We start from the raw sequence: 112,771 nt of genomic DNA, 5'->3' as shown, positions 1-112,771 counted from the left end.
CTTGTAATAACACCTCTAGTGTATCACAAACCATTACAGTGGCTGATACTACAGCGCCTGTGGCTCCTGCTGCTCCTGCTGATGTAACGGCACAGTGTGTAACAGAGTTACCAGCTGCTATCGATTTAACAGCTACTGATAATTGTGCTGGTGATATTGTTGCTTCGCCTGTGGATACCACTGATGATTCGGATCCTTGTAATGTTATTGTAACGCGTACTTGGACATTTACCGATGCTTGTAATAACACCTCTAGTGTATCACAAACCATTACAGTGGCTGATACTACAGCGCCTGTGGCGACTAATGATTTAACCGATATATTCGTATCGTGCAGTCAAGTACCTGAACCTCCAGTTTTAGTCTTTGACGATTGTTCGAGTGATGTAACCATAGTTAACTTTGAAGAAGTAAACACGTCAGATGGTTCTGAAACAGATTATGAAATTATTTGGAATTGGACAGTTGTAGATACCTGTGGAAACGAAGCTCAATTAAGTCAAGCAGTATTTGTGACAAATGAAAACACAATAACAACTGTAAGTGATGATCGTTGTATTGATGATGGTATTATTGATTTATTTGATTATTATAATGGATCAAATACCTCTGGCACCTGGATGTCAGTTTCTAACAATGTAATATTGGACGGTAGCTTCTTTGACCCGTTAACAGTTGATTTGGGTGACTACATTTTTAGTTATACGGCTATGGACAATGGCTGTTCTAACACTACTGAAGTAACCCTAAATATTAACGCTGATTGTATTGTATTAGCTCCTGAACCTTGCGACAGAGAAAATATAGTCGTTTCAACAGCTATCACACCAAACGGTGATCAATGGAATGAGAATTTCGAAATATCAGGCGTTAATGGTTGTGGATATGCATATGATGTTCAAATCTTTAATAGATGGGGCGCAATCATATACAAAGCAAATAACTATCAAAACAATTGGAACGGTTCAGCACACCAATCCTCTATAGGTGGTGCTGATAAAGTACCAACTGGAACATATTATTATATCATTAACGTACGAAATAGTGGATTTAAACCATTAACAGGTTACTTCTACGTAGGAACCAAATAAAAATTTAACCTATGAAACTTATAAAACAGTATATAATTGCATTTGCATTATTAAGTTGTACGGTTGGAATTGCACAACAATTACCACAGTTTACGCAGTATATGTACAATACCATATCTATAAACCCTGCATATGCAGGAAGTAGAGAAACTTTAAGTGTTGTTGGTTTACATAGAAGTCAATGGGTTGGCTTTGATGGTGGACCAATTACACAAACCTTATCAGTACATTCCCCTTTAAGAAATGATAAAATTGGTTTAGGACTATCTTTTATTAATGATAAATTAGGGGATGAACGTTTCTCGTATCTATACGGTGATTTTTCATATACAATTCAAACAGGTCAAAAAACTGAATTAGCATTTGGTGTAAAAGCTGGTTTTACAAGCTATACATTAGATAGAAATGCTGCTGATATTTCTGGAAATGACCCAAGTATTTATGGTATTGACGATCGTTGGTCTCCAAATATTGGTGCTGGTATTTATTGGCATTCTGCTAAATGGTATTTAGGTTTGTCAACGCCACGAATTCTTACAAATGATTATAATGATGAAAATGGGGTTGGCCAAGATTATGCTGCTTTAGAACGTGTTAGTTATTATTTTACGGGTGGTTACGTATTCACCTTAAGTGAAAACACGAAATTAAAACCTGCATTCCTTTTAAAGGCAACCAATGGTGCACCACTCTCTTTTGATATTACTGCCAATTTCTTATTCTATGAGAAATTTTGGGCTGGTGGAGGTTACCGAATTGATAACCAAACATCAGCATTAGCTGGGATTGTAGATTTTCAAGTATCAAAACAATTACGTATTGGTTACGCATATGAATACCCATTATCTGACTTAATTGACTATACGGGAGGTACCCATGAAATATTAGTCATGTTTGAATTATTTAAAACAAAACGAATTAAATCACCTAGATACTTCTAAAATATAATCGTATGAAAACTAAAATTATATTCACATTTATTGCATTAAGTAGTACGTTACTATTTTCGCAAAAAAAAGTAGCTGACATATTTTTCGAAAATTACTCGTATGTTAAAGCTGCAGAATTATATGAAGAGACTGTAAAAAAAGGTGATAGCAGCGAGCATGTGTTAACACGTTTGGGCGATAGTTACTATAACAATTCTGATACGGAATCTGCTGCAATATGGTATAAATTAGCCTTAAATAAATACAAAAAAGTTAATCCTGAATATATCTACAAATACATCCAAACGCAGCGTAGTTTAGGTAATTATGAAGAAGCTGATAATTGGTTAGTTAAATTTAAAACCATTCAGAATGATGATAGACGTGCCGATGAACTTGACGGAAGTAATATAGCTCTTTATGAATCTTTAAAATCCAAACAAGGGGTAGAAGTTAAAATTAAAAACCTTGATATAAATTCAAAATATTCTGATTTTGGTGCTTTTGTTTACAATAACAACATGTACTTTGCTTCTGCTAGAAATACCGATAATGAGATTTACAAATGGAATAACGAACCATATTTAGATATCTATTCTGCAGAAGTCAGCAATAGCGAAAATAATATTGACAGCATTTCAAATCCAACTAGTATAAATATTAAAGAAAAAGATCGAGATGATGTTCATGAAGCTAGTGTAGCTATAACCAATGATGGTAATACGATGTATTTTACTCGGGATAATGTAAATAAGAAGAATAAACCGGTATATGATAAAAAAGGGACATCACATCTTAAAATTTATAAAGCAACAAAAGCTCAAGATGGTAGTTGGGATCAGGTTGTAGAACTACCTTTTAATGATGATATCTATTCAACGGGTCACCCAACTTTAAGTCCTGATAATAAAATACTTTATTTTGTTTCTGATCGTGAAGGAGGCTTTGGACAAACTGATATTTATCAAGTTGCTATCCGAGGTGATTCTTATGATGCACCCGTAAATTTAGGTCCAAAAGTAAATACTGAAGGACGCGAAATGTTTCCTTTTGTAGCTAAAGATAGTACACTCTATTTTTCTTCTGATGGTTATTTAAATCTTGGCTTATTAGATATTTTTAAAACAAATATTTTAAAAGATGAAGAGGCAGAAGTTGAAAACATGGGAGCACCTTACAACAGCGGATTTGATGATTTTGCATACTTTGTAGATAGTGATACGCAAAAAGGATATTTCTCTTCTAACCGCGCAGACGGAAAAGGCGGTGATGATATTTATGGCTTTACGGCACAACCATGTAAACAAATGATTACAGGAACTGTTAGAGATAGTAAATTACTAACACCAATTCCAATGGCAACCGTACAATTAATTGATGAGTCTGGTAAAATTGTTAAAGAGGTAACGAGTGATGAAAATGGCCTTTACGAAATGGAAGCTGACTGTAGTCAAAAGTATAAAGTGCTAGGAATGAAAGCAGATTACAAAGACGATTTACAGGATGTTGAAACAACAGATGTTACAGGTGAGGAACACGTAGTGGACTTGAATTTAATTCCGTTAATTAATGATAATGAAATTGTCATTAACCCAATTTTCTTTGATTTTGATAAATGGGGAATTAGAGCAGATGCAGCTTATGAGTTAGAAAACATTGTTTCTGTTATGCGAGCTCACCCAAATATGGTTATTAAAATTGAATCTCACACAGATAGTCGTGGTGGTGACAATTATAACCTAAAACTCTCGGACAGACGCGCTAAATCTACTCAAGAATATTTATACTCAAGAGGTATTTCTAACGAACGTATAGAAAGTGCTATTGGTTATGGCGAAACAAGACTAGTAAACAAATGCTCTAATGGCGTAAAATGTACTGCTGAAGAACACCAGGAAAACAGACGTTCAAAATTTATTATCCTTAAAGATTCAGAATAACGAAATTTATATTTAATTAAAATACGTAGTTAATAAAGATTAGCGAATTGATTTAATATGCTTACACATCATTAAAACCTTCCTAACAATAATCTTATTAACTCAAAAGCCACTCCATTTGGAGTGGCTTTTAAATTTTCAAATAGATATGATTTAATGAGTTAATTAGAGTAAATTTATCTCCTAAAAAAAAAATCTCAATCTACTTATAATTCTAATGAAACATAATTTAGTACGCGCATTTCTTGTATTCTGTATTTACTATTCAGCTCAAGCACAAACAACTTCGGCTAGTGTTGAAAAATCTGTTTTTGGTATACAAACTGGTTTCTTGGGCATCTGGGCTAACCATGAAGCTAGGTTAAGTAATAGTATAGCATTAAGAACTGAAATAGGTTTGGATGCCGGTATTTTTGATGGTGCTAATTATTCTAAAACGGGATATTTTCTAGTTCCTGCCATCACTTTAGAACCACGTTGGTATTATAATCTAAATAAGCGTGTTAAAAAGTCCCGAAATATTTCAGGTAACAGCGGAAATTTCATTGCTTTAAAAACAACTTACCATCCCGACCTAATTGTTGCTTCTAACTATGACAATGTCAATTTTATAAGTGATTTTTCTATTGTCCCAACTTGGGGAATTAGACGTCAAATTGGAAAACATTTTAATTATGAAACCGGAATTGGTATTGGTTATATTCATTTTTTTAATCCTACAAACATCTCTTTTGATAATGAAGCCGATCTAGCACTTAACCTTCATTTACGTCTAGGCTATCGTTTTTAAAGTAAAGAATCTATAGCAAACAAAAAACTACCAACTTGGTAACCCAAGTGGTAGTTTTTTTTATAAAAATAATCTAAATAAATTCTTATTTATTTCTTTACAAATATGTTTGTATAATACCAATCGCCTTCAGCGTTTTGATCTGCTGATAGGTCAAAATCTGTAAAATCTCCCTCTATATTTGCTTTATGACTTGCACTATTTAACCAAGCGTTTACAACCGTTTGAGCGGAAGTAAAACCATAAGCAACGTTTTCTGATACATCACGTGCACCCAAACTACTCTCTAAAAATGCTTTACGTTGGTAAAAATTATCATGAGATACATTATTATACGTAATCATGTATTCTGTATGATTATAAGCTTGTGCTTTAATAATCCCTACATTATCCAAGGGATTTAATCCTTTAGATAAACGGTAATCATTAATTAATTCCATAATCTCAATTTCAATGGTTTTGGTTTCTGGAACAACTAAATTCTCTGTATTAATTTCTGCTGCTTTGTCCTCTATTGGATCTGAAGAACAAGAAGTCATAAACATGACTAATAATACCATGACTGGTAGTAAAGTAAACTTTTTCATTGTAGGTTATTTAGATTTGGGATTATAAAAATAGAATCCTTTTTCTAAACAACTGTTAACAAAATGTTAAAATCGATGAAAAACGTGCTTTTAATCGGTTTTTAATGTTTTTAATCGATGAAATACATTTTGAAGGTGTGTATTTATGCATTTCATCGTCAATATCATGGTGATAATCGATTTTTAATCCAATTATATGTTGCATCTAACTGATAATGAATCCGATCATGTAATCTATTTGGGCGTCCTTGCCAAAACTCTATAGAAACTGGTCTGACTAAATATCCACCCCAAAAATCGGGTCTTGGTATTTCTTTACCTTCATATTGTATTTCCAAATTCCGTAAATCTGTCTCCAATTGTTTTCTATCTTTAACAACAGAACTTTGATTTGATGCAATAGCTCCCAATTGACTTCCTCTTGGCCTTGATTCAAAATAACCATCACTTAAATTTTCGGCTAATTTTTCTGCAGTGCCTTTAATAATAATTTGACGCTCTGCGCCATGCCAAAAAAATGACAAACAGACATTAGGGTTTTTAGCTATAGCTTGACCTTTTTCACTTTCATAATTGGTAAAAAAAATAAAACCTTCATAGGTAAAACGTTTTAATAGCACCACGCGATTTTTTGGAAATCCATCTAAGCCTATAGTTGAAATGGTCATGGCGTTGGTTTCGTCTTCTTCAAAATACGTGTCTACCTCGTGAAACCATTTTTTAAAAAGCTCTAAAGGGTTTTCGGGTGTATCCTCTAATAAAAGTTCCCCTTTATTGTAGGTTTTTCTGTAATTACTTAAGTCTCTGTCCATTGAGATTGTCATTATTTTTTTATTACATTTGTGTGTAATATATGCATAATTCGCCCTAAATTTAAGCATTATTTGACAGAATGAAATTTGAAAATAGTATTTATTTCACCCAATTAAAACATCATAAAGTAGTGTTCCCTTTTGGCACTTATTACCTTTTTGATAATTATATAATTGCTGAACACACCGAAGAAATTCATTTCGATTGGCCAAAAATTAAAGAAATATCAGATTATTTGATTGATTTTTATGGACCACATTTAAAAATAGGACACATTACAAATCGTATAAACCACTACTCCATAGATCCTAATTTATGGCATAAATTTAATAAGGAATACGGGTTTGTTATTGCATCTGCTATTGTAATCTACGATGACTTTGGCTATCGAAATGCAACATTAGAGAAGCAGTTTTCTACCAATAGTATTAAACGCTGCTCCAGTCTTGAAGAAGCTATTTTTTGGATGCAAAATTTAAAAGAGTTTAAAACGTAATTTCTTTACCATCTCTAGCTAGTTCTACAGATTTAAATATCGTTTCAGCTTCAGATTTAAACTCTTTTAAATTATCGTAGCGCGTGGAATAATGTCCTAAAAGCAACATACCAACTTCTGCCTGTTTAGCAATTCTAGCAGCTTGCTTGGCCGTACTATGCTTGGTTGGTGCAGCTAATTTTTCATGTTTTTCTAAAAATGTGGATTCATGATATAGTAAATCAACATGTTTTATTACTGGTATAATGGCTTCAGAATAAGCAGTGTCACTACAGAACGCATAGCTTTTAGGTTTACTTGGATCTTTTGTAACTTGATGATTAGGAATTTTAACACCTTGTTTATTTTCTACATCAAAACCTTGTTTAATTTTTCGGTAGTAAGCGACATCAATATCCGCATTTAAAACCGCATTCATATCTAGATTACGATCTCCTGGTTTTTCCTTAAATAAAAAACCATTGGTATAAACTCGATGATCTAAAGGTATGGTGTAGACTTCCACTTTTTCATCTTCAAAAATAAGCTCGGAATGTTTTGATGTTAGTTCATGGAAAATGAGTGGATAATTTGTCCATGACTCTGACAACTTCATTTGAAGTGTTATAATATCTTTTAAGCCTTTTGGTCCGTATATATGTAGTTCCGTTTCACGTGTTAAAAGTCGAAAAGTAGAAATTAATCCAACAAGTCCAAAAAAATGATCACCATGTAAATGCGAAATAAAAATATGTTTTATTCTGGCAAACTTAATTTTGTTCCGTCGTAATTCTACTTGTGTTCCTTCACCACAATCTATAAGAAACAAATGATTGTTTATTTCAAGAACTTGAGACGTTGGATTGGTATCCGTTCTTGGTGTGGCACTAAAACAGCCTAAAATGGTAAGCTTCATTTTTGTTATTTGTCGTTAAGTTGTTAAGTCTTTTAAGAGTTCAGACAGCTTAACTCCATACGACATAACAACAAACTTTTTTATAAACCTAAATCACGTTCCATTTCTTCCATTTCGATAATATCATGCGCTTCTTTAACGGTAGGAACTACTACCAATTCGTCTGGCATTTCATCTAAATTTGCTTGATTCGTAACAATAACAAAGGATTGTTTTGCTTTTCTATGCTTATTAGATAGTTGAAGAAATTCTACAATATCTTGTAATGTAACCGGCTTTAAAGAACTTAAATTAACGATAATATTATCGTTTTTAAAGCGTTCGTAAAGTACATCAATTTTTTTTACTAGTTCTATTACCGAAGCTTTCTCTTGGGTAATAATGGTTGTGTTTTCTTCTTTATTAAAAATCATACATTTATTGTTTTATTTTGGATGCTAGTAAATAAATAATTGCCATTCTTACTGCTACACCATTTTCAACTTGATTTAAAATAATGGCCTGGTTAGAATCTGCCACTTCACTGGTAATTTCTACACCGCGATTTATAGGTCCAGGGTGCATAATAGTAATTTCCTTTTTTAAACTATTAAGAACATCCATAGTTACGCCATATTGTTGGGTATACTCTCTAGTTGATGGAAAATAATTAACTTCCATCCGTTCATTCTGAACACGTAGCATATTAGCAACATCACACCAATTTAAAGCTTTCAATAAATTGGTTTCTACTTTTACACCTAATTTATCAATATATTTTGGCAGGAGTGTTTTTGGACCGCAAACCATAACTTCTGCACCTTGTAATTGTAAAGCAAAAATATTTGATAAAGCTACACGGCTGTGTAAAATATCGCCAACAATAACCACTTTTTTCCCCTTTACTTCACCCAGCCGTTCTCGTATGGAATAAGAATCTAATAAGGCTTGGGTTGGGTGTTCATGTGCTCCATCGCCTGCATTAATAATACGTGCATTAACGTGTTGCGATAGAAATACGCTTGCGCCAGGATTGGGATGGCGCATAACAACCATATCCACTTTCATGGATAATATGTTGTTCACGGTATCTATTAATGTTTCGCCTTTTTTTACTGATGATTGTGAGGCTGAAAAATTTATTACATCAGCAGACAATCGTTTCTCTGCTAATTCAAACGATAATTTAGTTCGGGTAGAGTTTTCAAAAAATAAGTTAGCAATTGTAATATCTCTTAGCGAAGGTACTTTTTTAATTGGTCTGTTTATCACTTCCTTAAAGTGATCGGCCGTTTCAAAAATAAGCTTGATATCGTCTTTATTAAGATATTTTATTCCTAATAAATGGTTGACACTTAATTCGCTCATACTCTTTTAGTTTTCAGTAGCAATTTACAGTTATCTAATCTGTGTGCTTTTCTCTTAATTCTGTTCTCTTTTCTAGTTATTTACCAAGTATACAGCATCTTCTCCTTCATTTTCTACCCAATTCACTTTCACGCGTTCGTTATTTATAGCATCAACTTGCCGACCTTTATAATTAGGTTGAATGGGCAAATGCCTACTAAAGCGCCTGTCTATTAATGTTAAAAGCTCAATTTCATGAGGTCTGCCAAAAGATTGTATAGCTGTTAGCGCCGAACGAATGCTTCGTCCAGTATATAATACATCATCTATAAAAACAATTTTCTTGTCTTCAACTAAAAAATTAATTTCGGTGGTATTGGCTTCAAGGGTTTTTTCGCCGCGTCTAAAATCGTCTCTAAAAAAGGTAATATCTAAAAGCCCTAATTGGACATTTTTAATTTTATAGTCATCTTTTAACATGGCTGCTAAACGGTTAGCAAGGAATTTACCTCTTGGTTGAATACCAATTAAGACGGTATTCGTAAAGTCGTTATGATTTTCAATAAGTTGGCAAGCCAATCGATGAAGAATGATGTTAATTTCTTTGGCGTTAAGTAACACTTTTTGACTCATAGACTATTCAGACATATTTGCTAAACAAAGTTACACTAAAAATATTGCTTGTACAACGCTTTTATGCTTCAAAGCATTTGGAGTTTGAATAGTATTGTTACTATTTTTAGAGTTATTCTATATTTAAAAAGAAAAAATAAACGTACAAAAAAAGCCTTCAATAAATTGAAGGCTTTTGAGTATTATAATAGAATGGGGAAATTATTTTCCTTCCATTTTATCTTTAAGAGCTTGTAATGCATCATTAGCATCACCTAAAGTAGGCTTAACTTCTGCGGCAGCATTTGCGGCAGCAGCTGCTTTTACATTGGCAGCTTCTTCTTCTCTGAAGATTGCTGTATGAGATGCCACAACACGTTTGAACTCTTTATTAAATTCAATGATTTTGAATTCAGCCTCTTCGCCTTTTTTCAATTTCTTGCCATCTTCTTTTTCAAGGTGACGAGACGGTACGAATGCTACAATATCTTCATTAAAATCAATAGTTGCACCTTTGTCAACGATTTCAGTTAATTCAGCTTTGTGAACAGTTCCTACAGCGAATTCTGTTTCATATTTATCCCAAGGGTTATCTGTAGTTTGTTTGTGTCCTAAACTTAATTTACGACCTTCAACATCTAATTCAAGAACAACAACATCTAATGTATCACCTACATTACAGAACTCACTAGGATGCTTGATTTTTTTAGTCCAAGATAAATCAGAGATATAAATTAAACCATCAATACCTTCTTCTAGTTCAACAAACACACCAAAGTTTGTAAAGTTACGTACAATACCTGAATGCTTAGAGCCTACAGGATATTTTTTAGTAATATCTGTCCAAGGGTCTGGTGTTAATTGCTTAATTCCAAGAGACATTTTACGCTCTTCTCTATCTAACGTTAGGATAACGGCATCAACCTCATCTCCTACTGAAACGAAATCTTGTGCTGAACGTAAGTGGGTTGACCAAGACATTTCTGAAACGTGAATTAATCCTTCAACGCCATCTGCTACTTCAATAAATGCACCATAATCTGCAATAACAACTACTTTACCTTTCACCTTGTCACCAACGCTTACCTCTTCACCTAAAGCATCCCATGGGTGTTTAGATAATTGCTTAAGACCTAATTGGATTCTAGATTTGTTTTCATCAAAATCAAGAATTACAACATTTAATTTCTGATCTAACTCAACAATTTCATTTGGATGGTTAATACGAGACCAAGAAAGATCTGTAATGTGAACTAAACCGTCAACACCACCAAGATCAATAAAGACACCATAAGATGTAATGTTCTTAACAATACCTTCTAATACTTGTCCTTTTTCTAATTGACCAATAATTTCTTTCTTCTGCTCTTCAATATCAGCCTCAATAAGAGCTTTATGAGAAACAACAACGTTTTTAAATTCGTGGTTGATTTTAACAACTTTGAATTCCATTGTTTTATTAACATACTGATCGTAATCGCGAATTGGCTTCACATCAATTTGAGAACCTGGTAAGAATGCTTCGATACCGAAAACATCTACAATCATACCACCTTTAGTTCTGCACTTAACAAAACCATTAACGATTTCACCTGTTTCATGAGCTGCATTAACGCGATCCCACGCTTTAATTACACGTGCTTTTCTGTGAGATAATACTAATTGTCCTGTTGCGTCTTCACGAACATCAATTAATACTTCTACTTTATCACCAACTTTTAAGTTAGGATTGTAACGGAATTCGTTTAATGAAATAACACCTTCAGATTTTGCGTTGATGTCAATAATGGCATCACGATCTGAAATGTGGATAACTTCACCTTCAACAACCTCATCATCTAAAGTGTCTACGAAATTTTCTGCTACTAATTTTTCAAATTCTTTTAATTGAGAATCTTCAACCTCATCAATACCCTCTTGGTAATTATGCCAGTTAAAATCTTTTAAGAATTTTTCAGGGTTTGCTTGTGCTTCAGATACAACTGGAGCTTCTGCAGTTTTTACTTCTGTTGCTTCCGTTGCTTCAACTTCTGCTTGTTTTGCTTTTTCAGCCATTTAATATAAGTTAATACAATGCGTTTAGAAATTTCCAACTTCGCGAAAACGCAAGCGCATTGTGTTTTGTATTCTGTGTTATTTTAGAAATTTTAGGCGACTAACACACAGAAGGATTATTGTTTTTTTTAGTTTATTCCTTTTATTTTCTAACACGTCGCTAAAAGGAGTGCAAAAATACTATATTTTCTGCAATTAAACAATAAGTAATTTTCTAAAAATTAAAGATTTAGTTATTTTCTTGAATCGCTACTTCTGCTAGTTTCACGATTTTTTGAAATTGTTGATCCAAAGACATATGAGAATTATCTATTTCAATAGCATCAGCTGCTTTTATTAATGGCGAATCTTCTCGGTTAGAATCAATATAATCCCGCTCTTGAATATTATGGAGTACATCATTATAGGTTACCGTATCACCACGACTAGTTAGTTCATCAAAACGACGAGTAGCACGTGTTTCCGCAGAGGCTGTCATAAATATTTTGAGTTCTGCTTGAGGAAATACCACAGTTCCAATATCACGACCATCCATAACCACACCTTTTTCAGCACCCATTTTTTGTTGCTGTTTTACTAATTGATAACGGACTTCTGGGATAGCGGCAACTTGACTCACAAAATTAGAAACTTCTAACGTGCGTATGGCTTTTTCTATATTTTCACCATTTAGATATACATCAGCAACATTTGTGGTTTCATTTAGTTTGAAATAAATAACTACATCATGGAGTTTAGAAACCAAACCAACAACATCAAATTGGGTAGAATCAATAAAACCATATTTCATGGCATAGTAAGTTACTGCACGATACATAGCACCAGAATCCACATATATATATCCTAAATGTTTGGCTAATTGTTTGGCAACGGTACTTTTGCCTGTTGAAGAAAAACCGTCTATAGCAATCGTTATTTTTTGCATTTATCTTAAATCTAATTGCATGCCGAAAAAATTGGCATTGGATGCGCTTGTATAGCGAACATGCGTAAAACTAAATCTAAATTTATTTAATTTTAGTCCAATTCCAGCAGAAATACCAGAAAAATTTCGTTGATCTACAATACGGAGCTCCTCTCCTTTTCTGAAATTATATCCAACGCGAATATTAAATGCTCCTTCTGGAAAAATTTCTGCACCCACGATAGTATGTCGAATTACATTTCCAAAAAAACCAACTTTTTCTTGAGTTTGATTTCCTTCTAAATCGGTTTCTGCACGAGCTGGATTAGAAACACCAATTGGCCATTTCTGTAAATTTTCAAATGTTAAATGCCATCGTAGCGGTACGTTCTCTAATGTTTGCGACATACCAAAGGCAACTTCAAACGGTAGCGGCTCATTTTGCCCAGCGTAAGTGGTTATTTGCAACCCTAAATTACGAACCACTAATGTGGCTTGAAATTCAATATCTTCATTTACATACATTAAACCAGCATCTAAAGCAGCTCCAAAGGAGTTGTATTGTTCTAATTTGGATGTAATTAATTTAATGGTTCCACCTAAATAGAAATCGGAATAACCAATTTGTCTGGAGTGTCCGAAAGAGATGGCCGCTTCATTTCCACTAAACGAGCCTGTGGAATTTCCTTGCTCGTCATAGCCATCAAAACTTCCATAATTTATATAAGTAACACCTCCAAAAAAGGTAAGTGTACGTCTATCCCAAGTATAACCATATGCAGCTGTTCCGTAGCTGATGCCTCCTAGATAGCTTGAATAATTAAGCGCTAATTGATTATCCATTTCATCATTTATGGCGGAAGGATTGGTTAATGCTTGTGAAACATCATAATCCAAATTGGTAAAAACTTTACCACCCAAAGCAGCTTGACGTGGTGAGGAAATTAAATTTAAAAACTGATAGGTAGACTCACCACCAACTTGCGCAATAGCAGAAAGGCCTAAAAGCAAACAAAAAAGAGTGGTAATATTCTTTAACATATAAGGTTACAACGAAAAGTAAGTCTAACTATAAACGGCTGCAAGTATAATTTATTTTTGCATCATAAAAAAACCTCGAAAATAATTTCGAGGTTTTAATCTATGTAATGTCACTTTTTACAGTTTTTTGGCATTCTTCACCTTCTGATTAGTGAGTGCTAACTTAATAACATCGCTCATTTCAGACACATAATGAAAGGTTAAACCTTTTAAATACTCTGGTTTAATTTCTTCAATATCTCTTCGGTTTTCTTCACACAATAAAATTTCTTTTATACGCGCACGTTTTGCAGCAAGAATTTTCTCCTTAATACCACCTACTGGTAATACTTTACCGCGAAGCGTAATTTCGCCTGTCATGGCTAAACTATTTTTTACTTTTTTCTGCGTAAATAAAGACACTAATGAAGTTAACATCGTAACACCAGCACTTGGACCATCTTTAGGTGTTGCGCCTTCAGGTACGTGAATATGCACATTATACTTATCAAAAACTTCGGGATCTAAACCTAATTCGTCTGCATTAGATTTGATATACTCCATGGCTATCGTAGCTGACTCCTTCATTACTTTACCTAAATTACCTGTAACAGTTAAGTTTCCTTTTCCTTTAGATAAAATAGATTCAATAAATAAAATATCACCTCCTACGCGTGTCCAAGCCAAACCTGTTACAACACCTGCAACGTTATTATTCTCATACTTATCGCGTTCCAATTTAGGACCTCCAAGAACTTCAACAATATCGGCATTAGAAATTTTCACATTGTAGGTTTCTTCCATAGCAATGTTTTTGGCTGCATAACGCACCATTTTGGCTAATTGCTTTTCTAAACCACGAACACCAGACTCTCGGGTATAACCTTCAACAATTTTCTCTAATTGCGGCTTGGCTATTTTAAGATGTTTTTCAGTTAAACCATGCTCCTTTAATTGTTTTGGTAATAAATGGCGTTTTGCTATTTCTACTTTTTCTTCAATGGTATAACCTGTTACATTTATAATCTCCATTCTATCCAATAAAGCTGGCTGAATGGTAGATAAACTATTGGATGTTGCTATAAACATAACTTTAGACAAATCGAAGCCCATTTCTAAAAAGTTATCATGGAACTCGCTATTTTGTTCAGGGTCTAAGACTTCTAACATGGCTGATGACGGATCGCCTTGATTCGAATTAGACAATTTATCAATTTCATCTAATACAAAAACGGGATTGGATGTTCCTGCTTTCTTTAAGTTCTGTAAAATACGGCCTGGCATGGCGCCTATATAGGTTTTACGATGGCCTCGTATTTCTGCTTCATCCCGTAAACCACCTAAAGACATACGTACATATTCACGACCTAAAGCTTCTGCTACCGACTTACCTAAAGATGTTTTACCAACTCCTGGAGGTCCATACAGACAAAGGATTGGCGATTTCATATCGCCTCGTAATTTTACAACGGCTAGATGTTCAATAATTCGGCGTTTTACATCTTCTAAACCATAATGATCACGATCTAGAATACGTTGGGCACGCTTTAAGTCGAATTTATCTTTACTAAATTTATTCCAAGGTAAATCCAAAAATAAATCCAAATAATTGCGTTGAATAGAATACTCTGCAACTTGCGGATTCATGCGTTGCATTTTAGCCAATTCTTTTTCAAAGTGTTTGGCTTCTTTTTTTCCCCATTTCATTTTTTTGGAACGCTTACGCATTTCCTCTAACTCTTCATCATGACTTACACCACCTAATTCTTCCTGAATGGTTTTCATTTGCTGATGTAAGAAATATTCACGCTGTTGTTGGTTCATATCACTTTGAACCTTGGATTGAATATCATTTTTAAGTTCCAATTTCTGAAACTCCATATTCATATACTTCAACGTTTCAAGCGCACGATCTTTTAAATCGTTTGTTTCTAATAAACGTTGCTTTTCCGCTACACTTAAATTCATGTTAGAGGATACAAAATTTATTAAAAACGAATTACTTTGAATATTTTTTATAGCGAAAGATGCTTCACTAGGAATACTTGGACTTTCTTCTATAATTTGAAGTGCCAATTCTTTAATAGAATCGATTATCGCTTCAAATTCTTTATTCTGTTCAGCTGGCTTGGCCTCTGGAACATCTTCAATAGTTGCTTTTATATAAGGGCTTTCTGTTAGAACTTCTTTTATTTTAAAACGCTTTTTACCCTGAATAATAACGGTTGTATTACCATCGGGCATTTTTAAAACTTTTAAAATACGTGCAACAGTACCCGTTTCGTGAATATCGGTAGCTTTTGGATTTTCAATGGTTTCATCCTTTTGTGATACAACACCAATAACCTTACTACCTTTATTGGCATCATTTATCAGTTTGATGGATTTATCACGACCAGCTGTAATAGGAATTACCACTCCAGGAAATAAAACCGTATTTCGTAATGATAAAATAGGAAGTGTTTCTGGTAGAGCTTCCTTATTTATTTCTTCTTCATCTTCAGGTGTCATTAAAGGAATTAATTCTGAATTTTCGTCAAAATCTTGAAATGACAAACTGTCAAGGCTTAAAAAATTAGATTTCTTCATAGATATATTTAAGTCATTCTGTCATTAATCAGTTATAATAGCAGAATTTTCTTTAAGTTTTAATAATTCATTTTATAAATATACATCTCGCAATCAGCTATTCATGCTGTATTATTACGGTATATTTGCCTATAGTATTCAATTAATATGCCATGAATTTATTGTTGCTAAAAACTTTTTATCTAATAAAGTGTAACACTTTTGTTTTTGTAGCATCTTTATACTAACAAACTGATTTATTTTTGACACTAACCACAAAAAATACTGAAGAACTCATTGCTTTGTGCCAATCTGGTAACCAACACGCGCAGTTGGAAATTTACAACAGGTATTACAAAGCCATGTATAATACAGCTTTTAGAATAGTAAAAAATTCTTTTGAAGCGGAGGATATTATGCAAGAAGCATTTCTATCAGCTTTTACCAAACTTAGCAGTTTACAAGAAGCATCGACATTTGGCGCTTGGTTAAAACGCATTGTAGTAAATAAAAGTATTTATCATTATAACAAAAACGGTAAATATCAAAACATTCCTGTAGACGGGGTTTTATATAAACTGGAAGATGAAAGTTCGAGTATAAGCAGTGAAGAAACAGAAAGCGGTAATAAAGTAAAAGTAATTATACAGGCTATAAATAGTTTAAAAGATAATTATAGAATTGCTTTAACACTGCATTTAATTGAAGGGTATGATTATGAAGAAATTGGCGATGTTATGAAAGTTTCGTATGCAAATAGTAGAACCACTATTTCTCGTGCCAAAGAAAAATTAAGACAAGCCCTAGAGCCTATTATAAATTATTAAAAACAAGTATTATGAAACCAGACGATTTAGACACGTTATTTAATGACTTACAAGCTGATTTTGATATACAACAACCTGCAAAAAATCATGAAAAACGGTTTTTAGATAAACTTAACAAACAATCTGGAAATTATAAATCCAATGGCTCCATAAGAAAACTCTGGTTACCTGTTATTGGAATTGCAGCCTCTATTGTTTTATTAATTTCCTTAACAGTTGGAACCAATTCAAATCCAGAAATAACAGGATTAGCAAGTGTTTCGCCAGAAATGGCTAAAACAGAAAGTTTTTTTACAGCCACTATTTCAGCTGAATTAAAAAAACTAGAAGCATCATCTAATAGTGATACCCGTTTATTAATAAAAGATGCCATGGTGCAATTAAATAGATTGGAAGCAGAATACAATGTTCTTATTTCAGATTTAATTGAAAGTGGACAAGACCAACGCGTCATATACGCCATGATTTCCAACTTTCAAAACCGAATTGAAGTACTAGAAAACACCTTAAAACAAATTGAACACGTAAAAGAATTAAACAATAATATATTAGAAAAAACCCTTTAATACAGAACTCATGAAAACAAATATCCTATATAAATTAACCCTAATTTTTGCGCTTCTACCAGTTCTAGTTTCAGCATCTGTTAATCCTGAAAACCGCGACAAACACACCGAAGAAAAAACAATTAGAAAGTCCTACAATGTTTCTAAAAATGCAACCTTAAAAATTGATAATAGTTATGGCAATTTAGACATTGTTACCTGGAATGAAAATCGTATTGAAATAACGGTAAACATTACAGTTAGTGGTAATAATGAAGATAAGGTCCGTGAAAAAATAGATAATATTCATGTAGATTTTGAATCGAGCACCAATTACGTGTCTGCAAAAACTATTTTTAATAAAGGAAAATCTAATTCATGGTGGAATTGGGGAAATAATAGTAGTATAAACATGAAGGTAAATTATGTGGTAAAAATGCCTATGACCAATTCTGTTGATTTAGACAATGATTATGGCAGTATTAACTTGGATAAACTAGAAGGGAATGCCAAAATTAATTGCGATTATGGTAAAATAACCACTAAAGAACTCATGGGTACCAATAATCAGATTGAATTTGATTATACCAAAAACTCCTATTTTGAATACATAAACAACGGAACTATTAATGCTGATTACAGCGAATTTACAGTTGCAAAAGCAAAAACCATCAATCTTGAAGCCGATTATACCAGATCCAAATTTGAAACGATTGAAGATTTAAAATACGATTGCGATTATGGTTCGCTAACCGCAGATAGAGCTAATAATATTGATGGTATTGGCGATTATTTAACCGTTGTTTTAGGTGATATTTATAAGAATGTAACTCTAGATTCAGATTACGGCTCTATTAAAATAAAAAACATCAAAGCAAGCGCCAGAAACCTAACTATAAATTCAGATTATGTAGGAATACATATTGGTTTTGAAACGGGATATCATTTCAACTTTGAAATAGATTTAGATTATGCCTCGCTTCGCAGTCATGACGGGTTTGAGTTTAATAAAAAACGAGACGAATCTACCAGCAAATATTACCAAGGTTATTATGGGTCCTCAACGACAAACAATAACATCAGGATAAATTCAGATTACGGAAGCGTTACCATTGACAAAAACTAAACACCAACCAATTAATAACCAATAACAACAAAAAGTATGAAAAATCACGTATTATTATTAGCCATCTTATTAACCAGCGCCATAAGCTGTGCACAATTCGGTAAAAAAGTTTCAGGAAACGGCAACGTTGTTACTATTGAAAGAACCACAGACGATTATGAGGGAATAGGATGCGCAGGACCATTCGATTATATTTTAGTAGCTGGCACCGAAGGAAAATTAAAAATTGAAGGTGAAGAAAATTTATTACAATACGTAATAACCGAAGTCAAAAACGGAAAACTAATTGTAAAAACAGAGAATAATATTAATTTAAAAACCAGCAGTGGTAAAACGATTAAAGTAACAATTCCTTTCAAGGATATTGATCAAGTTAGTTTAGCTGGATCAGGAGATTTATATACCAATGACCCAATTAATGCTGATGAATTTGAAGTGGATTTGGCAGGATCGGGAGATGTATCTTTGGATATTGTGGCGAACAAAATAGAAAGCCATTTGGCTGGTTCTGGAGACATTACATTAAACGGAAAAACAACCGATTTAGAAATTACAATATCGGGTTCAGGAGACTACAGCTGTTATGGTTTGGAAGCGGATAACACGGAAGTCACTATTTCAGGTTCTGGTGATGTTCAAGTGGTAAGTAATGCTTATTTAAAAGTGCGTGTTTCAGGTTCTGGAGATGTAACTTACAAAGGAAATCCAGCAAAGGAAGACACCAAAGTATCAGGTTCTGGCAGTGTGAGTATGAAGTAAAATACAGACGAATTTTATTAGGAGCGATACAAAAAAACCCGAAGCACATGCTTCGGGTTTTTTGTAAAGTGACATTAAATTACGTTAATTTAATGTGTATTCTAATAAAGTAACAGAACCACCGCCTGAGATATATTCAATTAAGCCAATATCCTTTGCGTAAAAATAATCTGCTTCTTCAATTTGTCCCGATGCCGACACAACTAAATGCACATGTAAAACATTGGTATACGCAATTCCCTCTACGGTTTTAGTCATATCCCGTTCAATCATTTCTAACGTATATAGTGCATTTACAGGTGTATCTGGAATTCCTGGTGAACCATCTGTTGGTGTAAACGAAAGTGTATAGTTAACATTAGAACTCCATGTTTCACCGACTTCAGCATCATCCTTAAGCATATTTACTACAAACGGTGTTGACTGCACCTCAAAACCAGGAAGCTCATAATAAACTTCATTGCGCACATAATAATTGGCACCACCTTTACGCATCCATGCTGGAATACCTAATAAATTATCAAATTCAAAGTAATTGATACCATCAATAATTTCGGTTCCTATTATGGTATAGGTTTCTTCCGTTCCGCCCAATGCATTATACGTCCATGTATTCCCTTCTGCTCTTGGCCAATAATCTCCCGTAGTGTTGCCACTTGGTTCATTATTTCCATTGCCATCGGCACCGTTTAAGCCAGCATCAAGCGGCTCATTATCACACGCTGTGAAGGTGATAAAAAAGATTGAAATGGATAAAAGTGTCAAAGATTTTAGGTATTGTTTCATGTTCCAAATTTTATATTAAATTATAAGATGTTGTTAGATTCACGTGGCACTCTAAATAGAAGTAAAATTCCAAACAAGAAAAATACAAATAAAAATAGAATGGCATTACGCATGCTTCCTGTTATTTGATCTATAGTTGCAAAAATAATCATCCCAATGACAATTCCTATTTTTTCAGCCACATCATAAAAACTAAAATAGGATGTGGTATCTGCAGTTTCTGGTAAGAATTTAGAATACGTAGATCGCGCCAATGCTTGAATACCACCCATTACCAATCCAACAAATCCTGCAGTAATATAGAAATGAACTGGTGTTATAACAAAATAAGCGGCAAAACATAATAGCATCCATATAATGTTTACTGCTATTAACGTTTTAATGTTTCCAAATTTTTCAGACGCTCTGGAAGTTAATACAGCCCCAAGAATAGCGACTACTTGAATCACTAAAATACTTACTATTAATCCCATTGTTTTTTGGCTATCATCAACCCACTTAATTTCTTCTTCACCAAAATAAACTGCTATAAGCATAATAGTTTGTACCGCCATACTAAACACAAAAAAGGCTACTAAATATCGTTTTAAGCGTAAATTACTTTTTAGTTGCTGCCATACTTGGCGTAATTCTCTAAAACCATTTAATACTACATTACGGGTTACTTTTCTATCGTTTTTCACGCCTTTGGGTAATATATAAAAGGTATACTGGCTAAATAAAATCCACCAAACGCCAACCATAACAAAAGACCATCGCATCATGGTCATTTTAGCTTCACCAGTTTCTTGACTCATAACCATAATAAGGTTGATAATCAGCAAAATAACACTTCCTACATAACCTAATGAAAACCCCCTAGCACTAATACGGTCTTGCTGTTCTGGAAATGCTATATCTGGCAAATAAGAGTTATAGAAAACCAAACTTCCCCAATAGCCAATAAGTCCCATAAAGTAACAAACCAAACTAATATAAATGTGATCTAAACTAAACCAATATAATCCAATACAACCAAGACCTCCAACATAACAGAAAAATTTCATAAAGAATTTCTTATTACCAACGTAATCTGCAATTCCTGATAATAAAGGCGATAAAATTGAAACTACTAAAAATGTAAAAGCAGTTACAAATGTTATAAGTGCAGTACTCTTAAATTCATAACCAAAAGCAGGCACCACTTTTATTTCTGAAACAAATAATGCTGAATAAAAGATTGGAAAAATTGAAGAAGCAATGGTCAGGGTATAAACTGAATTGGCCCAATCATAAAAAGCCCAGGCATTTAGTAGCTTTTTATTGCCTTTTGGTAATGGTTGTTTCATAAAAAAAGCTGCCCATTTTTTGAGCAGCTCCTAAAGTAAACAAATATTTTTAAACGACTAATATTTTCCCAATGGTCTGTAATCAGTAACACCAAACTTTTTAGCTTCAGAATTTGCTTGAGGTACTAAATTGGTTAAGTTCTCAATTCGGGATGCATTTGCAGGGTGCGTGCTTAAAAACTCGGGTGGTGCTTGTCCGCCACTGTTGGCATCCATTCGTCTCCATAAATTAGCCGCTTCTTCTGGATTATAACCCGCTACTGCCATTAATATTAATCCTATTTTATCAGCCTCTGTTTCATGACTTCTACTAAATGGTAGCATAACACCTACTTGAGAACCAATTCCGTAAGATTGGTTAAAAATATCTCGTGTTTGATTGTCTTCAATCAATACATTTCCCGCTAAAGCAATCCCTTGCTGAATATATGCTGCACTCATTCGTTGTTGTCCATGATTGGCTAATGCGTGAGCAACTTCATGCCCCATGATAGCTGCAATGGCTGTTTCGTTTTCAGCTATTGGTAAAATTCCTGTGTAAAAAGCAATTTTACCACCAGGCATACACCAAGCATTAACTTGTTCCGATTCAATTAAATTATATTCCCATTTATAACCATCCAAATACCCTTGATAGCCATTTGCATTCAACCATCGCTCTGCAGAAACAGCTATGCGCTGACCAACACGTTTAATCATTTCAGATTGAGAGGTGCCTGATATTACTTTGTTTTCGGCTAATACTTGATTATACTGTTGAAATGAAGTTGGAAATAATTGATCATTCGAAACTAAAGCCATGGTTTGACTTCCAGTAAATGGATTTGTTGCACAAGATGCTACTAGAATAACGGTTAACAATCCACTTATTTTTTGTTTGAATTTCATGAGTTTAGGGTTTTCTTATTTTAAATCTACAAAAAATGAACCATATTAAATACACTAAAATCTGTAGGTTACAAATATATGCTATATAAATATAATTTTAAATAAGCTGTTATGTTTTAATGGTATTATCGACCAAATAAAAAAACCTATTATGAAATATATGCTATCTGCACTGTTATTAACACTATTTTTTAGTTGTAATAGCAATGCACAAAAAAAGAATTCTAATGACAGTAAAGCCTTTCCAATTACTAAAACAGAAGCGGAATGGAAAACAGAATTAACGCCTGAACAGTTTTATGTACTTCGTGAGTCTGGTACCGAACGTCCATTTTCAAGTCCGTTAGATAAAAACTTTAAAAAAGGAATTTATGTTTGTGCTGCTTGCGAAACACCTTTGTTTAAAAGTGAACATAAATTTGATTCTGGTACTGGGTGGCCAAGTTTTGATCGTGTTATAGCAGGCAATGTTGCTTTTGGAACGGATAATGATTTAGGTTATTCTAGGAATGAAGAACACTGTGCAACATGTGGTGGTCATTTAGGTCATGTTTTTAATGATGGCCCACAAGAAACTACTGGAAAACGCCATTGTATTAATGGTGCAGCTTTAAAATTTATTCCCGAGTCTTAAAATAAACGCATACAAATAATAGCACGAAACAAATACCTTGTAGAGTTTATATTTTTACGTCATTATTTAGCAGTTGTTTTTCTAAAATAGCCTCCACTTCCTCTGCAGTAGGATCAACGGCTAAAATTTCACCAGATTTTGAAATGAGAAACATTCCGCCTCCACCATTCATGATATTATATTTTTCCCAAATTTTATTTTCGTTATCTAACTCAATCAAATTTTTCCACGGCCATTGTTCAGCGTTCATAAACTTTTTATAAGCTTCTAAATTCTTTTTTTCTCCTGCCACTCCAACAATATCAAAGCCTTTATTTTTATATTTTTCATAAACAGGTTTCATAAGTCTGGATCTTACAATACACGGTCCACACCAAGTTGCCCATAAATCTAATAGCAATACGTCATTCTTTTTTACAAATGGTTTTAACTCATGATACACGGCATCCATATCTGGAGCCGAAAAATTAATGTATTGACCACCTGGTGTCATTTCGGTATAACCAATCCATAAGTTTTGAGATAACTCGGTATACGAATGATTTGGAAATGCTTCATTTAAATTATTTAAAGCGAAAATCAATTTCTCTTTAGGTGCAGGATTATAACTCAAACTTTGTAAATCTTCAATTAAAAGTGAATAACTAACAATTGATGGATTTTTGTTAATGAATGTATATTTTTCTGTCCAATACGTATCTTGAACGGTTGCCACTTCTGCATCTATTTTTCTACCAAGCTCATTTTTATCTAACCCTTGCTTTTTTAAAGCTTCCATGGTATTAAAATGAGTTTCACGTTCTTCAGGTGTTTCGGCTGTATTCAATTTTTCTAAAACTTCCTGATAGGTTTCAGAATACATGCTACTATAGGGTATGGAATCAAATATTTTATAAATACCTTCTAACTTTAGTCCGTAAGGTCTATTTATGTTTTCCTGATAGTCTTTAAATAAAGTGTTTATTTGACCACCTTTAATCTCATTTTCAAAAAAATCTGTCGCACTATGTAGAACAAATTGAATAGTATCTTGATCAGCATAAAATTCAATTGGTCTCCAAGCGCCTTCATTAAGTTCATCTTTAAAAACTAAATGGTACAATTCTACTTCTTCAGGATTAAAAGTAAATTCAAATTCCCAATCCAGAATTGGAATGGATGCAATGGTGTCAAACCGCGTATCTTGATGAGCTTTCACCAATATTAAAGTATCACTATCCCTTCCATAAACACACCCTTTAAGTACAGTAGCTTTGTTAGTTTTAACAGGTGATTTTGTTTCTTGTAGACATGACTGAAATAAGATAAGAGTTAACAATAACAAAGGGATGACTCGTTTCATAAACAAAATTTTAAAAAATAGATTTATAACAATAAACGTAAAAATAGTAAACTGGGAATATTAAAATGATAATTATTTATTATATCGGCTATGTTTCGTAAATTCGTAGCTTCAAAAAACGATTAAAAATTTCACGATGAGTAAATACGATATTATTGTTCTTGGAAGTGGCCCTGGAGGTTACGTAACTGCTATTAGAGCATCGCAATTAGGTTTTAAAACAGCTGTAATTGAAAAAGAAAGCCTTGGTGGTGTTTGTTTAAATTGGGGATGTATTCCTACAAAAGCCCTTTTAAAATCGGCTCAAGTTTTCGAATACTTAAAACATGCGGAAGATTATGGATTATCTGTAAAAGAAGCTGATAAAGATTTTGATGCGGTTGTTAAACGCTCCAGAGGTGTCGCAGAAGGTATGAGCAATGGTGTTAAGTTTTTAATGAAAAAAAATAAAATTGACGTTATTGAAGGTTTTGGAAAATTAAAGCCTGGAAAAAAAGTTGACGTTGATGGTAAAGAATATTCTGCCGATCATATAATAATAGCAACTGGTGCACGCTCACGCGAATTACCAAGTTTACCTCAAGATGGTAAAAAAGTAATTGGTTACCGTGAAGCAATGACTTTAAAAGAACAACCTAAAAAAATGATTGTTGTTGGTTCTGGTGCTATTGGTGTCGAGTTTGCTTACTTTTATAATGCTATGGGAACAGATGTAACCATTGTTGAATTTTTACCAAACGTGGTGCCTGTTGAAGATGAAGACGTATCGAAACAATTAGAACGTTCCTTTAAGAAAAGTGGAATTAAAATTATGACATCTTCCGAAGTTACTAAAGTTGATACGTCAGGAACTGGTGTAAAAGCCACAGTTAAAACTAAAAAAGGCGAAGAAGTTCTTGAAGCAGATATTATTTTATCAGCTGTTGGAATCAAATCAAACATTGAAAAAATTGGTTTAGAAGATGTTGGTATTGCTGTAGATCGTGATAAAATTCTTGTAAACGACTACTATCAAACAAATATACCTGGTTACTATGCTATTGGCGATGTAACGCCAGGACAAGCATTAGCACATGTGGCATCTGCGGAAGGCATATTGTGTGTTGAAAAAATTGCAGGACAGCATGTAGAAGCTTTAGACTACGGTAATATTCCGGGTTGCACCTATGCATCGCCAGAAATTGCGTCTGTAGGCTTAACAGAAAAACAAGCTAAAGAAAAAGGTTACGATATTAAAGTTGGTAAATTTCCTTTTTCTGCATCAGGAAAAGCAAGTGCTTCTGGAGCAAAAGATGGTTTTGTTAAAGTAATTTTTGACGCCAAATATGGTGAATGGTTAGGTTGCCACATGATTGGCGCAGGTGTTACAGATATGATTGCTGAAGCTGTTTTAGGTAGAAAATTAGAAACAACAGGCCATGAAGTATTAAAAGCCGTACATCCACACCCTACCATGAGTGAAGCGGTTATGGAAGCAGTTGCCGATGCTTATGGAGAAGTGATTCATTTATAAGGCCTATGCTTTACGATAGTTATTGGGAATTCAAAAATAACCAGACTTTCAACTCTTAAAAGAAATAAAATGCGATTCGAATTTTGAATCGCATTTTTTTTATGATTATTAATTAAAGTTTTCTCAAGTTTAAAAGTTCCTTACTTTAGGGTGTTTAAAAAGGAATAAAACTTTGTATAGCTAATTCATAACTTTGCAATCCAAAACCTACAATAACACCTTTAGCATGAGCTGCTACAAAGGATTGGTGTCTAAAGTCTTCGCGTTTGTAGGTATTTGAAATATGAACCTCTATAACTGGCGTTTCAATAGCCGCAACTGCATCTCCTATACCAACAGACGTATGCGTGTAAGCAGCCGCATTTAAAATAATACCATCATAAGTAAATCCAACTTCATGAAGCTTATCTATAATTTCTCCTTCAATATTGGATTGAAAATGTTCCATTGAAATTGATGGATATTTTGATGTAATGGTTTCAAAAAACTCATTAAACGTTAAACTGCCATAAATTTGCGGTTCCCGTTTTCCTAACAAATTTAAATTAGGTCCGTTAATGATGATTAATTTCTTCATAAAGTAAAGGTATAAAAAAAACCGAAGCGTTAACCTCGGTTTTTTTTATGATATTCAAAACATTTTAGAACATAAATCCAACGCCTACTTGCCAAAGAGCATTTTTGGCATCTACAGTTTCAAATAACGTATCGTCTTTAAAAATATCCGTTAATCCAAATGTATAACGACCATTTACAAAAAAGCCATTATCAAATTTATAGGCTGCTCCTAAAGCCAAACCTGTATCGAAATCTTTAACATAGGAATCGTCTTGATTAATTTCTATATCGCCTCCATCAGAATTTGGTTGAAAGTCTAATTCTTCATGAATTTTAAAACCAAATTGTGGTCCAGCTTCTACACTTAATCCTTTAACTAAATAAACTTTAACCAATACTGGTACTTGAATATAATCTAATTGATACTCTATATTATCATCCGTATCAAAAGCATTATCTTGATCTATTTCACGAACATCAAAACCTTGACCAGAATACATAACCTCTGGTTGAATTGATAGACGTTCAGTAATTGGAATTTCGGCTAATAAACCTACATTAAAACTGGTTCGAGATTCTAAATCATCAAAATCATCACTAGTTATTGTTGAAAAGTTTACACCTCCTTTAACACCTAATTGTATTGCTTTTGAATCTGATTGCGCAAAGGTTGAGGTTAAGGTAAAAAGGAATAATACGGGTAATAAAACTAATTTTTTCATCTGTATTGCTATTTTAGGGTTTATAATTATTATATAGCAAAAGTTCATTTTTTTTTAAGCTTAGTTTGACTTTTTTAGTAAGATTTATAACGCATTTGAAAAACAAAAAAAAAGAGAACAAAAAAAACCGAAGCATCAACTTCGGTCTTTAAATTAGGCGTTATGCTATTAAAGATTAATTGAAAACCCTAAATTAACTGTGGACCAATAGTAATAATCACTTATACCAACATAATTTGCATTTAACTGAAAACGCTCATTTAAATTAAAACCAATCATAGGTCTAAAGTAAAAACCTCCATCATCAATATCGCTTACCGCAATAGCATATCCTAAATCGGCACCAGTAACTAAACGACTATTCAATTTAATCCTACCAGCTAGTGCAACGGGTACATACTGATAATCTTCTACTTCTATGTTTCCAACAAAAGGACCTACATAGTAACTATCTCCAAATCCATGGCCATATCCCGTAGCAGGACCAAGAGCGACAATTGGGTTTAGTTCAAATAAATAATTGGCGTCTACAGTAAATCCGAAAGTGAAATCGAATTGAGAATCATTTACAGGAAAACCTATGCTGCCTCCTATGTTAAAACCCGACTGCGCATATGTTATGACACCTAACGTTAGCGTAGCAAAAAATGTTAAAAAATGTTTTTTCATGATGTTATAATTAAAATTGTTTTAACAATATAACAAGAATTTACTTAAAAACAGAAACAAAAAAAACCGAAGCAAAGCTTCGGTTTTAAATAATGCATAATATTGTAATTAAAACATAAATCCAACAGAAAGTTGAATGACACCATTATGAATTTTGAAATCATCGCTAAATTCATCTTCATCATTAATGTTCGCCAAGCCTAAATTATAACGAGCACCAAAGTTCAAGCCGTTATCTAATTTATAACCCAAACCAAAGTTGAATCCAAAATCAATAGCTGTTAACTCGTCATCAACATCAACTTCTCCTGATCCTGATTCTGTTGACTCACTTCCACCTGCTGAAGTTGTATATTCAAATTCAAACTCACTTTTAGCAGAAACTAAAAAACTTACTTGTGGTCCAACTTCCACATTAAAACCATCAACAATGTAATATTTAAACATTACTGGTAAATTAATATAGTTTAATTTTAAAGTTTCCTTTTCGTATAATTCTTCTGTAAAACCGCCAGCTGAAAATGTTTCTGTGTATTCATTTTTAGCGCCTTGCATTGAAAAAAGTAATTCAGCTTGAAGTCCCATTTTTTCATTAAACATATATTCTGCAGCACCACCAATGTGTAAACCTACTTTAAATTCTGCATCTTCAACATCTCCTGTTAAAGTTGCAAAGTTAACACCAGCTTTTGGGCCAAAGCTAAATTCTTGAGCTGATACTTGAGTAAAACCAATTACTGCAATGGCAGCAGAAAGTAATAATTTTTTCATGTGATAAATTTAATTAAGTTTATATTTTTTGAGTCGGCTAAAATAACCCGAATCCATAAATTCACCAAATTAAAAGCACTTATAATTACTTTTTAAAATCCAAATTCTACACCGAAATTAAAGGAATTAAAACCACTACCAGAAACATAATTTCCACCATAATACGTGTCGCCATAATCAACACCTCCTGATATACTTTGAAAAGAAGCAATTAAAGCTATAGCACCTAAATCAAAACCAAATTTTGGTCGTGCATAAAACCCTGATTTAGCATCACCAGATACATTAACTCCAACGCCTAGATCTAATCCTCCAAAGAACCTTCTGTTTGCAAAATAATATCTAGCAGAAGCTGCAATTGGTATAAAAGATGCATCTTTATAATCGGCTATAACAACAAACTCATCATCAAAATATGTATTATAACTATAGCTACCGTCAGCAATAAAATGGGTATAACCCAATAAACCTCCTATTTCCAGATTATCAATAATTTCAAAAAGATAAGCACCATCAAAGCCAAAATTAAATGATGAAATATCACTAGCAGTACTTAACGGTAAACCTATGTTTGCACCAATGTAAAAGCCACCAGTTTTTGCTTTTTCAACAAAATCATCTTGAGCATTCATTTTACAAAATCCAAAAATTGCCATAGCAGTGAATAAGATTGTTTTTTTCATAATTGTTAGTTTTAGTTAAAAGATTGATATACTTAAAGATATACAAATTGCACAAATAAAAAAAGCCAAAACAATGTTTTGGCTTTTAAACATATAAAATTTCAATTTTTAGAACATAAATCCAGCAGATAATTGAATCACACGGTTTTTACGTGAAAAAGAAAACAAACCGAAATCACCATCAATATCATCGTAAAAATCTTCATCATCAACTTTAGACAAACCTAAATTATAGCGTGCCGAAAAGAATAAACCGCTTGGTAACTCATAACTTACCCCAAAATTTAATCCAAAGTCAATTGATTTATATAAATCTTTGGTATCTATATCTTCATCGTCATCAAACAAATCATTCTCGTAATCATTAAACTCGTCTTTGGCAGACACTAAAAATCCTACTTGTGGTCCAGCTTCAATACTCAAACCTTCAATTGGAAAAAATTTAGCCATGATTGGGATATTTACATAACTTAAATTAACGTTATAATCCACTTTCCGATCATCAAAATCAAAATAATTGGACTTGTATCCTTGACTCGAGAATAATAACTCTGGTTGTAATGCAAACTTATCGGAGAGTTTCAGTTCAGCTAAACCACCAATATGAAAGCCAACTTTCATTTCAGAATCTCCATAAACTTCATCAAAACCAGTGTAGCCATAATCTCCAGCTACATTTGCAAAATTAACACCACCTTTAACACCAAACCGAACGTCCTGTGCCGAAACTGTGGCAAAACTAAAAAAAGCAATAGCGGTACTTAAAAATAATTTTTTCATAATAAAATATTTTAATTAATTGATTATCACAAACTAACCACTTTTTTTCTAATTATATGGGCTTTCAGTCATACTTATTAACAATTTAATTAACATTTTGTTTTAAATTGTTTAATATCAATAAAATACATTATAAGTTATTAACAATTTAATGGATACAGTAAGAATTACATACTTTTAGTTCTTAAAAATAATATGTAATTAAATGACTTGGAACCAAGCTTTATCTGATTTTAATTTATACTTAAAAATTGAACGTGGATTATCTCAAAATACCATTGCCAGTTATTCTTTTGATATTGATAAATTAATTTCCTATTTAGACACTAATAATATTTGCACCTCTCCCATTCACATTACCCATTTAACAATTCAACAATTTATATATCAGATATCTAAAGGCATGAATCCGCGTTCTCAATCACGAATCATTTCAGGACTACGGAGCTTTTTTAGCTATTTAGTTTTTGAAGACTATAGACCTGACAACCCAATCGATTTAATTGAATCGCCTAGAATTGGTAGAAAACTTCCAGACACCTTAAGCTTAATTGATATAGACCGTATAATTAATGCCATAGATTTAACCAAAGAATATAACCAAGTTCGGATTGGAGAGCGCGACAGAACCATGTTAGAAACCCTTTACGGTTGCGGCTTACGTGTTAGTGAATTGGTGAACCTAAAAATTTCAGATTTATTTTTTGATGAAGGTTTTATTAACGTTACTGGTAAAGGGGATAAACAGCGTTTTGTTCCTATTAGTCCTACAACTCAAAAATATATTAATATATATATTCGCGATGTACGTTCTGCCATTGATATCCAAAAAGAATATAACGACACCTTATTTTTAAATAATCGTGGCAAGCAACTAACTCGTGCTATGATTTTCACTATTATTAAAAAACTAGCAGCCGAAATAAACCTTAATAAAACCATTTCGCCACATACGTTTAGACATTCCTTTGCCACACACTTATTAGAAAATGGCGCAGACTTAAGAGCCATACAAATGATGCTTGGGCATGAAAGCATTACGACTACAGAAATTTATGTGCATCTGGATAAAAAGCAATTAAAGAAAGCTATTCAAACATATCATCCTAGAAAATAAAAAGTCCTTCTTTTTACGGAAGGACTTGAATGGTATGTGTAATAAATTCTTATTTCGCGATATTCACAGCTCGGGTTTCCCTAATAACTGTAACTTTAACTTGTCCAGGATAGGTCATATCGGTTTGAATTTTCTGTGAAATACTAAAGGATAGATCAGCTGCCTTTTGGTCATCCACTTTTTCACTTTCTACAATAACCCGCAATTCACGACCTGCTTGAATAGCATACGCTTTTTTAACACCTCCAAATCCGAAAGCAATATCTTCCAAATCTTTTAAACGCTGAATATAACTATCCAAAACTTGACGTCTTGCTCCTGGTCTTGCTCCTGAAATAGCATCACAAACTTGAACAATTGGTGCTAATAAGGATTTCATTTCTATTTCATCGTGGTGAGCACCAATAGCATTACAAACATCATCTTTCTCACCAAATTTTTCAGCCCATTGCATTCCTAATATAGCATGCGGTGTTTCCATATCTGCTTCGGCATCAGGCACTTTACCAATATCATGTAACAATCCGGCACGTTTAGCCATTTTTGGGTTTAATCCTAATTCGGCTGCCATAATACCACAAAGTTTAGCAACCTCACGTGAATGCTGTAATAAGTTTTGTCCGTAAGATGAACGGTATTTCATACGTCCAACCATTTTTATTAGCTCTGGATGAAGGTTATGAATTCCTAAATCTATTATGGTTCGTTTTCCTACCTCAATAATCTCTTGCTCTATTTGTTTGGTTGTTTTCTGAACCACTTCTTCAATACGCGCTGGGTGAATACGACCATCGGTTACTAATTTGTGTAACGACAATCTTGCAATTTCACGACGTACAGAATCAAAACAAGATAAGATAATAGCTTCTGGTGTATCATCAACAATAATCTCTACTCCCGTTGCAGCTTCTATGGCACGGATATTACGACCTTCACGACCAATAATACGGCCTTTAACATCATCCGACTCAATATTGAAAACAGAGACACAGTTGTCAACCGCTTCTTCGGTACCAATACGTTGTATGGTATTGATAATAATTTTTTTAGCTTCTTGTTGCGCTGTCAGCTTAGATTCCTCAATGGTGCTTTGAATGTAAGCCATAGCATCATTTTTAGCTTCACCTTTTAACGATTCTATTAATTGGAATTTTGCATCTTCAGCAGACAAGCTAGAAATAACTTCTAACTGTTCAATCTGACTTCTATGTAGCCTATCTACTTCTTCTTGCTTCTTACTAATAACTTCTAAACGATGGTTATAGTCTTTTACTTTTTCTTCAAGACCCTCATTTAATTTTTTGCTTTTAGAAAGCTCACCAGATAACTGCGATTCTTTATCACGTGTACGTTTTTCGGCATCAGCCATCTTCTTATCACGTGAGTTAATCACTTTTTCATGCTCTGATTTTAACTCAATAAATTTTTCTTTTGCTTGAAGTATTTTATCTTTTTTTATAGACTCTCCTTCACTTTTAGCTTCCTTTAAGATAGCTGCTGCCGATTTTTTTGCACTTTTTATAAGTTTTGATGCATTGTTGCGCTCTAAAACTTTAGCGACTATAAAACCAATTATGATACCTAATAATATTCCTCCTACAATAATAATTGTATTATCCATTTTCTAGTTGATTAATTTATATAAAAAAAGCCTGCACCAGAATAAAGTTTTGTATAAACTCCTTAAAACAAGTTTAGGGATACCAAGCTGATCAAGGGTCTGTTCGAGATACTGAAAAAATTCAGCACTAACAGCATGCTTTTACAACTTAAACTCACCCTTTTTAAAGAATTCGTGTTGAGTTTATCAAAAAAAATAACTAATGCAGGCAGTAACCTTTATTTTATTTATAAGAACGTTAAGAGTTTAAATGCGCATCCAACAGATCGTTTAAAGCATCTAACTTTAATTCTACCGTTTCATTCGCATAGTCTTTATCTAATGTTTTCTGTTCCACTTGAGAAGCAAATTGCAAAGCACACATGGCTAACACATCTTGCTTATCTTGAACAGAATAACTTTGCTCAAACTGCTTTATCATAGCTTCAATATTTTTGGCGGCTTTTCGCAGCCCTTCTTCCTGATTCGGTGTAATTGTTAATGGATACACCCGATTGGCTATTGATAATTTAATTTTTAGTTTTTCTGACATTGAAAACTATGATTCATTATTCGGAAAGTTGCGCAATACAATGATCAATCTCCCGAATTAATGCGTTTATTTTGAGTTTTGTTTCTCTTTTATTTTCGTCACTGCCAAGCATGGAATTGGCCATTTTTAGCGCTTCATACTTTTCTTCCCATTTAACGATTTCCGCCTTTTGAGAGTGAAGTATTTGTTGAGAAGATTGTAGCTCTTTCTGTAATTTAATATTCGCTTCTTTTAAAAGTCGCTGCTTATGTAAAACCTGATTGATTTTGTTTTCTAAAGCATTTACAGTTTCTTCAATTTTACTCATCTATCATATCCATACTTATCTCACAAAGTTAACATACCTCAAATTAAATAACAATAGTTTTTCAATAAATATTTAATTATTTACGTTACCTCTTTAATTGGCTTTCATACCAAAGCTTACGGTTTTACTTGTTCAATTTGATTCAAATTGATATTTTAGCAACAACATCCATTTTATGCAAAAATTCCTCACCTTTTTTTTATTATTCGCCTGTTTAGGTTTCGCACAAACCCCTTATCCTACTGATTATTTCAGACATCCCTTGGATGTTACCATCATTCCATCTGGAACCTTTGGTGAATTACGTTCCAACCATTTCCATTCAGGATTAGATATTAAAACCCAACAACGCGAGGGCTTAAAGGTCTTTGCTGCTGCCGATGGTTATGTTAGTCGGATAAAAATTGCACATTTTGGTTATGGTAAGGCGCTTTATATAACGCATCCAAATGGTTATACTACGGTTTATGCACACTTACAACAACTTTCACCAACGTTAGAAGCCTATATTAAAAAATTACAATATGAACAGGAAACATTTGAGATTGAAGTTTTTCCTAACATAAATGAATTACCCATTACAAAAGGTGACGTTATTGCCTATAGTGGTAATACAGGAGGTTCTGGAGGGCCTCATTTACATTTTGAAATTCGTGATAATAATGAGCGTCCAATTAATCCGTTATATTTTGGCATGGACATAAAAGATACCACAAAACCTATTATAACAGAAGTATACGCCTACCCTATTTCTGAAGATTCTCATATTAATACGACCAAAGAAAGACAGAAACTACGGTTAATTAGCACACCAAATGGCGATTATACCGTTGAAACTATTCAAGCCTTTGGAAAAATTGGATTTGCTATTGAAGCTAATGACAGACAAGATTTGGCCTCCAATAAGAATGGTGTTGAAAACATTCAAACCTTTTATAATGGGAATCAGAAATTTGAAATGGATTTTAAACGGTTTTCTTTTGATGAATCCAGACTATTAAATAGGTATATTGATTATGGCCATTATACAGATAAAAAAGAACGACTTCAAAAATTATTTGTAGAAAGCGGCAACACCTTAAGTATGTTAAAAAATATTGAGGATAATGGCTTCATCCAAGTAGAAGATAGTACAGCATCTGTCTATAAAGTCCGCGTTAAAGATTTTCACAATAATGATGTATGGCTTACCATAAATATTGAAGGTGTAAAAACAGCTGATGTTAAACCAAAAGAAGTTATAGAAACACCATTTCATATTTATTCCAAAAAAGCCAACGAACTTGTAAATAAAAATGTGTCTGTTTACTTTCCGCAAGATGCATTTTTCGATGATTTTTATATCAATTTTGAAGTCAATAATGATACCATTACGTTACATGATGACTCCATACCACTTCGTGAGAATTTTTCAATTACTTATGATATTAGTAATTATAAAAATCAAGATTCCGATAAATTGTATATTGCGCGTTTAGTTGGATGGCGAAACCAATATACCATTTATTCAAAAACCTATAGAAAAGAAAACACCTTAACTACCTATAACAAAACACTAGGAACCTATGCCTTAACTGTTGATACGGTTAACCCAAGTATAAAACCAGTTAATTTTACAGATGGTAAATGGTTGAGTAAATACCGCTTTTTAAAAGTGAAGATTGAAGATGAAGGTTCAGGAATTTCTAATTATCGCGCTACAATAAATGGCAAATGGATTTTAATGGAGTATGATTATAAAACAAATTTATTGGTTTATGATTTTAATGATAATGTTTCATCTGAAACAAAAAATAATTTAAAGATAATTGTAACAGATAATGTGGGAAATAATTCTACTTTTGAAACAACCTTTTTCCGAAAATAAAAAATTTAAACCTTGACATATAAATCACTTTCCGTTTTCGTTGTTCTTTTGCTATTGGTTTCAGTTACAGCCATGGCGCAAACAGGAACCTTAAAAGGTGTTATTTTAAACAAAACCAACACACCTATCTCAGACGTTAATATTACGGCTTCAAATTCAGGAACTACAACCGATGAAAATGGGTATTACAGTATAAAAATACCTGCTAATCAAGAAGTAACTGTTACGTTTACTCATATAACCTTTAAATCTGTAACCGCAACCTTTAATCTTAAAAATGGTGAAGAGGTCGAGTTTCATCCCGTTATGGATGAAGCGGTTGAGCAAATGTCAACCGTAGTTATTTCTGGAAAAACGCGAAAAGATGTTCAAGGAATTATTACCCTGCAACCGGAAACCATTAGAAATATTCCAGGCGCCAATTCCGGTGTTGAGAATTTATTAAAAACCTTACCAGGTGTTAGCAGTAACAATGAATTGAGTACACAATACTCCGTTCGTGGTGGAAATTTTGATGAAAATTTAGTGTACGTTAACGGTATTGAAGTCTATCGCCCATTTCTTATTCGCTCTGGACAACAGGAAGGTTTAAGTTTTGTAAATACAGATTTAGTTCAGAATGTCGATTTTTCAGCAGGCGGATTTCAAGCCAAGTATGGCGATAAATTATCATCCGTTTTAGATATTACCTACAGAAAACCCTATCAGTTTGGCATAACAGCCGATTTAAGCTTATTGGGTGCTAGTGTATCAGTTGAAGGAAAAAGTAAAGATTCTAAATTTACAGGTATTGTTGGCATGCGTTATCGTGATAACAGTTTATTGGTGAATGCCAAGGAAACGGAAACGAATTACGATCCGAAATTTGCCGATGTGCAAACCTATTTAACCTATAAATTTACCGATAAATTTCAATTGAGCTTTTTAGGAAACGCCTCCATTAACAAATACAACTATGAACCCGAGACACGCCAAACCAATTTTGGAACGCTTCAGAATCCGCTTGCCCTATTGGTGTTTTATGAAGGTCAAGAACGCGATAAATACGAAACCTATTTTGGAGCTTTAAAAGGAACTTATTTAGTTAATGACGATTTAACATTGAATCTTATTGCTAGCACATATCACACCGTTGAAGAAGAACATTTTGATATTTTGGCACAATACCGTTTAGGTGAAGTAAACACCAATATTGGCGATGAAGATTTGGGTGAAGTGGAGTTTAGTGAAGGTATTGGTGGTCAATTAAACCACGGAAGAAATGATTTAGACGCTTTAATTACGACTATTGAGCACCAAGGAAGCTATGAGAAAGACGATAACGATTTTGAATGGTCTATAAAATATACCAATGAAGATATTCGCGACCGGTTAGTAGAATGGGAAGTTATTGATTCTGCTGGTTTTTCTATAAATCCACCGAGTTCAGATGCCTTTAATGACCAACCCTATTCGCCATATTCAGGACCATTGGAAGCTTTTCAAAACGTGCGTGCTAAAAACCAAACACAAATTGACCGACTACAAGCTTACTTACAATGGAGCAGACGGATGGATATTGGTGATAATGAAGCGTGGTTAAATGTGGGTGCACGTGTTCACAATTGGACCGTAAGTGGTGAAGGCATTGAAAGTACAAGCCAAACCGTATTTAGTCCGCGTGCACAATTCGCTATTAAACCCAATTGGGATAAAGATATGCTATTCCGTATTGGAACTGGTTTGTATTACCAACCGCCTTTTTATAGAGAGTTACGCGATTCTTCAGGAACCGTAAGGCCAGATGTAAAAGCTCAAAAATCGTTTCATATTGTTCTTGGAAACGATTACAGTTTTAAAATGTGGGACCGACCCTTTAAGTTAACCACGGAAGCTTATTATAAAAAATTAACCGATGTCAATCCGTACACTTTAGAAAACGTACGTATTCGCTACAGAGCCAAAAATAATGCCGAAGCCTATGCTTATGGATTGGATATGCGCTTGAATGGCGAGTTTGTGCCAGGAACCGAATCTTGGTTTAGTTTTGGGTATTTAAAAACCGAAGAAAACATTGATGATCGTGGTTATATTGCCAGACCAACAGATCAGCGTTTAAAGTTTGCCGCGTTGTTTCAAGATTATGTACCCAATTTACCAAAAATGAAAATGTATTTAAACTTGGTTTACAATACAGGACTTCCAGGAGGATCACCGAGTTATGCCGATCCGTATGAGTATCAAAACCGATTGCCAGATTATAAGCGTGCCGATGTAGGTTTTCAATATGTTATTGTTGATGATAAAGATGATTACCAAAGTGGCTGGCGAAAGCCCTTTAAATATTTATCTATTGGCATTGAAATTTTCAATGTGTTTGATGTACAAAACTCGATTACCAACACCTGGGTTCGTGATGTGTATAGCAAACGTCAATACGCGATTCCAAATTACCTAACACCGCGTGTGTTTAATGTGCGAACGAGTATGCGGTTTTAATTAATGTGTTAAAGTATATTATTTTTTAAACAACAATTTAACAAAGTTTTGAATCAACGAATTCTACTTTTTACTACTTTTGTGTTGTGAAAACAAAATTGCAATTACATATAGCCATTTCCTTACTCCTAGTTTATGTTTTAAACTTCGGAACGGCTATTCATGATGTTATTGTAGATTCGTTTTCGGAAAACACGTTTAAAACACAATCGACTCATAAACAATCTAAAGATGATTCGTCTCGTTATTACGCGTATCAAGATCTTGAAATTTTAGGCAACACACCTACTGATTTTGAACTTGCAGACGTTTCTAAAGACCGTTTTGTATCCTACAATACGGTTACTGTTTTAGACGCTTCGCAAACAGCTCGAGACAATCAATATGTTAAAACAGGACAACATATTATACCGAGTTACAATACACAAACCTGCATCTTCCCATTCCACGATTTTATTTAAAATCCTTTTTTTAGTTTTTGTTTCGCTGAACTTTCAGCCACTATCTCCTGCTTTTAATTAAGCACATTTTAAACATTCTAAAAAAATAAAAAACATGGATTTAAATACTATTATCATCGGTTTAGTAATTGCAACAATTATTACTCTACCACTTGTGTACATTCAAATGTCTCAAAACATTCAAAAGAAAAAAGCTAAAAACAACTTTATAGCGGATGCTCAAACAAAAAACGTGCATGTTTCCGAAATGGATTTCTGGGGAACCTATTATGCGATTGCTTTAGATGTTTCGGAAAATAAACTGGTATATTCTAAAAAAACGGATGAAGAAACCGTTTGGATTACAGCCGATTTAAGCCAGGTAACGGACTGCTACATTCATAAAACAGATAGAACCATAAAAAACAAAACAACCAATAAAATTGAAACGGACCGGATTGATCTCGTGCTACGCACTAAAGGTCAAGAGGACTTTGTTTTGGAATTCTTCAATGTGGATATCAATTTTGAAATGACAAATGAAAAAGTGCTGCTAGAAAAATGGCAGGCACGAATTTCAAAGCAATTGGTAACAACTAAAATTGCTGCTTAAAATTTTAATTTAGTGTTAAGAGATAAGGTTCAAAATTCAAGCATCTATATGCTTATATTTTGGACCTTATAATTATAATAGGTAGTTGCTTACGCTTTTACAAATTCCTTTAAAACAGAAATCACATAATCAATTTCATCCTTTGTGTTATATATACTAAATGAAAAGCGAATGGATGGTTTCTTTAAATCAGCTTCACTTAAAATTTCACTCAAAACATGTGATCCTTTTGTACTTCCACTTTGACAGGCACTTCCTTTAGAACAAGCTATCCCTTTCAAATCCATTTGAAATAATAAAATCAATGCTTTTTCAGGTGGAATAGGTAAACATACATTAATTAGGGTGTAAGTGCTTTTTTCTAAATTACCAGACATGCCATTAAAACGAACATCTGGAAATGCTAGCTTTAATTCAGCAATAAAATGACGTTTTAATTCTAATACATACGCGCTTTCCGTTTCCAAATTGGCATAGGCCATAACAAAGGCCTTTTCTAATCCAACAATATCATGAACAGCTTCCGTACCTGCCCGAATGCCACGCTCCTGCTGACCACCAAAAATTAACGGTTTCAAACCAGAATTTTTTCTAATAAAAGCAAAACCAACGCCTTTTGGTCCATGGAATTTATGGGCACTTGCCGCTAGAAAATCAATGTGAATATCTTGTAAATCTAATTGATAATGACCTATACATTGTACAGCATCACAATGAAACAAGGCGTTATTAGATTGGCATAAATGGCTCACACGTTTGACATCTAAAATATTTCCTATTTCATTATTAACATACATGAGGCTAACCAAAGTTTTTCCATGAGTTTCAAGAAGTTCTTCTAAATGATTGAAATCTACTTGGCCATCAGCATCTAGCTTTACATAGCTTACTTGTATACCGCATGTTTTTTCCAGTTGCTCAATAGTATGCAAAACCGCATGGTGTTCAATTTTGGAGGTTATAATATGTTCTACCCCTAAATCGCGAATGGCACATTGCAACGCTAAATTATCCGCTTCTGTACCACCTGATGTGAAAACAATTTCACCAGCACTCACGTTTAACTGCTTGGCAATTGTTTTTCTAGCTTGCTCGATTAATACTTTTGATGAACGACCAAAACTGTGTGTTGAAGAAGCATTACCATAATCATTACGCATAACAGTTGTCATAGCATTTATAACTTCATCTCTTACTTTTGTGGTTGCTGCACTATCAAAATATACTGGTTTCATAAGCTTATAGGTCTCCGTAAATTAATCGTACAAAATTACAAGAAATAAAATTATTTGTTCGGGATGACGTTGTATATTTACCAATTCTTTTATTTTTGTTTAAAATATAGTATTCATGCGAAAATTACTGTTAGTACTCTTAACATCTTCTATCCTTACGTCATGTGATGATGGTGATATTATTAATGTTGAATTTGATTTTGATGATACATTTTTAGCTTGTGGTGAGTTGGTTTTCTATCAAATAAAAGAAAATCCGTTTGAATCCTTATCGCTTCAAATTACCAATCCAGCACTAACACTAGAAGATTTAATTGCAGTTGATGATGACGGAAATCTAATTGTTGATGAAGAAATTGTTATAAATATTGAAAATGCTGGTAACCAGTTTAACTACCGGTCTTACAATGGTAATCCTGCAGCATTATTTTGTAATGATGTACCACCTTCCGATATTCAAATTAACGAAGATTTATCGAGTAATTCAGGGTCCGCATTTATTAATGTATCTTTAGTAGAAGATGATAATGATGGCATTCCTGCAGAGCTTGAAGATGCTAATTTAGATGGCGATTTTAATCCTGCTACAGACCCAACCGATACAGACGGTGATGGTTTACCTGATTATATTGATGTGGATGATGATGGAGATAATGTACTTACTTCTGTTGAAATTGCTGATGACAATTTAGATGGTGATGATGACCCACTAACAAACCCAAGAGATACGGATGGTGATGGTATTCCTAACTATTTAGACCCTGATGATGATAATGATGGCACCTTAACTATAGACGAAGAAAATGCCGCAACACTCGATCAAAATCCAGCAAACGATTTTACAAACCCTAATATAGCTGATTACTTAAATCCTGTAGAAAGCGCCTCTCTGCCTGCAACAGCTTACAGGCCTCACGCAATAAATCAAGTATTTACAATTACCTTGCGCGTTACGGATATTACCTTCCCTACAATTACACAAGATGCGTTTAATATGGGAACTTTAAATGACTCTAGATTAAATGAAACCCGTCTTGTTACACCTGAATTTTAAGTATTTTAACCATTGCTAACATTCTGAAAAATATAAACTTCCGTTGCTCCTAATCCATATTTTTTATAATCGGCATCGTAGTATTTAATCTGATCATAACGACCAAACAAATATTCTAATTCAGTTTTCAACACGCCTTCTCCAACACCATGGATGAATACCATTTTCTGAATCCGTTTCCTAATTGCAAATTCCAGTTGCCCTTTAGCCGTATCCAATTGTAAGGTTAGCATATCATGATTACTCATCTTGTGAGAATTTTCAGTTAAATGGTGAATATGTAAATCCACTTCCATAGTTGGTTGATATCGCTCTTTAGTTTTTTTTGTAGTTGCTTGCTTCCTTTTAGGTTGTTCTTTTTCTCGGATAATAGCTTCAGCAGAACTTAAATCAACTTTCAAAGGCTTGGTAACGACCAATTCTTTCGGTTCAAAATCGAGTTCAAAACCATCTGGCGTTTCAATGGTTATTTGGTCATTTGCAATTTTAGTAACAACACCAGAAAAATCATCATCTAAAACAGCTACGGAATCCCCTATTTTAAATGTCTTCATGTTCATGTGGTTTATCATTCGTTTCTTCTTCAAATTTACTTGGAATCTTACTCGAGATTCTATAAATACCGTACATTAAAATAACAATACCTATTATTAAAATTGCCACGTTTTTCTCATCACCTGACTGGCCATAAATTGCTGTAATACTGCCAATTAAAATCAATAAATAGGATACATACTGTTGCTTTTTCATGAGGTGGTCGATAAAAAATTACTGTTTGTCGAAATTAATATTAAATGTTGAAACAGCATATTATTTACTTTCTTTTTTTTTGTAAATTCAATCAAGGTAACTACTTTAAAAATAGCAAATTATGAGAAACATTACTTCAGTAACCCGAATACTTCATATCTTTATTTTAACGTTTTTGATTCATTTTAGCTTGTTTGCACAGGTTGGGATTGGTACGACAACGCCAACAGCACAACTAACTGTTATGCAAGATGCTATTTTTAATGAATCTGGAGGGAATCATGATTTTAGAGTAGAATCTGATGGAAACATTAACATGTTTAATATAGATGCACAGCATGATGTTTTTGGATTTAACGCCCTACCAAATTCTGTTTCATTTCTTACAGCACCAGGAACACCGTTCTATGTGAGCCAAATTTACGATCCAGTTGAGATTGGCAATGATGGAACTACAGGATATCAAATTGGCATTGGTTACTATATAGCTTCTGATCCATTAGTTCTACCAGAATCTGATTTTTACGGTTATAATGGTGTTTATGATTTTGTCAATCAAAATGCATGGTTTGAGGTTAACTCTTACGATTTTTATAACATATCAAATAGAGCTACTAAAAGAAATATTTATAGTATTAATGATAATATAGATATTGAAAATTATGTTATGAATGATATTGATAATATTAAACCATCATTTTATAAATACAATACAGATTTAGATCAGAACATTTCAGGAAAAGAAAATAAATATAGACCTCAAATGCGTTTAGGAGTTATTACGGATGAAGCTCCAGATTATATTACCGATGCTACTAACTCCAAAGTGAGCTTATATGGTGTAGCTACTATGAGCCTTGTGGGTGTAAAACATAACAGAGCAAAAATTAAGTATATAGAAGCGCAGTTAGAATCTCAAAAAATTAGTGATTTTGGTTCGGTTAATCTTAAAGGCAATGAATTTGAAGTACTTTTTGACACTAACTTTTCTTCAAATTTGAATGGAAATGCTGTTGTAACCGTTACTTCAAACAACCCTGAAATAAATGTAAGTATCTCTAGAAAAACAAGTAAGGGTTTTGTTATTGTAACTTCTGAACAAGTAACCAATTTATCTGTTGATTGGATAGCCATGGGTAAATCAATCACGCCAAGTAATAATTCAATTAATTCATCAGAATATATTATTGATTCAAATTTGAGATCTCAATTAGAAATTCCTGAATCTGAAAAACAGCGAATCATTAATTTCCAGAAAAACAATATGCCAACCCGCAGTTTGAGCAATAGTAGAAACTAATAATCATGGTAATTATTCTATTTAACATTTAAACATTTTTACCATGAAAAACATACTATATTTAACATTTCTTATCGCAGGCTCCCTAACATTTGCTCAAACTGACTTATACGTTAGAAACAACAGTTACGTCTATGTTGATGGTACAGGTTTTACTAGTGGGCCAAATAGCGCATCTTTATATGTAACTAACCGTATCAATCTGAATGGTACCAATAGCCATATCTATTTGCGCAACGAGGCTCAATTATTACAAGGTAACAATATAGGTAATTCTGGAGCTGGAAGATTGAGTGCTTTTCAAACAGGAACTGCAAATACTTATGCTTACAATTATTGGAGTTCTCCTGTTGGTATTAATACTGGCGCAGCTGGAAATACAACTTTCCAACCAGTTAATAATATGTACCGTGAAACGGCAGCACCTATTACCAGTACACCTTTTGGCTATGTAGCAGGTTATAATGGTACAACAACACAAATTGCCAGCTATTGGTTATATACATTTATTGGATTACCAACCACGACCAACGCCTATGAAGATTGGGTTGGCTTGGGTGGTGGTTCATTACCAATAGGTGGCGATCCAAATGGTACGTTAGCATCTGGTTACGGTTTTACCATGAAGGGGAATCCAAGTGGTGCTCAACAGTATGACTTTAGAGGTCGACCAAATAATGGAAATATAACAGTTACCTTAAATGCCAATAGAGAAACGTTAGTTGGAAATCCATACCCTTCGGCTTTGGATGCGCGCGATTTTATTCACAACCCTACAAATGCAACACGCATGACTGGAACTCTAAAATACTGGGAGCAAGCGCCAGGTGCTACCTCACATAATTTATCTGACTATGTAGGTGGCTATGGAATTTACACTATTTCTGCAGGAGGCGTGGATTCATTTACCAATGCACCATTTACAACCTATCTATTAGATGGCACACCAACTAATGCGCCTTTTGGGTCTGGCACTAAAGTAGCAAGACGGTATATTCCAATAGGGCAAGGTTTTATGATTGAAGGCAACGCTACAGGAGGTACTATTGTTTTCAATAATGCACAGCGCGAGTTTTATAAGCAATCGGGAACTGATAGTTATTTTTTTAGAAATCAACTTGACGAAAACGAACAAACAACAGATGAAACCATTTATAATGAAGACGGTTTCAATATTGTACCAGCCGATTTTAAACGTTTCCGAATTAATGTTGATTTTACCGAGAACGAATTATACACACGTCAATTACTAATGAATTTCCACAATTCAGCAACAGATGGTTTTGATTATGGTTTAGAAGGAAAAGGTGATATTCCTTTGGCGTCTGATGCATATTGGATATTAGACAACCAGCCTTATGTTATTCAAGCTTTTAACTATGACCAAACCTTGCGAATTCCTTTGATTGTCAAAGCTAGAGCAAATCAACCAGTTCGTTTTAGAATTTATGATATTCAAAATTTTGATGAAAGTCAACCTATTTACATTCACGATATTGAAAATCAAATCTATGTGAATTTACGAGAATCTAATTATGACATCAATTTAGCGGCAGGTTTGTATTCTGAAAGATTTGAGATTACTTTTTCAGCTCAAACTTTAGGAACTACCGATGTAACTATGTCTGATTTTGCCATCTTTCAAAATAATGAGACGTCTGAAATCAATTTACTAAATCCGAATCTTCAGAATTTAAAAACAGTTACCATTTATGATGTTTCAGGAAAACAGATTATAAATACTAAAAACCTACCTCTTTCTGAAAAATATTATTTTTCAAGCAAAACGTTTAGTGATGGTTTGTATGTAGTTTCAGTTGCCTTCAAATCTGGTGAAACGCTAAATAAAAAAGTAATGGTTGCTAATAAAAAGTAAATTATTCACCACTTTTTTTAACTTTGGCTATAAAATCAATTAAAGATTATGATGTCTTCACCAGAAGATTTTATGCTACCCTGTTTAAACAAACAAATTTTTGGATTTGACTGTATGGGCTGTGGTTTACAAAGATCACTTGCCCTAATTTATCATGGTGAATTTTTAGCTGCTTTTAAAATGTATCCAGCTGTTTACCCATTAATTGCGCTTTTTATCTTTATTGGTCTCAATATTTTTTTTAAATTTCAGCATTCTAATAAAATTATAAATACACTCGCTATTATAACTATTAGTATTATAATTGGGAGTTTTACACTAAAACTAATTACTTAAATTTTACACATGGAAAAACAAAGACTCAATCCAACACTGGTTTATGTGTTGGCTATTATTGGATTATTATGCTGCTGTTTTGCAGGTTTCGGTTTTATTCTAGCTGGAATTGCATTTATTATTGCTCAAAGTAAAATAAAGCAAGCACAATTAAATCCTGAAGAATATGATTTAAAAAGCGTTAATGCTATGAGTACAGCCAAAACGGTTGCACTCGTCATTTTAATCATTAATGTTTTATACCTACTTTGGTCTATCTATCAAATTTATGCTATGGGTGGATGGGATGCATATATGGAACAATTTGACGAAGCCATGAAACAATTTCAACAAGCTCAAGCTGAATAAGCTATAATTTACCGAAAAAAAAAGCGACTCACGTCGCTTTTTTTTATTTATATAAGATTATGAATTCTTATTTTTCAAACCCCTTTAAGGTTTTAGTAATTATAGATACACAATCTAATAATTGCTCTTCTGTCATTACTAATGGTGGCGCAAAACGAATAATATTTCCGTGTGTTGGTTTCGCCAATAAACCATTATCACGCAATGCTAGACAAATATTCCAAGCTGTATCACTTTCTTCATCATCATTAATGACTATAGCATTTAATAAGCCTTTACCACGAACCAAGTTTACAATATTACTGGTTTCAATAAATTTATTCATTTCATTACGAAATAATTCACCTAGTTTATAGGCATTTTCTGCTAATTTTTCATCTCTAACAACTTCCAACGCTGCCATAGCAACTGCTGCTGCTACAGGATTACCACCAAACGTACTTCCGTGATTACCTGGACGGATAACATTCATAACTGCATTATTAGCTAAAACAGCTGAAACGGGATACGCACCACCAGACAAAGCTTTTCCTAATATTAAAACATCTGGTTTTACTTCTGGTTCTTTTGAACAATTTTTATCTTCACAGCTACAGTTTCCACAAGTGGCTAACAAACGACCTGTTCTAGCAATTCCTGTTTGAACTTCATCAGCTATGAATAATACATTATATTTTTCGCATAGCGCTTTTGCTTTTGCTAAATAATCTGCAGCAGGAACATAAACACCTGCCTCACCCTGAATAGGTTCTACTAAAAAACCTCCAACATTAGGATTAGATTTTAAGGCGTTTTCTAAAGCGTCTAAATTATCGTAGGCAATTTTTATAAACCCATCGGTATAAGGCCCAAAATTTTTACGCGCTACTGGGTCATTAGAGAACGAAATAATAGTTGTTGTTCTTCCGTGGAAATTATTTTCACAAACAATAATTTCTGCTTCGTTTTCAGGAATGCCTTTTACTTCATAAGCCCATTTTCGGCAGATTTTTAAAGCGGTTTCTACAGCTTCCGCTCCTGTATTCATGGGTAGTAATTTGTCGAATCCGAAAAATTCGCAAGCAAATTTCTCATATCTTCCTAACATATCATTATGAAATGCTCTGGATGTTAATGCCAATGTAGATGCCTGTTTATGCATGGCATTTACAATTTTTGGGTGACAATGCCCTTGGTTTACAGCAGAATATGCTGATAGAAAATCATAATACTGTTTCCCTTCTACATCCCAAACATGCACGCCTTCTCCTTTTGCCAAAACCACTGGAAGTGGATGGTAATTATGTGCGCCATACTTGTCTTCTAAATCTATCGCTTGCTGCGATGTTAATTGGTCTAAAATAGCCATTTTAATAAATTTAAGTTGTTGAATAAAATAACCATTCCTACTGTACCTTTATCCTTCCGAAATCCCGAGTAATCGGGACGAAAATTCAGCGTGGGAGAGAAATCATCCCTAGGACTGGCAAATTACTAAATATCTGCTGTTTCTTAAAATATTTATCACTTGTTTTTTGCTACGAAAAAAGAAAGTACTTTTGCAGCATGGCAAGAAAAAACAAAAAACAAATTTTTACCAATGTCGAAGTTGTTGATGCTGGTGCAAAAGGAAAAGTAATTGGAAAAGCTGCAGATGGTAAAGTGATATTTATGCCTAATGCTGTTCCTGGTGATGTAGTTGATGTTCAGACTTTTAAAAAGCGTAAAGCGTACTACGAAGGAAAAGCAACCGTTTTCCATAAATTATCGTCGAAGCGAACCGAACCTGCTTGTCAACATTTTGGTGTTTGCGGTGGTTGTAAGTGGCAAAATATGGGCTATGAGCACCAATTATACTACAAACAAAAAGAAGTTACCAATAATTTAACACGCATTGGACACATAGAGTTACCTGAAGTAACACCCATTTTAGGCTGCAAAGACCCCTATTTTTATAGAAACAAAATGGAGTTTTCTTTTAGCGATAGCCGTTGGTTAACATTAGAAGAAATTCAATCAGATAGAGATTTAGGCGACAGAAATGCATTAGGTTTTCACATTCCAGGCATGTGGGATAAAATTTTAGATATTAAAAAATGTCATCTACAAGCAGATCCCTCTAATGCAATAAGAAATGCGGTAAAAGAATTTGCAATTGCGAATGATTTAGAATTCTTCAATACCAGAAATCAACAGGGTTTATTACGAACTATGATGATTAGAACATCATCCACTGGAGATATTATGGTAATGATTCAGTTTTTTAAAGAAGATAAGGCTAAACGCGAATTATTATTAGATTATTTAGCTGAAACCTTTCCAGAAATAACTTCGCTTCAATATGTGGTTAATGAAAAAGCAAACGATACTATTTACGATCAGGATGTTATTTGCTATAAAGGTGATGATCATATTTTTGAAGAAATGGAAGTTCTACAATTTAAAATCAATGCCAAATCATTCTACCAAACCAATTCCGAGCAAGCCTACGAATTATACAAAATAACAAGAGATTTTGCAGGACTAACAGGAACCGAATTAGTTTATGATTTATATACCGGAACAGGTACCATAGCACAGTTTGTAGCCAAAAAAGCACAAAAAGTAGTAGGTGTAGAAGCCGTTCCCGATGCTATTTTAGCTGCCAAAGCTAATGCACAATTAAATGGTATTAACAACGTTGACTTTTATGTAGGTGATATGAAAAATGTGTTTAACCAGGATTTTATTAAAACGCATGGGCAACCAGATGTTATAATTACCGATCCACCGCGTGATGGCATGCATAAGGATGTCGTTAATCAAATACTAAATATTGCGCCAAAGAAAATAGTTTATGTAAGTTGCAACAGTGCAACTCAAGCCCGTGATTTGCAACTTATGGATGCGCAATATAAAGTAACACGTACACAAGCTGTAGATATGTTTCCGCAAACGCACCACGTAGAAAATGTTGTACTTTTAGAAAGAAGATAAATACCTATGAAAAAATTAGTTGCCTTATTAATTCTAATTGGTTGCCTGGCATTTAGCTGCGAGCGCGATGATATTTGTACGCTAGATACAGTTACCACACCGCGTTTAACTATTGCTTTTTACAGCATTGAGAACCCAGAACAACAAAATCCTAGAAATGTTGCTAGATGCCGTGTACAAGGTATTGGAAATGATGAAACATTACCAGATTTAGACGGTTCAACAAGTAAGCAAATAATTCTTTTACCACTAAAAACCACTGAAAATAGCACGCAGTATAGTATTTATAAAAATTATAGATTAAATAATAACCAAACACCAGATAATCCAGATGACGATTTTATAACGGGAAATGAAGATATTATAACCATATCTTATGTAACAGAAGAAGTTTACGTATCTAGAGCTTGTGGTTTTAAAACGGTTTTTAAAAATATTTCCATGACAGTTGAAGATGATGGCGATAAATGGATAAAAATTATTCAATCAGTAGATGATAATCAAACAATAGAAAATGAAAATGCAACAAACTATAATCTCTATCATTAAGTCCTGTTTAGTTGGTATGCTTTTTTGTTCAGTTTCATTTGCACAAAACGATAGCATTCCGTTAAATAATAAATTAAAGGATAGCATTAAGCAAAAAGAAAAATATGGTCTACGTGTAGGTGGAGATGCTAGTAAATTAATCCGCTCTTTTGTTGATGATGATTATAAAGGCTTTGAGATAAATGGTGATTTCCGATTTACAAAAAAATGGTATTTAGCTGCTGAATTTGGTATTGAAGAAAAAAAAACGACTACCGATTATATAGCTGTTACATCCTCTGGGACCTACATAAAACTGGGAGCAGATTATAACGCCTATCAAAATTGGTACGGAATGAACAATTTATTATATGGTGGTTTTCGGGTTGCAGCTAGCAATTTTAGTCAAGAACTTAATGGCTATGGTGTCTATTCCCAAAATCAGTATTGGGCTCCACAATTTACGTCAACAGAAAGTATTGATTATAGTGGCTTAAACGCAGTCTGGGCAGAATTTATTACTGGTTTAAAAGTAGAAGTACTTACTAATTTGTTTTTAGGTGTAAACGTGCAATTTAAATACATCATTACACAAAGTGAACCTGATAATTTTGAAAATCTTTATATACCTGGTTACAATAAAACCTATGATAGTGGGAGTTTTGGTTTTGGATATGGTTATAATATTTCTTATTTAATTCCCATTTTTAAGAAAGCTAAATAGTGTTTAGTATAGATAACTTTCTAAATTAGGTACTAAATTCCAAAACATAATAACATAATTTCTATGATTATTAATCATTAATCTAGAAGGCTACTTTGGCTCACTCCACCTTACTTCCATTACTCCTTTGCGAAAATTAAGAGTATATAAGTATAAAAGTTAGAAAATAACAAAACTAAAATGCACCCTAACTAATCTCTATCCTGATACTTTGCTTTTTTACTGCCTTCGTACATAACATATTTTACCAAACGCGATTCTAATTTTGCATTCATTACATGTATTTTTCGCGATGGACGTAATCCAACATGCTTTATGGCATCCAGATTAGATGTTATAAACCAAGCATCAGTTCCTGGATAATTTTGTTTTAGCGTATCACCAATAGCTGCATAAAATTTTTCCATATCAATATCTAGGCGTTCTCCATAAGGTGGATTAAAAACCATATGCAATTTAGCATCACCAGCTTTTTGAGTCTTAAAGAAATCTTCATGCTGAATGCTAACAAATTCATCTAAATGTGCATTTTTCAGATTATCTTTTGCTTTAGCTACTGCACTAGGCGATTTATCATATCCTATTATTTTATGATGAAAGTCTCGTGTTTTTTTCAAAAGAGATTCTTCAATTTTTTCAAATAATTCAACATCCCAGTCATTCCAACGCTCAAAAGCAAATTCTTTTCGCATTAAATTTGGTGGTATATTACAAGCTATCATGGCAGCTTCCGCCAATATCGTTCCACTACCACACATTGGATCCATAAAATCTGACTGACCATCCCAACCCGATAACATAACAAGACCTGCTGCCAAAACTTCACTTATAGGTGCAATATTGGTAGCCGTTTTATAACCACGCTTATGTAAAGATTCACCAGACGAATCCAATGAAATAGTACATTGGTTTCTATCAATATGGACATTCACTTTTAAATCAGGAAACCGTAAATCTATATTTGGACGCTCATTAGTAGTATCTCTAAATTTATCAACAATAGCATCTTTAGTTTTAAGTGAAATGTATTGCGAATGTGTAAACTGTTCTGAATGAACCGTTGAACTAATGGCTAATGTTCCACTAGATTTCATATACTGACTCCAATCCATTTTATACACTTGATCGTACAAATCTTGTTCGTTCTTGATACGAAAACTATTAATTGGTTTTAAAATTTTAATAGCAGTACGCAAACCTAAATTTGCCTTGTACATAAACCCTTTATCGCCAGTAAAACCAACCATTCTTGTGCCTTTCTGAATATCTATAGCACCTAATTGAATGAGTTCTTTTTCTAATAAATCTTCAAAGCCAAATAAGGTTTTGGCAACCATTTTAAAATTATTCTCCATCGCAGACATTAAATAGATTACAAAAATACAGTATTTTTGTGGCAAGACAACAGACTTTGCTTAACAATGACAATTTTTGGGTAGCAGATTAATTATTACAAGATTAAACCCTAACCAAGGGAAAACTTTTATGGAAAACACATCGCAATGGTTTGCTTCATGGTTTGACACACCATATTATCATATACTTTATAAAGATAGAGATAATAGCGAAGCCCAACTATTTATGGATATTTTAACCAATTATTTAAACCTGCCTGAGCACGGTGAAATTTTAGATTTAGCTTGTGGCAAAGGCCGTCATGCTATTTATTTAAATTCGTTGGGTTATAAGGTTATTGGTGCAGATTTATCCGAAAACAGCATTGCTCATGCCAAGCAATTTGAAAACGAAACACTCCATTTTCAAGTTCATGATATGTGTAAACCTTTTAATAAACAGTTTGATGCTGTTTTTAATTTGTTTACTAGTTTTGGTTATTTTGAAAATGAAGATGATAACTTAAAGACCATTCAAGCCATTCAAGCAGATTTAAATGAAACTGGATTTGGTGTAATTGATTTTATGAATAGTAACTATGTTATTGATAATTTAGTTCCAGAAGAAACTAAAACCGTTGAAAATATTGACTTTCAAATAAAACGTTTCTTTAAAGATGGTTACATTATTAAAGATATTCAGTTTGATGATGCTGGTAACACGTATCAATTCCAAGAACGGGTACGCGCTTTTACTTTAGAGGATTTTCAAGCGCTATTTGATCAGGCAGGTGTTTATTTATTAGATATTTTTGGCGATTATAAATTACATAAATTTAACAAAAACACATCTGAACGTTTAATCATGATTTTTAAATAATGTTGCCGTACTTACTACCCATATTTGCTGTTATTATTGGTGCTTCATTAGTTGTTTTAACACGTAAAAAAGCGCACTTCAACTTTAAGTTACTGTTAGCTTTTAGTGGTGCTTTTTTATTAGCCTTAACCCTTTTTGAGTTACTACCAGAAGTATACCACCATTTAGATGCAAAGCAAACCGGACTATTTATTATGTTCGGAATTCTAATTCAAATAATTTTAGAGTTCTTCTCAAAAGGTGCTGAACATGGCCACGTACATGTTCATAATCATGGTAAACATTTTCCTTGGGCACTGTTTTTAAGCTTGTGTATACATAGTTTTTTAGAGGGCTTTCCTATTCATGAACATAATGATATGGTGTATGGTGTATTGGTTCATAAAATTCCAATTGCTACGGTTATTACGGGTTTTCTAATTCATTCAAAAGCTACCAAATTTCAAGTCATAGCGTTTTTAACCATTTTTGCTGCTATGACACCTATTGGCACTTTTATTTCCAATCATATGAATATTGCTAGCCAAAATATTAGTGCAATTAATGCTATTGTTATTGGTATCTTTTTACATATTTCCACAACTATTTTATTTGAAAGTGGCGAAGGCCATAAATTCAACCTGACTAAATTAATAGCCATTGTTTTGGGTATTGCTATGGCTTACATAATTTAATTTTTTATGTTTTCAAAAGAAGAATCTAGACAACTCCGTCAATTATTTTGGACCAGTTTTAGGAAATCTTTTCCTAGGAAATGGATTTTGTATGACACCAAAATTAAAGGCATGAGTTTTAAATTCCATTTTGATACAAAACAAGCTATGGTTTCCATAGATTTAGAAGACGATTTGGAGAACCGCATTACAATTTGGGAAAAGTTGGAGGCTCTAAAAACCATTTTAAAATCAGATTATCTACCAAATGCTATTTTTGAAGAAGAATACTATTTAGAAAACGGTAAAGAAATCTCCCGAATTTATGTTCCTTTAGAGCAAAAAGTATCCATTCATAATAAGAACAGCTGGCAAGAAGTCATGGTGTTTTTAAATGATAGTATGAGTCGTTTTGAAGCCTTTTTTGAAGACTACAAAGACATATTAACACCTTAATAATTTAGAACAGTTAAGGCACGACTTGTTTTAAAAATTATAATAGTGAACAAGATTGAGTCTTTTAATAGTTTTAATTAACTGAAATTAAATGCTAGGTATCAATTAATAATATCCTATTGATTTCCTACATTTGCAGCCTTAAAAAATTATATCTTAAGATACATTTATTGAGATAAAAAAAAACGTTTTTTAATAATGGATCATCTTCTCACATTTTCAATTACGGTATTTACAGGATTCTTTGCTATTATGAATCCTATTTCTAATTTACCGATATTCCTATCACTCGTTGGAGGTGCCGATCCCGAAACTAAACTACGTATTAATAAACGAGCCGTTTTAATTGCTTTTATTATTGTTGCCATTTTTGTGATTCTTGGAAAATTCATTTTTGAGTTATTTGGAATTACCATTCCTGCCTTTAAAATAACGGGTGGGATTTTAATTTTTTATGTCGGTTTTGATATGCTTCAATCAAAAAAATCAAGCATAAAAAATCTAAAAAACACTCACATAGATGAAAACATTGCCGTTTCACCATTAGCAATTCCTATTCTAGCAGGACCAGGAACTATTGTAACTGCCATGAACTTTGTTTCAGATGCTAACTTCATTAAAATTGCTCTCGTTATTTTAATTTTTGCCTTTATGTGTTTATTGACTTTTATAACATTTCGTTTAAGCGATTTTATTGTAAAAAAAATAGGCTATAATGTTATTTCTGTGGTTGGGAAAATAATGGGTTTAATAATTGCAATTATTGGTACCAGTATGATTATTGAGGGTATAAAAATCACCTTCAATCTGTCCTAATGCTATTTAAATAACGTAAAAAAACACCATAATAAAGTGGCAAATAGCACCAGCTAAAACAAAAAGGTGCCAAATAACGTGGTTAAATTTTATTTTATCTATGGCATAAAACAAAATACCAGCTGTGTAGGCAAAGCCTCCTGCAAATAACCAAAAGAGTCCATTTGGCCCTAAACTTTCAGCCAAATATGAAAAATCAAACACTACGAGCCATCCCATGATAAGGTAAAGTACCACTGAAAAGAATTCAAATTTCCCCGTAAAAAAAATCTTCAAAACAAGCCCTAGAGCCGTAATTCCCCAAACAATCCAAAACAAATACCAGCCTTTACTGGCTTCTAACGTAATTAAGGAGACAGGAGTATATGTGCCTGCTATTAAGAAATAAATACTAATATGGTCTAGAATCCGTAAATAATGTTTGGGTTTGTCTGATTCTACAAAATGGTATAAGGTTGAAGCGGTAAATAATAAAATAATAGTGACTCCATAAGCAACAACACTAAACAAACTCCAATCGGTTTTATTAGAATTATAAACCATTAATAGTACTAAAGCTACAATCCCTATTAATACTCCTAGGGCATGTGTTAAACTATTAAGGCGTTCTTCAAAAGGAGTTTGTAACCGCATTATGGGACTTCATTGCTATTACGCCATTTATTGGCTAATTCAAAAAAATCAAAATCTAATGCAGACTCTTGACGCTCTAAACGTCCACTTTGAAAATTACGTTCCAAAACATCTTCAATTAAATAATCTTCCTCAACATTCCATGGGTCAAATTCTTCTTTAAGCGAAATATTAAAAAGTAAGGCGGTATTATTAAACCAAAAAGCACGCCAACCACTCCGCAAATCTTTTATTAAATCGAATGTTGTAACACCTGTTTGTCTATGAATCAATTTTACAAGAATTTGTCCTTCCGTTTTTGTTAATTTTTTTAGTTCGGCTGAAAATTCATCCTCAATATACTTCTGAATTAATTTAGCATACCGACGTTTTTCACTTTCGCGTTCCAAACTATTTAAACGTTCGTTTAAAGATTCCAACCGTTCAGCAGCTAATTTAGCGTAAGGATACACCTTGATAGTTTTTCGTCTAATAATTAAATAACGGTTTCTTTCTGCTTCTGTACTGAATTTTAAACGGTGTAACAGTTTAACTTCGTTCAAATTAATAGCAGATTTAGGTATTGAATCGCCTTCAATCAGAATATAAACCACATCCGTTGAATCTTGTACCTCCTCCTCTACTTGAGCAAAAAGTGCTATGGGAAAAACTAAAAAAAAGTAGGCAATTATTTTCATAGGTTTAAAACGATCCAAAATCATTCCAAAAAGGAATATGTAAAATTAATAATTTAAAAAACCTTTAACCTTAAAATAGTATTAATATTGTTATTTTAGTGCAAAAATAAATCAGATGGCAAAAAAGAGTATACTAAATAAAAAGTCCATGGACTTTCTAGAAAAATATTTAAATAATGCATCACCTACTGGATATGAGTGGGAGGGTCAGAAAATATGGATGGACTACCTAAAACCGTATGTGGATGAGTTTATAACAGATACCTATGGAACAGCCGTTGGCGTTGTAAACCCAAAAGCCAAATATAAAGTGGTTATAGAAGGGCATGCTGATGAAATTTCGTGGTATGTAAATTATATTTCAGATAATGGACTAATATATGTTATTCGCAATGGTGGTAGCGATCACCAAATTGCACCTAGTAAAATAGTGAATATTCACACCAAAAACGGTATTGTTAAAGGTGTTTTTGGATGGCCAGCTATTCACACCAGAGATAAAAGTAAAGAGGAAGCACCGAAACCCGATAATATTTGTATTGATGTTGGCGCCAAAGATAAAGCAGCAGTAGAGAAAATGGACATTCACGTTGGTTGCGTTATTACGTATCCCGATGAATTTCATATTTTAAATGGTGATAAATTTGTTTGTCGCGCATTGGATAACCGTATGGGTGGTTTTATGATTGCTGAAGTAGCCAGACTTTTAAAAGAAAACAAAAAAACACTCCCTTTTGGTTTATATATCACCAACTCGGTACAAGAAGAAATTGGATTACGTGGCGCTGAAATGATAACTCAAACTATCAAACCAAATGCTGCAATTGTTACAGATGTAACTCATGATACTACAACACCAATGATAGAACAAAAATCGCAAGGTTTTGTAGAATTAGGTGCTGGTCCTGTAATTGCTTATGCTCCTGCAGTACAACAAAAATTGCGTGATTTGATTACAGAAACTGCCGAAGAAAAAAAGATACCGTTTCAGCGTGCTGCCCTATCTCGAGCTACAGGTACAGATACTGATGCCTTTGCTTACAGCAATGGAGGTGTGCCTTCTGCTTTAATTTCATTACCATTACGTTATATGCATACCACTGTAGAAATGGTGCATCGGGATGATGTTGAAAATGTAATTAAAATGATTTACGAAACATTATTAAAAATGAAAGATGGTGAAACATTTTCATATTTTAAATAAATTTTAACTCCTACGAAAGTGGGAGTTTTTTTTAGTTTTATCTTTCCACTTAAATAATTGTACATGGATGAGCGCATAGATATCGTTACTAAAACAGGCCAAGAAACGGGCAAAACCGCATTAAAGTCGGAAGTTCATGATAAAGGCTATCATCATAACACGGCTCATATTTGGTTATATACGGCAAAAGGCGACATATTATTGGCGCAACGATCTGTAAAAAAAGTTATTTGTCCGCTTCTGTGGGATGTATCAGTTGCTGGCCATGTAGATGCAGGTGAAACGATTGAACAAGCTGCTATCCGTGAAACACAAGAAGAAATTGGCTTAACAATTTCAGAGTTTGATTTAAAAAAAATTGGCGTCTTCCCTTGCTTTCAAAGTTATAAAAATGGAATCATTGATAATGAATTCCACCACACATACATAGCTAAACTACCGGTTTCTATTAATAAACTAAAACCACAACCAGAGGAAGTTGATGCCTTACAGTTAGTAACTCTAGATCAGTTTAAATTGCTTTTACAACACAGTACAAATACGAATTATTTTGTACCCTCAAACAAGAAATATTATGAGTCTGTTTTGAAAGCCATAACGTTAGTTACACAGTAAGTTTCCATTATTTTTAATTACTTTGCTTTCATGAATCTATTCCTTGTTGCCATAGCGCCTGTATGTATCATAATTCTATATATTTATTTAAAAGATAAATACGAAAAAGAACCTAAACTCTTACTTTTTTATGCGTTTCTTTTTGGCGCATTTGTTAGTGTTATATTAACAACCCTACTCTATATTCTATTTGATTATTATTTCTTGCTAGATGAAGCAAGTGTACTTCAAATGTTTATTAAAGCATTTTTTGTTGTCGGTTTTACTGAAGAATTCAGTAAATACATCATTGTTCGTTATTACGCACAGCCAAAACAAGCTTTCAACGAACCTTTTGATGGAATTGTATATGCCGTAATGGTTTCTATGGGTTTCGCTGCAACCGAAAATATTATGTATGTATTAGAAGGAGGTTACGAAGCAGCGCTTTTACGAGCTTTTACTGCCATTCCAGCTCATGCTACGTTTGGTATACTAATGGGTTATTATATGGGAAAAGCTAAATTCTCTAAAAATAAGAGATTATTAAACCTCATTGGATTATTGCTGGCCATTGTTTTTCATGGTGCGTATGACTTTTTCTTGTTTATTGATTTTATTCCAGGGATTTGGATTGGTGCTTTTATCTCCTTATTTATTGGTATTGTTTTATCGCGAAACGCTATTAAACGTCACCAAAATGATTCTCATTTCAAAGTTTAGTAAAATCTAAAACCCATTTGAACAAAACGGTACATATTCCTTATATTTACACTTCTAAAAATAAATCAATGAGTCAAACTTATCATACAAAAGTTAATAACACTTACGAATTCGACTTTAAAAAAGAGTCTATTGAAACCCTAGACAGTGTTAAAGAGCACGCCAATCACTTTCATATTTTAGAAAATAACAAATCCTACAAAGCAGAGATTTTACAAAGAGATTTCAATGCAAAACAGTATCAGGTAAAAATTAATGGTACGCTATATCAAATTGCAATTGAAGATTATTTAGATGTGCTAATACAAGAGTTAGGTTTCGAAATTGGCGCTTCCAAACAAGTTAATGACATTAAAGCGCCCATGCCAGGTTTAATTTTGGACATAGCCGTTCAAGCGGGTCAGGAAGTTAATGAAGATGATACCTTAATCATTCTAGAAGCCATGAAAATGGAAAATGTTATTACATCCCCTAGAAATGGCATTATAAAGTCGGTTTCTGTAAGTAAAGGCGATGCCGTTGATAAGAATCAACTATTACTTGAATTCGAATAAAAATTAAGAAGCACATTTTATTCGCTTTAATCAAAAAAAAAGACCTTTAAGAACATAGAAAAAAGTAAGACTCCTGTTTTTTACAGGAACAACAAATAAATTATCCCTTTTTGGGGAATTTGAAATAAAAAAATCCTTCTGTATGGAAGGTAACGATGGGAATGAAAAAAATACTAGTAGCAAATCGTGGTGAAATAGCTATTCGTGTCATGCGAACAGCAAAAAAAATGGGAATTAAAACGGTAGCCGTTTATTCAACAATAGATCGGAATGCTCCACACGTAAAATATGCAGACGAAGCTGTTTTAATTGGCGAAGCACCTTCCAATCAATCATATTTGTTAGGTGATAAAATTATTGAAGTTGCTAAAAAATTAGAGGTAGATGCCATCCACCCAGGTTATGGCTTTTTATCTGAAAATGCAGATTTTGCAGAGTTATGCGAAACCAATAACATGATATTTATTGGTCCAAAATCCAAAGCTATTAAAGTAATGGGTAGTAAACTAGCAGCTAAAGAAGCGGTGAAACACTACAATATACCAATGGTACCAGGTACCGAAGAAGCTATTACAGACATACCTGAAGCTAAAAAAATAGCTAAAGATATTGGGTTTCCCATATTGATAAAAGCTTCAGCAGGTGGAGGCGGAAAAGGAATGCGTATTGTTGAAAAAGAATCAGATTTTGAATCGCAAATGAATCGTGCCATTAGTGAAGCAACTTCTGCTTTTGGTGATGGTTCTGTTTTTATTGAAAAATATGTAACCTCGCCACGCCATATTGAAATTCAAGTCATGGCAGATACACATGGCAATATTATTCATTTATTTGAACGGGAATGTAGTATTCAACGTCGTCATCAAAAAGTTGTAGAAGAAGCACCTTCATCTGTACTCACTCCTGAACTACGAAATAAAATGGGTGAAGCAGCCATAAAAGTGGCTAAAGCCTGCGATTATATTGGTGCTGGAACAGTTGAATTTTTACTAGATGGTGATCATAATTTCTATTTCCTTGAAATGAATACACGCTTACAAGTGGAACATCCTGTTACCGAGCTTATAAGTAATACCGATTTGGTAGAATTACAAATTCGGGTAGCACGTGGCGAAGCGTTACCCTTAAGCCAATCCGATTTAAAAATAAACGGTCATGCATTAGAGTTACGTGTATATGCTGAAGACCCCTTAAACGATTTCCTACCAAGTGTTGGTAATTTAGAGGTTTACAAACTACCTGTAGGTAAAAATATTCGTGTAGATAACGGGTTTGAAGAAGGTATGGACGTTCCAATTTATTACGACCCGATGTTATCCAAACTTATTACCTATGGAAAAACACGAGAAGAAGCTATTGAGCTAATGATTTCAGCTATTGCAGATTATCATATTCAAGGTATCGAAACAACCTTACCATTTGGATCATTTGTTTGCAAACATGAAGCCTTTCGTTCCGGTAATTTTGATACCCATTTTGTAAAAAAGTTTTATTCCCCAGAGGCATTAAAAGAAAGTCAAGAAGCCGAAGCAAAAATAGCAGCTATGATAGCCGTAAAACAGTATTTAGCGGATCAGAAATTATTGCGAGTACCCCTTAAATAGTTTGCAGTTACTATAAACAGTTTCCAATAACAACGAGTAAATAAATTAAAAAATTTCAAAAGCTAAATGCATCTGCACTTTAGCGAGAAAACATAAAAAAAATGGATTCAAAAATAAAAACCTTAAACGAGAAATTAGCACAATCCTATTTAGGTGGTGGTGAAAAACGTATTGAAAAGCAACATGCAAACAAAAAACTCACCGCTCGTGAGCGCGTTTTATATCTTTTAGACGAAGGCTCATTTGAAGAAATAGGCGCATTAGTCACACACAGAACCAAAGACTTTGGGATGGACAAGCAACAGTATTATGGGGATGGTGTTGTAACAGGTTATGGAACCGTTTCTGGCAGATTGGTTTATGTTTTTGCGCAAGATTTCACCGTTTTTGGAGGCTCTCTTTCAGAAACACATGCTGAAAAAATCTGTAAAGTTATGGATTTAGCTGTAAAAGTGGGTGCTCCTATTATAGGACTTAATGATTCTGGAGGCGCACGAATTCAAGAAGGCGTCCGTTCGCTTGGTGGTTATGCAGATATATTTTACCGTAATGTGCAAGCTTCAGGCGTTATTCCACAGTTATCTGCTATCATGGGACCTTGTGCTGGAGGTGCCGTATATTCACCTGCTATGACGGATTTCACGCTCATGGTTCAAGACACAAGTTATATGTTTGTTACAGGCCCAAATGTTGTTAAAACGGTTACCAATGAAAACGTAACTAGTGAAGAGCTAGGTGGCGCAAGTGCACATGCAACCAAATCTGGTGTGGCACATATTACGGCAACTAATGATGTAGAATGTCTAGAAGATATTAAAAAATTATTGAGTTACTTACCTCAAAACAATCAAGAAAAAACAAAAGATATCCCTTATGAATTAGCTGATGAAATGCGCGAGGAATTATCACAAATTATTCCAGACAATGCCAATAAACCATATGACATGCACGCGGTTATTTCTGGAATTATTGATACCGATTCTTTCTACGAAATTCATAAAAACCACGCCGAAAATATTATAGTAGGCTTTGCCAGATTAGGCGGAAAAAGTATAGGTATTGTTGCTAATCAGCCCATGTTTTTAGCTGGTGTTTTAGATGTTAATAGCGCGAAAAAAGCCGCTAGATTTGTTCGTTTTTGCGATGCCTTTAATATTCCTTTACTGGTTTTAGAAGATGTACCAGGCTTTTTACCAGGAACAGATCAAGAATGGAATGGTATTATTGTTCATGGTGCAAAATTGCTATACGCTTTTAGCGAAGCAACAGTACCAAGAGTAACGGTTATTACCAGAAAAGCCTATGGTGGTGCGTATGATGTTATGAACTCTAAACACATAGGTGCTGATATGAATTACGCCTGGCCAAGTGCCGAAATTGCAGTAATGGGTGCCAAAGGTGCTGCAGAAATCATCTTTAAAAAAGACATTAATGCAGCTGATGACAAAGAGGCTAAATGGAAAGAAAAAGAGGCAGAATACGCTGATTTGTTTGCCAACCCATATAGTGCTGCTCAACGTGGTTTTATTGATGAAGTTATTTTACCCGAAACTACTAGACGCAAATTAATTAAAGCTTTTTCTATGCTAGAAGATAAACAAGTTGAAAAACCGAAACGCAAACATGGAAATATTCCGTTGTAAATGACTCATTAAGCATAATATTTCTATGACAGTTAGTTGTTTTGGAAACACAACATCAACATCATAATTTACGCTATCATGATTTAGAGAAAATTTATTATTATTTAATTTCATGTATTTCGATTGAAAATATTATAAAACTTAATACGCTTTTAAAAATTCCAAGCACATAATGACTATCTTTAGTACACTCATTATGTGCTTTTTTTATGAAAAAACGTTTAAACCAATTGGCTGCCACTGCCATTTGTGGTAACGACATAAGCTCTTCTTGTTTATATGTTTCTGCACTTGCCATTGTTTATGCTGGACAATATGCCTGGATTTCATTACTTATTGTTGCATTAATTCTTTTTTTATTCAGAAAAATTTATGGTGAAGTTGTTGGAGCTTTACCATTAAATGGTGGAGCCTACAATGCTTTATTGAATACAACAAAAAAATCGACAGCCTCTTTTGCCGCAGCACTTACGGTATTATCATATATGGCTACTGCCGTTATTTCGGCAAGCGAATCGGTTAAATATGCACACAGTCTTTGGAATGGCATTCCCATAGTTTATACAACCATTGGTTTACTGGCGCTGTTTATGATTATTGTAATTTTAGGCATTGGCGAATCATCAAAGGTAGCTATTGCTATTTTTATTTTTCATTTAACTTCTTTAACACTTTTATGTGTTTTTTGTGGTATCTATTTATTTCAAAATGGATACGAAAGTCTAATAGCAAATTTTAAAAATCCCATAGAAGGAAGCATAACTACGGCTCTGTTTTTTGGTTTTGCCGCTGCCATGTTAGGTATTAGTGGTTTTGAGAGTTCTGCAAATTATGTAGAAGAGCAAAAGCCAGGTGTATTTCCTAAAACCTTACGGAATATGTGGGTTGTAGTTACAATTTTCAATCCATTGCTGGCCTTTTTAGCATTAGCAATTATTCCCATTTCTGTTATTGGAAATCACGAAGAAACCCTACTTTCATTTTTAGGCCAAACAGCAGGCGGAAACTGGTTATTTTATATTATATCTATTGATGCAGTGTTGGTTTTAAGTGGTGCTGTTTTAACATCTTTTGTTGGTGTTGGTGGTTTGGTTGAACGGATGGCTTTAGATAGAATTTTACCAAAATTTCTTCTAAAAAGGAATAAAAGAGGAAGTTCTTATCTTATTTCTATCAGTTTTTTTCTGTTATGTATAACCATCCTAACTATCACACAAGGCAATCTAAAAGCTTTAGCTGGTGTATATACCATTGCGTTTTTAAGTGTCATGATTCTTTTTGCTGTTGGAAATATATTGCTAAAAATTAATAGAAAACAATTACCAAGACCAGAAAAAGCTAGTGTGGGCGCACTTATACTTGCTATAGCAGGTGTTTTATTAGCATTAATTGGAAACATTGTTTTAAATCCGCCCTACTTAATTATTTTTATGGAGTACCTCATCCCGACACTTTTAATCGTTGGCTTTATGTTATTTCGAATTCAAATATTACGTGGCTTTTTACAATTCATAAAATATATAATACCTTCTAATTTGCCTATTTTCGAAAAATTAAATAAAAAACTGTTACTTACAATTCACCACATAAATAATCAGGAATTCGTGTTTTTTACAAATCATGATGATGTATCCACTTTGAATAAAGTTTTACAATATATTCAGAAAAACGAACATACCAAGCGCTTGAAAATTGTAACCGTACTAAAGCCTGATTATGTGACACCCAAAAATTTACAAAGTGATATTGCTGTATTAGATCGGGCTTATCCTGAAATTCACATTGAATTTATAGAAGAACATGGACATTTTAATCCTGAAAAAATTAAAGAATTATCAGAAAAATATAATATCCCAATTAACTTCATGTTTATTGGTTCTCCTGGTGAAACATTTCCATATAAGATTCAGGATTTAGGTGATGTTCGGTTAATTATTTAATTAAATAGTAAAATTTAATCATCATACAAATTGTTACATTTTATCAAAATTTAAAACATATTTAAACACTGAAAATCAAATGTTTAAATACTCGTATTACTTCAATTGATAAGTTTTAAAAAATCTCGTGGCATAGAACTTGTAAGATAACTCTTCAAAGCTTTCTTAGGAATGTCTTTTAAAGATGAATTATTTATTTAAATTTATGTTAATTTTTAGTTTGTTAATCCCAACTGTAAACAGCTAACAATTTAAAAACTACATATAAAACTAAACTAGTTATGAAACCATTTTTATCAGTTTTGCTATTACTAATGTCTACTTTTTCTATGGTGCATGCCCAAGAGAAATATCGTGTAATATACGATTACAACACAGAAGAAATTAACTACTACCATCTAGATAAGTATAACAAGGTAGATGACACACTTTTGAAACCTAAATTTAAACGAAATAGTCTGGTTGAATTAAAACTAAAAAATGTAAACCCGTTTGCTATGGATATTCAAGCAGATGTAAAAGAAGAAGCCATCCATTCAGAATCTGGTGGTTTCAATTTTAGCTCACTTTTAGGAGGCATTAGTTCGTTTTCTGGAGGTGATCTTGGTTTGAATGTGGATAATTTACCCATTGACGAAAGTATGTTTAGTCAAAAAGTTGCTTCAAGAGGTGCAGGCGTTTCTAATAAGTTTTCCGATCTTAATAAACTTTCTTCAAATATTGATGCCATTAAATCCACCTTAATGTCTAACTTATTAAACCCAAATTTAGATAAAGAAGCTATTTTGGCAAATGTTAAAAATGCGGCAAATAAGGTTAGTGATTCACGTGTTAGCGATCCAGAAGATAATTTTTATGTATTCTTATCTAGTATGAAACGTGTTGTTCAAGAGGACTCACAAGAGCTCGCTTCAGAATTAAATGCATTAGCAACAGATATTAATGAGCAAGAAGTATCAAATACAGAATTATCTCGCGGTGAATTGGTTGCACATAATAATGCGTATACAAATTTAAAAAACATGCTAAAATCTTTAAATGCTTCCTCCATAAACTCATCTGAAAACTTGAATAAAATAGAAGAATTGTATGCAACTTTAGAAGCATCATCATTTGAACAAACCTACGATTACTTAATTGAAGCCGATAAAGTGAATATTGAATTAAAATTTGTTCAGAGCGAATTTTCTAAAACGTCTAATGTTGAAAACTCACAAAGCACCTTAAAAACTAGAAATCTTAAATTATTTTCAAAAGGCGGTTTTAAAATTAATACAAGCGTGGCTTTAACTTTAAATAATTTTGGCGACAGTGCAAAAGACTTTTATATAGACGAAAACGGTGTTATTGGAGCGGACGTAAACGATTATTTTGTGCCTAATTTAAGCACCATGATAAACTTCTATCCAGTTATTGGTGAGAACTTTAATATTGGAGGAAGTTTCGGTTTATCCATTCCTATTACTGAAGATTTAAAAGGTATTAATTTCCTATTAGGTCCTTCCTTATTTTTTGGTAGTAAAAGTCGTCTTGCGTTATCAGGAGGTATTGCTTATGGCCCTGTAAACCAACTAACAAATGGTTTAGAGGTTGACCAAACAACAGATATAATTGATATAGATAATTTTACAAAAAATGTTTACGATTTCGGATACTACTTTGGAATTTCATTCAGTTTGTTCGATTTAAATTAAAACACCAATTCATGAAAAAATTAAGCCTTATATTCTTATTTTTAATTACCATACAAGCAAGTTTTGCTGACAAACATGCCCTTATTATTGCTGTAGGCGACTACCCGAAAAGTACTGGCTGGAGCAGTATTAGTTCCGTAAATGATGTGCCACTAATTAAAGGAGCATTATTAAACCAAGGATTTCTTGAAAAGGACATCATTACACTTATTAACGAACAAGCAACTAAACAAGGCATATTAGATGCTCTGGCGCGTTTACAATCTCAGTTAAAACCTGGCGATATAGTTGTCATACACTATTCAGGACATGGCCAACAAATTTTTGATGATAATGGTGATGAAATAGATGACAAAGACGAATCGCTCGTTCCAATTGATGCTTGGGTTCGATACACACACAATTATAAAGGTGAAAATCATTTACGAGACGATGAATTGCATAATATTATTACTAATTTAAGAAACACACTTGGTCAAGATGGTCAATTATTAATGATTTTAGATAGTTGCCACTCTGGCTCTGCTACTCGTGGTGGTATAACACGTGGTGGTGAAGCTACCTTTGCTCCTGAAAACTGGAAAGCTAAAGACCAAGATGACAGCACAGGAAGTGCCATGTTAGAGCGGGAAAAAGTTAGTGATACCGCAGCACCATTTGTTATGATTTCAGGAGCTTCAGCAAACGAACTTAATTATGAATATGACGGTGTTGGGTCATTAAGCTATGCGTTTTCTAAAGCCATGAACGAACTGGGAAGTGATTTTACCTACCGACAATTATTTTCCAATATTGCAGCAAATATGAATGTCATTTCACCAAAACAAAAACCAACTATCGAAGGTGATATTGACTACAAATTATTTAAAGGTGATTATGTGAAACAACAACCCTATTTTGAAGTCACTAAAATTCCAACCTCTACCGTAATACAAATTAATGGTGGAAAATTACAACGCCTATTTAATAACACAACTGTTTATGTGATGCCTGCTGGAACAACAAAAGTTGACGAAGGAAAAGCACTAGCCAAAGGAACGATAAGTAATGCCAAATTTAATGAATCCTTTATAAAATTAAACAAGCCATTAACAGATAGAAATGAAAAAAACTATTGGGTTTTTATAGATAAACCAACTTACGGAGACATATCCATTCAGGTATATTTAGAACCTGATACAGATACGGAAATCCAAAAAAGTGTTGCTTCTTTTCTTGATAAAAATGGGTTAGGTTCTGTTGTTAACGATACCTTGAAAGCAGATGTGGTTATTTCAAAAACTTCAAGCGGTTATACTTTAAATAGTGCCAAAGGATTAGATGTCTTTGATGCCACTAACAAACAACGTGGCACCGATGTACAGGCGGATTTAAACAACAAACTGTTTAATTATGCACAAGGTATGTATTTGAAAAATTTAAGCTTAAAGAATTACGATTATGAATTCGATTTTAAACTTTTACCTGTAGAGTATGTTGCTGAAATAGGTGAATTAGGCGCACGCCTTCCCGAAGATAGCTATAACAATTCGGAAGGGATTCTAGAAGTCAGACCAGGAATAGATCATGTGTTGCTAGAAGTTACTAACAAAAGTAATAGACCACTTTACTTTAGTTTAATTGAAATTAATAGCAAGGGCGAAATTGCACCATTTATGCCAAATAACAAATGTCGCTTAACAAACGACGACCGTAAATTAGCACCTGGAAAAACCATGATTTTCAAAGAATGTGTTTACCGATTTGGACCTCCTTACGAACGGTTAATTTTAAAAGGATTTGCTACAGATTCTCCCATTAATTTCCAATCTACTGTTGAAACTCGTGGTGAAAGAACTCGCAGTACCAACAACAATCCGTTAGAAAATTTTATAAAAAATAGCTATACGCAATCCCGTGGTTCAGAGGGTACTGAAGCATCTGGAAATATGGACGGTTACAGTACCGAGTTTGTTTATGAAATAGTAAAAGAGTAATTGGTTATGAGGTGTGTTGTTTTATTTATTTGTTGCTTTTTTCAAGTAGTTACTTTTGCACAAGGCAAAAGAGGTGCCATTGGTGAAAGTACAGAAAGCAAAAATATAGGCAAAAAACATGCCTTGATTGTTGGAATATCAGACTATCAAGAAGACAAACTAAAACTCAATTACGCACACAATGATGCCCTCCTTTTTAATGACTATTTAAAAAGAGTAGAAAATGTTCCAGAAGAAAACATGGTTTTATTAACCAACGAAGACGCTGTAGCCATAAATATTTTACGCGAATTAAAAAAGCTATTAAATACCGTAGAAACAGATGATACAGTTTATATCTATTTTGCTGGTCATGGTGATGTGGTTGACGATTTTGGTGAAAAAGCAGGTTTTCTACTAGCGGCAGATGCCAATGCCAATCAGGAATATTATGCTGGCGGATCTATTCCGTTAGCTTTACTTAACAATCGGGTTATAGGAAATATTACCAGTAAAAATGCACAAGTTATTTTAATTTTAGACGCCTGTCGTTCGGGATTTATTTTTGAGGAAGGTACCCAGAAAAATATGGGAACTATTCAAGCAATGTTTGAAAATGCTACAAAAATTTTAAGTTGTGGACCCAATGAATTATCCTACGAAGACAGCGCAATTAAACATGGCTATTTTACGTACTATCTGGTAAAAGGTTTAATGGGAAATGCCGATACCAACACTGACAATAATGTGATATATCGGGAGATTGACGATTATTTATACGAAAATGTTTACAATACAGTTTCAAAAAAATATAGTCAGAACCAAACACCTGTTGTAAGAACATCAAACGACCGTGCTGTTTTTAAAGCCATAAACCCCAATAATCCGGTACTTGCATTTGAGGTTGTTGAAAGCGAATTGAGTAAAATAGAAGGTTATGCGTCACGAGGTTCTGTAAATCTCAATACTGAAAAAGCTCCAGAAATTTTAGCTTTTTCAAAAGCCATTCAAGCTAAAAATTACTATGGCAGGCCTTCCAGTGCATTGGAACTTTATAAAAAAGCGAAAGCATCCAAATCTGTATCTGAAAAGGTTTTAGAGTCCATGCAATATAAACTAATTAAAGAGCTTTCCGCTTCAGCACAAAAGTTAATCAATCAATATATTTCTGGAGATACAAAATTACCTAGCAGCCGCGAGTTTAGTAAACAAGCCCAACATTTAGAGATCTGTTTGGAGCTTATGGATCATGATGACTTTTTCCGTGAGCAAATTCAAGTAAATCAATTAGTTTTAGATGCTTATGCCATAATAAGAAGTAAAAATTTCCCTGCTTACAGCATAGCGAAACGTAAACTAAAATCTGCCGTAACTATGCAACCTCGTGGTGCATACATCCATAATGCTCTTGGATTAGTTTATAACTCTGAAGCTGTTTATGATAGCGCTCATTATCATTTTAAAGAGGCTAATAAATTAATTGGCACTTGGTCCAATCCAGTAAACAATTTAGGCGAAAATTTATTAGACCAGTATAAATACGACGATGCTAAACAGTTTTTTGACACCTCATTAGGGCTAAAAGGCTCGAATACTGAAGCCAACTTAAGATTAGGTGATCTCAATGTAAGTCAAGGTAAATACCAACAAGCGGAAGTCTATTACAAAACAATTTTAAAAACTCATCCCAACCATGCCATCGCGTTGCAAAAATTGAGCGCTTTAGAAAAACTAAAAGGAAATGCAGCTTTATCGGTAGGCTACCACAATCAGGCCATTCAAGCAGATTCAATTAACACCATAACGGAGTATGGTTTATTTAACTATATTCAAGATCATGACCTGAACCCAAAAACTGCTGAAACTTTATTATTAAACGCCATTGATAGAAATCCAGATGACGCTTCCTCCTATACAGATTATGCCGACTATTTACGCGTTAATAACAGAAAACGAACACGTTTGTTATTAGCTGATTCATTATATAAAATAGCTATTAATAAAAATCCATTACATGCTTGGACCTATGCAGGACATGGATGGTTATTACGAAATTTAAGACAACCCGCTGAAGCCAAATTAAGTTTTGAAACAGGGATTTCAAAAAACCCAAATAATGCCAAAGCCTACTATTATTATGGTAATTATTTAAATGAAGGTATTAAAGATCCGCGGAATGCGGAAATAAATTATTTAAAAGCCGTAGAGAAAAATCCGTATTATTTACCAGCATATTCAAAGTTAATTAATTTATACAATGAACAAAATCAACAGGAAAAGTCTATTAAACTTTTAAATACACTTTTAGCTAAAAATGCTCAAATCCCAGATGTATATAATCTTTTAGGGCAAACCTACGTATCTAATGGTGCATTCACCAAAGCCATTGAAGCTTATAAACAAGCTTTGCGTATAGACGGCTCCTACTCTAACGGTTATACAAATTTAGGCTACAGTGAATTACAAATGAATCAATTTGATGATGCTAAAGAACATTATTTAAAAGCAACTGTGTCAGATCCTTTTAAAAACAAAAAAAGTGATATTGCAACCTTTATGCTTACCACAGCACGAAACAAGCTGAAATTTGGTACGCCAGCTGAAGCCAAAGAATTATTTAGATTAGCTTCCGAAATCAATCCTTCTACAGAAACAGAATTAGCCTATTCTGAATTTCTTTATCTTCATAATGAACCCGAATTGGCATTTAATAATTCTGAAAAAACATTGAAACTTTGTGAAACAAAAACAGACCAAATTTCTGTACTAGAAATCCTTGTAAAAACTGGAATTGATGCAAGTAAAACACAAGAAGTAGATAGCTATTTCGGGCAGTTAATGAATCTTAATTCGAATCCTAATTTATTATTAGCATCCGTTTATTTTGCCTTTAAAGGCGATAGAAACAAAAGTTATGCGTTAAAAAGCAAAACAAACCCTATGCTACTGCGCTCCAACAAATTGAAAGAACTTTATAGCGGATCTACCATTAGAAATTATATTCTTGGTAACTAAATGAGGTATTAAAAGGACCAATCCCATTCAACGTTTTCAGAACGAGATGTGGGCTTTTGCTGGCCATTTGTTAACGTTTTTACCGAATTATAAATATAATCCTTTAACTTCGAAATGGGCACTTGCTGTTTCCCTTTCCAGGTATCATAACTCAAATCATACATGCCGTTTATAAAACTATATGTAAACACGCCATTTTTCCAATCATCACTTTCATAAGCAAATTCTTTACCGCCTGCTGCAGAAATAACATAAGCACCATTACCACGGTCCAAATCATAAAATAGAGACTGCATCAGCTCAAAACTGGTTTTTAAACCTTGCTTACTATTTTTACTTTCAATACCGATACTGCCTTTTGGTGTAAACTCGGAAACATTTTCGTTTGTTAATTTCGTTTTTTGTAAAGTTTCTGTTTCGTCTAATTCACCACTATGGCAAGCATCCAAAAGCAACAACTTTCGTCTTGCTGGAATATCACTCAATAAATCCTGAATATCCTGATATGCCAATCCATTCGGTTTTGGATTATTAAAATCAATATCATGCGTGGCGAAATAAAAATTGAAATCATCATCTACTAATCCATGACCAGAAAATGATACCACTACAATATCATTAATGGTTGTTTTTTTTAGTTTCTCTTTCAGCTCCTTAATCAATTTTTTGGTTACCATCTGATTCGTTAGGGTATCAATTACCACTTGGTCTTTATATTTGGCTTTGAAAAAAGTTGATAAACTCCTAACATCCTTATCAGCGTATCGCAAATTCATTGTGCTATCTTGATATTCAGATACACCAATTCCAATATAATGCACGCTATAGTCCGTATCTTGATTAGCATGAGTTACAGTAAAAGTTTCTGGATTACTTTCCACGTCGTTATCATTTAAAGCCACAATAGTAACGGCGTTTTCGCCACTGTGAAGTTTAATAGTTTCCTCTAGAATTTGATTAGAAACAGGTTTTTTAAGAATAGGAACACCATTGGCATAAATATGAATTTTAGTAGCAGTTTCCGATAATTTAATCTGTAACTTCAAAGTACTGGTTTCCGTTACCAATGGAAGATTGTTTTTATTCAATAGTTCCAATTCTGGACGCTTAACTTCTAGAAAATTGGTATTCTCGGTGAATCCATGACGTTGTAAACGTTTTAAGAAAGCTTCCTTATACACGTCAATAGTCGTGTCATCAGCGAAACCTAATATTCTTAATATGGTATCTGGTCTGTTTAAAAACAACTCATAATTCAATATCGGAAATGCTGATAAGTTTTGAACAAAATGGAAATTTCGAATATCTTTTTTGGAGGCTTTAAAATAACCTTTGGGTGTCACGAAAGCCATTGAAACACTTTCATCTTTTTCAAAAAAAGACATATTAAGTTCCAAGTTATAGCTATTTAAATCAACAATCTTTATTTCTGAATCTTTTAATAAAACAAACAGTTTATTGTTATTTCTATAGAACGATAAAACTTCAGAAGTACCCAATCCTAATTTCTTAAACGGTGTTTTTGTGTCTTTTTTCCAAAAAAATAGATTCCCAGAATCATCACCTGCTATAAGTACTTTTTTATCGGATAGATAGGTAACTGTTTTTAAAAAAGAACGTGCAAAATAACGTTCGGGTTGGTTACTTGCTTCGGCATTGATATTGGTTACTAAAACATCTTGGTAATCGGTTTGATAACTATTTCCATCAGAATCTAATTGATGAATAATCTTATCAAACTCATAAAGTACGTCCAGTGTTTGTGTGTCAAACAATAAAGATTTCACGGTATTTGAAACACCATATGGGTTTGAACTGATAAGCACTTGAGAATCCTGATTTGAAAATGACACATTTTGAACTGGAAAATCCAACTTGTGCTTTTTAACTGTTTGTTGTTTTAAGTCAATAACATACATTATCCCTGAATTGCTGTAAGTAGCATTATCGAAAGCAATGGCAAATGTATCATTAGGAGAAACCTTAAGGGTATACGAAAAATTAGAATCCTTTTTTTCATAAATTTTTTCACTTACCCATATATCGTTTTCAAGCGCATCTATTGGCGCTATTTTGAATTGAAAATACGGCCTATCCACATTATATACTTTAGAATCTATCTGCAATAAATCATCTGTATTATGTAGTAGGGCTGCATGATTAAAACTATGTAGTTTTTTGTCTACCTCCAAAGTTTTTAGGTCAACCAACCATTCATTTTTAAACAGCAAATAGCCATTTTTATTCAAACTAATATCGTCTTTCTGGGTAAATAGTGTTTCGCCGATTTTCCATGAAATAGTCTGTTCCTGATTTGGTAAATACGTATAAATATCAGATTGGTACTGATAGGTAATTCCAAATTTATCAGCAAAAAAATTAGAGCTTCCATAGGGTAATGAAAAACGGCGTTCAAGTTTTTTGGTTTGTGAATCATAGTGATGAACCTCCAAACTATCTGAAAATTTATAATCATTTTTAGTAAGAACGACGTAGGAATTGTTTTCATGAGAAACAACAGATTCAACGTGATTATCTGTAAGTTTAATAAATTGAGATTGGGTATTTGTTTCTAAATTATTAATAGAAACAGACTGTTTGTCCATTTCTAAAATCTGGGTATTTGAAAACGGAAAGAGTGTTTTAAGTCCAGTTAATGCTTGCGTTTTAACAACTTGCTCCTGCCCAACACTAAAAGTTTCTAACGTTAATGCTTTAATTTCACTTTCTGAAACGCGACCTATATTATTAGTGTTGTCATTAAAATGCTCTATTAAAATGGTTGAATTATCTGGTAATAAGGTAAAATCATGAATGGTAGTATTAGTATAATTCTTGTTTTCTAAATCTAGTACTTTGGATATTGTTAAGTCGTCAGTATTTAATTTAATTAGTGATTCTCCACCTCCTATACACCACCAATTTTTAGTGTTGTTAGTTGTGTTAAAGCAAAAAATATTTGTTGTAAAAGGGTTAAAAAAATCGGATTTAAGTAAGTTAACACGTGCTATTCCTGTTTCAAGGTTTAAGACCTTTACTAAAAACTCATTGTAACCTTGTCCTTGATATTTTTCAAAAATAAGACACGTTTTTTCATCGGCTCCTAAAAAAGCGGTTACGGAGTTCTCAAATTTTAAATCGTATAATTTTTTTCGGTCTAAAACTGACCAAATTTGCAGCTTATCACCCTCACCTGTAATCATGAGCCTTTTGGACTTATTTAGCCTAGTATAACCATTGGTGAAATTATTTTTTTGAATACTTATTGCTTCAGGATTATAAATGGTATCCTGTGATGCTACAGTTTTTACCTTTGCGTAAATAGCATCATCTTTTAAAGAATATTTATAGAGGCCATGAATACCGTTTGAGTTAATTTGAGATGTATTTGAACCATATATGAAGAGATCATTCTCATTGATTTTGAAAAACCCTTGAATATTAAAAAACGGTGTTAAATTAGACCAAATTTTAGTTGAAATAATTTCCGTCTCAAAATCCTGATTGGTAATTTCACCATCTGTCATTTTCCAAATACTGTTACCTTCAACATAATGACCAATAGTTACATTCTCTGGGATTGTTTTTAACAATGATAGATTATCACGACTGTAAATACTGATGTTTTCATTTTCTGAAAATCTATAATCATCCGAAGTTTTAACGACAAGTATGTATTTCCCATTTGGGCTAAATAAAATATCTTTTGGATGATTTGTAAATGAAATAGAATTCAACACAGACATATCATTTATTTGGCGTAATTCCAATGTGTATTGATAAATTCCTTCTTTCAAGTCATTGTAATACGCAACGGCTAAAAATTGGTTATCTGGTGAAATTGCCATCTTTTTTATAATCCCATTTGAGCCAATCTCTAATTTTTGAGGGTTAACATAAAAGCCTCCTTTTTTAGCACCTTTCATTGGGTTTCCAGACCGATCAGTATACTCAAAATAATCGTTCATACCCACAACATTTACATTCCCTGAGCCAAAGGCAATATGTGCATTACCAGGCAGTTTTAAGTCTAACAACTGATGATTCCGAATGTTATAAAAATAAGTTGTGTCTTGAGGATACTCTAAAAACGGCTGTCGGTTTGCTGGTAATCCATAAGCTGTTTGCGCTACATATTTTGCTGAAACAACATCTAAATTTCCGTTAACAAACTCAATTTTCTGAACTGTTTTATCTGGAAACTGTTTTATTGCTATGGAGTCTGTGAGTTTAAATGTCTCGGTATTTACAACATAAAGATAATTTCCTGTAGCCAATACCAATTCTTGGGTATCAAAACGCATCGTGGCATCAATAATAGGATTTGAAACCGCTATTATGTCATTTTGAGATATTGTTACTTGAGTAAAAAAAGCAAAAACAATTAATACTATCTTGTTTCGATTGTGAACACAAACTGAACAAAACTCTAAAAAAAGTAGCCGTTTTTTTAATAAGTACATTTTAACCAATCATTAATTCGTGATTTTTTTTATTGTAGATGCGCCATCTTTTACAATAGCATCTTTATTTTTACTTAATATACTTGGCAATTGATTAATGTATTTACTCTTATTACCTTCGTATTCTTCTAATTGCACATTTACTTTTAAAACACCATACGTACTATTGTTTGCTATTTCAGATGAAATAGGAATATCGTAATACCATGGTGATAAAATTGGTGTTTTTATTTGGTTGTCTGCTCCATACTTTAAATTTTTAAAGTCGTATTCTTGCTCAATTAGTGTTTTTTTCATGGGCGAACCATCTGTGCTTCGCCATTGTCCTTCAATTGAAATAGAAACCCGTGCATTTAAGTTTTCATCTGAAAACACTTTTGTTTTGGAAAAAAACACTCGTAAAGCATCAAAACTAATGCGACTTACTCCAGGATTTTCTGGGTCGCTGATAATATCAATTTTAGCATAAAAATTCAAAAGATCGTCCTTGTCATCACGGATAACATCTTTTAAGGACAAAGCACCTTCTGTTCCACGTGTTTTTGGTAGCGCATTAACATCACTAGTTATTAGGCGAGTCATGTTTGTTTTTTCCTCAACAACCTGTGGTTTAGCGTATTTAAAAATTTCAATTGATTCGTAAGTTTTTTCTACTTTATCAGAAAACGTATTGTAATAATCATTTACTGAAATGGACTGTGCATATGAGCTTGTTAATTGCTTTGCGCTTTGATCTGCTAGATATTTGGCTCCTATGAATAACCCTTGTAACGCTATATCTATCATCCCTCCACGAGATTCTGCTTGTTTCAAGGAAACAATAAATTCTTCTTCCGCTTTAATATGGGATCTTTGGTGTGCACCACAAGAACTTAAGAGAATTGCACCTAAAATAAATGGAATAAAATGCTTCATGTTTAAAAATAATAAATTAATTACTGATGTATAAAATTAAGACTATAATCTGCCCTTACGTGCGTTTTTTAAATATTTAAAATTTGATTTAGATCCAGATTTTTTAGCTGTTTTTTCAGGATAATCTCCGTCATTGTTTTTTTCATTAGCTGAAACACCTCGTTGAACAAAAAGCTGAATTAAATTAATACGATCCATTTGAGCAGCTAGATGTAATAAATTATTTCCATTTGAATCTTTAACGCCTAAATCAGCACCAGCATCAATTAACTGATTAATTCCTGTTTCAAAATTATTTTTAACGGCCAGCTGTATGGGTGTTGGGAGATTATCATAAGAAACATCAGGATAGATATCATAATCTAGCAAGATTTTTAAGAGTTTAGTGTCTTGCGTTGCAATGGCCTCCTTCATAAGGATATAACCATCAATAGGACTTAATGCGTCTTTTGTAGCAGACAACATAGCCTCTAGCATACTGTATTCCTTATTTCGGGCAGCAAGAAATTCAAGTCTACCTTGCAGGTTTGTATACTCATAGTTAAAAATCCAAGAATAGGAACTCCAACTATTAAAACGATCTACCAAACCGTTTTCAATAGCATATTCTAAATTCTCATAGACTGCTCTAATTAAAATTTCACCTGGAAGTTTATGTATTTTATGTGCTTGACAACCTGCATTATATTCTGCTGATGAAAACTGAACCGTTTTTACGCAGTCACATTCTGGGTCGTATATGTAATCGCCTGAATACGTTCCATTGCTATATTGTGTGGCTCCACGAACTAAAATACCTTCAATAAATCCATTCGGATCAAAAACGGGACCTCCTGAATTTCCGGGAAACGCATCGATATCACTTTTAAAAAATTGTTCCTCTTCGTTACTAACAACAATGGCATTTTCTGAAAATTTTAACGGTAAACCTGTTGGTGTTCCTATGGTATTAACTTGACTGTTTTTAGAAACCTCTCCACTTGTTCTAAAGCGATACGGTGCTCTTTCTGATTTTCTATCCAGTTTTAATACCGCATAATCTTGATTGGTCTCGTCATCTAAAACTGACGCTAGAACATCCACTACTTCATACATATTATTTTTAGGAACTTCTACGTATTTATAGTATTCATCATACTCTAGCTCATTGGTATAATCAAAAACCCAAATCCACTTTTGGGCATCTTCTAACGTTTTAACACAATGTCCTGCTGTAATTAAAATATCTGGTGCAATTAAAAATCCAGTGCAATTTGCTACAGTTGGTTGATCAAGATACCGAACATTTTCATCAAAGTTTTTGGTCTCAAAACGATCAGAAAGCATTTCACGTAGCGTATAGCTGTAAAGCTCATTACCGTCAATAACATTTTTAGAAACCATAGCTGCCGTAGCACGAACAAAGTCTTTGATTCCTTCGGCATCTCTTACTTCTTTTCTATCGTCATCGCCAAAAACACCGCGTGGTGTTGAACCTAATTCTCCAAATGGGTATTGAAAAGGTTCAGGGTCATTCTTTTCTTGTGCAAATAAGGTAATTGAACAGCAAAGGAATGCTGAACAAATAAGAAATTTTGTTTTCATGGTATTAAAATTTTGATACTATAGCGTTGTTATTAAAAACTTAATTGTCATTCCTGTTATTGTTGGGTCAGAAACTTCAAAGTAAGCATAATGCTAATTAACCAATTATTATACCAAGTCACAATTTTATTTAAATAAAAAAAACAAAATCACTTGTTAATATACTGATAATGAGGAGTTAACTTAAAATATAATATACTAAAATTTAATCTTTAGAAATAAACAAGCCATACACTCATGAGTATGGCTTGTTCCACATAACTAATTATTAAAAAACTACGACATGAGTATTTTCATGTAAACGTCACTTTTAATTTTCCGATACGTTTCTAAATGTTTCCTATATCTGGAACAATAGGTATCGTGTAAATTAATATAGTATACGTCACATTCTAAATCATTACATTCATTATGTTTTACAATGGAAGTTCTATAATTATAGAGCTCATTTAAGATATTTGCATTTTGTTCAGACGATTCCAATAACGCATCACGCAACAATTTGTCATTCAATTTATTAGAAGCTATTTTAGCCAGCCAATCACTCTCATCTGTCACATAATTTAGATGGGTAATCCAAATATCTAGCTCTTGCGTTCGTTTAACTTGAATGATTTCTTCATCCGTATTGTGATTAAAAAATGTACTTGTTTCCATTATAATTGATAGTGTTTGTTTGATTTATTTTGCTTGACATTTACAATACGAAGCTTCTTGATACCACCTGGAAATTCCCAATCAATAATATCATCTTGAGCATACCCCATTACAGCCGATCCCATTGGTGTTAAAACTGATACCTTATTATTTTGATAGTTTTTTTCATTAGGTGTAACCAATTCAAAGGTGTTTTTCCAACCATCATCAGTGGCTACAGTAATTTCAGAATTAAAACGAACAACATCTAAAGGTACCAGTTCATCATCATTTATTACGGCATTCTTTAATTCGGCTTCCAGCCTCTTAATAGAGTATTTACGCGTATCTTCTTTATAGTTTGCAGATAAATTCAATAATCGTTTTAAAATTATATACTCTTTTTTTTCTAATATCAAGCTTCCGTATTTCATTTTAAATTAAAGTTTATTTATGGAAAAATTCCACGTTGGATATATGCTTTTTCAATCCGCTCAATAGCTATAAAATAAGCTGCAGAACGCAAATCAATTTGTTTATCTTGAGAGGTTAGTAAAACTTTTCTGAATACTTCTTTAATTTTTTTATCAAGCTTAATCAGTATCTCATCCAGTTCCCAAAGCTCTCCATTTCGGTTTTGCAACCATTCAAAATAACTACCAATTACACCACCTGAATTACAGAGGATATCTGGAATAACAGTAACACCACGTTCTTGTAGTATTTTTTCAGCCTCTACTGTTGTTGGTCCATTAGCACCTTCAGCAATTAAAAATGCTTTTATTTGAGAAGCATTTTCAGCTGTTATTTGATTTCCTAAAGCGGCCGGAATACAGATATCACAATCCAAACCAAAAAAGTCTTCCTTCAATACAGCTGTGGATCCAGGGAAACCTTGAACAGCACCTTGGTTGTTTTTTGTGAATTCAAATAAATGCTCAACGGAAATACCTTCTTCATTAGCAATAGAACCAAAGGCATCTTGAACACCAACCATTTTAGCGCCTTCTAATTCCAAAAAGTGCGCTGCCCAATAGCCAACATTACCAAAACCTTGAACAATAAATGTTTTATTTTTTAAGTCCATATTCTGGCTCTCGGCCCAGTATTTTATTGTTAAGTACACACCAAAACCAGTAGCTCTATCACGACCTTCTAGTCCGCCTGAACCAATGGGTTTTCCAGTAACAACATGCTGGTTTTTTGAACGCTCTGAAGGCGCTTTTGTAGACATATAGGTATCAGCAATCCAAGCCATAGTTTGTGCATTGGTATTGACATCTGGAGCTGGAATATCATGTTCAGGCCCAATGTTTTCTCCTAAAGCATAGGTAAAACGTCTAGTAATTCGCTCTAATTCTGCGTGAGAATATTTTTTAGGATCCATTTGAATACCACCTTTAGCGCCACCATATGGTAATCCAGCTAATGAAGTTTTCCAGGTCATCCACATCGCTAAAGCTTTAACAGAATCTATGTCAATCGTTGGGTGGTAACGCAAACCGCCTTTATAAGGTCCTAACGCATTATTATGCTGAACGCGATAACCTTTAAAAATTTCAACGTCTCCATTATCCATTCGTACTGGGAAATGAATAATGAGTTCATTATTGGTTACTGCTAATATTTTTTTAATGTTTGGGTTTAATTCTACCATTTCAGCTGCAGCTTCGAACTGTTTCATAACATTCTCCAACATGCCCTGTTTTGGTTGTTTTTTCTTTTTTAATTCTTTTGTTAAAGTCATTTTTTTATTTTTTAAATAAGTGCAACAGTAGGTTCATTCAACACTTGGTCGAATGTTTTATTGATTTTTTTGGTTTCTTTTTTGGTATCTGCTTTAGCAAGCTCATATTCACTACAGGACCAAATAAATGTTTTGTTCGAGGTGAGGTTGCACGATTGTACAAATCGGCAGTCTTGGCACAAACTTCTTTCCAGTGTATGATTCATAAATTAGTTTTTAATTTCCATGAACCAAAAGGCAACAGGCATGCCAATAAAAAACCAAATACAGAAAATCAACATTAAACATCTGACTATTAAATGTTTAATGGTTTTTAGAAAATTTAAGTCTATTTATAAATTGGGGAGAAATAACCCAACTGTGTAAAAACAACCCAGTATTTTAAACAGTCTATTTAATTTTTTCGCTTAATGTCTTCCTATCTATTTGAAGAATTTTAGCGGCTTGGGATTTATTATTATTGGTAGCTTGAAGCACTTTTAAAATGTAGTTTTTTTCAACAACTTTTAGTGGTAGTAGTTTGGTGTTTTCTTGCGGGAAACTAATATGGTGTTTTAGCTGTTGTGGTAAATCTGCAATGGTAATTTGTTTATCACACATTATAACGGCACGTTGTATAACGTTTTCCAATTCTCTAATATTTCCTGGCCATGAGTACCGCTCTAAAACGGCCAAGGCATCTGGAGTAATACCTATAAATTTATCTTTATATTCAACACCATATTTGAATAAAAATTTTTCAACTAATAAGGGAATATCACCTTTTCGATTTTTAAGTGTCGGAACATCAATTTCAACAACTGTTAATCGATAGTACAAATCTTCTCGGAAACGTCCATTTGAAATAAGTTCTTTTAAATTACTATTTGTTGCTGCAATCACGCGCACATCGATAGGTTCATTTTTTTGCGAGCCAACACGGGTAACTTCCTTTTCTTGTAGCACACGTAGCAAGCGGGATTGTGTTGCCATAGAAGCATTTCCTATTTCATCTAAAAAAATAGTTCCATTATTGGCAGCTTGAAAAAAACCATTTCTATTAGATTCTGCACCTGTAAATGCGCCTTTTGTATACCCAAATAATTCAGATTCTAAAAGGTTTTCTGGAATAGCACCGCAATTGACTGCTATAAAAGGAGCTGCTGCAAATTTTCCTGAATAATGAATGGCACGTGCTACTAATTCCTTACCGGTACCACTTTCACCTGAAATGAAAATAGTAGCCTTATTATCTTTAACACGATTAATAACCTCTAGCACAGTCTTAAAGTTTTCCGACTGACCAATTAAATCACCATAATTTTTAGATTGAAATTGTGAATTAGGTAACTGAATTGTTTTTTTAGGTCTTCCTGAAAAGGCTTTGGAAACAGCTGTTTTAAGTTCTTCTTTGGTAAATGGTTTGGTTAAATACTCCAGTGCCCCAGATTTCATAACTTCTAAAGCACCATCAATAGACGGATATCCTGTAACCACTAGCTTTGGAATATCAGGAAAATGTTCAGATACATATTTTACTAATTCCAAACCATCTACTCCTGGCATTTTTAAATCGGTTATGAGTAAATCAATAGATTTATCTTGCAGAATACCAATAGCCTCTTTTACAGAAACAGCCTTATATGTATGATAATTTAAACTTTGTAAGTGACGTTGAAGCAACTCTAAAATATGAATATCATCATCCACTAATAATATATTTTCTTGATGCAATGTCATAATCTAATTTTTAGGGAAACTAATACTAAATATAGTGCCTTTAGGCGAATTATGCTTATGTTTAATAACACCTTTATGGCTTTTTACAATACCATGAACAACGCTTAACCCTAATCCAGAACCTTCTCCTACAGGTTTTGTAGTGAAAAAAGGGTTAAAAATATTATCACCAATATTAGAATTAATTCCAGAACCTTCATCGCTAATTTCAATATTTACTTGAGTTTTATCTTGAAAAACCGATACGTTAATATGGCCGCCTACTGGCGAAAAATAAATAGCATTAATAATTAAATTAAAAATAACTTGAGTTAACTGAATAGCGTCAACGCGAAGTGGTATATTTTCATCCTGGATATTTACATGACAGGCAATTTGTTTTTTTAAAAAGTTAGGTTTTAATAAACTTATAGCATCTTTGATAATAGGGACTATATTGGTGAGTTCCATTTGTTGAGGCATATCGCAAGAAAAAAACATCAGTTTTTTTACCACCTCTCGGGAGTAAATTGCGCTATTCATTATTTTATCTAAATCTTTTAAAACAAATTCTTGATTTTTAAATTGATCTTTTAATAATTCTGAATAGCCTAAAATATTAGCCAAAGGCGTGTTAAGTTCATGAGCAATTCCAGCAGTAATTTCGCCTAAAATAGATAATCTGTCTGCGCGTTCAACCTGCCGTCTAGAAATGATTTCTTTTTCTATAATTTGCTTACGTTCGAATAAATTACCCAATTCTAAAGAGATTTTTGCTAACAGTTGCCTTTCTTCATTTAAAAAACTGTTTTCGTTATATTTTGCTTTAGAATACCCTACTTTAATTGAACCAATACTTAAATTAAAAGCCTTAATTGCAGATAACATAAATACTTTATCGTCTGGTCTTTGTCCTACTTCAATATGAAAATCAGAAACAATTAATTCAACCGATGTGTCTTGTGGATATCTAATAGCCTCTTTTAAGCTCAAAGCTATAGCATGAAGTGTTGGCTCTAAATTATCTAAATCGCAATTAGATATATGCGAACTAATTGTGTACAAACACGTTAATTCTTTGATGCGTTCTTTTAATTTATCTTCAGTGGTTATGAGTGGAGACATAATAACATTTATACGATAAAGGTAAAATTACACTATTAAACTATAGTATTCAAAGTTGAGATAATAATTACGTTTTTTAACAACGAATTAGCTTTAAAATATAACCTTCTTTATATATTATAAATACTTTTGCAGGATGAAAAATGTAAACGTATCTGTAGAAAAAGTTAATATTGAATTTATTGCAATCATGGCCTCTTTAATGGCTATTGTAGCGCTTTCTATAGATGCACTTCTTCCTGCCTTACCAGATATAGCGACTGATTTTGGTATAACTGATGCTTCTAAAAACCAACTATTAGTAACCATGATATTTTTAGGCTTGGGTTTTGGCCAACTTATTTTTGGGCCACTTTCAGATAGTTTTGGAAGAAAACCTATTATATATATTGGATTTATACTGTTTGTAATAGCTAGTATATTATGTGTTACAACTGGCAGTTTTGAGTGGATGCTTTTAGGAAGAATTGTGCAAGGTGTAGGATTGGCAGCGCCAAGAACCATTAGTATTGCTATGGTTCGGGATTCTTACCATGGAGATTATATGGCCAAAGTAATGTCCTTTGTGGTGATGATATTTATTTTAGTTCCAGTCATAGCACCTACATTAGGACAATTTTTAATTACGTTTTATAACTGGCATTCTATTTTTTATGTCAATTTAATTTTTGGGGTTATAGTGATGTTTTGGTTTTGGAAACGACAACCTGAAACCCATTTAAAAGCTAAAAGAACAAAGTTAACACCGCAACTTTTTAATGAAGGTGCCAAAGAATTTTTCAGGCACAAGGATGCTGTAATATATACTATTATTTCAGGTTTGATTACAGGCTCGTTTATGGTTTATTTAAGTACCTCCCAACAGATTTTTGAATACCAGTATAATCTGGCTGAACTATTTCCTTATATTTTTGCTAGTTTGGCTATCTCTGTTGGATTCTCAACCTTTATAAATAGCACATTAGTATTGCGTTTTGGCATGAGACGCATTGCCTTTACAGCTGCAGTTTGTTTTTGTATTATTTCCATATTATATGTTCTGATATTCTCATCTGGAATGAATCCAGATCTTTCTGTATTAGTAATATTCTTCGCGCTTCAGTTTACAGCTATCGGTTTTTTATTTGGAAACTTACGCTCTTTAGCCATGGAACCCATTGGTCATATTGCTGGTGTTGGAGCCGCATTAAACGGTTTTTTTAGCACCATAATGGCAGTCCCAATTGCTGGTTTTATTGGCGGATTTGTTACCGAAAGCGTACTCCCACTTTTTATTGGGTTTTCAATCTGTGGTTGTTTATCGGTTCTTTTATTTCTAGTTGTAAAAAATGACACTAAAGTTGAAGTCCTTCAATAATAGCAACAACTGAAGAAATAATATACTCCACACCTATTGCTATAACAATAAACCCTATAACACGAGACAAAGCATTTATACCAGATGCTCCTAAAAAATTGACTATAAAATGCGACGATTTTAAAATTAGATAAATACTAATTGTTGTTACTAACATAGCCATTAATATCACACCAATTTGAATGGTAGATTGGTACTCCTGATTGAAGGTAATTAACAAAGAAATGGTTCCTGGTCCTGCAAGCATCGGGATGGCTAAAGGTGTTAATGATATAGCCTCTCTAGAATGGATATCTTTTTGAACTTTATCTCGTTTCATACCCTTGTGCTCCTTAAACTTGCCGGTGAGAAGTGCAAATCCCGAAGAAGCTATAATTAAACCTCCTGCTATTTTTAAGGCATTTAGACTAATGCCAAAAAAAGATAAAATATACTGACCTGCAAAAAAGGAAAGTAACAGTATTATAAATACGTTTAACGCTGTCCAAAATGCTGTAATGGCACGTTCCCGTTTAGTGTTTTCTTGAGTTAAACTAACAAATACAGGAACGGTTCCTAGTGGGTTCATGATGGAGAACAATGCTCCAAAACTGATTAAAAATAAATCCATAGTTTTTTTCTACAAATTCACTGCTTTTAATCAACTTGAACGTTACGGTACGTTTAACCTATGATATGAAAATTGTTAAATTAAACCGTTCTTTTTCTTCTTGAATGTTTTTTAGGTTTTTTTTCTTGTATCCGAACATACACTAGCTTGAAACGCCCATTACCACTTTCACGCTTATCAATTTCAAAAGTATCAATCGAGCTTATTAGTGGTGTTAATTTAGCAAAGCCATAATTACGAGAATCAAAATTTGGTTGTTTCTTTTGTAACAAACTACCCACATCTCCTAAAAAAGCCCAGCCGTCATCATCTGCCAAATCTTCAATGGTTTGTGATATTAACTGAATATCCTTGGAGGTAATTTTATCATAATTTGCTTTAGACGATTTCTTTTTATCTTCGGAATCGGAATCGGAATCGTTAGAAGCCTGCTTCAATATTTCAATATAAATAAACTTATCACAGGCCACAATAAACGGTTTTGGTGTTTTCTTTTCTCCAATTCCATATACTTGCATACCAGCTTCACGTAGTCTGGTGGCTAATTTTGTAAAATCACTATCGCTAGAAACTAGGCAGAAACCATTAACTTTTTCGCTATATAGAATATCCATAGCATCAATAATCATGGCACTATCGGTTGCATTTTTTCCAGTTGTATAACCGTATTGTTGTATAGGTGTAATGGCATTTTCTAATAGCATGTTTTTCCATTTTGCTAAATGCGGTTTAGTCCAATCGCCATATATCCGCTTTATGGTTGGATTGCCATATTTTGCAATCTCTTCCATCATTTCTTTAACGTAAGCGGACGGTATATTGTCGCCATCAATTAGCACTGCTAGTTTAATTTCCATTACTGTGTTATTAGGTATTTGGTAGAATGTAAAGTTAACGAACTAGCTTTTAAAAACCAGTGTTTTGAAGGCTTTTTTAAGTATCTAACTTAAAGGATACCAACTACTCAATTTTAGTTCCAGGCATATTTTGCCCATTTTGATGAAGTGTCAAACCGTTTACAACACCTTCAGATGACACATTAAAGGTAACTTGTGCATCTACTACTTTTAAATAAAATTTATGCACTGCTGACGGATATAATTTAAATTGACTTTGCCCTGTTGCTTGGGCTAAAAGTTGTGTACCGTCTCGTGTTACTGTTATATTAAAACCAGGAGCTAATTGGTATACACCCAAATAGGTGTCTAAAACAGCTTCTGAAACCTGAACGTCTGACACAATTTTACTCACATCAAAATTTAAAGATTTCAAGACATCTTTGGCATTTTGATTGGCTGGATTTAATTCCAATGATTTTTTGTAATTAGCTATAGCCAGAGCTGTATCGCCTTGCTTTAAATAGGCTTCTCCTAACGAATCAAAAGCATTAGAGGAAGCAGGGAATTCGTTGGCTGTAAGTTGAAATAGTCTGATAGCAATCAAATTTTTATGAGCACTTAAATACTCATATCCTAGTCGGTTTAAATCTGTTTCTTTAAAACGATAAGCATCTGTTGCTTCTTTTTTCGTTTGAAAATATAGTTTTACAGCAGAATCCACATTATTAGCTTCAATATCCTTTTTCATGATGGTGGTAATGGCGGCTTGTGGATTTACTAAAGGCGTTGGGCTTCCCAACAAGTGAAACCCTAAAGCATTCATATTTTCAGCTGCATTACTTAATACAACAACACCTTTTTTTGAACCCTCAACAAAACCTGTAAATGACGTGTAACCACCTGTACGACCGTTATGCCAAACAACATTACCTTTATTTTCATAATGCCAACCTAATCCAATATTAAAGGTACTATCCGTATTAACATAAGCTTCTTGATGTGCCAACTGCATGGCAGGATTAATAGGTGTTTTAGAAATTTCTAAATTGGCTTTTAGAAACGAAATCATATCTACAGCTGTAGAACGAATACCACCAGCAGCAGCAATTACATCAAAATCCCAATTAGAAACTTGCAGGCCTTCACTATGGCCATAAGCTAAATGGTTTCGCATATTATCGGATAGTTTTAATGCCGTGTTTGGCATACCACAAGGTGTTGTAATACGCTCTTTTATTAAAGTTTCATAAGTTTTTCCTGTATGCCACTCTAAAATATGGCCTAACAATCCCATGCCTAAATTAGAATACTCATATTTTTCACCAATATCCCTAGTCAATTCCAGCTGGTTTAAAAATACATACATCATTTCGGGTGTATAATCTACATAGGGATTTAAAGGATCTTTCGGGTTAAAATTATCAGGCATTCTTGGTAAAGCTGATGTATGTGTAGCTAAATCATTCAACGTGATTTCTTTACCATTTCGGGTTGGTAAGGTGACAGATTTAGGTAAATATTTAGAAGCAGGATCTGTTAAAGCCATATGGCCTTTTAAAACTTCATCTGCCAATAACGTTGTTGTAAATACTTTTGTAATGGAACCTATTTCAAAAACAGTGTGCTCATTAACTGGTATACCAGATTTTACAGATGTATTCCCAAAACTATAGTATTCAGTGGTTTCGCCATCTATCATACCGATAACAATACCCACATTCAAACCATTTTCTACACGTGCTTGAATATGATTTTTAACAGCATCAGAAATGAGTTGGTTTTGCGAATAAGTGCTAAAACTCAAAAAAAATGCGAAGAATAAAAGCATGTAATTTTTCATAATCTATTAGTTATCTATAGTATGAGACGGTTTTAATAAAAAATGTTGCAAATTAAAGCGCCTCATCAATAATATCCTGAACACATTCTGGATTCAACAGCGTGCTAATATCGCCTAAATTAGAAGTATCTTTTTCAGCTATTTTTCGCAAAATACGTCGCATTATTTTACCAGATCGTGTTTTAGGTAAACCTGCGGTAAATTGTATTTTATCTAGTTTGGCAATGGGTCCTACATGTTCGGTAATAATTTGATTGATTTCTTTTCGTAAATTAGTATGGTCCCGACTTTCACCAGATTCTTTTAGTGTAACATATCCGTACAGTGCATTACCTTTAATATCATGTGGAAAACCAACAATAGCAGATTCGGAAACTGCTGGATGTTCATTAATAGCATCTTCAATGGGTGCTGTGCCTAAATTATGTCCGGATACAATAATGACATCATCCACTCGTCCTGTAATTCGGTAATACCCTACTTCATCACGCAAGGCGCCATCACCTGTAAAATACATATTTTTATAAGCTGAAAAGTAGGTGTCTTTATACCGTTGATGATTGCCCCAAATTGTTCTGGCAATACTTGGCCATGGGAATTTAATGCACAATCTGCCATCTACTTGATTGCCTTTAAGTTCTTCGCCATTTTCATCCATTATACAGGGTTGCACACCTATAAAAGGCAAAGTGGCATAGGTTGGTTTGGTTGGTGTAACATATGGAAGTGGTGTTATCATGATTCCTCCCGTTTCGGTTTGCCACCATGAATCGATAATTGGGCTTTTACGTTTTCCTACATTATCATTATACCAATGCCAAGCTTCTTCATTAATGGGTTCACCTACGGAACCTAAAACTTTTAAAGATGACAAGTCATACTGCTCAATGAGTTCTGTTCCTTGTTTTGCTAATGCCCGAATTGCCGTTGGTGCTGTATAAAATTGTGTAATTTTATACTTTTGAACAATATCCCAAAAACGTCCAAAATCTGGATAACTTGGTACACCTTCAAACATCACTGTTGTTGCTCCATTACAAAGCGGACCATACACAATATAGCTATGGCCTGTAATCCAGCCAATATCTGCTGTACACCAATACACATCATTCTCTTTATACTGAAAAACATTTTTAAAGGTATAGGCTGTATAAACCATATAACCTGCTGTGGTATGCACCATACCTTTTGGTTTTCCGGTAGAACCAGAGGTGTATAAAATAAATAAAGGATCTTCAGCTTTCATAATTTCTGCCTTTCCATCTTTAGGTGCATTATCGAGTAAGGGTTGTAACCAAAAATCGCGACCTGCCTTCATGGTTATTTCTGAATGAATCCGTTTTATTACTAAAACAGATTTCACACTGTCACAGTCATTTAAAGCTTCATCTACAATACCTTTTAAATCGATGGTTTTGTCACCACGATAAGAACCATCTGCAGTTATTACAAGTTTACAATCTGAATCATTAATTCGTGTAGACAACGCTTTCGATGAAAAGCCAGCAAACACCACAGAATGTATAGCTCCTATTCTAGCACAAGCCAAGATTGAAACTGCTAATTCAGGAATCATAGGGACATAAATGCACACACGATCTCCTTTTTTTACACCTTGATTTTTAAGCACATGAGCCATTTGATTGACACGTTCATATAGCTGACGGTATGAAATATGTTCCGATGTTTCGTCTGGATTATTCGGTTCAAATAAAATAGCCGTTTTGTCTCCACGTGTTGCCAAATGCCTGTCTAAACAATTTTCGGTAATGTTTAATTCGGCACCTTCAAACCATTTTATTTCAGGTTTTGAAAAATCCCAACTTAAAACATTATTCCATTTTTTTCGCCATAAAAAATGCTCCTCTGCTATTTCTTCCCAGAAGTTTTCTGGCTCTCGAATGGATTTTCTATAAATTTGGTAGTACTCTTCTAAATGTTTGATGTGGTAGTTACTCATACTAAAAATTAATTATGTTGAAAAGATAGAACAAAGCCTAAAACAATCAAAAAAAATGGTATCAAAAAAAGTTAATAGAAGTTTACATTAATTTTCAATTTAGCCCCTTAAACTAGGCTGTATCTTGAAAAACACCCAACATTTCTATTCGTTTTAACGTTTTTTATTTGAGATAAAAAAAATACAATATCAGTTATAAGTTTTCTGAAAACGATATATTTTCAAACAGCTTTACTATTTATTAAACGTCCGAAAATGATAAGCTTTTATCTCCTTTATTACTCGTGGTGCTAGCATAAGTGTGGTAAACATCGTTGGAAAAGCCATGAGAGCAAAAAAGCCATCAATTAAGTTAATCATCATACTTAAAGAGGTGGTTGCACCTAAAATAATACTCACAATATACATGTAGTTATAATAATGTTTTTTATCGGCTCCAATTAAAAAAGACAAACATTTACTACCATAATAAGAGTATGAAAACAGTGACGAAATACTAAAAACGGCAATACAAATCAATAATAAATATTTACCAAATCCAGGCATAGCATTTCCAAAAGCGGAAGCCGTTAAGCTTACACCATTAGCATCCGTAGTTTGCCAAACACCCGTTACCAAAATTGCTAAAGCTGTTAGCGTACAAACCACCAAAGTATCTATAGCAGGACCAAGCATGGCAACCAACCCTTCACGAACCGGTTCAGACGTTTTAGCAGCTCCATGAGCCATTGGTGCTGTACCAATACCTGCTTCATTGGAAAACGCGCCACGACGGATGCCTAACAACATCAAGCCACCAATAACACCACCTAAAAAAGTGTCGCCTTTATAAAAATTCGCACTGAAAGCATCTGTAAAAATAAGCCCCAAATAGTTAGGCACTTTATCAAAATTAACAATCAAAATAATTAATACTGACACAAAGTACAATAACACCATGGCAGGAACCAATTTAGATGCTGTTTTACTAATTCTATTCAAACCACCTAAAATAACAACAGATGTTATAATAACCAACACAATTCCCACGGTTAAATTAGATTCAAAACCTATTTCTACACCATTTGGCCGTAATAAAATATCATTAATGGCTTGGGTTAATTGATTCACATTAAAAACAGGCAAGGCACCAACCAGACCACAGATACTAAAAAATACGGCTAAAGGTTTCCATGATTTCCCTAAACCTTCAGTAATAAAATACATGGGACCGCCTTGTAACTCGCCAGCACTATCTCTTCCTCGATACATAATGGCTAATGTTGATGTGAAAAATTTGGTAGACATACCAATTATAGCACTCGTCCACATCCAGAATACAGCACCTGGACCTCCAATAGAAATGGCAACGGCTACACCAGCAATATTACCCATACCAATGGTAGATGACAACGCTGTTGTTAACGCTTGAAAATGACTAATTTCCCCTGGATCGTCTGGATTATCATATTTACCACGTAGCACTTTAATGGCGTGCATAAAAAACCGAAATGGTAAAAATCGCGATAAAATTAACAAATAAATTCCACCACCAATGAGCAAAATAAGTAAAGGTAAACCCCAAGCAAACGAGGCAAAATCAGAAATATAGCGGTTGAGATGTTCCATAAATTAAATTGTAGTCATAAATGTAACAAAGTCATTACAATATTTAAGGAAATTTAAAAGTTTAAACATTGCTAGTTATTTGTTTTTTAGAATCTATGTATTAAAGTTTAACTTTGGTGATTGGTATTTAAAATAGTTGAAGATGTTTTTAAATATATAAATAATAAGCACTTAAGATTAATTATAATGAAGTTAGCCGTTATCCTTTACATCATTTGTTTTAGTTGTTCTATCTGTTTGGCACAAACTGGTTATCCAGAACCAAAAAAGACAGAAACACGACTATTTTACATACAGCATAGTAACAACCATAATACCTATGTATATGATGTTAATTTGAATGGTGATAAGATTGATAAATTAAAACCAATTGACGAATACCGCATTATCTACACAGAAAATGGCATAAAAAAACCATTAACAGGTTTGCAGGAAAAAATGGCCTATGGTATGACTCGCGTGGACACTAATCCAGATGTCTTAACGTTTCAATTGGCTGCTACCAATAATTTAAACCTTTACTTAATGCAAACAGAACCTGATAAGTATCGGATTTATGTAACTGTTAATAAGCGAAAAATGTATTTAGATAAGCTATTCGTTAAACTAAAAGACAGGTTTTTTGGAAGTGGCATTCAGGCTGAATATGTGCTCTTTTACGGAACCGATTTTAATTCGGGAAAATCGGTTACAGAAAAGTTGGATATGAATTAATTATCTGGTTAACAATTTTTTAAAACAACTAGTCTTAAGAGTGGCACCAACCTAAAATTTTCTGCCATTTTTCTTTTAATTGTCAACATTAAAGTTTTTAAATGAAAATTTTCTATTAAAATGTTTATCATGATAAAAAAGACTTAAAGCTTGTAAAAAAAATAAATATACACGTATTTTACACCTGCAACAAAGTGTAACTTTAAGCAAATAATTAAACCTACTAATTTTAATATTGTAACCCCAAATCTATTATTATGACAAAAAATTACCTAACGTTTTTATTTTTATTATTCTGCATTTATAACATGAATGCACAGATTACGTTTCAAGGCTGTACGAATAACGCTTTGGGAAATCAGAATTTTGTATTGTCGGCTACTGGAACAACTTCAGACGCTGGAACAATTAGAAATACATACGAGAGCACACCAAGTAATTTTACAACCAGCTGCCCTGCTGGAGTTTGTGAAATACGAATTATTTGGAATAGCACTGCATCAAGATGGGAAGTACAGTTAGATAATGATGGGCCTTTAGGTTCACCTGATTATTCTACAGCTGTTTTGTATTTTAACACGACACCTTCAGTTCCAAATCCACCAGATTTAACGCTGGGCACATGGCAAGATGCTGGTTTTTGTCCTATTCCAATTACAACCTTAACCGGAGATGTACAGAGTAGCACCTTAAGCGTAAACAGCTTTAATTTAGAGCAAGAATTTAAAATTTACCCGAATCCTTCAAACGATTTTATTAAAGTGCTTGGTTTAAATAACACAGAAGCCTATTCTATATACAATATTGTTGGTTTTCAACTTAAAAAAGGTGAAGTATCCAATAACGAAAGCATTAATGTTAAAAACCTAGCTAACGGAATATACTTGTTAAGGTTTAAAAATGGAAAATCTTATAAATTCATTAAAAAGTAAACACCAATATTTACCTACAAAAAAAACCTTGCTTATTTCAGCAAGGTTTTTTTATGGCTCCTTCCTATCTTCAAATTAACCATTTAAATAAGCTTCCACATGCGTTTTAATACGATTCTGAATATCCGTTACATCACCTTTTACAAAAGTTTCACCTGTAATATTTTCATATAATTCAATATAACGCTCACTAACGGTTTGAATATAATCATCACTCATTTCAGGAACAGTTTGACCTTCTAATCCTTGAAAATTATTAGCAATTAGCCACTGACGCACAAATTCTTTAGAGAGTTGCTTTTGAGCTTCGCCTCTATCTTGACGTTCTTGATAGCCATCTGCATAAAAATAACGTGAGGAATCTGGTGTATGAATTTCATCAATCAAAACAATTTGTCCATCTTGTGTTTTTCCAAATTCATATTTGGTGTCTACTAAAATGAGCCCTCTAGAAGCGGCTATTTCAGAACCACGCTGAAATAATTTGCGGGTGTAATCCTCTAAAACACTATAATCCGCTTCAGAAACAATACCTTTTTTAAGAATGTCTTCCCGTGAAATATCTTCATCATGATCTCCCATGTCTGCTTTAGTAGCTGGTGTAATTATCGGGTTTGGAAATTTATCGTTTTCTTTCATGCCTTCTGGCATAGTCACACCACAAAGCATCCGTTTTCCTGCTTTATATTCACGAGCAGCATGACCAGACAAGTACCCACGAATAACCATTTCTACTTTAAAAGGCGTGCATAAATGTCCAACCGCTACATTTGGATCTGGTGTGGCAATTAGCCAGTTTGGAACCAAATCTTCTGTAGCTTGCATCATTTTAGTAGCAATCTGATTTAGAATTTGCCCTTTATACGGAATTCCTTTTGGCATAACCACATCAAAAGCGCTTAACCTATCTGTTGCAACCATAACTAATTGCTCATTGTTTATATTATAAACTTCTCGAACTTTACCTTTATAAAGGCTTTTCTGTCCTGGAAAATTAAAATTGGTATCTGTAATGGTATTCATGTGAAATGGCCTGTTAGTGTTTAAGCAAAAGTAATTTGTTTATTAAAATGAAACAAATCTAAATAAAAAAAGGAGAACACAATCGTTCTCCTTTAAGTCTATTAATTTTAATTCTTTTTATTATTAGTTAAATCGGATATTATAGGTAACACCTACACCTACATTCTGGATATTAACATCATTTTCTGCGAAAGTGTTTTGATAATAGGCGTAAAAGTTCCAATCGCGATTATGATATCCTATTTGAGGATTTACATACAGGCCTCCTGCGTTATCATCAATATTAGCTAAAAACCCATAACCTACGTCAGCACCAAAAAACAAGCCGTCTGGTGTAAAGTAATATCTAAAAAAACCAGCAGCTGGAATCACGCCAAAATCTTCAAAATCATCTTTACCAAAATAATGGGTATATCCAGAAGCTAAACCTATAGCTATATTTGGGTTAAATAGGTATTGACCTCTTATGTCGGCTCCTAGCGCAAATGATGACACATCATTAGCATCACCCACTGGTATGCCTCCTGTTAAACCCACTTTTAACCAAGAATTATCTGGTGTTAATTCCACATCATCATCTTGAGCGAAAAGGGGACTTAATCCTAATAAAGCTACTACTAAAAATATTTTTTTCATGGTATCTGTTTTTTATGATTAGACATCAAAGGTCAATAACTCTTGAAGAATTATGTTATAATATTTTAGGCTATATTTATATAATTATATGAAAATTCGCACAACAAACTAATTATCAGCACATTATGGGCTCTCACTAAAAAAAGCCAGTTTTTCTGATAAAACTGGCTTACTAAAGTTGACTGTTTAGGGTAATTAGTCTACATTTTCGATACTCTTGTACGCTTCAATAACTTTTTTAACTAATTTATGGCGAATGACATCCTTATCGTCTAAAAATATCATACCAACACCCTCAACATTCTTTAAAATTAATAAGGCTTCTTTCAAACCAGAAATGGTACGTCTTGGTAGGTCTATTTGTCCAGGATCGCCTGTTAAAAGGAATTTGGCATCTTTACCCATTCGTGTTAAAAACATTTTCATTTGAGCATGTGTGGTATTCTGACCTTCGTCCAAAATAACAAAAGCATGATCCAAAGTTCGCCCTCTCATAAAAGCTAAAGGGGCAATTTGAATGGTGCCATTTTCAATATAATGTGCTAACTTTTCTGGAGCAATCATATCACGCAAGGCATCATAGAGCGGTTGCATATAGGGATCTAATTTTTCCTTTAAATCGCCTGGGAGAAATCCTAAATTTTCACCAGCTTCAACAGCAGGACGTGTTAAAATAATCCGTTTTACTTCTTTGTTTTTTAATGCCCGAACCGCTAAGGCTACACCTGTATACGTTTTTCCAGTTCCTGCAGGTCCAATAGCAAAAACCATATCGTTTTTACGCATGCTCTCAACCAATTTACGTTGGTTGGCAGTTTGGGCTTTAATTAAACGACCGTTTACACCGTGTACAATAACCTCACCACTACTAGGACTCGTTTCATAGTCAGCTTTACTCTGACTGGTTAGCACACGTTCTATAACATTTTCATCTAACTTGTTGTATTTCATATAATGCTCCATGAGCATGTTGAAACGTTTGTCAAATTCTTCAAGTAAGTCTTCATCACCATAAGCTTTAATTTTATTCCCTCTGGCAACAATTTTTAATTTTGGATAATACTTTTTAAGGAGTTCTATATTAACGTTTTGTGCACCAAAAAAATCCTTTGGTGATACGTCTTCAAGTTCAATTATGATTTCGTTCAAAAGCTAGGCGATTTAATTAAATTAATCTATTTAGTTTTATTAGTTTTGTGTTTAAACAAAAATACACTTTTTTAATAGGTATTAGGTTAAAAAAATATCAACAATTCTAAATGGCAATCATTACATTAACAACAGACTTTGGTGAAAGAGATCACTTTGCTGGTGCAACCAAAGGTGCTATTTATAGCGAATTACCTGATGTAAAAATTGTTGATATCTCCCATTCTATTTCGCCTTTTAGCATTCCTGAAGCCGCTTATATTATTTTAAACGCTTATAGTAGTTTTCCTAAAGGCACTATTCATATCATAGGTGTCGATTCGGAGCTAAATCAAGAAAACAAGCACATAGCTGTTAAATTAGATGGCCACTATTTTATTTGTGCCAATAATGGCATTATGAGTATGATATGTGCCGAGATAGCAGCTGAAAAAATTGTGGAAATAAACATTCACGATAAAATTATTTCTAGTTTTCCAGTTTTAGATGTGTTTGTAAAAGTGGCCTGCCATATAGCTCGTGGTGGTACTCTAGAGGTTATTGGAAAAGTAATTGATACCATTAAACCTATTAAAAACATGATTCCCTTTATTAATGATGAACGCACGCAAATAATTGGCCACGTGATTTATATAGACAACTATGGGAATGTCATTACAAACATTAAACGTGCTTTTTTTGAAAAAGTTCAATTAGGACGCCCTTTTGAAATATCTGCAAGAAATAAGACGTTTAACAAAATCTATAATAAATATAGTGATGTAGTAGACTTTAGTAAAGCACCTGAAACACGTAATATAGAAGGTCATAGAATGGTTGTTTTTAATTCATCCAGTTATATAGAAATAGCTGTATATAAAAGCAACCCTAACACTACTGGTAGCGCGTCATCCTTATTAGGGTTGGAGCTTATGGATACCGTTACTGTTAATTTTTTAAAAGAATAAACTATGTTTGTACGCATTGTTAAACTAGGTTTTGAAGAGAAACATATAGAGACATTTGTAGCCAATTTTCATAAAAATAAACGCGCAATTCGCAATTTTAAAGGCTGTGAATTTTTAGAACTTTATCGTGATAAAAACAAAACAAATGTGTTTTTTACGTATAGTTATTGGCAAAGTGAGACGGATTTAGAGAACTACAGACATTCTGATTTATTTAAAAGTATTTGGGCAGTAACCAAGCCCATGTTTAATATGAAACCCGAAGCTTGGAGTGTGGATAAGTTAGAAACGCTTGAGTAGTGAATAGAGAATAGTGAATATGATTTTTAAAAAAGACAACATAAAAAAATACATTTTTTTTTACGCACCACTCACACCTAATACCTAATACCTAATACCTAATACCTAATACCTAATACCTAATACCTAATACCTAAAATAACATGTTTGCAATCCTTAAAAAAGAAATAAATGCCTTCTTCGCCTCATCGATTGGCTATTTAGTGATTGCCATTTTCCTAATTTTAAACGGTCTATTTTTGTGGCTTTTTATTGGTGAATTTAATATTCTAGATAACGGTTTTGCCGATTTGTCCAGCTTCTTTTTATTAGCACCCTGGATTCTGTTGTTTTTAATTCCTGCTGTTACCATGCGAAGTTTTTCAGACGAAAAAAAACAAGGCACGCTGGAGTTGTTAGTTACCAAACCCATTAGCTTATTTAAAATTGTATTAGGCAAATATTTTGGCGCATTTTTATTAATAATTTTGGCCTTACTTCCTACCCTACTCTACGTTTACACGGTTTATCAATTAGGAAATCCCGTAGGAAACATCGACTTTGGGAGTACCTTTGGCTCCTATTTAGGCTTGTTGTTTTTAGCTGCAGCCTATACAGCAATAGGTGTTTTTTCATCTAGCTTAACGGACAATCAAATCGTTGCGTTTATCACGGCTGTATTTCTGTGCTTCTTTTTTTATATTGGTTTAGAAGGTATTGCCGATTTCTTGTCCAGCAGTTTTATAGACCAAATTGGCATGAATGCGCATTACAAAAGCATCAGTCGTGGTGTTATAGATACGCGCGATTTAATTTACTTTATTAGCATTGTTTTACTTTTTCTCGTTCTTACAGTTCGGCATATAAATACCAAACCTATTGGTAAGAAAGACCTAGCCATACTAATTTTACTTCCTTTAGGCTTATTAGTACTAAATATATTTACACATGGTTTTTATAAACGTTTTGATGTAACAAAAGACAAACGCTACACCTTAAGTCAAGCCAGTACTGCTATTATAGAATCCGTTAACTCGCCAATTGTTATTGATGTTTTTTTAGATGGTTCCAATCTACCTTCCGAATTCAGACGCTTACAAACGGAAACCCGACAATTATTGGAAGAATTTAAATCGGAAAATAATCAAATTCACTTCAATTTTATTAATCCACTTGAAGATATTGAGACGCGCGAGCAGAACATCCAGCAATTAAACCAACGTGGTTTAAAACCCATGCAAGTTACCGTTCAAGACGCTGGAAAATCCAGTCAAGAAGTTATTTTTCCTTGGGCTCTAGCTAGTTATAATGAAGTAACCGTTAAAATTCCATTAATTAAAAATAAAATTGGCGCTGATGTGCAAGAATTAGCTAGCAATTCCATTCAACATTTGGAGTATGCGTTTGCAGATGGGTTGAGCAAATTAACAAATCCAAAACGTCGTAAAATTGCCATTCTTAAAGGAAATAATCAGTTGCAAGACGCACAAATTTTCGACTTTGCTAAAACTATAAAAGACTATTATTACCTAGCAGCTTTTACCTTGGATAGCGTTCAAAACGCACCACAAAAAACGTTGGTCGATTTAAAAACCTACGATTTAATTATCTCCGCCAAACCAACCGAAGCCTTTACCGAAGCTGAAAAATTGGTGTTAGATCAATTTACCATGTCTGGAGGAAAAAGCCTTTGGTTGCTGGATCGTGTGGCTATTGAGCAGGACAGTCTATTTAACGCAGCAGGTAAAAATATAGCTATTGCACGCGATTTAAATTTAACCGATTTCTTTTTTAAATACGGTTTACGTGTAAATCCAGTATTAATAAACGACCTCTACTCCGCACCGATTACATTGGCTACTGGAGATGGCAGTCAGTCGCAATTTCAACAATTACCTTGGTATTATTCACCTTTAGTTAATGCCACATCTAAACATCCAATTGTTAATAATTTAAACTTAATTAAGTTCGATTTTGCCAATCAGATTGACACACTTAAAAACGATGTTCAGAAAACCATTTTACTACAAAGCTCCATACTTACCAAAATAGATGGAACACCACGTGAGGTGAGTTTAGACATGACAAACGAAGAGCCAAACCCTAATAATTATGTAAATGGATTTCAAAATTTGGCCGTCTTGTTAGAAGGGAATTTTACGTCTGTATATAAAAATAGAGTCAAACCTTTTACCATTTCAGATGCTAAAAACGAAAGTAAGCCAACCAAAATGATTGTCATTGCCGATGGCGATGTCATTAAAAATGACGTTGGTAGAAATGGCCCTTTGGAATTAGGATTCGATCGATGGACAGGACAAGAATATGGCAACAAGGATTTTTTACTGAATGCCGTAAATTACCTGCTAGACGATAGTGGACTTATAAACATTCGCTCAAAAGATATTTCTTTGGCCTTTTTAGACTATCAAAAAGTATCGGACAAAAAAACCAAATGGCAGCTTATAAATATAGTCTTACCGCTAGTGTTTTTAGCGGTTTTCGGAATTTTATTTAACTTTTTTAGAAAACGAAAATACACGAAATAACACCCTAATTTATTAAGCTAACTCCCGTTTTTAACAGTAATGATTTGTTAATAAGTTTGTTTCCTATATTAATTGGTTTAGGATATATTTGTATGATTAACTTTTTGAACGCATAAACGTATTTTACATAGATGAAATTTATAGTATCAAGTACCTATTTACTGAAACAATTACAAGTTCTTGGTGGTGTTATTAACAGTTCAAACACCTTACCGATTCTAGATAATTTTTTATTCGAATTAAACCAGTCTGAACTTATTATTTCTGCAAGTGATTTAGAAACAACCATGTCTTCTAAATTAGAAGTAGAAAGTGATAATAGTGGCAGCGTAGCTGTACCAGCAAGGTTGTTATTAGATACCTTAAAAACATTTCCTGAACAGCCTTTAACCTTTGTAGTTGAAGACAATAACACAGTTGAAATTAGCTCTAATCATGGTAAATATGCATTAGCATATGCAGATGGTGCCGAGTTTCCTAAACCAGTAACGCTAGAAGATGCCTCATCTACCACATTAAATGGTGATATATTAGCTACCGCCATTAACAAAACCATCTTTGCAGCAGGAAATGATGATTTACGACCCGTAATGAGTGGTGTGTTTTTTCAGTTTTCTACAGAGGGTTTAACCTTTGTAGCTACAGATGCACACAAACTGGTAAAATATGCGCGCGCAGATGTACAAGCAACAGAGGTAACAGAATTCATTATGCCTAAAAAACCTTTAAATTTATTAAAAGGCATTTTAGCAGCTAGTGATGATGATGTAACCATTGAATATAACGATTCAAATGCGAAGTTTACCTTTGAAAATGTAGAACTAATTTGCCGATTAATTGATGGAAAATATCCAAACTATGAAGCGGTAATTCCAAAAGAAAACCCAAATAAACTTGTTATAAATAGAAATCAGTTTTTAAACTCGGTTCGTCGTGTGAGTATTTTTTCAAATAAAACAACACACCAAATTCGTTTAAAAATTGCTGGTGCCGAATTAAATATTTCTGCTGAAGATATTGATTACTCAAACAAAGCCGAAGAGCGTTTAACCTGCGATTATCAAGGTGACGATATGCAAATTGGTTTTAACTCGCGTTTCTTAACCGAAATGTTGAATAACCTAACCAGTGACGATGTACAATTGGAAATGAGCTTACCAAATCGTGCAGGTATTTTAACACCTGTTGATGGGTTAGATGAAGGCGAACAAGTAACCATGTTGGTCATGCCGGTGATGCTTAATAGCTAAAAAAAAAATCGCTATGTCGCGATTGTAATAGTTTTTAGAAGGATAAAATAATAATATAAAAAACCACGACTTGATAGCTGTGGTTTTTTTTTAAAACATATCTCTTTATATAATTTATTTCAAAAACGTAATTGATAACGGGTAACTAATAGGTTCGCCATTACTTGCCTTAACGGCATTTATAATAGGAAAAACAAAAGCTATAATGCCAATCACAATCAACATAATAAAACCAAGACCTAATAATATAATGGCTGGAATACTTAAAATAGCATAAATAAAGATGCTTATTTGAAAGTTAATAATCTGCTTGCCTTGTTCGTCCAGTTTAAAAACCTTGTCTTTTTGGGTGACCCAAATTACAAGAGGTACAATGAGTCCACCAAAACCTGTTAGGTATGTTAAAAGCTGACTTAAATGTGTTAAAACTAAAAGTTGGTTGTCTTGTCTCATGATAATATATTTAAATGATTGATGTACTTATATGACGTGAGATTCCTAAAAATGTTACAGTAAGCGAATTTTACTTCCCGATACAGAATTTAATTATTCAGTATTAACAAAGCTTTAATCTAGATGAGGTACAAATATAGTAATTGAATTTTTAGAAAAGGAATCCTAAATACCGTTTCAAAATTAATATAATACAAAAGAGCCTTCCGAAAAAGACTCTTTTAAAATGGTATTTAATGATCGTGATTAGAATGGTCTTCCGATTTCATTTCACCTGACTGATTCATCATCATGTCGTGATCGTATTGACAACAACCTGGTAAATCTTTATAGGCTTCATCACTTCCTGCCACTTTTTCGGTATCGTAACCTGAAGCTGCTATTGCCTTATGAATTGCCACTGCATCGGTTTTGGTATCATCAAAAGAGACATCGATTTTCTTTTTACCGACATCCCAATTGGCACTTGCAACACCTTCAACACTATTGGCTGCTTTTTCAATGGTGCTTTTACACATATCACAATTACCTCTTACTCCAAAAGATAAATCTGTCATTGTGATTTCTTTTGACACTTCTGTTGTTGTAGTTTCTTCAACTTTTTTAGTTTCGTTTTTACAACTTGTTAAACCTAATGCTGCTATTGCAACTACACTTAAAATTACTTTCTTCATTGTTAAAAATTTAATTGTTATTACTTGATTTATTATTATTTTATTACTTGTTTTACTTCACCACAGGTTAGCATGGCGCTACCAAAATATGGATTGATTACTTTTTCTTCTTTACTCAACCAATAAGCACCATTGTTGTTATCTGCCATTGGACAAAACTCTACATACACTTTTTCCTTAACTCCAAACAGTTGTACAGCATTTATTAAGTGTGATGATAGATATTTGAAGTGGCCTCTTTGTTCTTTTATATCTGACGTTTTAGAAATAGATGTCGCAGAAGATTGTATTTCTTTTACTAATGACATCCAATGTGTATGAGCATTATTGTCTGATAATAATTTCATATCAACTTTATCTAAATTTTCTAATAAACTTGTTGAATTAACTGAAGTAATTTTTGAATCTTCTTTTACTAAAGCATTTTTTAAATTGATATAGTCATAGTAAACAACTTTTAATTGTTCTTGGAATTTCTCTGACACTGTCAATCTTTGGTTCATATTAGTATGGTCACTTTCTTTTTTTGATGTCTTATTATCTATTCCTAAATGTCCTTCGTGACCAGTCATTACTTTGCCACCATCTTTATTCATCATTGATTTTTTACCTTGTAATTGAGCAGCTGCATCAACCGTAAAAGTTCCGTTAGTTACGATTTCATTTCCAACAAATAATCCTTCTAAAACTTCATATTCATTACCAATTTGATTACCTAAAACAACTTCACGCATTTCAAAAACGGTTTGGTCTGGATTGGTTTTTAAATAGACAACAGAGCGTTCACCTGTCCAAAGTACAGCAGATGCTGGAATTGCTAATACCTCATTATTACTACTTGCAACTCGCTCAATATTTGCGGTTACAAACATTCCTGGTTTAAACACATCATTTTTATTATTAAGCACCACACGTAAGGTTACTGTTCTTGTTTTGGTATTTAAAACTGGGTCAATGAAATCTACTTTACCTTTAAACTCTTTATTAGGATAAGCGTTTGTAGTCACTAAAACTTCTTTCCCCTTTTTAAATAAATCGATTTGATTTTCATAGACATCAAAGTTTGCCCAAACTGTATTGAGGTTTGCAATTTTAAGCAATGGTTGACCTTGTTTAATGTAATCGCCTTGTTCTACTAATTTTTCGGTAACTGTGCCTGAAACGGTTGCATAAACTGGAAAGTTTTCTTTTACTTTTCCAGTTTCTTCTATTTGATTAATTTGACTTTCAGAAAGTTTCCACAACTTCAATTTATTACGAACTGCCTTATATAATGTAGGTTGTGATTCCTTTAAAGAGGCTGCTGTAATGAGTTCTTGTTGTGCAGCATACAACTCCGGTGAATAAATGGTTGCCAACAATTGACCTTTGTTTACTTCCTCTCCTGTAAAGCTTACATTCAAACGTTCTATTCTACCCGAAAAGTAACTGACTTGTACTGCGTTTGCTTCTTCATTTTCAGCAATTTTACCAGATAATTTAATGGTGTTGCCATCAATATTTCCTTTGCCTACAACAGTTGTTTGAATATTGGCTAATGCCATCGCATTTTCAGTCAACTTGAATTGGTCTGCCAATAAACCATCTGCACTACTTTCGGCAGGAATTAAATCCATTCCACAAATAGGACAATCACCTGGTTCTGGTTGCATAATCTGTGGGTGCATTGAACAGGTCCACATTTGATTGGTTTCAGTTGTTTCCTTATGATTATGTTTTGCACTTTCATTGGACGAACCTCCAAATAGCAACCAACCCAACAACAACCCAACTACCAATATTCCGAAGTAAATTATATATTTTTTCATAGTGTTATATTTTAATATTTCTTAATCTTAATGCGTTTACTATTACTGAAACAGAACTAAAACTCATTGCTAATGCTGCTATCATTGGTGACAATAAAATGCCAAAAAATGGGAACAACACACCTGCTGCAATAGGCACACCTAAAGTGTTGTAGATAAGTGCAAAAAATAGGTTTTGCTTAATGTTCTTCATTACAGCATTACTTAAATTTTTTGCTTTTACAATACCGTGTAAATCGCCTTTTACTAACGTTATCATAGCACTTTCTATCGCTACATCTGTTCCTGTACCCATTGCAATGCCTACATCACTTTTTGCTAATGCTGGTGCATCATTAATACCATCACCTGCCATAGCAACTACTTTGCCTTCTTCTTGCAGTATCTCTACTTCTTTGAGTTTATCTTCTGGTAGCATACTGGCTTTGAAATCTGCCAAATTAAGTTCTGAAGCTACTGCTTGGGCTGTATCGTGATTATCGCCTGTAAGCATTATAACATCAATGCCTTTATCTTGAAGTGCTTTAATCGCTTTGGCACTTGTTTCTTTTATTTTATCGCCTATAACTACATACCCAACAACGGTTTCATCTATTGACAAATAAGAAACTGTTTTGCCTTGCTTTTGATACGTTTTAGCTTCGTCTTTCATTTTAGAACTAATATCTGCTTTGGCATATTCCATCATTTTAGGATTTCCTAATGCTATTTTTTTATCATTTATTATCGCTTCAACACCTTTTCCTGTGACAGCACTAAAGTTTTCAGATTTTATTGTTTCAGCGTTATGTTCTTTTCCATAATTAACAGTCGCTTCTGCCAAAGGATGTTCACTATTGGTATTTAATGAAACGATGTATTGTAATAGCTTTTTTTCTTTTAAAGTATCACTAAAAGCTCCTATTGTTTCTACCGTTGGTTTTCCTTCTGTAATTGTTCCTGTTTTATCAACTATAAGTGTATTTACCTTATCCATTTTTTCAAGAGCTTCGGCATTTTTAATCAATACACCATTTTGAGCACCTTTGCCCACACCAACCATTACAGACATTGGTGTTGCTAAACCTAAAGCACAAGGACACGCAATAATTAGTACTGCTATTGCATTCACAAACGCATACACATAAACTGGTTCTGGTCCCCAAATTGCCCAAACCATAAATGTGATAATAGAAATAAGAACGACTACTGGCACAAAATAACCTGATACCTTATCTGCTAAATTTTGAATAGGTGCGCGACTTCTACTGGCATCATTAACCATATGAATGATTTGAGATAAAAGCGTATCACTTCCTACTTTTTCCGCTTTCATCAAGAATGATTGATTCCCATTAATTGTTCCGCTACTTACTTTATCATCTTGAGATTTGTTTACAGGAATAGGTTCTCCCGTAATCATAGATTCATCAATAGTTGTTTCACCTTCAGTTATTACACCATCCACAGGAATTTTATCACCTGGTTTTACTTTTAGAATATCATTTAATTCTATCTTATCTATACTGACTTCAACTTCTTCACCATCTATTATTTTTATGGCTTTATTAGGTGCTAACTTTAATAATTCTTTTACTGCCGAATTGGTTTTGCTATGTGCACGCGCTTCTAACAACTGTCCTAAAAGCACCAAGGTTAGAATTACCGTTGCTGCTTCAAAATAGACGTGTACTGCACCTGATTCTGTTTTAAACTGTGATGGAAACACATCTGGAAATAACATACCAAAAACACTAAATAACCAAGCCACACCTGCACCAATCCCAATAAGTGTGAACATATTGAGGTTCCACGTTTTTATACTTCTATAAGCACGCTCAAAGAACATCCAAGTTGCATAAAACACAACTGGAATGGATAGTGCAAACTGAATCCAATTCCAATACTTCTGTTGCATTATATCGTACAATGGATTGTTATTGAGCATTTCGCTCATTGCGATTATAAAAATTGGTAAAGTGAAAACGGATGCTATCCAAAACTTCTTCAATAATTTTTTATAGGTCTTTTCTTCTGCTGAAACATCTGGTTGTATTGGTACTAAATCCATACCGCAAATAGGGCACGAACCTGCTTCATCTTTTACAACTTCTGGGTGCATTGGACACGTCCATTGTTCTGTTGTAGCTGTTGTTAGATTTTGTTCTTCAACCAAATCCATTCCGCAAACAGGACAATCGCCTGGTTCATCATAAGTTTTATCGCCTTCGCAATGCATAGGACAATAAAATGTGCCTGTGCCTTTTCCTTTGGGTTGCTCTTTCTTTTTATCTTCTAAATGGTGATGCTGTTCACCTTGTTTATGAATACTGTATCTGTCGCCATCCTTTTTTAAGGCTTCTTGAAACTTTTCTATAGGAATATGGGATTCCATTTCGATTGTAGCTTTTGCCTTTTCTAAATTGACTGTTGCTTTTGAAACACCTTTCACTTTAGAAAGTGTTTCTTCTACGTGAGTACGACAACCGTTGCAAGTCATTCCGTGTATGTGATATGTGTGTTTCATAATTTACTGAATTAAATAATTAATAATTGTGCTTTGCACATAGTAGCTCTTAATAGACTCTATTTGGTTCATTTGAAACTTTAATTGTAGTTCTTGAATATCCAAAACATCATTAAAATCTATCGTTCCTGTTTCGTAGCTTTTGATTAAGATGTCTTCTGCATCTTTGGCTTGTTTTAAGTTCTTGGTTTGCGTTGCATAACTTATTCTTGCAGAAATTCGTTCATTAATCGCTTTACTTAAAAGCGTTTCCAAAATGTTTAATCGTTCTTGTTTTTGAGCTGTTATTTCTTGCTGTTCTAACTCATTTTGCTTGGTTTGAGATTTGTACTTTTTGTTGAATATTGGAATTGACACTGATACCATTGGCATTACAATGTCTTTTCCATTATCACTAAAATTCATATCTGGTCTTTCGGAAACATTAATATAATCCAACCCAAAACCAATCATAGGACTGCTTTCTTTTTGATTTAGTAATTCTGATTGTTCAATGGATTGGTAGAGTTTTTCATACTTCAATAATTCGGGATGTAATGCTAAATTTTTAGAAGTGATTTCAAAATCTTCTGAAGGCATAATTAAACTATCTACCACAGTAACAGCAATATCATTTTCTCTGTTTAAAAGATTATTAAGATTCGTTTGTTCTGCTAAAAATTGTTGATTTAAAACATCTTTTAGTTGTTGCATTTCGTTTTGACGCATTTGCAATCGCAACACATCTACAGCAGATGCTTTACCAACCTCAACAGATGTTAGTGCTAATGTCTCATAGGTTTCCAATAGTTTAATGTTTTCTGTTAGCACCCTTTGTTTCGCTTTGTTAGCGTATAAATTATAATAGGATTGTGATACAGAAGCCATCAATTTTCGCTTTGCAATAACGATGTCTTCATATTTTGCATCAGCTAATGAACTGACATAACTTTCTCTTGATGTAATTGTGCCAAACCACGGTAACATTTGTTTTGCTGATACTTTAAAGCGTTGCGCTCCTGTTCGGGTTTCTGGTTCACTTACGAAGTAACCCACGCCAAATTCAGTATTAGGAATCGTATTGACTTCATTTACTTTTTCTGAAACTCTTTTGTACTGTAACTCGAATTTTTGAATCTCGGGATTGTTTTCCAACGCTTCATTAATTAAAATTTCTAATTGTTGGGCGTTACCTTTGAGACAAAAGAGAATTGAAAAAAGAAAAAAGACTGTTTTTATATGTTTCATTTTGATGCTCTTTTAAGTTGAACTTCGGCTTTCCAGCTATATAAAACTGGTACAACAAATAAGGTGATTAAAGCGATTAACATTCCACCAAAACTTGGTATTGCCATCGGAATCATAATATCACTTCCTCGTCCTGTAGAAGTTAATACTGGTAATAATGCTAAAATGGTTGTAGCTGTAGTCATTAAACAAGGTCTGATACGTTTTTCTCCTGCTTCTACTATGGACGCTCTAATTTCCTTTTTGTTTCAGGTGAATTTCTATTGAAGGTTTGTGTTAAATAAGTTGCCATTACGACACCATCATCGGTTGCAATTCCGAAAAGTGCAATAAAACCGACCCAAACAGCAACACTCAAATTAATAGTATGCATTTGGAATAAATCGCGAAGATTTTCGCCAAAGACACTGAAGTTTAAAAACCATGATTGTCCGTACAACCAAATCATTAAAAAACCACCTGCAAAAGCAACTGCTATCCCTGTAAACACCATTAATGATGTACCCACCGAACGGAATTGGAAGTACAGAATAAAAAAGATGATAGCCAATGCTAATGGTACAACTACCGATAAGGTTTTTTCGGCACGTAATTGGTTTTCGTAAGTTCCTGTAAATTGATAATTGATACCTTTTGGCACAATTAACTCACCAGAATCTATCTTTTCTTGAATCAATGCTTGTGCATTTTCAACAACGCTTACTTCTGCAAAACCATCTAATTTATCAAACAGGACATAACCTACTAAAAAGGTGTCTTCACTTTTAATGACTTGTGGCCCTTGTTCGTAGCGAATGGTTGCTAATTCGCTTAAAGGCACAGGACTGCCTTTTTCAACTGGCACATAAATCTGTTGCAAGTCTGATGGGTTTGCTCTTAATTCTCTTGGGTATCGCACACGAACACCATAGCGCTCACGACCTTCAACCGTTTGTGTTAAAACCATACCACCAACTGCGACTTTTAATACATCTTGAACATCTTGTATTGAAATACCATATCGTGCGATTTTCTCTCTATCAATATCAATTAACAAATAGGGTTTACCAACGATACGGTCTGCAAAAACAGCTTCTTTTTTAACACCTTCGGCTTCCTTGATAATGTTTTCTAATTGCACTCCAAACGCTTCAATTTGCTTTAAGTCTTGACCTTTTACCTTTATTCCCATAGGTGCTCGCATTCCTGTTTGAAGCATTACCAATCGGGTTTCAATAGGTTGTAGTTTTGGTGCTGACGTAACGCCTGGTAATTTGGTAACTCTTACAATTTCATTCCAAATATCGTCTGGTGATTCGATTTCTGGTCGCCAATTGCGATAGTATTCACCATCGTCATCTTCAATTAGTTGAGAGCTTTTGACTTTGCTATAAGCAACATTTTTGGAATTATTAGGATTAGAAATAAAACGACCATCTTTTAATTCAAACAAACCATCCTCATTTAATTTGTAGCGTTGTCTTTCTCCATCTGCATTCAGCATATATTCTGGCTTATACTGAATGATATTCTCATACATAGATAGAGGTGCTGGGTCTAACGCTGATTCTGTTCTTCCTGCTTTACCAACTACCGTTTCAATTTCTGGAATACTGGCCACCGCCATATCTAATTGCTGTAAAACTCGTTTGTTTTCTTCTACGCCAGAATGAGGCATAGAGGTTGGCATTAGTAGAAATGAGCCTTCATTTAAGGATGGCATAAACTCTTTTCCTGTATTCTTCATTATGAAAAACCCTGCAATTACAATAGCTGTTGGTATAGATAGAAACAATAACTTATTATCTAAACACCACCTTAAAATACGTGTGTAATATTTGATGAATAATGAGAAAACACCTAATAAACCAAAACATATAACACTAACAAAAATGAGATTCCAGAAGATGCTTTTATCAACACCTAATGGTCTCCAATATTCTGCTAAAAGGAATACTATCGCAGATGCTGAAATAATGATATTGACAAGATTAGCTTGTTTGTCTGTTATTTTATTTTGAAGATTGAGAAGTGCTGTAATTCCAAAAGCTATCAAAATCAATCCTAACCAATACCCATAGACTATTGCTACGATACCTAAAGCTATTAAAACACCATTTAAAATAGTTTTAAATTTGGTTTTAATGCTTTTCTTTCTGAATAAAAATGCTGCAAATGGCGGGATTAAAAATAACGCGACAATAATGGATGCTGTTAAGGCAAAGGTTTTTGTAAAGGCTAATGGTCTAAATAATTTTCCTTCTGCACCAATCATAGTAAATACAGGAATGAAACTGATTATGGTTGTCATTACTGCGGTAACAATAGCGCCTGAAACTTCTGCTGTCGCATTATAAACTACTGTATTAATGGATTGTGTTCCATCATCTTCATCCAAATGCCTTATAATGTTTTCTGAAAGTATGACACCGACATCAACCATTGTACCAATAGCAATGGCAATACCAGATAATGCGACGATGTTTGCATCGACTCCAAAGAACTTCATAGCTATAAAAACCATTAAAACCGCAACAGGCAATAAGCCAGAGATTAACACAGAAGCACGTAGATTAAATACCATAATGATTATAACTAAAATGGTAATCAGTATTTCTAATGTTAAGGCTTCATTAAGTGTGCCTAAAGTTTCTTGAATCAATTCCGTTCTATCATAAAAAGGTACAATGGTTACTTGTGATGTTCTCCCATCTGCTAATACTTTTGAAGGTAATCCTGCACTTAATTCATTAATTTTTTCTTTTACATTATTAATGACTTCCATTGGATTTGCACCATAACGAGCCACAACAACAGCACCTACAACTTCCGCACCTTCTTTATCTAATAACCCACGTCGTGTTGCTGGACCTAAAGAGACTTTTCCAATATCTTTGATTCGTATGGCTGTATAATTTTCGGAAGTAACGACTGCATTTTCTATGTCTTCAATAGATTTCACATAACCTAAACCACGCACTAAATATTCAGCCTGATTAATCTCTAAAGTTTGTGCACCAATATCTTTATTACTCTCTTTAACTGCCTTTACAACTTGGTTTAATCCAATATTATATTGACGCATTAGTTCAGGGTTTACATCTACTTGATATTCCTTTACGTAACCACCAATTGAAGCCACTTCAGATACACCACTTGCAGAGGATAGCGCATATTTCACATAGTAATCTTGAATACTACGTAGCTCTTGTAAGTCCCAACCACCAGTAACGTTTCCGTTTTCATCACGTCCTTCAAGAGTGTACCAAAAAATTTGTCCTAATCCTGTGGCATCTGGACCCAAAGCAGGATTAACACCTTCAGGTAATAAACCACTTGGTAATGAGTTTAGTTTTTCAAGAATACGACTCCTACTCCAGTAAAATTCTATATCTTCTTCAAAAATGATATAGATACTTGAAAAGCCAAACATAGACGAACTACGAATGGTTTTTACGCCTGGAATACCGAGTAAAGAAGTCGTTAATGGATAAGTGATTTGGTCTTCTATATCTTGTGGCGAACGACCATCCCACTTTGTAAATACAATTTGTTGATTTTCTCCGATATCTGGGATGGCATCAACAGCCACAGGATTACTTGGTAAAAATCCAGTATACCAATTGAAAGGTGCGTTTACAGTTCCCCATCCAACAAAAAGTGCAAGTAGCAGAACTGCAACGAGTTTATTCTCTATTAAAAATTTGATTGCTTTATTAAGCATATAGTTTGATTATTAAACAGTTAGACATTGATGTTGAGAAAACACCGAATACAACAATTTATCCTTATGACACACAGCCATAGGATAAAACAGTCTAAAATTTAAAAATCAAATTAAATACGTCTCGTCAATCTTGAAGATTTGCCTGACAACGAGTGGTGGTTTGTAGTCTTCGTAAGAAGAAACATTACTATCTAAACCTTCGAAAAGGTTAATATAGGTATAAACAAATGAAGCAATGAATACCTGTTGCTTAAACGTAATTTTGTCAACTTGCAGTTGTAGTTCGTCTTGACCATCAACAACTAATTGTTCATCATCACAACAATTCTTTTTGGTGATAGAACATCCTTCGGTAGACGGTTTTTCCATGTCCATACCGCAACCTTTGGCTTTATGGAAAATAGCTGTTTCTACTAAAGTATCGCCACAATAATGCATATTCATAGTAAATGACATTGTAGAGCATAACACGACAAAAGCCATGGCTAAAGACATTATTTTATGGAATACTTGCTTCATACTAATTGCGAAGTTACGAAAATTTTACAACACACTGTTTTGTTTAAGAGAAGTTTAAAGCTTTTAGTGGCAACTCGAATCTACTAAAAGCCTTTAAAACCAGTTCACAATATGATTTTATTATTAACCCGGTTTAAAGCAAAAAGTAGTAATTATTTTTAAATCACTATTTTAGTTAAACAACTCATTAAGATTTACATAAATCATATGCTAAAAAAATCAATTCTCATTGAGAAAAAAAGTAAGATAACAGTCAAAAATCTACAACTACTTATTAAAAGTGAAACCCGTGAAGCATCCATTCCAATTGAAGATATTGGATTTCTTATAATAGACAATCCAGAAGTCTATATTAGTATTACCGCTTTAAATTTACTCATAGAAAACAACAGCGCGGTAATTATATGTGGAAAAACACACTTACCAAATGGTTTATTTCTAAATTTAAACAGCCATCACATCCAACAAGAACTATTCAAAAATCAAATAAACGCAAGTCAACCATTAAAAAAACAACTTTGGCAACAAACCGTTAAAGAGAAAATTATAAATCAAGGATTGCTATTAAAGCAAATAACGAAATCCAAAAACAACTTTGAATTTTTAGCAAGTAAAGTAACTAGTGGTGACTCTACAAACATGGAAGGTGTTGCAGCCAGTTTTTATTGGAAATCATTTTTTGAGCAGGATTTTAAACGCGAACGTTTTGGAGATTACCCAAACAATTTTTTAAACTATGGATATGCAATTCTAAGAGCAGCCATCGCTAGAGCATTATCAGGAAGTGGTTTGTTAAACACATTAGGCATCCATCATAAAAATAAGTACAATGCCTTTGCTCTTGCCGACGACATTATGGAACCGTTTCGTCCCATAATTGATGAAGCAGTTCATACCATTATGCAACACTATGATGAACAAGAACTAAATACAGAAATTAAATCGGTACTATTACAAACCCTCACAAGAACAGTGTATTTTAAAAATGAAAAAAGTCCACTAATGGTGGCACTCCAAAAAACAGCCAGTTCTTTACAACAGTGTTATACAGGAAAACGAAAGAAAATAAAGTATCCTAAATTATGGAACTAAACGGTTATAGAATTATGTGGTTATTTGTATTTTTCGATTTACCAACCGACACAGCCAAGGACAGACGTAATGCTGCTGGGTTCAGGAAAAACTTGCTAAAAGACGGTTTTAATATGATGCAGTACTCCGTTTACATGCGGCATTGCGCAAGCAGTGAAAGTGCAGATGCACATGAAAAGCGAATAAAACGGCTATTACCGCCTTTTGGAAAAGTAAGCGTTTTGCGCATTACCGATAAACAATTTGGGAACATCATGAACTTTTGGGGCAGAGCGGAAGTCCCTAAAGAACCTACTCCAACACAATTGGAATTGTTTTAATTTATAAAAATATGTAGTAAATTTGGTTGGCCGTTTGAGGATGGCCCTGACTAAAAAGGGTGCTCGGTATCATTAATAAATCTCCCTTTTTCCTTTCCATAAAGATTTAAAACAAAAAAACGCTTCAATCTTGCCCTATCACTGCAAAAAAGAAGCGTTTTTTTAAACGATATTTCACTTTAATTTATTGAC

Annotated in this window: 102 protein-coding genes and 1 other RNA gene; 47 read left to right on the top strand and 56 right to left on the bottom strand. The window is 33.5% G+C overall.

Going from position 1 to position 112,771, the window contains the following annotated elements:
- From BM239_RS11320 to BM239_RS11305, 4 genes are all read left to right on the top strand, one after another.
- Nucleotides 1-1,091, top strand: a 1,091-nt coding sequence (locus BM239_RS11320; protein WP_143094918.1) for a T9SS type B sorting domain-containing protein, incomplete at its 5' end; no start/stop codon positions are given.
- A gap of 11 nt (nucleotides 1,092-1,102) precedes the next feature.
- Nucleotides 1,103-2,032 (top strand): PorP/SprF family type IX secretion system membrane protein, encoded by a 930-nt coding sequence (locus BM239_RS11315; protein WP_092208648.1) that lies wholly within the window; start codon nucleotides 1,103-1,105, stop codon nucleotides 2,030-2,032.
- 11 nt (nucleotides 2,033-2,043) lie between these two features.
- Complete coding sequence (locus BM239_RS11310) at nucleotides 2,044-3,960, top strand: OmpA family protein (RefSeq protein ID WP_092208646.1); 1,917 nt, start codon at nucleotides 2,044-2,046, stop codon at nucleotides 3,958-3,960.
- 217 nt (nucleotides 3,961-4,177) lie between these two features.
- Nucleotides 4,178-4,750 carry a hypothetical protein gene (locus tag BM239_RS11305; RefSeq protein ID WP_092208644.1) on the top strand — a complete coding sequence of 191 codons (573 nt, stop codon included), beginning with the start codon at nucleotides 4,178-4,180 and terminating at the stop codon, nucleotides 4,748-4,750.
- Between the two features lie 89 nt (nucleotides 4,751-4,839).
- On the opposite strand, the gene BM239_RS11300 is transcribed toward BM239_RS11305, so the two are convergent.
- Together BM239_RS11300 and pdxH are read right to left on the bottom strand one after the other, a co-directional pair.
- A complete protein-coding gene (locus BM239_RS11300; RefSeq protein WP_092208642.1) occupies nucleotides 4,840-5,337 on the bottom strand; it encodes a CAP domain-containing protein in 498 nt (165 codons plus the stop codon).
- A 164-nt stretch (nucleotides 5,338-5,501) separates the two neighbouring features.
- Nucleotides 5,502-6,149, bottom strand: a complete 648-nt coding sequence (gene pdxH / locus BM239_RS11295; protein ID WP_092208640.1) for a pyridoxamine 5'-phosphate oxidase — start codon at nucleotides 6,147-6,149, stop codon at nucleotides 5,502-5,504.
- 80 nt (nucleotides 6,150-6,229) lie between these two features.
- Here pdxH and BM239_RS11290 point away from each other — a divergent pair, with 80 nt between their 5' ends.
- Nucleotides 6,230-6,646 carry a hypothetical protein gene (locus BM239_RS11290; protein WP_092208638.1) on the top strand — a complete coding sequence of 139 codons (417 nt, stop codon included), beginning with the start codon at nucleotides 6,230-6,232 and terminating at the stop codon, nucleotides 6,644-6,646.
- On the opposite strand, the gene BM239_RS11285 is transcribed toward BM239_RS11290, so the two are convergent.
- From BM239_RS11285 to lon, 8 genes are all read right to left on the bottom strand, one after another.
- The gene (locus BM239_RS11285) at nucleotides 6,636-7,541 is read right to left on the bottom strand and encodes a ribonuclease Z (RefSeq protein ID WP_092208636.1); all 906 of its coding nucleotides are present in this window, start codon (nucleotides 7,539-7,541) and stop codon (nucleotides 6,636-6,638) included. The genes BM239_RS11290 and BM239_RS11285 overlap by 11 nt on opposite strands.
- A gap of 80 nt (nucleotides 7,542-7,621) precedes the next feature.
- Entirely contained in the window at nucleotides 7,622-7,954 is a 333-nt protein-coding gene (locus BM239_RS11280; RefSeq protein WP_092208634.1) for a ribonuclease Z, read from the bottom strand.
- Nucleotides 7,955-7,958: 4 nt separating this feature from the next.
- Nucleotides 7,959-8,888, bottom strand: a complete 930-nt coding sequence (locus BM239_RS11275) for an aspartate carbamoyltransferase catalytic subunit (protein WP_092208632.1) — start codon at nucleotides 8,886-8,888, stop codon at nucleotides 7,959-7,961.
- A gap of 72 nt (nucleotides 8,889-8,960) precedes the next feature.
- A complete protein-coding gene (gene pyrR, locus BM239_RS11270) occupies nucleotides 8,961-9,500 on the bottom strand; it encodes a bifunctional pyr operon transcriptional regulator/uracil phosphoribosyltransferase PyrR (RefSeq protein ID WP_092208630.1) in 540 nt (179 codons plus the stop codon).
- 201 nt (nucleotides 9,501-9,701) lie between these two features.
- Nucleotides 9,702-11,534 carry a 30S ribosomal protein S1 gene (gene rpsA, locus BM239_RS11265; protein WP_092208628.1) on the bottom strand — a complete coding sequence of 611 codons (1,833 nt, stop codon included), beginning with the start codon at nucleotides 11,532-11,534 and terminating at the stop codon, nucleotides 9,702-9,704.
- A 229-nt stretch (nucleotides 11,535-11,763) separates the two neighbouring features.
- A complete protein-coding gene (gene cmk / locus BM239_RS11260) occupies nucleotides 11,764-12,459 on the bottom strand; it encodes a (d)CMP kinase (protein WP_092208626.1) in 696 nt (231 codons plus the stop codon).
- The gene (gene porQ, locus BM239_RS11255) at nucleotides 12,460-13,479 is read right to left on the bottom strand and encodes a type IX secretion system protein PorQ (protein ID WP_092208624.1); all 1,020 of its coding nucleotides are present in this window, start codon (nucleotides 13,477-13,479) and stop codon (nucleotides 12,460-12,462) included.
- A gap of 117 nt (nucleotides 13,480-13,596) precedes the next feature.
- Nucleotides 13,597-16,047: an endopeptidase La gene (gene lon / locus BM239_RS11250; RefSeq protein ID WP_092208622.1), complete on the bottom strand. Its 2,451-nt coding sequence runs from the start codon at nucleotides 16,045-16,047 to the stop codon at nucleotides 13,597-13,599.
- Between the two features lie 242 nt (nucleotides 16,048-16,289).
- Between lon and BM239_RS11245 the strand changes: the two genes are divergently transcribed.
- Genes BM239_RS11245 through BM239_RS11230 form a run of 4 tightly spaced genes read left to right on the top strand, consistent with a single transcriptional unit; the run spans nucleotide 16,290 to nucleotide 19,283 of the window.
- Nucleotides 16,290-16,853: an RNA polymerase sigma factor gene (locus tag BM239_RS11245; protein ID WP_092208620.1), complete on the top strand. Its 564-nt coding sequence runs from the start codon at nucleotides 16,290-16,292 to the stop codon at nucleotides 16,851-16,853.
- Nucleotides 16,854-16,864: 11 nt separating this feature from the next.
- Nucleotides 16,865-17,419 carry a hypothetical protein gene (locus BM239_RS11240; RefSeq protein WP_092208618.1) on the top strand — a complete coding sequence of 185 codons (555 nt, stop codon included), beginning with the start codon at nucleotides 16,865-16,867 and terminating at the stop codon, nucleotides 17,417-17,419.
- 10 nt (nucleotides 17,420-17,429) lie between these two features.
- A complete protein-coding gene (locus tag BM239_RS11235; RefSeq protein ID WP_092208616.1) occupies nucleotides 17,430-18,524 on the top strand; it encodes a DUF4097 family beta strand repeat-containing protein in 1,095 nt (364 codons plus the stop codon).
- A 36-nt stretch (nucleotides 18,525-18,560) separates the two neighbouring features.
- Nucleotides 18,561-19,283, top strand: coding sequence for a head GIN domain-containing protein (locus BM239_RS11230; protein WP_092208614.1), 723 nt, complete (start codon nucleotides 18,561-18,563; stop codon nucleotides 19,281-19,283).
- 84 nt (nucleotides 19,284-19,367) lie between these two features.
- Here the strand turns inward: BM239_RS11230 and BM239_RS11225 are convergent, their stop codons facing one another.
- The 3 genes from BM239_RS11225 to BM239_RS11215 are packed head-to-tail and all read right to left on the bottom strand — an operon-like array spanning nucleotide 19,368 to nucleotide 22,285.
- The gene (locus BM239_RS11225) at nucleotides 19,368-20,069 is read right to left on the bottom strand and encodes a hypothetical protein (protein ID WP_092208612.1); all 702 of its coding nucleotides are present in this window, start codon (nucleotides 20,067-20,069) and stop codon (nucleotides 19,368-19,370) included.
- 20 nt (nucleotides 20,070-20,089) lie between these two features.
- Nucleotides 20,090-21,397 carry an MFS transporter gene (locus BM239_RS11220; protein ID WP_092208610.1) on the bottom strand — a complete coding sequence of 436 codons (1,308 nt, stop codon included), beginning with the start codon at nucleotides 21,395-21,397 and terminating at the stop codon, nucleotides 20,090-20,092.
- 57 nt (nucleotides 21,398-21,454) lie between these two features.
- The gene (locus BM239_RS11215; RefSeq protein ID WP_092208608.1) at nucleotides 21,455-22,285 is read right to left on the bottom strand and encodes a M48 family metallopeptidase; all 831 of its coding nucleotides are present in this window, start codon (nucleotides 22,283-22,285) and stop codon (nucleotides 21,455-21,457) included.
- Nucleotides 22,286-22,436: 151 nt separating this feature from the next.
- On the opposite strand from BM239_RS11215, the gene msrB reads away from it, so the two are divergent.
- Nucleotides 22,437-22,919, top strand: coding sequence for a peptide-methionine (R)-S-oxide reductase MsrB (gene msrB / locus BM239_RS11210; RefSeq protein ID WP_092208606.1), 483 nt, complete (start codon nucleotides 22,437-22,439; stop codon nucleotides 22,917-22,919).
- Nucleotides 22,920-22,965: 46 nt separating this feature from the next.
- Here the strand turns inward: msrB and BM239_RS11205 are convergent, their stop codons facing one another.
- Nucleotides 22,966-24,261, bottom strand: a complete 1,296-nt coding sequence (locus BM239_RS11205; protein ID WP_092208604.1) for a TlpA family protein disulfide reductase — start codon at nucleotides 24,259-24,261, stop codon at nucleotides 22,966-22,968.
- A 136-nt stretch (nucleotides 24,262-24,397) separates the two neighbouring features.
- On the opposite strand from BM239_RS11205, the gene lpdA reads away from it, so the two are divergent.
- Nucleotides 24,398-25,774, top strand: a complete 1,377-nt coding sequence (gene lpdA, locus BM239_RS11200; protein WP_092208602.1) for a dihydrolipoyl dehydrogenase — start codon at nucleotides 24,398-24,400, stop codon at nucleotides 25,772-25,774.
- A 154-nt stretch (nucleotides 25,775-25,928) separates the two neighbouring features.
- On the opposite strand, the gene aroQ is transcribed toward lpdA, so the two are convergent.
- From aroQ to BM239_RS11170, 6 genes are all read right to left on the bottom strand, one after another.
- Nucleotides 25,929-26,351 (bottom strand): type II 3-dehydroquinate dehydratase, encoded by a 423-nt coding sequence (gene aroQ, locus BM239_RS11195; RefSeq protein ID WP_092208600.1) that lies wholly within the window; start codon nucleotides 26,349-26,351, stop codon nucleotides 25,929-25,931.
- Between the two features lie 64 nt (nucleotides 26,352-26,415).
- Complete coding sequence (locus BM239_RS11190) at nucleotides 26,416-27,054, bottom strand: porin family protein (RefSeq protein ID WP_092208598.1); 639 nt, start codon at nucleotides 27,052-27,054, stop codon at nucleotides 26,416-26,418.
- A gap of 168 nt (nucleotides 27,055-27,222) precedes the next feature.
- A complete protein-coding gene (locus BM239_RS11185) occupies nucleotides 27,223-27,723 on the bottom strand; it encodes a porin family protein (RefSeq protein WP_092208596.1) in 501 nt (166 codons plus the stop codon).
- A 108-nt stretch (nucleotides 27,724-27,831) separates the two neighbouring features.
- Complete coding sequence (locus BM239_RS11180; RefSeq protein WP_092208594.1) at nucleotides 27,832-28,494, bottom strand: porin family protein; 663 nt, start codon at nucleotides 28,492-28,494, stop codon at nucleotides 27,832-27,834.
- A 92-nt stretch (nucleotides 28,495-28,586) separates the two neighbouring features.
- Nucleotides 28,587-29,177, bottom strand: coding sequence for a hypothetical protein (locus tag BM239_RS11175; RefSeq protein ID WP_092208592.1), 591 nt, complete (start codon nucleotides 29,175-29,177; stop codon nucleotides 28,587-28,589).
- A 108-nt stretch (nucleotides 29,178-29,285) separates the two neighbouring features.
- Nucleotides 29,286-29,957 (bottom strand): porin family protein, encoded by a 672-nt coding sequence (locus BM239_RS11170; protein WP_092208590.1) that lies wholly within the window; start codon nucleotides 29,955-29,957, stop codon nucleotides 29,286-29,288.
- 205 nt (nucleotides 29,958-30,162) lie between these two features.
- Between BM239_RS11170 and xerD the strand changes: the two genes are divergently transcribed.
- On the top strand, nucleotides 30,163-31,074 hold the full coding sequence (gene xerD / locus BM239_RS11165; RefSeq protein WP_092208588.1) for a site-specific tyrosine recombinase XerD: 912 nt from the start codon (nucleotides 30,163-30,165) through the stop codon (nucleotides 31,072-31,074).
- Between the two features lie 49 nt (nucleotides 31,075-31,123).
- Here the strand turns inward: xerD and rny are convergent, their stop codons facing one another.
- The 4 genes from rny to BM239_RS11145 form a co-directional block, all read right to left on the bottom strand.
- Nucleotides 31,124-32,695, bottom strand: coding sequence for a ribonuclease Y (rny, locus tag BM239_RS11160; RefSeq protein ID WP_092208586.1), 1,572 nt, complete (start codon nucleotides 32,693-32,695; stop codon nucleotides 31,124-31,126).
- 55 nt (nucleotides 32,696-32,750) lie between these two features.
- A non-coding RNA gene (gene ssrS, locus BM239_RS11155) (6S RNA) lies at nucleotides 32,751-32,878 on the bottom strand.
- Nucleotides 32,879-32,933: 55 nt separating this feature from the next.
- Complete coding sequence (locus BM239_RS11150) at nucleotides 32,934-33,227, bottom strand: cell division protein ZapA (protein ID WP_092208584.1); 294 nt, start codon at nucleotides 33,225-33,227, stop codon at nucleotides 32,934-32,936.
- 16 nt (nucleotides 33,228-33,243) lie between these two features.
- A complete protein-coding gene (locus BM239_RS11145) occupies nucleotides 33,244-33,534 on the bottom strand; it encodes a hypothetical protein (protein ID WP_092208582.1) in 291 nt (96 codons plus the stop codon).
- A 175-nt stretch (nucleotides 33,535-33,709) separates the two neighbouring features.
- Between BM239_RS11145 and BM239_RS11140 the strand changes: the two genes are divergently transcribed.
- From BM239_RS11140 to BM239_RS11125, 4 genes are all read left to right on the top strand, one after another.
- Entirely contained in the window at nucleotides 33,710-35,401 is a 1,692-nt protein-coding gene (locus BM239_RS11140) for a M23 family metallopeptidase (RefSeq protein ID WP_092208580.1), read from the top strand.
- Nucleotides 35,402-35,473: 72 nt separating this feature from the next.
- Nucleotides 35,474-37,879, top strand: coding sequence for a TonB-dependent receptor (locus BM239_RS11135; protein WP_092208578.1), 2,406 nt, complete (start codon nucleotides 35,474-35,476; stop codon nucleotides 37,877-37,879).
- Nucleotides 37,880-37,965: 86 nt separating this feature from the next.
- Complete coding sequence (locus tag BM239_RS11130; RefSeq protein WP_092208576.1) at nucleotides 37,966-38,340, top strand: hypothetical protein; 375 nt, start codon at nucleotides 37,966-37,968, stop codon at nucleotides 38,338-38,340.
- Between the two features lie 94 nt (nucleotides 38,341-38,434).
- The gene (locus BM239_RS11125) at nucleotides 38,435-38,932 is read left to right on the top strand and encodes a hypothetical protein (protein ID WP_092208574.1); all 498 of its coding nucleotides are present in this window, start codon (nucleotides 38,435-38,437) and stop codon (nucleotides 38,930-38,932) included.
- A gap of 89 nt (nucleotides 38,933-39,021) precedes the next feature.
- On the opposite strand, the gene BM239_RS11120 is transcribed toward BM239_RS11125, so the two are convergent.
- On the bottom strand, nucleotides 39,022-40,167 hold the full coding sequence (locus BM239_RS11120) for a cysteine desulfurase family protein (RefSeq protein WP_092208572.1): 1,146 nt from the start codon (nucleotides 40,165-40,167) through the stop codon (nucleotides 39,022-39,024).
- A gap of 115 nt (nucleotides 40,168-40,282) precedes the next feature.
- Here BM239_RS11120 and BM239_RS11115 point away from each other — a divergent pair, with 115 nt between their 5' ends.
- A complete protein-coding gene (locus BM239_RS11115) occupies nucleotides 40,283-41,221 on the top strand; it encodes a hypothetical protein (RefSeq protein ID WP_092208570.1) in 939 nt (312 codons plus the stop codon).
- 5 nt (nucleotides 41,222-41,226) lie between these two features.
- Here BM239_RS11115 and BM239_RS11110 read toward each other — a convergent pair whose 3' ends face one another.
- Together BM239_RS11110 and BM239_RS11105 are read right to left on the bottom strand one after the other, a co-directional pair.
- Nucleotides 41,227-41,775, bottom strand: coding sequence for a Smr/MutS family protein (locus BM239_RS11110; RefSeq protein ID WP_092208568.1), 549 nt, complete (start codon nucleotides 41,773-41,775; stop codon nucleotides 41,227-41,229).
- On the bottom strand, nucleotides 41,762-41,971 hold the full coding sequence (locus BM239_RS11105) for a hypothetical protein (protein ID WP_092208566.1): 210 nt from the start codon (nucleotides 41,969-41,971) through the stop codon (nucleotides 41,762-41,764). Before BM239_RS11105 ends, BM239_RS11110 begins: the two co-directional genes overlap by 14 nt.
- Before the next feature lie 121 nt (nucleotides 41,972-42,092).
- On the opposite strand from BM239_RS11105, the gene BM239_RS11100 reads away from it, so the two are divergent.
- The 4 genes from BM239_RS11100 to BM239_RS11085 are packed head-to-tail and all read left to right on the top strand — an operon-like array spanning nucleotide 42,093 to nucleotide 45,831.
- The gene (locus BM239_RS11100; RefSeq protein ID WP_092208564.1) at nucleotides 42,093-43,271 is read left to right on the top strand and encodes a hypothetical protein; all 1,179 of its coding nucleotides are present in this window, start codon (nucleotides 42,093-42,095) and stop codon (nucleotides 43,269-43,271) included.
- Nucleotides 43,272-43,314: 43 nt separating this feature from the next.
- Nucleotides 43,315-45,147, top strand: a complete 1,833-nt coding sequence (locus BM239_RS11095; protein ID WP_092208562.1) for a T9SS type A sorting domain-containing protein — start codon at nucleotides 43,315-43,317, stop codon at nucleotides 45,145-45,147.
- A gap of 48 nt (nucleotides 45,148-45,195) precedes the next feature.
- Nucleotides 45,196-45,483: a DUF2752 domain-containing protein gene (locus tag BM239_RS11090; RefSeq protein WP_245758234.1), complete on the top strand. Its 288-nt coding sequence runs from the start codon at nucleotides 45,196-45,198 to the stop codon at nucleotides 45,481-45,483.
- A 9-nt stretch (nucleotides 45,484-45,492) separates the two neighbouring features.
- Nucleotides 45,493-45,831 (top strand): CCC motif membrane protein, encoded by a 339-nt coding sequence (locus tag BM239_RS11085; RefSeq protein WP_092208558.1) that lies wholly within the window; start codon nucleotides 45,493-45,495, stop codon nucleotides 45,829-45,831.
- A 67-nt stretch (nucleotides 45,832-45,898) separates the two neighbouring features.
- On the opposite strand, the gene rocD is transcribed toward BM239_RS11085, so the two are convergent.
- Nucleotides 45,899-47,179 (bottom strand): ornithine--oxo-acid transaminase, encoded by a 1,281-nt coding sequence (gene rocD / locus BM239_RS11080; protein WP_092208556.1) that lies wholly within the window; start codon nucleotides 47,177-47,179, stop codon nucleotides 45,899-45,901.
- A 197-nt stretch (nucleotides 47,180-47,376) separates the two neighbouring features.
- Between rocD and rlmD the strand changes: the two genes are divergently transcribed.
- Genes rlmD through BM239_RS11065 form a run of 3 tightly spaced genes read left to right on the top strand, consistent with a single transcriptional unit; the run spans nucleotide 47,377 to nucleotide 50,038 of the window.
- Nucleotides 47,377-48,786, top strand: a complete 1,410-nt coding sequence (gene rlmD / locus BM239_RS11075) for a 23S rRNA (uracil(1939)-C(5))-methyltransferase RlmD (protein WP_092208554.1) — start codon at nucleotides 47,377-47,379, stop codon at nucleotides 48,784-48,786.
- 6 nt (nucleotides 48,787-48,792) lie between these two features.
- Nucleotides 48,793-49,335: a DUF6452 family protein gene (locus tag BM239_RS11070; protein ID WP_092208552.1), complete on the top strand. Its 543-nt coding sequence runs from the start codon at nucleotides 48,793-48,795 to the stop codon at nucleotides 49,333-49,335.
- A complete protein-coding gene (locus BM239_RS11065) occupies nucleotides 49,301-50,038 on the top strand; it encodes a DUF6048 family protein (RefSeq protein ID WP_245758233.1) in 738 nt (245 codons plus the stop codon). Before BM239_RS11070 ends, BM239_RS11065 begins: the two co-directional genes overlap by 35 nt.
- A gap of 191 nt (nucleotides 50,039-50,229) precedes the next feature.
- On the opposite strand, the gene BM239_RS11060 is transcribed toward BM239_RS11065, so the two are convergent.
- Nucleotides 50,230-51,393: a THUMP domain-containing class I SAM-dependent RNA methyltransferase gene (locus BM239_RS11060; RefSeq protein WP_092208550.1), complete on the bottom strand. Its 1,164-nt coding sequence runs from the start codon at nucleotides 51,391-51,393 to the stop codon at nucleotides 50,230-50,232.
- Between the two features lie 130 nt (nucleotides 51,394-51,523).
- Between BM239_RS11060 and BM239_RS11055 the strand changes: the two genes are divergently transcribed.
- From BM239_RS11055 to BM239_RS11040, 4 genes are all read left to right on the top strand, one after another.
- Nucleotides 51,524-52,252 (top strand): class I SAM-dependent methyltransferase, encoded by a 729-nt coding sequence (locus BM239_RS11055; RefSeq protein WP_092208682.1) that lies wholly within the window; start codon nucleotides 51,524-51,526, stop codon nucleotides 52,250-52,252.
- Complete coding sequence (locus BM239_RS11050; RefSeq protein WP_092208548.1) at nucleotides 52,252-52,926, top strand: ZIP family metal transporter; 675 nt, start codon at nucleotides 52,252-52,254, stop codon at nucleotides 52,924-52,926. The genes BM239_RS11055 and BM239_RS11050 overlap by 1 nt, the downstream gene beginning before the upstream one ends.
- A 6-nt stretch (nucleotides 52,927-52,932) precedes the next feature.
- A complete protein-coding gene (locus BM239_RS11045) occupies nucleotides 52,933-53,361 on the top strand; it encodes a DUF4268 domain-containing protein (RefSeq protein ID WP_092208546.1) in 429 nt (142 codons plus the stop codon).
- Between the two features lie 198 nt (nucleotides 53,362-53,559).
- Nucleotides 53,560-54,177 carry a MarC family protein gene (locus BM239_RS11040; RefSeq protein ID WP_092208544.1) on the top strand — a complete coding sequence of 206 codons (618 nt, stop codon included), beginning with the start codon at nucleotides 53,560-53,562 and terminating at the stop codon, nucleotides 54,175-54,177.
- Between the two features lie 6 nt (nucleotides 54,178-54,183).
- On the opposite strand, the gene trhA is transcribed toward BM239_RS11040, so the two are convergent.
- Nucleotides 54,184-54,810 carry a PAQR family membrane homeostasis protein TrhA gene (gene trhA / locus BM239_RS11035; RefSeq protein WP_092208542.1) on the bottom strand — a complete coding sequence of 209 codons (627 nt, stop codon included), beginning with the start codon at nucleotides 54,808-54,810 and terminating at the stop codon, nucleotides 54,184-54,186.
- Complete coding sequence (locus BM239_RS11030; RefSeq protein ID WP_092208680.1) at nucleotides 54,810-55,487, bottom strand: DUF4294 domain-containing protein; 678 nt, start codon at nucleotides 55,485-55,487, stop codon at nucleotides 54,810-54,812. Before BM239_RS11030 ends, trhA begins: the two co-directional genes overlap by 1 nt.
- A gap of 115 nt (nucleotides 55,488-55,602) precedes the next feature.
- Here BM239_RS11030 and BM239_RS11025 point away from each other — a divergent pair, with 115 nt between their 5' ends.
- The 10 genes from BM239_RS11025 to BM239_RS10980 all read left to right on the top strand — a co-directional run bounded on the left by BM239_RS11025 (nucleotide 55,603) and on the right by BM239_RS10980 (nucleotide 70,413).
- Complete coding sequence (locus BM239_RS11025) at nucleotides 55,603-56,691, top strand: M42 family metallopeptidase (RefSeq protein WP_092208540.1); 1,089 nt, start codon at nucleotides 55,603-55,605, stop codon at nucleotides 56,689-56,691.
- 63 nt (nucleotides 56,692-56,754) lie between these two features.
- Nucleotides 56,755-57,306 (top strand): NUDIX hydrolase, encoded by a 552-nt coding sequence (locus tag BM239_RS11020; RefSeq protein ID WP_092208538.1) that lies wholly within the window; start codon nucleotides 56,755-56,757, stop codon nucleotides 57,304-57,306.
- Nucleotides 57,307-57,336: 30 nt separating this feature from the next.
- Nucleotides 57,337-58,008, top strand: a complete 672-nt coding sequence (locus BM239_RS11015; protein WP_092208536.1) for a PrsW family intramembrane metalloprotease — start codon at nucleotides 57,337-57,339, stop codon at nucleotides 58,006-58,008.
- 68 nt (nucleotides 58,009-58,076) lie between these two features.
- On the top strand, nucleotides 58,077-58,562 hold the full coding sequence (locus BM239_RS11010; RefSeq protein WP_092208534.1) for an acyl-CoA carboxylase biotin carboxyl carrier protein subunit: 486 nt from the start codon (nucleotides 58,077-58,079) through the stop codon (nucleotides 58,560-58,562).
- Nucleotides 58,563-58,723: 161 nt separating this feature from the next.
- Nucleotides 58,724-60,166 (top strand): acetyl-CoA carboxylase biotin carboxylase subunit, encoded by a 1,443-nt coding sequence (gene accC, locus BM239_RS11005; RefSeq protein WP_092208678.1) that lies wholly within the window; start codon nucleotides 58,724-58,726, stop codon nucleotides 60,164-60,166.
- Nucleotides 60,167-60,267: 101 nt separating this feature from the next.
- A complete protein-coding gene (locus BM239_RS11000; RefSeq protein ID WP_092208532.1) occupies nucleotides 60,268-61,809 on the top strand; it encodes an acyl-CoA carboxylase subunit beta in 1,542 nt (513 codons plus the stop codon).
- A 209-nt stretch (nucleotides 61,810-62,018) separates the two neighbouring features.
- Nucleotides 62,019-63,749 (top strand): APC family permease, encoded by a 1,731-nt coding sequence (locus tag BM239_RS10995; protein WP_092208530.1) that lies wholly within the window; start codon nucleotides 62,019-62,021, stop codon nucleotides 63,747-63,749.
- 281 nt (nucleotides 63,750-64,030) lie between these two features.
- Complete coding sequence (locus BM239_RS10990; protein WP_143094917.1) at nucleotides 64,031-65,443, top strand: hypothetical protein; 1,413 nt, start codon at nucleotides 64,031-64,033, stop codon at nucleotides 65,441-65,443.
- An 11-nt stretch (nucleotides 65,444-65,454) separates the two neighbouring features.
- Nucleotides 65,455-67,419, top strand: a complete 1,965-nt coding sequence (locus BM239_RS10985; RefSeq protein ID WP_092208526.1) for a caspase family protein — start codon at nucleotides 65,455-65,457, stop codon at nucleotides 67,417-67,419.
- Between the two features lie 6 nt (nucleotides 67,420-67,425).
- On the top strand, nucleotides 67,426-70,413 hold the full coding sequence (locus BM239_RS10980) for a tetratricopeptide repeat protein (protein ID WP_092208524.1): 2,988 nt from the start codon (nucleotides 67,426-67,428) through the stop codon (nucleotides 70,411-70,413).
- A gap of 8 nt (nucleotides 70,414-70,421) precedes the next feature.
- Here BM239_RS10980 and BM239_RS10975 read toward each other — a convergent pair whose 3' ends face one another.
- The 9 genes from BM239_RS10975 to BM239_RS10940 form a co-directional block, all read right to left on the bottom strand.
- On the bottom strand, nucleotides 70,422-74,876 hold the full coding sequence (locus tag BM239_RS10975; protein ID WP_092208522.1) for a caspase family protein: 4,455 nt from the start codon (nucleotides 74,874-74,876) through the stop codon (nucleotides 70,422-70,424).
- 12 nt (nucleotides 74,877-74,888) lie between these two features.
- Nucleotides 74,889-75,791: a hypothetical protein gene (locus BM239_RS10970; protein WP_092208520.1), complete on the bottom strand. Its 903-nt coding sequence runs from the start codon at nucleotides 75,789-75,791 to the stop codon at nucleotides 74,889-74,891.
- 42 nt (nucleotides 75,792-75,833) lie between these two features.
- Nucleotides 75,834-77,375 (bottom strand): S1 family peptidase, encoded by a 1,542-nt coding sequence (locus BM239_RS10965; protein ID WP_092208518.1) that lies wholly within the window; start codon nucleotides 77,373-77,375, stop codon nucleotides 75,834-75,836.
- Between the two features lie 276 nt (nucleotides 77,376-77,651).
- Nucleotides 77,652-78,032, bottom strand: a complete 381-nt coding sequence (locus tag BM239_RS10960; RefSeq protein ID WP_092208516.1) for a hypothetical protein — start codon at nucleotides 78,030-78,032, stop codon at nucleotides 77,652-77,654.
- The gene (locus BM239_RS10955; protein ID WP_092208514.1) at nucleotides 78,032-78,445 is read right to left on the bottom strand and encodes a GreA/GreB family elongation factor; all 414 of its coding nucleotides are present in this window, start codon (nucleotides 78,443-78,445) and stop codon (nucleotides 78,032-78,034) included. Before BM239_RS10955 ends, BM239_RS10960 begins: the two co-directional genes overlap by 1 nt.
- 17 nt (nucleotides 78,446-78,462) lie before the next feature.
- Nucleotides 78,463-79,758 carry a Glu/Leu/Phe/Val family dehydrogenase gene (locus tag BM239_RS10950; protein WP_092208512.1) on the bottom strand — a complete coding sequence of 432 codons (1,296 nt, stop codon included), beginning with the start codon at nucleotides 79,756-79,758 and terminating at the stop codon, nucleotides 78,463-78,465.
- Nucleotides 79,759-79,769: 11 nt separating this feature from the next.
- Nucleotides 79,770-79,964, bottom strand: a complete 195-nt coding sequence (locus BM239_RS15320) for a hypothetical protein (RefSeq protein WP_143094916.1) — start codon at nucleotides 79,962-79,964, stop codon at nucleotides 79,770-79,772.
- Between the two features lie 184 nt (nucleotides 79,965-80,148).
- The gene (locus BM239_RS10945) at nucleotides 80,149-81,477 is read right to left on the bottom strand and encodes a sigma-54-dependent transcriptional regulator (protein WP_092208510.1); all 1,329 of its coding nucleotides are present in this window, start codon (nucleotides 81,475-81,477) and stop codon (nucleotides 80,149-80,151) included.
- A gap of 3 nt (nucleotides 81,478-81,480) precedes the next feature.
- Nucleotides 81,481-82,581, bottom strand: a complete 1,101-nt coding sequence (locus tag BM239_RS10940) for a sensor histidine kinase (protein WP_092208508.1) — start codon at nucleotides 82,579-82,581, stop codon at nucleotides 81,481-81,483.
- Between the two features lie 136 nt (nucleotides 82,582-82,717).
- On the opposite strand from BM239_RS10940, the gene BM239_RS10935 reads away from it, so the two are divergent.
- Nucleotides 82,718-83,938, top strand: a complete 1,221-nt coding sequence (locus tag BM239_RS10935; RefSeq protein ID WP_092208506.1) for a multidrug effflux MFS transporter — start codon at nucleotides 82,718-82,720, stop codon at nucleotides 83,936-83,938.
- Here BM239_RS10935 and BM239_RS10930 read toward each other — a convergent pair.
- From BM239_RS10930 to BM239_RS10910, 5 genes are all read right to left on the bottom strand, one after another.
- Nucleotides 83,916-84,548 carry a MarC family NAAT transporter gene (locus BM239_RS10930; RefSeq protein WP_092208504.1) on the bottom strand — a complete coding sequence of 211 codons (633 nt, stop codon included), beginning with the start codon at nucleotides 84,546-84,548 and terminating at the stop codon, nucleotides 83,916-83,918. The genes BM239_RS10935 and BM239_RS10930 overlap by 23 nt on opposite strands.
- 80 nt (nucleotides 84,549-84,628) lie before the next feature.
- On the bottom strand, nucleotides 84,629-85,405 hold the full coding sequence (locus BM239_RS10925; protein ID WP_092208502.1) for an NYN domain-containing protein: 777 nt from the start codon (nucleotides 85,403-85,405) through the stop codon (nucleotides 84,629-84,631).
- A gap of 103 nt (nucleotides 85,406-85,508) precedes the next feature.
- Nucleotides 85,509-87,227 (bottom strand): serine hydrolase, encoded by a 1,719-nt coding sequence (locus BM239_RS10920; protein ID WP_092208500.1) that lies wholly within the window; start codon nucleotides 87,225-87,227, stop codon nucleotides 85,509-85,511.
- A 52-nt stretch (nucleotides 87,228-87,279) separates the two neighbouring features.
- Complete coding sequence (gene acs / locus BM239_RS10915) at nucleotides 87,280-89,187, bottom strand: acetate--CoA ligase (RefSeq protein WP_092208498.1); 1,908 nt, start codon at nucleotides 89,185-89,187, stop codon at nucleotides 87,280-87,282.
- Nucleotides 89,188-89,421: 234 nt separating this feature from the next.
- Complete coding sequence (locus BM239_RS10910) at nucleotides 89,422-90,795, bottom strand: alanine/glycine:cation symporter family protein (protein ID WP_092208496.1); 1,374 nt, start codon at nucleotides 90,793-90,795, stop codon at nucleotides 89,422-89,424.
- Nucleotides 90,796-90,981: 186 nt separating this feature from the next.
- Between BM239_RS10910 and BM239_RS10905 the strand changes: the two genes are divergently transcribed.
- Nucleotides 90,982-91,509, top strand: a complete 528-nt coding sequence (locus tag BM239_RS10905) for a DUF4833 domain-containing protein (RefSeq protein ID WP_092208494.1) — start codon at nucleotides 90,982-90,984, stop codon at nucleotides 91,507-91,509.
- 257 nt (nucleotides 91,510-91,766) lie between these two features.
- The gene (locus BM239_RS10900) at nucleotides 91,767-92,441 is read left to right on the top strand and encodes a T9SS type A sorting domain-containing protein (protein WP_092208492.1); all 675 of its coding nucleotides are present in this window, start codon (nucleotides 91,767-91,769) and stop codon (nucleotides 92,439-92,441) included.
- Nucleotides 92,442-92,516: 75 nt separating this feature from the next.
- Here the strand turns inward: BM239_RS10900 and BM239_RS10895 are convergent, their stop codons facing one another.
- From BM239_RS10895 to BM239_RS10885, 3 genes are all read right to left on the bottom strand, one after another.
- On the bottom strand, nucleotides 92,517-93,464 hold the full coding sequence (locus BM239_RS10895; RefSeq protein ID WP_092208490.1) for a phosphoribosylaminoimidazolesuccinocarboxamide synthase: 948 nt from the start codon (nucleotides 93,462-93,464) through the stop codon (nucleotides 92,517-92,519).
- A 123-nt stretch (nucleotides 93,465-93,587) separates the two neighbouring features.
- Nucleotides 93,588-94,100: a hypothetical protein gene (locus tag BM239_RS10890; protein WP_092208488.1), complete on the bottom strand. Its 513-nt coding sequence runs from the start codon at nucleotides 94,098-94,100 to the stop codon at nucleotides 93,588-93,590.
- A 195-nt stretch (nucleotides 94,101-94,295) separates the two neighbouring features.
- Nucleotides 94,296-95,249: a PhoH family protein gene (locus BM239_RS10885; protein WP_092208486.1), complete on the bottom strand. Its 954-nt coding sequence runs from the start codon at nucleotides 95,247-95,249 to the stop codon at nucleotides 94,296-94,298.
- A gap of 110 nt (nucleotides 95,250-95,359) precedes the next feature.
- On the opposite strand from BM239_RS10885, the gene BM239_RS10880 reads away from it, so the two are divergent.
- The 4 genes from BM239_RS10880 (at nucleotide 95,360) to dnaN (ending at nucleotide 100,274) form a co-directional block, all read left to right on the top strand.
- Nucleotides 95,360-96,196: an SAM hydrolase/SAM-dependent halogenase family protein gene (locus BM239_RS10880; protein WP_092208484.1), complete on the top strand. Its 837-nt coding sequence runs from the start codon at nucleotides 95,360-95,362 to the stop codon at nucleotides 96,194-96,196.
- 3 nt (nucleotides 96,197-96,199) lie between these two features.
- The gene (locus BM239_RS10875) at nucleotides 96,200-96,496 is read left to right on the top strand and encodes a putative quinol monooxygenase (protein ID WP_092208482.1); all 297 of its coding nucleotides are present in this window, start codon (nucleotides 96,200-96,202) and stop codon (nucleotides 96,494-96,496) included.
- 143 nt (nucleotides 96,497-96,639) lie between these two features.
- Nucleotides 96,640-99,024, top strand: a complete 2,385-nt coding sequence (gene gldG, locus BM239_RS10870; protein WP_092208480.1) for a gliding motility-associated ABC transporter substrate-binding protein GldG — start codon at nucleotides 96,640-96,642, stop codon at nucleotides 99,022-99,024.
- A 131-nt stretch (nucleotides 99,025-99,155) separates the two neighbouring features.
- On the top strand, nucleotides 99,156-100,274 hold the full coding sequence (dnaN, locus tag BM239_RS10865) for a DNA polymerase III subunit beta (RefSeq protein WP_092208478.1): 1,119 nt from the start codon (nucleotides 99,156-99,158) through the stop codon (nucleotides 100,272-100,274).
- A gap of 114 nt (nucleotides 100,275-100,388) precedes the next feature.
- Here dnaN and BM239_RS10860 read toward each other — a convergent pair whose 3' ends face one another.
- From BM239_RS10860 to BM239_RS10830, 8 genes are all read right to left on the bottom strand, one after another.
- The gene (locus BM239_RS10860; RefSeq protein WP_092208476.1) at nucleotides 100,389-100,727 is read right to left on the bottom strand and encodes a DUF4870 domain-containing protein; all 339 of its coding nucleotides are present in this window, start codon (nucleotides 100,725-100,727) and stop codon (nucleotides 100,389-100,391) included.
- Between the two features lie 233 nt (nucleotides 100,728-100,960).
- Complete coding sequence (locus tag BM239_RS10855) at nucleotides 100,961-101,401, bottom strand: heavy-metal-associated domain-containing protein (RefSeq protein WP_092208474.1); 441 nt, start codon at nucleotides 101,399-101,401, stop codon at nucleotides 100,961-100,963.
- 35 nt (nucleotides 101,402-101,436) lie between these two features.
- Nucleotides 101,437-103,209: an efflux RND transporter periplasmic adaptor subunit gene (locus tag BM239_RS10850; protein WP_092208472.1), complete on the bottom strand. Its 1,773-nt coding sequence runs from the start codon at nucleotides 103,207-103,209 to the stop codon at nucleotides 101,437-101,439.
- Between the two features lie 4 nt (nucleotides 103,210-103,213).
- Nucleotides 103,214-105,715, bottom strand: a complete 2,502-nt coding sequence (locus tag BM239_RS10845) for a heavy metal translocating P-type ATPase (RefSeq protein WP_092208470.1) — start codon at nucleotides 105,713-105,715, stop codon at nucleotides 103,214-103,216.
- Between the two features lie 3 nt (nucleotides 105,716-105,718).
- Entirely contained in the window at nucleotides 105,719-106,942 is a 1,224-nt protein-coding gene (locus BM239_RS10840) for a TolC family protein (RefSeq protein WP_092208468.1), read from the bottom strand.
- Entirely contained in the window at nucleotides 106,939-107,127 is a 189-nt protein-coding gene (locus tag BM239_RS15560; protein WP_394333919.1) for an efflux RND transporter permease subunit, read from the bottom strand. Before BM239_RS15560 ends, BM239_RS10840 begins: the two co-directional genes overlap by 4 nt.
- A 35-nt stretch (nucleotides 107,128-107,162) precedes the next feature.
- On the bottom strand, nucleotides 107,163-110,645 hold the full coding sequence (locus BM239_RS10835; RefSeq protein ID WP_394333918.1) for an efflux RND transporter permease subunit: 3,483 nt from the start codon (nucleotides 110,643-110,645) through the stop codon (nucleotides 107,163-107,165).
- A gap of 108 nt (nucleotides 110,646-110,753) precedes the next feature.
- Nucleotides 110,754-111,167 carry an HYC_CC_PP family protein gene (locus BM239_RS10830; RefSeq protein WP_092208466.1) on the bottom strand — a complete coding sequence of 138 codons (414 nt, stop codon included), beginning with the start codon at nucleotides 111,165-111,167 and terminating at the stop codon, nucleotides 110,754-110,756.
- Between the two features lie 207 nt (nucleotides 111,168-111,374).
- Here BM239_RS10830 and cas1 point away from each other — a divergent pair, with 207 nt between their 5' ends.
- Nucleotides 111,375-112,259: a type II CRISPR-associated endonuclease Cas1 gene (gene cas1 / locus BM239_RS10825; protein WP_092208464.1), complete on the top strand. Its 885-nt coding sequence runs from the start codon at nucleotides 111,375-111,377 to the stop codon at nucleotides 112,257-112,259.
- Nucleotides 112,250-112,579, top strand: coding sequence for a CRISPR-associated endonuclease Cas2 (cas2, locus tag BM239_RS10820; protein WP_177209030.1), 330 nt, complete (start codon nucleotides 112,250-112,252; stop codon nucleotides 112,577-112,579). Before cas1 ends, cas2 begins: the two co-directional genes overlap by 10 nt.
- Nucleotides 112,580-112,771: the final 192 nt, after the last annotated feature.

Origin of the sequence: Algorimicrobium echini, assembly GCF_900115185.1 — a bacterium.
GTDB classification, from domain to species: Bacteria; Bacteroidota; Bacteroidia; order Flavobacteriales; family Flavobacteriaceae; genus Algorimicrobium; species Algorimicrobium echini.
The sequence above is the reverse complement of the archived record's forward strand: the minus strand, read 5'-3'. Positions and strand labels throughout refer to the sequence as shown.

Coding starts and splice junctions, on each gene's coding strand:
- rlmD (WP_092208554.1), top strand. CDS start 47,377: ATGGCAAGAAAAAACAAAAAACAAATTTTTACCAATGTCGAAGTTGTT.
- BM239_RS11030 (WP_092208680.1), bottom strand. CDS start 55,487: ATGAAAATAATTGCCTACTTTTTTTTAGTTTTTCCCATAGCACTTTTT.
- BM239_RS10980 (WP_092208524.1), top strand. CDS start 67,426: ATGAGGTGTGTTGTTTTATTTATTTGTTGCTTTTTTCAAGTAGTTACT.
- BM239_RS10860 (WP_092208476.1), bottom strand. CDS start 100,727: ATGAGACAAGACAACCAACTTTTAGTTTTAACACATTTAAGTCAGCTT.
- BM239_RS11125 (WP_092208574.1), top strand. CDS start 38,435: ATGGATTTAAATACTATTATCATCGGTTTAGTAATTGCAACAATTATT.
- BM239_RS11220 (WP_092208610.1), bottom strand. CDS start 21,397: ATGAAACAACCATTACCAAAAGGCAATAAAAAGCTACTAAATGCCTGG.
- BM239_RS11070 (WP_092208552.1), top strand. CDS start 48,793: ATGAAAAAATTAGTTGCCTTATTAATTCTAATTGGTTGCCTGGCATTT.
- BM239_RS11280 (WP_092208634.1), bottom strand. CDS start 7,954: ATGATTTTTAATAAAGAAGAAAACACAACCATTATTACCCAAGAGAAA.
- acs (WP_092208498.1), bottom strand. CDS start 89,187: ATGAGTAACTACCACATCAAACATTTAGAAGAGTACTACCAAATTTAT.
- porQ (WP_092208624.1), bottom strand. CDS start 13,479: ATGTTAAAGAATATTACCACTCTTTTTTGTTTGCTTTTAGGCCTTTCT.
- BM239_RS11180 (WP_092208594.1), bottom strand. CDS start 28,494: ATGAAAAAATTATTACTTTCTGCTGCCATTGCAGTAATTGGTTTTACT.
- BM239_RS11145 (WP_092208582.1), bottom strand. CDS start 33,534: ATGAGTAAAATTGAAGAAACTGTAAATGCTTTAGAAAACAAAATCAAT.
- BM239_RS11235 (WP_092208616.1), top strand. CDS start 17,430: ATGAAAACAAATATCCTATATAAATTAACCCTAATTTTTGCGCTTCTA.
- aroQ (WP_092208600.1), bottom strand. CDS start 26,351: ATGAAGAAATTAATCATCATTAACGGACCTAATTTAAATTTGTTAGGA.
- BM239_RS11310 (WP_092208646.1), top strand. CDS start 2,044: ATGAAAACTAAAATTATATTCACATTTATTGCATTAAGTAGTACGTTA.
- BM239_RS11100 (WP_092208564.1), top strand. CDS start 42,093: ATGAGAAACATTACTTCAGTAACCCGAATACTTCATATCTTTATTTTA.
- rocD (WP_092208556.1), bottom strand. CDS start 47,179: ATGGCTATTTTAGACCAATTAACATCGCAGCAAGCGATAGATTTAGAA.
- BM239_RS11290 (WP_092208638.1), top strand. CDS start 6,230: ATGAAATTTGAAAATAGTATTTATTTCACCCAATTAAAACATCATAAA.
- BM239_RS11045 (WP_092208546.1), top strand. CDS start 52,933: ATGTTTTCAAAAGAAGAATCTAGACAACTCCGTCAATTATTTTGGACC.
- BM239_RS10945 (WP_092208510.1), bottom strand. CDS start 81,477: ATGACATTGCATCAAGAAAATATATTATTAGTGGATGATGATATTCAT.
- BM239_RS11055 (WP_092208682.1), top strand. CDS start 51,524: ATGGAAAACACATCGCAATGGTTTGCTTCATGGTTTGACACACCATAT.
- BM239_RS11060 (WP_092208550.1), bottom strand. CDS start 51,393: ATGGAGAATAATTTTAAAATGGTTGCCAAAACCTTATTTGGCTTTGAA.
- BM239_RS11300 (WP_092208642.1), bottom strand. CDS start 5,337: ATGAAAAAGTTTACTTTACTACCAGTCATGGTATTATTAGTCATGTTT.
- BM239_RS11230 (WP_092208614.1), top strand. CDS start 18,561: ATGAAAAATCACGTATTATTATTAGCCATCTTATTAACCAGCGCCATA.
- BM239_RS10890 (WP_092208488.1), bottom strand. CDS start 94,100: ATGAAAAAAATATTTTTAGTAGTAGCTTTATTAGGATTAAGTCCCCTT.
- cas1 (WP_092208464.1), top strand. CDS start 111,375: ATGCTAAAAAAATCAATTCTCATTGAGAAAAAAAGTAAGATAACAGTC.
- BM239_RS11105 (WP_092208566.1), bottom strand. CDS start 41,971: ATGAAAAAGCAACAGTATGTATCCTATTTATTGATTTTAATTGGCAGT.
- BM239_RS11170 (WP_092208590.1), bottom strand. CDS start 29,957: ATGAAAAAATTATTTTTAAGTACCGCTATTGCTTTTTTTAGTTTTGCC.
- BM239_RS10875 (WP_092208482.1), top strand. CDS start 96,200: ATGTTTGTACGCATTGTTAAACTAGGTTTTGAAGAGAAACATATAGAG.
- dnaN (WP_092208478.1), top strand. CDS start 99,156: ATGAAATTTATAGTATCAAGTACCTATTTACTGAAACAATTACAAGTT.
- BM239_RS11020 (WP_092208538.1), top strand. CDS start 56,755: ATGGATGAGCGCATAGATATCGTTACTAAAACAGGCCAAGAAACGGGC.
- BM239_RS10830 (WP_092208466.1), bottom strand. CDS start 111,167: ATGAAGCAAGTATTCCATAAAATAATGTCTTTAGCCATGGCTTTTGTC.
- lpdA (WP_092208602.1), top strand. CDS start 24,398: ATGAGTAAATACGATATTATTGTTCTTGGAAGTGGCCCTGGAGGTTAC.
- xerD (WP_092208588.1), top strand. CDS start 30,163: ATGACTTGGAACCAAGCTTTATCTGATTTTAATTTATACTTAAAAATT.
- BM239_RS11095 (WP_092208562.1), top strand. CDS start 43,315: ATGAAAAACATACTATATTTAACATTTCTTATCGCAGGCTCCCTAACA.
- accC (WP_092208678.1), top strand. CDS start 58,724: ATGAAAAAAATACTAGTAGCAAATCGTGGTGAAATAGCTATTCGTGTC.
- BM239_RS15560 (WP_394333919.1), bottom strand. CDS start 107,127: ATGACTACAGCTACAACCATTTTAGCATTATTACCAGTATTAACTTCT.
- BM239_RS11115 (WP_092208570.1), top strand. CDS start 40,283: ATGCGAAAATTACTGTTAGTACTCTTAACATCTTCTATCCTTACGTCA.
- BM239_RS10965 (WP_092208518.1), bottom strand. CDS start 77,375: ATGAAAACAAAATTTCTTATTTGTTCAGCATTCCTTTGCTGTTCAATT.
- BM239_RS11305 (WP_092208644.1), top strand. CDS start 4,178: ATGAAACATAATTTAGTACGCGCATTTCTTGTATTCTGTATTTACTAT.
- BM239_RS10855 (WP_092208474.1), bottom strand. CDS start 101,401: ATGAAGAAAGTAATTTTAAGTGTAGTTGCAATAGCAGCATTAGGTTTA.
- BM239_RS11140 (WP_092208580.1), top strand. CDS start 33,710: ATGCAAAAATTCCTCACCTTTTTTTTATTATTCGCCTGTTTAGGTTTC.
- BM239_RS10920 (WP_092208500.1), bottom strand. CDS start 87,227: ATGAAAAATTACATGCTTTTATTCTTCGCATTTTTTTTGAGTTTTAGC.
- BM239_RS11275 (WP_092208632.1), bottom strand. CDS start 8,888: ATGAGCGAATTAAGTGTCAACCATTTATTAGGAATAAAATATCTTAAT.
- BM239_RS11025 (WP_092208540.1), top strand. CDS start 55,603: ATGGCAAAAAAGAGTATACTAAATAAAAAGTCCATGGACTTTCTAGAA.
- BM239_RS11225 (WP_092208612.1), bottom strand. CDS start 20,069: ATGAAACAATACCTAAAATCTTTGACACTTTTATCCATTTCAATCTTT.
- BM239_RS10975 (WP_092208522.1), bottom strand. CDS start 74,876: ATGTACTTATTAAAAAAACGGCTACTTTTTTTAGAGTTTTGTTCAGTT.
- trhA (WP_092208542.1), bottom strand. CDS start 54,810: ATGCGGTTACAAACTCCTTTTGAAGAACGCCTTAATAGTTTAACACAT.
- BM239_RS10990 (WP_143094917.1), top strand. CDS start 64,031: ATGAAACCATTTTTATCAGTTTTGCTATTACTAATGTCTACTTTTTCT.
- msrB (WP_092208606.1), top strand. CDS start 22,437: ATGAAATATATGCTATCTGCACTGTTATTAACACTATTTTTTAGTTGT.
- BM239_RS11240 (WP_092208618.1), top strand. CDS start 16,865: ATGAAACCAGACGATTTAGACACGTTATTTAATGACTTACAAGCTGAT.
- BM239_RS10930 (WP_092208504.1), bottom strand. CDS start 84,548: ATGGATTTATTTTTAATCAGTTTTGGAGCATTGTTCTCCATCATGAAC.
- BM239_RS11090 (WP_245758234.1), top strand. CDS start 45,196: ATGATGTCTTCACCAGAAGATTTTATGCTACCCTGTTTAAACAAACAA.
- BM239_RS10840 (WP_092208468.1), bottom strand. CDS start 106,942: ATGAAACATATAAAAACAGTCTTTTTTCTTTTTTCAATTCTCTTTTGT.
- cmk (WP_092208626.1), bottom strand. CDS start 12,459: ATGCAAAAAATAACGATTGCTATAGACGGTTTTTCTTCAACAGGCAAA.
- BM239_RS10835 (WP_394333918.1), bottom strand. CDS start 110,645: ATGCTTAATAAAGCAATCAAATTTTTAATAGAGAATAAACTCGTTGCA.
- BM239_RS11010 (WP_092208534.1), top strand. CDS start 58,077: ATGAGTCAAACTTATCATACAAAAGTTAATAACACTTACGAATTCGAC.
- BM239_RS11285 (WP_092208636.1), bottom strand. CDS start 7,541: ATGAAGCTTACCATTTTAGGCTGTTTTAGTGCCACACCAAGAACGGAT.
- BM239_RS10985 (WP_092208526.1), top strand. CDS start 65,455: ATGAAAAAATTAAGCCTTATATTCTTATTTTTAATTACCATACAAGCA.
- BM239_RS10950 (WP_092208512.1), bottom strand. CDS start 79,758: ATGACTTTAACAAAAGAATTAAAAAAGAAAAAACAACCAAAACAGGGC.
- BM239_RS11120 (WP_092208572.1), bottom strand. CDS start 40,167: ATGAAACCAGTATATTTTGATAGTGCAGCAACCACAAAAGTAAGAGAT.
- BM239_RS10995 (WP_092208530.1), top strand. CDS start 62,019: ATGAAAAAACGTTTAAACCAATTGGCTGCCACTGCCATTTGTGGTAAC.
- BM239_RS11315 (WP_092208648.1), top strand. CDS start 1,103: ATGAAACTTATAAAACAGTATATAATTGCATTTGCATTATTAAGTTGT.
- gldG (WP_092208480.1), top strand. CDS start 96,640: ATGTTTGCAATCCTTAAAAAAGAAATAAATGCCTTCTTCGCCTCATCG.
- BM239_RS10940 (WP_092208508.1), bottom strand. CDS start 82,581: ATGTCTCCACTCATAACCACTGAAGATAAATTAAAAGAACGCATCAAA.
- BM239_RS11205 (WP_092208604.1), bottom strand. CDS start 24,261: ATGAAACGAGTCATCCCTTTGTTATTGTTAACTCTTATCTTATTTCAG.
- BM239_RS10900 (WP_092208492.1), top strand. CDS start 91,767: ATGACAAAAAATTACCTAACGTTTTTATTTTTATTATTCTGCATTTAT.
- BM239_RS11050 (WP_092208548.1), top strand. CDS start 52,252: ATGTTGCCGTACTTACTACCCATATTTGCTGTTATTATTGGTGCTTCA.
- BM239_RS10880 (WP_092208484.1), top strand. CDS start 95,360: ATGGCAATCATTACATTAACAACAGACTTTGGTGAAAGAGATCACTTT.
- BM239_RS10910 (WP_092208496.1), bottom strand. CDS start 90,795: ATGGAACATCTCAACCGCTATATTTCTGATTTTGCCTCGTTTGCTTGG.
- pyrR (WP_092208630.1), bottom strand. CDS start 9,500: ATGAGTCAAAAAGTGTTACTTAACGCCAAAGAAATTAACATCATTCTT.
- rpsA (WP_092208628.1), bottom strand. CDS start 11,534: ATGGCTGAAAAAGCAAAACAAGCAGAAGTTGAAGCAACGGAAGCAACA.
- BM239_RS11015 (WP_092208536.1), top strand. CDS start 57,337: ATGAATCTATTCCTTGTTGCCATAGCGCCTGTATGTATCATAATTCTA.
- BM239_RS11190 (WP_092208598.1), bottom strand. CDS start 27,054: ATGAAAAAATTAGTTTTATTACCCGTATTATTCCTTTTTACCTTAACC.
- BM239_RS10845 (WP_092208470.1), bottom strand. CDS start 105,715: ATGAAACACACATATCACATACACGGAATGACTTGCAACGGTTGTCGT.
- lon (WP_092208622.1), bottom strand. CDS start 16,047: ATGAAGAAATCTAATTTTTTAAGCCTTGACAGTTTGTCATTTCAAGAT.
- BM239_RS10895 (WP_092208490.1), bottom strand. CDS start 93,464: ATGAATACCATTACAGATACCAATTTTAATTTTCCAGGACAGAAAAGC.
- BM239_RS11135 (WP_092208578.1), top strand. CDS start 35,474: ATGGCGCAAACAGGAACCTTAAAAGGTGTTATTTTAAACAAAACCAAC.
- BM239_RS10955 (WP_092208514.1), bottom strand. CDS start 78,445: ATGAAATACGGAAGCTTGATATTAGAAAAAAAAGAGTATATAATTTTA.
- BM239_RS11000 (WP_092208532.1), top strand. CDS start 60,268: ATGGATTCAAAAATAAAAACCTTAAACGAGAAATTAGCACAATCCTAT.
- BM239_RS11085 (WP_092208558.1), top strand. CDS start 45,493: ATGGAAAAACAAAGACTCAATCCAACACTGGTTTATGTGTTGGCTATT.
- BM239_RS11065 (WP_245758233.1), top strand. CDS start 49,301: ATGAAAATGCAACAAACTATAATCTCTATCATTAAGTCCTGTTTAGTT.
- BM239_RS11185 (WP_092208596.1), bottom strand. CDS start 27,723: ATGAAAAAACATTTTTTAACATTTTTTGCTACGCTAACGTTAGGTGTC.
- BM239_RS11150 (WP_092208584.1), bottom strand. CDS start 33,227: ATGTCAGAAAAACTAAAAATTAAATTATCAATAGCCAATCGGGTGTAT.
- BM239_RS11175 (WP_092208592.1), bottom strand. CDS start 29,177: ATGAAAAAAACAATCTTATTCACTGCTATGGCAATTTTTGGATTTTGT.
- BM239_RS15320 (WP_143094916.1), bottom strand. CDS start 79,964: ATGAATCATACACTGGAAAGAAGTTTGTGCCAAGACTGCCGATTTGTA.
- BM239_RS11040 (WP_092208544.1), top strand. CDS start 53,560: ATGGATCATCTTCTCACATTTTCAATTACGGTATTTACAGGATTCTTT.
- BM239_RS10970 (WP_092208520.1), bottom strand. CDS start 75,791: ATGAAGCATTTTATTCCATTTATTTTAGGTGCAATTCTCTTAAGTTCT.
- pdxH (WP_092208640.1), bottom strand. CDS start 6,149: ATGGACAGAGACTTAAGTAATTACAGAAAAACCTACAATAAAGGGGAA.
- BM239_RS11215 (WP_092208608.1), bottom strand. CDS start 22,285: ATGAAATTCAAACAAAAAATAAGTGGATTGTTAACCGTTATTCTAGTA.
- BM239_RS10960 (WP_092208516.1), bottom strand. CDS start 78,032: ATGGAAACAAGTACATTTTTTAATCACAATACGGATGAAGAAATCATT.
- BM239_RS10925 (WP_092208502.1), bottom strand. CDS start 85,405: ATGGAAATTAAACTAGCAGTGCTAATTGATGGCGACAATATACCGTCC.
- rny (WP_092208586.1), bottom strand. CDS start 32,695: ATGGATAATACAATTATTATTGTAGGAGGAATATTATTAGGTATCATA.
- cas2 (WP_177209030.1), top strand. CDS start 112,250: ATGGAACTAAACGGTTATAGAATTATGTGGTTATTTGTATTTTTCGAT.
- BM239_RS10850 (WP_092208472.1), bottom strand. CDS start 103,209: ATGAAAAAATATATAATTTACTTCGGAATATTGGTAGTTGGGTTGTTG.
- BM239_RS10935 (WP_092208506.1), top strand. CDS start 82,718: ATGAAAAATGTAAACGTATCTGTAGAAAAAGTTAATATTGAATTTATT.
- BM239_RS11110 (WP_092208568.1), bottom strand. CDS start 41,775: ATGAAGACATTTAAAATAGGGGATTCCGTAGCTGTTTTAGATGATGAT.
- BM239_RS10905 (WP_092208494.1), top strand. CDS start 90,982: ATGAAGTTAGCCGTTATCCTTTACATCATTTGTTTTAGTTGTTCTATC.